Genomic DNA, 115,343 nt, shown 5'->3' on the forward strand with positions numbered 1-115,343 from the left:
AAATAACAGAGCTGTCAAAAAAAATCCAATTGCCATGAAACTACTACCACTTAGCCTGAATGAACCGCTCCGTTCCTCGGGTCTCATAAACTTTCTAAGAAATCTATCTGTAAATTTTTTAATATATAAATTGTAGTTCCTGGCAATATCTATATATAATACACAGGCAGTAAGTAAAAATAATAGTGTAGTAATAATTAATTTAGATGAAAATAAATAAAATAGTGGTATAATCAAGCTGTATAAATGGAAGGTTTTGCGTTGTATCTCAAATTTAAATATTTTAGTTTGCATGATAATCTAAAAGGGCTGTTTGACAAAGTTTAACACAACAAATATACTAGAAAACTTAACTTAGACAAGACATATTATTATGACGAAATTTCCTATTACACATAAAGGGTTCGATAGCTTAGAGAAAGAAATCAAACACCTTAAGCATATAGAAAGACCAAAAGTAATTGAGGCTATAGCAACAGCTAGAGATTTTGGGGATTTATCTGAAAACGCGGAATGGCATGCAGCACGGGACAAACAAAGTTTTATTGAAGGTCGAATTTTAGATCTCGAAGATAAAGTAGCAAGAGCTGAAATTATTGACACATCAAAACTCTCAGGTGACAGCATAAAATTTGGTGCTACAGTTAAGTTGATCGATGACGAAACAGAGGAAGTAGTTGTGTACCATATTGTTGGAGAATACGAAGCAGATATAACTAAAAAGAGAGTATCGATCGTATCGCCAATCGCTAAGGCTCTAATTGGTAAAGGGGTTGGAGATATAGTGGAAGTTACAACTCCTAAAGGTTCAAAATCTTATGAGGTTTTGGAAGTAACCTATCAGGAACTAGTAGATATTTAAGATATAGGAGCAATCCATAAGTTATATATGGACGAGTGAATGTGTCATATATGGACGAGTGAATTTGTCAACAAAGAAAATAAAAAAATAGAGCCACAAAGGAAGCGGTCATATATTCGGCGAGTCTGTCCTATAGTTTGTGTAAGTTGCAAAGAAAGCAGTAAGAGATTACTGTAAAAAAAGTAACTTAAGCAAGCAAGGAGGAATTATGGCTAAAAAATTAGATACAGATAAAGATACATTAAACATCAGTAATCAGCTAGTAGAAGAATTATTATCAAAAGCAGATCCATCGGAGTTATTTGGTCGAGATGGTTTATTTCAACAGCTAAAGAAGCAAATAGTTGAGAAAATATTAGCAAGTGAGTTGGATCATGAATTAGGATATTCAAAACATAGCAAGATGGCAAAAGTAGATAATAATCGTCGTAATGGTAGCTATGAGAAGACAGTAATTGATGGGGATGGTCGTAAGCTGACAGTAGAAGTACCAAGAGATCGGGAAGGAGAGTATAATCCTCAATTAATACCAAAAGGGCTGAGGAGATTTAATGGATTTGATGAGAAAGTGATATCCCTTTATGGTCGCGGTATGACAGTCAGCGAGATCCGAGGGCATTTAGAAGAAATATATCAAACTGATGTATCTGGTGACTTGATATCCACCATAACAGATGGGGTAATAGAAGAAGTAACTAGGTGGCAAAATCGTTGTTTAGATAGGGTGTATCCAATATTATACTTGGACTGTATCTATGTAAAATCTAGAGACAATCACATAGTAATAAATAAAGCAGTATATTTAGCACTTGCTGTAAATATAGAAGGGAAAAAGGAGTTACTTGGCATTTGGATAGGCAAAAATGAAGGTGCTAAATTTTGGATGCAAGTAGTTACTGAGTTAAAGAATCGAGGAATTGAACAAATTTATGTTGCTTGTGTGGGGTTTAAAGGGCTTTCCAGAAGCTATAAGCAGTGTATTCCCGAGTACTATAGTACAATTATGTATTGTACATATGGTTCGCAATTCAGTAAAGTATGTGTCATATAAAGATTTAAAAGAGGTCACATCAGATCTAAAACAAATTTATACAGCTAATAATGACGAAATGGCACGTTTAAAACTTCAGCAATTTGGTGTAAAATGGGATAAAAAATATCCGGTAATTTCTGATATTTGGCAACGTAATTGGTCTGGGATAATACCGTTTTTTGCCTTTCCTGAAGAGAACAGAAAGGTAATTTATACTACTAACACTATAGAATCTGTAAATCGTCAAATTAGAAAAATTATCAAAAATAAGGGGGTGTTTCCAGATGATAAGTCAATTCAAAAAATAATATTTTTATCCCTACAAAATGCAGCCAAAAAATGGACCATGCCTATTAAAGATTGGTCTTTAGCTTTAAATCAATTTGAAATACTTTGTGGAGATTTTAAATATGATTTATTGGAAAATAAAAAATGAACTTTATAATGGTCCCAATATTTTGGACAGAAAAATGAGATAGAATTCTTTAGCAAACAAGGAGAGCTAGAGATGAAAAAACAAGTAAGGCAATATAGTGCTGAGGAGAAAGCCAAAATTGTCATAGAAGCAATTAAGGGAGAGCTAACAATAGCCCAGATAACCAGTAAGTATGGTGTTCATGCAACACAGATCAGTAACTGGAAAAAACAAGGTCTTGAGTTGTTAGTACAAGGTTTTAAGAATAAAACACAGAGTGCTGATCCAAATCAGCAGGGGTTAATCAAGAATCTATATGAGCAAATTGGTCAGTTAAGCGTTGAGTGTGACTGGCTCAAAAAAAATCTGCATTGTTTGGAATTAAAGGTTAGGTGTAATATGATAGAGCCTAATCATAATAAGTTAACAATTGTACAACAGTGTAAGTTATTGGATATTAGCAGGTCAACCTATTACTATCAACCTACTGGTATTAGTGAACAAGATATCAAGATTATGGCAATAATTGATGAGACCTATACTATGCATCCATATTATGGTATGCGGCGGATGGCTAAATATTTACAAGCTCAAGGTTTTTCGGTAGGTCGTAAAGCTGTTAGACGTTACTACAAGATAATGGGTCTTGAAGCTGTTTATCCTAAAATAAATTTAAGCAAGAGGAATCAAGCGCATAAAATATATCCTTATTTACTAAAAGGATTAGAAATAGTATTGCCAAACCAGGTTTGGAGTGCAGATATAACGTATATAAGACTGAGCCAAGGGTTCGTATATTTAGTAGCTATTATTGACTGGTATAGTCGTTATATTCTAAGTTGGCGAATCTCCATTAGTTTGGAAAGTGAATTTTGTGTAACAGCCCTTGAAGACGCTATAGAAAAATATGGTATGCCAAAAATATTTAATACTGATCAAGGAGTACAATTTACCTCGGAGAATTTTATTAGTATGCTAAAGCTACATAATATCTTGATTAGTATGGATGGTAAGGGACGAGCCTTAGATAATATTTTTATTGAACGTTTTTGGCGATCATTAAAACAGGAAAAAATTTATCGGATTATTTTAACAACAGTAAAGGAGGCAAAGACAGCAATTAACGAATATATGGACTTTTATAATAGACAAAGGATGCATCAAGCTTTGGATTATAAAACTCCAGAATGTGTATATTTTGAAAAAAATATTGTATAAAAACAACAATTTAATTTTTGTGAATTATATCTCTATTTATCTAAATTTTTGTCTAGACAAAGGGGACCACCTTACTTATAAATATCCTTGAGTGACCTCTCATTCCCACGGCTTCTAGAGCCTCGACATAATTACGGATTTTATTCAGAATACTTATTCATTAACTCTTTAACTTTCGTTCTCTTTATTGTTACTATTCTTTACTCGCAATATTTATCAATTACCAATTTTTATTTAGTTGACATAGTTTCTTCTTTTTTCTCAACTAAACTAATTTGCAACATATTCGCTACCATTGGTGACTACTGCATAAGCAATCCTTGCTAACTTATTTGCTAAACCAACACATATAATATTATATGATTTATTTTCAGCAAATTTCTTCACTGCCCACTGCACTAGTTTATCTTTCGATTCCTTACCACTTTTTGCTCTTATTGCTATTGTCCTTGCGGCTTGAATCAACATAGTTCTGGCATATCTATCTCCCTGTTTGGTAATCCCTCCTAAAACTATCTTACCTCCTGAGCTATGTTGCTTTGGTACCAAACCAAGCGAAGCAGCAAAATCCCTCGGGGTTGGATAACTTTCCATTGGGGCTACACTCAAACAACTAGCATTGATTGCTCCAATGCCAAAAATTGTCTGCAACCTAGTAGCTTTCTCACTTTGCTTATTATTGCTGATAATCAGCTTTTCTAAAGTTTTCTCTTTGTCACATAAATCCTCAATTTCTTTACATTCTAAAAGTAAAATTGACCGTATCCCAGAATTTATATAACCTTTACTATACGCTAACTCTACCTCCAGCCTACATGATTTGCAAAATTTATTTTTACTTAATTTTGTATTATAGCCATATTCACATAAACTTGATATTGTAGAATTAGTTTTTTGCACACGATCTCTGATCGTATTACTTCTAATTTTATGCAAAAATTTTATATCTTGTTCCTCTTTGCTTTTTGGCAGCACAGTTTTTAATTCTGGATCACGAGCCGCTTTGCATATTGCTAACGCATCGTTATAATCATTTTTCTGTTTCGATGTAGCATAAACTTTTACATCTTTTGTTTTCATTAGTTTGACTTGCAAACCAAGCTTAGCAATTTCCTGTGACCAATAATTAGCTCCTCCACATGCTTCCATAGCTACCAATGAACTTTTATCGAGATTGCTTAAATAACCTCAGTTTGATGTAAGAGGAAGGTTGAGATTGTTTAATTTTCCAAAAGCTACAGAAATTTTATTAGGCTTAAAAACATAGGCAAGCAGTCCAGCTAATACGTTAGTTTGAAAATTCATAACAGATCTATGCCTTGTATGGTCTATATGACAAAGGTTTTTTAGTTGATCGTTAATGGTTTCAATAATATACCTTTTATTTAAAAACCGCTTTTTAATAGGATCTATTATTCTTTCTTTCATATTACTTTTAATTTTTGTTATTAGTTCTAAACCTTGATTAGCAAGGGATTGAGTGAGTTTTTTACTGATATACCCACGATCACCAAAAAGCCAGCCTTGTAATTTATCTACTAAATTTTCTACCACTGCTCTATCATCAACATTTCCTGGAGTTAAAGAAAAACTCATAATCTCTCCACAACTGTTAATGACAATATGTAGCTTACAACCAAAGAACCACCCAGTGGAAGTCTTACCTCTTTTTGCTATGTCTTTGAATACTTTATGTCTATTAATTCTTAAATTATGGCAAGCAGGAAGTTTAGTAGAGTCGATATAATATTGACCAGTTTGTTTTCCTGATAGGCTTTTTAGCAGTAATACCATGGGCATGAAGCTCATTGGCATTAACTGAACAAAACGACTATAGCTCACAAGTTTTGGAAATTCCTTTCTATAACTTTGACATAGGCAGCATAAATAAAAATCTTTAAAGGTACGGTAGTGACTCAAGTGAAACATTACTATAATAGTAATAATCTCTGAGAGTCCTATACTGCAAACTACTTTACGCTTACGGTTAGGATTTGGTAATATATATTTATTTTGCTCCGTATCAAAATGCTTGCAAAAATCATCAATTAAGCAGAAAATCTCCGTAAGAGGGATCATAATATATTCTCCAATTTTGTTGTTATTATTCGAGAACTTTATAATCCCTCCCTTCTTACTTTTCAAATATTCTTTCTCCTAACACACTAGTTTGAAAGAAGGTTTTATTTTTACCATAGCTCACCACCAACAGTTTGTTTATGTTATTACATAATGCTTAGCATTTTGTTTGGTGCTTACGTCAAACTCAGGTTAAATAGGCTATTAACTCATCTCTTGTAACTTTTTGATAACCTATTTTTTTGCCATTTTGATCGACTTGCACCAAGTGCATACTATTTTTTGCTAAATCTATTCCTATTATAGTATTTTTTATGCTATTATTTATCATGGTATGGACCTATTAATTAAATTATTATTTAATTTGGAGCAGCTGAAAACTATTTTTCAGCTGACTCCGTACAAGTAAAGCATATTTCGCTTCACTCGTCCATACCATCATTCCCGCGTAGGCGGGAATCTGGTTCCCTGCTTACGCAGGTATGACATACTATGCAGGAATAACACAAACATTATAGATAAATATTAATCGGGTTAAGAGTCTATTACCATAGTACCCTACAATTTTTGTAAAGATGGTATTAGGATAGAAAAAAGTTTTTGTTTGGGAGGTATTAATAATGTGGATATTAGCTGCGTTATGGCTGTTGTAGATTGATAAAAAGCATTTTTGATATGATCAAAGCCATAGGTAAATAATGAAAACAATTGTCTTTCAATGGTTTTGTACCGTTTTATTCGGATGGGATTTAAGGCATTTTGTATTATTCCATTTTTGACTATTAAAGCTGAAGCAATAGCAGTTATCACTAATAATTTTTCAAATCTATCCAATTTTACAATGTGACTTTTTTCAATATCAAAACCACCGCTTTTTAGGTGCAAAAATAGTCGTTCAACACTCCAACGAAATTTATATAAAGCAAAAATATCTTGCTCTATTTCAATTGAAGACACCAGAACCATCAGCTCGCTCTTATCATTTCTATATGCGGTAAAATTAACCTTTCTATTCCATAATATACCACTACAAGCCCTATACTCTAAGGCTTTAACATCACTAAATATTCTTTCAATGGTTAAAGTTCTTAAACCTTTTGTAAGACGAATTTTATGATCCATTTTTAATGGAATAACAAACTTTAGATGGTTATTTATCAGAAAGTCTAACCATTCTTTATTCATAAATTCTCTATCAGCAAGCAAATATTTTATTCTTTCAACGCCAAAATTATTAATAAATTTCTGTAAAAATTCCTTCATAAATTCTGCAGAACACCCGCCACCATGCGACAAAGTCTTCCAGAATATTGGCACCGATATTTTACCAATTACCATTACTAAAAATAAAATATTAATATCGGATTTACCAAATTTCCAACTTGTCCTATCCATTGCTACGACATAATTTTTTGAAGCAAAAAAGCTTAATAGCAAATAGCCAACCTTCATATAATCAAAATTAAAATCTTTTAAAAAACGATAAATTCTATGAGTTTTTGACGTCGCTTTAGCATCACCTAAAATACCAAGTGCTAAACCTTTTTGATAAATTGAGCTGCCCGTCAGCAAACTAATTACCATACCAACCAAACATTTTAATCTTGATTTATTTCCGTCTATATATAAAATCAATTCTTGAAGTATTATATTATGCATTTTGTTATAAAAATACCTACCTTATACTACTTCACACCACTCTAAATCAACCATTCTTCTTCATCTTCTCAAAATTGTAGGGTACTATAGTCTATTACACCTCTGAATCATAGTCAATATGCTTTCCTGATACATCAACATTATGTTTTCCTGATGGAGCATCAAGACTATCTAAATACTCTAGATTTGTAGCAAGCTGAGTTAGCGTTAACTCACTCAGCATATTTAAGTATTCCTCCCCAGTAACCATACGGACTGGCAAGTACTCATGCTGCAACTTCTGTAATTCTATTAGAGCTTTATCGATATCATCTTTTTCAAAATTAATATATACAGGTACATTAGCTTTTTTAAAACAATCAAATATTTCGTTAATACTAATATCTGGATTATTCAAGAGCTTAACTACTATAGACTGATAATTATTGATTGCTGCCTTATCAGCATTTATTCTGGATGAGTTAAGCTCCTGCTTAAATAAAGCTTCAACTTTCTTATTAGTAAACTCATTAGATTCAACGAGCTTATAAAGGTCACCTTGCAGTCTCTGAGGCACATTAAACAGGGAGCCTATGGTTATCAAGTCTTTATCTCTTAAAGCTACAAGTATCGTAATAGAGTTGCCTATTTCAGTGAGCAAAGGATTTAAAAAAAACTAACCTGGACAGGGGGATTTTCATCTGATTTATATTGTGTATAAACTTTTTTTCTTTTCATAATTATAATCTTTTTTAGTTAAAATCACTAGGCTATGTGAAGGAAATTTGAATAGAACAGAGTAATGATGAGCATCCCTGCTCTAGTGTCACCCCTGCGTAAGCAGGGGTCTTAGATTCCGCACCGAAGCGGGAATGATGGTATGGACGAGTGAAGCGAAATATGCTTTACTTGTACGGAGTCAGCTGAAAAATAGTTTTCAGCTGCTCCAAATTAAATAATAATTTAATTAATAGGTCCATACCATGATAAATAATAGCATAAAAAATACTATAATAGGAATAGATTTAGCAAAAAATAGTATGCACTTGGTGCAAGTCGATCAAAATGGCAAAAAAATAGGTTATCAAAAAGTTACAAGAGATGAGTTAATAGCCTATTTAAGCAATCTCGATAAAAGTTCATTGGTAGCTATGGAAGCATGTGGAGGAGCTAATTATTGGTCACAGGAAATTGCTAAGCTTGGTTTGCAAGTCAAACTAATGAAAACAAAAGATGTAAAAGTTTATGCTACATCGAAACAGAAAAATGATTATAACGATGCGTTAGCAATATGCAAAGCGGCTCGTGATCCAGAATTAAAAACTATGCTGCCAAAAAGCAAAGAGGAACAAGATATAAAATTTTTGCATAAAATTAGAAGTAATACGATCAGAGATCGTGTGCAAAAAACTAATTCTACAATATCAAGTTTATGTGAATATGGCTATAATACAAAATTAAGTAAAAATAAATTTTGCAAATCATGTAGGCTGGAGGTAGAGTTAGCGTATAGTAAAGGTTATATAAATTCTGGGATACGGTCAATTTTACTTTTAGAATGTAAAGAAATTGAGGATTTATGTGACAAAGAGAAAACTTTAGAAAAGCTGATTATCAGCAATAATAAGCAAAGTGAGAAAGCTACTAGGTTGCAGACAATTTTTGGCATTGGAGCAATCAATGCTAGTTGTTTGAGTGTAGCCCCAATGGAAAGTTATCCAACCCCAAGGGATTTTGCTGCTTCGCTTGGTTTGGTACCAAAGCAACATAGCTCAGGAGATAAGATAGTTTTAGGAGGGATTACCAAACAGGGAGATAGATATGCCAGAACTATGTTGATTCAAGCTGCAAGGACAATAGCAATAAGAGCAAAAAGTGGTAAGGAATCGAAAGATAAACTAGTGCAGTGGGCAGTGAAGAAATTTGCTGAAAATAAATCATATAATATTATATGTGTTGGTTTAGCAAATAAGTTAGCAAGGATTGCTTATGCAGTAGTCACCAATGGTAGCGAATATGTTGCAAATTAGTTTAGTTGAGAAAAAAGAAGAAACTATGTCAACTAAATAAAAATTGGTAATTGATAAATATTGCGAGTAAAGAATAGTAACAATAAAGAGAACGAAAGTTAAAGAGTTAATGAATAAGTATTCTGAATAAAATCCGTAATTATGTCGAGGCTCTAGAAGCCGTGGGAATGAGAGGTCACTCAAGGATATTTATAAGAATGCAGAAACCATTATGGCACTCGATGCCGAATATATGACCGCTTCCTTTGTGGCTCTATTTTTTTATTTTCTTTGTTGACAAATTCACTCGTCCATATATGACAAAAAAGTCAGATGTCACCCCTGCTTTGATGCGGGGGCTTAGATTCCGCACCTAAGCACGAATAACAAAGGGACGAACGCGAATGACAAAGATGCAACCATTATCCCATCGTTCAAGCTTTTACTTAGATATCCTTCACATATCCTAACAAAACGGCTTGTACTACTATTTTAGCTAGGACGCAACAAAAATTTCATAAAAGTAAACAAAGATTTACTTTTATTTAATAATTCAGTGGTATTTTTTTAGCAAATAATTAAATTCTGCACCATATATAAAAATCATGTTAATAATATAAAAGAACATTAGGGTTATTATTATACCACCAAGTGAACCATATATTATGCTTAATTGGTTATAACTTCTTATCCAAGTAGATAATAAATATCCACTTATCACCCATAAAATTACTGTTAATAAAGCTCCAGGAACTACATCTGTAAAATTTAATGTTATATTAGGGACGATATAATATAATGATGATGAGGTAATAAATAATGAACAAAAAATTATAACATATCGTAAAATAGTTAGAGCTAGCATATGTTCTTCCATTATTTGTAAAATCATCGGAAGTTTTGTCAATATTATTGGCACTATAATTAAAATGAACATAGCAAAAGTAACGAATATGCTGATTACTAAGAACTGTACTATGCTAAGTAATCTTCGTCTTATGTATGGAGGGGGTGATTTTATTTCATATACCCTATTTAAGATTGTTCTTAAACATTCAACAAAAGATGATGCGGTCCATATACTTCCTACTATCGCTACGGTCATTAGACTTTGAGGTGGAGTTTTACTAAGTTCATTTATCCTAGTTTTTATTGAGTCAGTAGCCAATTCTGGCATACTCTCAAGAAAGATAGTTATAAAATTCTGCCCGAGTTCTGAGGCACCAATAAAACTTGTTAATGCTAATAAAAAAACTAAAAAAGGAAAAAATGCCATGAGTATCATAAATGACATATACCCTGAATGTTCAACCCCATCATGTTCAATTGTTTTTAAAATTGCCTGATATAAACATTTTATAATTCTTTTCATCAACTGACTTTATTTTGCTTTATATTAGTTAAAATAATAACACTCGTCTTAATGTCACCCCCACAACTGTTGAAAGTTAGAAGAGGAAGCGGTTTTAGACCGGATAGTTTAAAAGTCGTATGTGGTCAACGTCATTGCAAGAAAGACCATAGGTCGACGAAGCAATCCATAAAAGTAACCAAAGATGGATTGCCACGACCACTACGTGGTCTCGCAATGACAGAAAACCTATCTAAAACCCGCTTTACCTTCTAACTTTCAACAATTGTGGTGTCACCCCTGCGTAGGCAGGGGTCTTAGATTCCGCACCGAAGCGGGAATGATGGTATGGACGAGTGAAGCGAAATATGCTTTACTTGTACGGAGTCAGCTGAAAAATAGTTTTCAGCTGCTCCAAATTAAATAATAATTTAATTAATAGGTCCATACCATGATAAATAATAGCATAAAAAATACTATAATAGGAATAGATTTAGCAAAAAATAGTATGCACTTGGTGCAAGTCGATCAAAATGGCAAAAAAATAGGTTATCAAAAAGTTACAAGAGATGAGTTAATAGCCTATTTAAGCAATCTCGATAAAAGTTCATTGGCAGCTATGGAAGCATGTGGAGGAGCTAATTATTGGTCACAGGAAATTGCTAAGCTTGGTTTGCAAGTCAAACTAATGAAAACAAAAGATGTAAAAGTTTATGCTACATCGAAACAGAAAAATGATTATAACGATGCGTTAGCAATATGCAAAGCGGCTCGTGATCCAGAATTAAAAACTATGCTGCCAAAAAGCAAAGAGGAACAAGATATAAAATTTTTGCATAAAATTAGAAGTAATACGATCAGAGATCGTGTGCAAAAAACTAATTCTACAATATCAAGTTTATGTGAATATGGCTATAATCATAGCAATTATCTTTTATCTAAATTTTCGAGTCAATCATTTAATTTGTGTGTGCGTCAAGATAAGGTGCATTAATCTTACGGGTGAAAGTCCTGTTATGGAAGGAGTAGCTAGCTCCACCATATAGCGAGTCTTGTGCTGCTGAAGGTAACGACAGTAGTAAAGCGTAGACAGCGAAACATCCGAGCCGAAACCAAATGGTGAACGTGATAGCCCTGAAATGATATTGGTAGTGGAAGTCGATGTGCTACACAACGCAGTAGACAAGAGAAAACTAGAGGTCAAACTAGCGAAAATCCGAAAGTTTTCAACCATCGGGGTCTCAGGCGTCAGCGAGTTTGTAGAGATTAATGACACAACTTGAGAAGTCCTTATAACTCTTACTGAGTTAAGTAAGTATTCAAAGTACAAGTGCCGAAACATAAGGCTTTGGAGATGGTGTTAAGGATGGCTGAGTCAGTTGTAGTAGTGATGAAGCTTCGTAATGGGAGTGGAGCGAAGGGCTGACAGAAAGGTAAGAACGTAAGAGGGAAACAATGACCGTACACAGCATAGACGGAAATACATGGTCAACGAAACTTGAGCGTATAAAGTTGCTATCATCACAAAATCAAGACATAAAGTTTAATAATCTTGGACATATTATTGATTTAAAGATGTTAGAAGAACAATATAAGGAACTTGATAGCAAGAAAGCTGTAGGAATAGATGGTATAACCAAAGCGGTTTATGGTAAGAAGTTGGAAGCAAATTTGCTCTCGCTCCTTACTAAAATTCGCAAGGGGCAATATCAAGCTAAACCTGCACGAATTACATTGATTCCAAAAGAAGATGGAGGCAAAAGACCTTTGGTAATATCATGCTTTGAAGACAAGATAATCGAGTCGGCAGTAAGCAAGATATTAAACTCAGTGTTCGAGCCAATATTCTTAAAATGTTCTTACGGGTTTCGACCTAAATTAAACGCCCATGATGCACTTAAGGAGTTGAATAGACTTACGTATAACTTCAATAAAGGAGCTGTAGTTGAAATTGATATAACTAAGTGCTTCAATTCAATCAAACATTCTGAGTTGATGGGATTCCTAAGAAAGAGAATATCTGACAAAAGATTCCTAAGACTAGTTATGAAACTGATGGAAACACCAATTATAGAAAACGGCATTACAGTTACTAACAAGGAAGGATGCCGCCAAGGGTCTAAAACATCACCAATTTTGGCAAATGTCTTCCTACATTATGTTATTGACTGTTGGTTTGCTAAAATCAGCAAGGAAAACATAAGAGGGCAAACTGGAATGGTGAGGTATTGTGACGATATGGTGTTCGTCTTTGAGAATGAAGAAGACGCGAGGAAGTTTTATGAGGTTTTGCCCAAAAGATTAAACAAGTATGGCTTGAACATCAATGAAGCTAAATCGCAGATGATTCAGTCCGGTAGATACCATGCTGAGGACTTAGCTAAGCAAGGTAAGAAGATCAAGAGTTATAATTTTCTTGGCTTTACTTGCTATTGGGGTAAATCAAGGTTTGGTAACATATGGAGATTAAAATATACCACAAGGAAAGATCGATTTACCGAGAAGCTTAAAGGGCTAAGAGAATATCTACGAAGTCACCTTAATGAGAGGGGCAAAGAACAGATATTATTGCAAGTCATTAGAGCTACAAAGGGGTGGATCAATTATCATGGTATATCAGATAATCAAAGACGAGTAAGTTCATTTATTCACCAAACTAGGCGAGCAATATATGGGTGGTTTAATAGAATGGGTGGGAAGCGTAAGATGAATTGGCAAAGATTAGCTGAAATACTCAAAAGGGTCGACTTTCCAAATAAGTGGAAGACCATTTCAATGTTCTAAAACCAACAAAAAAAAATAGGGTACAAGCCTATCTTACCTTTCGGGAGCCGGATGCGGTAGCTCTGCATGTCCGGTTCTGAGGAGGGGCTTAACCAAGCAATTGGTTAGGTCTACTCACAAAGTTCATTTTTTATTTTCCAATAAATCATATTTAAAATCTCCACAAAGTATTTCAAATTGATTTAAAGCTAAAGACCAATCTTTAATAGGCATGGTCCATTTTTTGGCTGCATTTTGTAGGGATAAAAATATTATTTTTTGAATTGACTTATCATCTGGAAACACCCCCTTATTTTTGATAATTTTTCTAATTTGACGATTTACAGATTCTATAGTGTTAGTAGTATAAATTACCTTTCTGTTCTCTTCAGGAAAGGCAAAAAACGGTATTATCCCAGACCAATTACGTTGCCAAATATCAGAAATTACCGGATATTTTTTATCCCATTTTACACCAAATTGCTGAAGTTTTAAACGTGCCATTTCGTCATTATTAGCTGTATAAATTTGTTTTAGATCTGATGTGACCTCTTTTAAATCTTTATATGACACATACTTTACTGAATTGCGAACCATATGTACAATACATAATTGTACTATAGTACTCGGGAATACACTGCTTATAGCTTCTGGAAAGCCCTTTAAACCCCACACAAGCAACATAAATTTGTTCAATTCCTCGATTCTTTAACTCAGTAACTACTTACGTCAATTCGGGATAAGGATATTGTGAACATGTAGATTAAAATCAAATTTTGTTGAAGGTTTATTTTTCTTTAATGAGTAAGCAACAAGAGTAGATAATATATGGACAAAGGCATTTATTGGTGATCTATGTCTAGTATGTTCAAGGTTCATTTTATTTTTTAGATAATCAAAAACTGTTTCAATTAAGTTACGCTTTCGAAGTAAGATTTTTTCTTTCAAATCCATTAATTTATTTTCCATATTCTTCTTAATTCCATGAATCATTTTTAAGCCTCTTTCATATAAATTTAAGAACAAATTTTGCTTAATATAACCTTTATCAGCTGCTATAATTCCAGTTAATCTTTTTGTTAACTCCGGTACTGGAACCCTATCATCTACATTGCCTTTGGTCACTTTTAATGCCATAAACTCCCCTTTATTATTGATTATTACATGTAATTTAAAACCATAAAAATACCCCATAGAGGATTTACTATGTTTGGCTAATCCTTTAAAAACTTTATTGCTATAACGCCTTTTATTGTGACAAGCTTTAATCGTTGTAGAGTCAATAAAATAAATACCTGTTTCCTCACCAAACAACAAATGAATCAACATATTTAGCGGTATGAATAATCGTGCCATTAATTCAACAAATCTATTATAACTCAAGGCTTTGGGAAAATCATCCTTATGCATGCACTCTATATAACTTTTATAGAAAAATTTAAAATTCTTAGCATAGGATGTATGAAACATAATTATTATTGTTAACATTTCACTTAGACTCATGCTACAACAGCGATTTCTTTGCTTATTTGATGGTAATAACTTTCTCTGTTCATACTCCAAATAAATTTTACAAAAATCATCTATAAAACTATATAATTCTGTGATATCTTTTTTCATGCCTGTAGTTTGTTTTTTTGTTTAAAAATATAAATACTGCAGGCACTCCTTTTTGACAATCCTTTTATCTATTACTATTTCATCTATATCTTATCCCGAACTGACGTTACTTGCATCCAAAATTTAGCACCTTCATTTTTGCCTATCCAAATGCCAAGTAACTCCTTTTTCCCTTCTATATTTACAGCAAGTGCTAAATATACTGCTTTATTTATTACTATGTGATTGTCTCTAGATTTTACATAGATACAGTCCAAGTATAATATTGGATACACCCTATCTAAACAACGATTTTGCCACCTAGTTACTTCTTCTATTACCCCATCTGTTATGGTGGATATCAAGTCACCAGATACATCAGTTTGATATATTTCTTCTAAATGCCCTCGGATCTCGCTGACTGTCATACCGCGACCATAAAGGGATATCACTTTCTCATCAAATCCATTAAATCTCCTCAGCCCTTTTGGTATTAATTGAGGATTATACTCTCCTTCCCGATCTCTTGGTACTTCTACTGTCAGCTTACGACCATCCCCATCAATTACTGTCTTCTCATAGCTACCATTACGACTATTATTATCTACTTTTGGCATCTTGCTATGTTTTGAATATCCTAATTCATGATCCAACTCACTTGCTAATATTTTCTCAACTATTTGCTTCTTTAGCTGTTGAAATAAACCATCTCGACCAAATAACTCCGATGGATCTGCTTTTGATAATAATTCTTCTACTAGCTGATTACTGATGTTTAATGTATCTTTATCTGTATCTAATTTTTTAGCCATAATTCCTCCTTGCTTGCTTAAGTTACTTTTTTTACAGTAATCTCTTACTGCTTTCTTTGCAACTTACACAAACTATAGGACAGACTCAAATTTTCAAAAAAATATTTATCTAAATAATAAAACAACGTTTTTGTTGAATAAGTTTATGGCAAACTTCAAGTAGCTTACGCATACAAGCAACTATCGCAACTTTCTTAGGTTTAAAATTATTAACAAGCCTATTGTATAAAGTTTTTAAATATTGAAAACCATTTTTGCCAGTTAATACCGCCATGTATAAAGCATCCCGTGGTATTTTTCTGCCTCCCCTAATAAATCTTCGTCCTTGCTTATTACCACTATCACGGGCGTACGGAGCTATCCCCACAATTGCTGACAATTCATTACTACTATAATTTTTATCCCCTAATTCAGGTACAAAACTAATTAGTTTTGTAGCCAAACATTTACCAATACCAGGTACAGTCTCTAATATTTTTACCTTCTCTTTTAACTCTTCTGACTCATCTATTGTTTTGTTTAACTTCTTATCAAGCTCAGCTATTTCATTTTGTAAGAATTTAATGTGTTTTTCTATACTATCTTTATCAATACCATCAATACTATGATGTAGTCTTTTCTTTTCATTGCTAAGCATTAATACTAAATCTTCTCGTCTTTGCTTATATCTCTTCAAATTCTCTGATTCAACTTGATATATATTAAGGTGGTCCCCTTTGTCTAGACAAAAATTTAGATAAATAGAGATATAATTCACAAAAATTAAATTGTTGTTTTTATACAATATTTTTTTCAAAATATACACATTCTGGAGTTTTATAATCCAAAGCTTGATGCATCCTTTGTCTATTATAAAAGTCCATATATTCGTTAATTGCTGTCTTTGCCTCCTTTACTGTTGTTAAAATAATCCGATAAATTTTTTCCTGTTTTAATGATCGCCAAAAACGTTCAATAAAAATATTATCTAAGGCTCGTCCCTTACCATCCATACTAATCAAGATATTATGTAGCTTTAGCATACTAATAAAATTCTCCGAGGTAAATTGTACTCCTTGATCAGTATTAAATATTTTTGGCATACCATATTTTTCTATAGCGTCTTCAAGGGCTGTTACACAAAATTCACTTTCCAAACTAATGGAGATTCGCCAACTTAGAATATAACGACTATACCAGTCAATAATAGCTACTAAATATACGAACCCTTGGCTCAGTCTTATATACGTTATATCTGCACTCCAAACCTGGTTTGGCAATACTATTTCTAATCCTTTTAGTAAATAAGGATATATTTTATGCACTTGATTCCTCTTGCTTAAATTTATTTTAGGATAAACAGCTTCAAGACCCATTATCTTGTAGTAACGTCTAACAGCTTTACGACCTACCGAAAAACCTTGGGCTTGTAAATATTTAGCCATCCGCCGCATACCATAATATGGATGCATAGTATAGGTCTCATCAATTATTGCCATAATCTTGATATCTTGTTCACTAATACCAGTAGGTTGATAGTAATAGGTTGACCTGCTAATATCCAATAACTTACACTGTTGTACAATTGTTAACTTATTATGATTAGGCTCTATCATATTACACCTAACCTTTAATTCTAAACAATGCAGATTTTTTTTTGAGCCAGTCACACTCAACGCTTAACTGACCAATTTGCTCATATAGATTCTTGATTAACCCCTGCTGATTTGGATCAGCACTCTGTGTTTTATTCTTAAAACCTTGTACTAACAACTCAAGACCTTGTTTTTTCCAGTTACTTATCTGTGTTGCATGAACACCATACTTACTGGTTATCTGGGCTATTGTTAGCTCTCCCTTAATTGCTTCTATGACAATTTTGGCTTTCTCCTCAGCACTATATTGCCTTACTTGTTTTTTCATCTCTAGCTCTCCTTGTTTGCTAAAGAATTCTATCTCATTTTTCTTATTTTTCTGTCCAAAATATTGGAACCATTATAGTTTGTTTATGTTATTACATAATGCTTAGCATTTTGTTTGGTGCTTACGTCAAACTCAGGTTATTATAGTATTTTTTATGCTATTATTTATCATGGTATGGACCTATTAATTAAATTATTATTTAATTTGGAGCAGCTGAAAACTATTTTTCAGCTGACTCCGTACAAGTAAAGCATATTTCGCTTCACTCGTCCATACCATCATTCCCGCGTAGGCGGGAATCTAGACCCCTGCTTTCGCAGGGGTGACACTAAGTTGAGCAGGGATAACAACCATTGTCCTATATTTTATTCAAATCTGTAAAAAAACTTGATTATCGAGTTATACCTAAGGTAAATGGGTTAAGATAACTTCAAACCTATCATGGAAATTATCATAGTGCTAATAAAGAAAACTCGCATAGCAGAATATGGCTCATTAAAATACACTATTCCTACTATGACTGTTCCTACCGCTCCGATACCAGTCCATAGAAGATAAGCAGTGCCAAGAGGTAGCTTATCTAGAGTTTTACTAAGACAAATAAAGCTTAATATTGAAAAGCCAATAAAAGCTATAATAGGTTTTATTTTGGTAAACCCATCTGATAATTTCAACGATATAGAAAAACCTATTTCAAATAATCCGGCAAATATAAGGAGAATCCAAGTTACTAGCATATTATTACCTTTGTTTAACATGTCCTAAGGATTTGCTATTTTGCAAAGAATTTTTATTAGGCAAGTTGGGCTGTAGCTGAGTCTTTATTGTATTATATTTTTGATTAACTACAGACTTTACCCCACTACTCAATAGATGTTCCTTTGCAACATTATGCTCTACTGATTGTTGTTTGCCAACATCTATTGATTGTGGTTTGGTCAAAAATTCTTTATTATTTTGTAACAAATTAGTTTTTAGAGTAGTAATTTTTTGTTCTTGCTCACTCATCGATTTATCAGCACTAAGAATCATCCCCCCCATCTTCTCTCCTATTTTGGGAGCATATTCTATTGCTAGAATAGAAGCAGGGACTACCATAAAAGCAAATGTAGCCCCAGCTGTTGCAACACTAATCGCCCCAACTGCTAAAACACCAATAGCAGTTATAATTTTGCTGGTTGCTTGTTTAAATATTTCCATTTTCTTATTATGTTTTGCTGCAACAGTTACTATTCTATTAATTTCCAATTGAACATTATCACTTACCTCTTTGGGCTGTTGATATTTTTTTACCGCATGCATTACCGTTGTACGAAATATTTCTGGTTCAACTTGAATAAAGTTTGTTAATTCATAATTATTTTTTGCTGCCAACAAATCTTTTACCACTTGTTTGATTACTCCCCTCTCTTCAGAATTTGTATCACCAAAATTTGTATTTATTAGTGTATCAACTACTATATCTTCTGATTTGTTTAGAATATTATCTCTATCCTGATAGTCTACTGCATCTGCAGAGATTGCTACCGAAAACAATATTAATACTGTTGAAAAACTATCATCAGTAATAACTTTTTGACCAAAAAAAGTTCGTAATTTACCAATGCAATTACCTATATGCACATTAATTTCAGGTATTGATTTAAGTCTAATTTCGTAATCAATAGCTATGACATTAGAAAGTGTTAAACATGTTTGTTTTGTTATATTATTAATTAACTCTTCATATATGCTTTTTCTGCATATAGAAATATTTGTACTGTTGAAGATGTTCATAATTTTATTTATTTGTTGTTATTTCTCTTATACGCATGTTGAGTTTTGTAAAAATTACATCAGGGGTTCTTTCTGTTGATAGTTTATAAATAACCTTGGGCTCCAATACATCTTCTTTTTTGACATCTATAGATAGTACAATAGTATTTTCCGGCATACAAGAGTATATTTCTTTTGTGATTGTCGAGAATGTTACAAAATCTTTGGTAGAGAATCTTATGTAAACATCATAATTCTTTATCTTTATAGTATCTTGCTTTGTTCCCATATCTGATCTAATACCACTTAAGAATTCTTGTTTAATCGATATAGTAATCGGCTCATTTAGGTTGTATTTTTTTGACAAACTATCAATTTCCATTATTAACCTTGCTCTCTCTAAACAACTTTGTCTAGCAGAAATAGATAATAATTTCGCATATCTTGCATATGTCTCTAGTATTTTATTTTTTGAATTTATTATAGAATATAGCTTTAACGTTTCTTGAGCTAGAGATTCTGCAATATTGTGATTCTTGGTAATCGACTCCATATAATCTTTATTAAGACTTTGCAGCAACCATAAAATGCTAGAAATACACAAACAACATATAGCAAACTTAAAAAATATAACATTTTTTAGATGAATAATAAAATTTTTAAGCATCTTTTACCCTTTCTTTTTAGTAATAATAACCGATGCCGGTATTACCACTCTATTAGGTAAATCTAATATTTGGTCAGTAAATATTGTAAATTTAATATCCATATTGCTAAATATTTTACTAAAATTTGCAATTTCTTGTTCTAAAAATTTAGTAGCCTCTTCGACTAATATATCATTAACTATAAGTCTCAATGATATTTCAATTTTTATATACCGATTAGATGATGATAACGTATTATCTAGATCCAACCTTTGCCATTTAACTTCTTCTATATGAATATTAGGTGGTAAATTTGTTACAAACTTTTCTAACAAATCAAATGGTATTGGTACTGGAATTTGTAATAATGATTCAAAGACGTATAAATCAGCTAAATTAGTAGCGTTTTGAAGATATGGATAGGTCTGCTTAACGTTATAATAATCTTGCTCAGTACTAAAATAATGTGAATTTAAAATATCCAACTTTTTGTAATTTGCTACGGTTTTAACTTTGATAATAGATGCAGCAAATATCAATATTATTATTATAGTAATAAGTGGTTTAAAAACTAAAGAGCTTATAAGATTGAGTTTAGCTATCGATTCTAAATATTGATTAGAGGCTAGAAAGCTTTTTTGTTCATTAAATAATTTAACGATCATCCTATCTGAAAATTTATTATCCAATTCCCCTGAATTGACTATACATATTACTGGATGTCCAGCAAAATTGGATTGTTCTAACAGCAACTTTAAATTTTGGTCTACTATGAAAATTATACAAACTTTAAGGGCTAGATTATCAATATAATTTTTACAAGATATCAAACAATCTTCCACTTCTTGTTCGATTATACCCTGAATATATGAATCTGACTTATCAGCTGGATAGTCCAATGTTTGTTTTGAGATTATATTACCTTGGTGTTTAACAACAAGTTTAATGCCGCTGCTATTTAAAATACATACAAAAATTTGTAAATATTCACTATATTTATTATTCTCAACATTTTTTACAATTTTATCGATAATTGTTTGCAACTCTAAAGATAAAAAATAAATCCCACCAAATTTTTGGCTATCACTTGCCAGCAAATTTTCAAGTAGTTTACTTAAAGGGGGAGTATAAGGACTAGAGACAATCAAACTATTCCATACCTCACTAGGCTTGGTATTGATGTTATAAACACTATAACCAACTATATAATCTGCAGGAAAATACTCTTCAATAAATTTTTCCACAGGATTATTTTTTACTATTGAATGTAGTACAGGTACTAGCTCATGGCGTAATTGACATTCAGCCCCGCTTAGTAAGAAAAAAACATAATGTTTCTTGAATTTAGCAAAAAATTCTTTATAGGAACCTAATTTATTTTGCTTTTTATCAGAGACAAATAAACTACCTACAACTTTATCGTGAACCAAAGCACAAAGAAATGTACCTTTATCTCCTATTAGGATAATAATATTTTTTTTATACAAAAAATATGCTATAAGCTTGTGCAACATTTTTATAAAAACTTGCATTTTTAATCGATTGAGTATATTAATCATAGATTAGTACTTAACTTATAGTTAGTTAGATTATATTTTACCTTACGTATAACAAATGCCCCCTGCTCGACTTAATGTCACCCCTGCTTCGGTGCGGGGTCTAGATTCCACACCGAAGCGGGAATTACAATGGAGTCAATGTCATATATCGTAATATATCATAAAAATTAACTACACTAATAGATATATGCAAATTATTTGAAAAATTGTCAGATATAACCATCAGCTTTTATTGTTGCCTGAGCTGCGGCAATCCTTGCTATAGGGATGCGGTATGGTGAACATGATACATAATGCAAACCAACTCTATGGAAGAACTCTATAGAATGAGGATTACCAGCATGCTCTCCGCATACGCCAAGTTTTAATGTAGGGTTGCTCTTTAAACCACGTTTTATAGCAATTTTTATCAACTCCCCTACCCCTTCCTCATCTAATTTACTAAAAGGATCAAATGCAAAGATTTTTTTCTCCAAATAATCAGGAAAAAATGAGGCTACATCATCTCGAGAAATGCCGTAAGTTGTTTGGGTCAAATCATTAGTACCAAAACTAAAATAATCTACCTCTTCAGCAATCCCTCCAGCTTTTAAAGCCGCTCTTGGTAGCTCAATCATCGTACCAAGAGTAAAATCAAACTTGCATTTGTTAATATAGTCAATTGATGAGAAGTTGGAGACGTCGTCCCTCGTCGCTCGCCTATTACTTATAGGCGTCGCTCCATCGCTCCTAGCCCCAAATTCTCCTGAATTGACTATATCTTCCATGTTAGTAATAACATCTTGTATGTGTGTCTTTAAGATTTTTAGTTCATTAACATCACTAATTAAAGGAATCATTAACTCCAGAATAGTATTGATATTTTCTTCAACTTGTAACTCTCTGATAGCAGTAAAAATTGCCCTTATTTGCATTTGATAAATCTCAGGATAAGAAATACCGAGGCGACATCCTCTATGTCCAAGCATAGGGTTTACTTCATATAGTGCATGCAAGCGTTGTTCCACAATAGCTAACGGTAGATTCATCACCTTTGCTAAGTTTCTTTTATCATCCTCTGTTGTTGGTAAAAATTCATGTAGAGGTGGGTCAAGCAATCTGATATTTATCGGTTTACCCTGTATAATCTTAAATAACGCCTTAAAGTCTTGAATTTGTAAGGGCAATAATTTACTGATCGCATGTTTCCTTCTCTCTAGATCAGGAGCAATGATCATTTCTCGTACTAATGGTATTTTATCATGGTCAAAAAACATATGTTCTGTTCTGCATAAGCCAATTCCGCTTGCCCCAAATTTTAGGGAAACACCTGCATCTAAAATAGTTTCGGCATTGGCTCTAACTTTTAAAGTAGCAAATTCATCTGCCCAATCTAGAATTGTTTGAAATTCATTAGTAAAAGTAGGCTGAATCAATGGCACCTCTCCTAAGAAAATTTTCCCCGTTCCACCATCTATAGTTATTAAGTCACCATAGTTGATGATAGTGTCACCTATTTTAAACATCTGTTTTTTCTCATCTATTACCACATCATTTGCCCCGCAAACACATGGTTTTCCCAGCCCTCTAGCAACTACCGCAGCATGAGAGGTCATCCCACCTCTGGCTGTCAGAATACCGGCTGAAACATGCATACCGTTTATATCTTCAGGGCTAGTATCATGGCGTACCAAAATCACTTTATGGTGATGCGACATTTTCTCAGCATCATAAGGAGAAAAAACTACTATACCAGTAGCAGCCCCTGGAGAAGCTGGTAGCCCTTTAGAGATATGGTCTAGAGTATTGCTATAATCAATAGCCGTATGTAAAAGCTGAGTTAACGATTCCGACTCTATACGCATTATTGCTTGTTGTTTAGAAATCAGCCCTTCTTGCACCATATCCGTAGCAATTTTAATGCTGGCTAAAGCTGTTCTTTTGGCGGTACGTGTTTGCAAAATATACAAAACTCCGTTTTGTACGGTGAATTCAATATCTTGCACGTCCAAGTAATGTAACTCTAACTTCTTACAAATCTCTTGTAATTGTTCAAATATTTGTGGCATAACTATTTGCATTGAACAATCTACATCATACTCGTTCATAATAGGGCTTGGGGTTCTTGTCCCTGATACCACATCCTCACCTTGAGCATTTACTAAATATTCACCAAAAAGCTTATTTTCACCGGTTGCAGGACAACGCGAGAATACTACTCCTGTAGCAGAATTACTTCCTTGATTACCAAAAACCATTGACTGGACATTAATCGCCGTGCCCCAGTTATTGGGTATATTATGTAACCTTCTATAAGTTACCGCCCTATCCCCTGCCCAAGATTTTAATACGGCTTTTATTGATTGTTCTAATTGTTGATATGGGTCAAAAAGTGATTCTTTACCATGAGATTCTTCCTCATGATTAAAAATTATTTTTTTAAACTCTTCAACTATTATTCTTAAAAAATCTCCTGTAATTTCTTTCTCTTGATAGATATTACATTTAACCTTATGCATCTCAAATGCATTTTTAAATAAACCATTTGAAATTGATAGCACCATTGATCCATACATTTCTAAGAATCGTCGATAGCTATCAAGAGCAAAAATCTCATTTCCAGTAATATTTGATAGTGCATCGCAAACTTGATCATTATACCCAAGATTAAGTATAGTATCCATCATACCAGGCATCGAAGCTCTTGAACCTGAGCGAACGGATAATAATAATGGATTATTATTATCACCAAAAACCTTGCCAGTAGAGTTTTCTAAATTTTTAATAGCTATCACTAAATCATTATTAAAATTCTCAGGCAAACTGTAATTATTTTTATAAAAATAATTACAGAGTTCTGTAGTAATAGTAAAACCATCAGGAATAGGTAAATTTAAGTTAGACATCTCGGCAAGACCAGCTCCTTTACTGCCAAGCACGTCTTTCATTTGGGCATTACCATCCCCACCTTTAGTACCAAAATAATAGATCCATTTGTTCATAAATACCAAAACAATTTACTTTTTATGTCACCCCTGCCAGACTTTGTGTCATACCTGCGTAAGCAGGGGTCTAGATTCCGCACCGAAGCACATAGGCGTCAATTTAAGGAGTAAGTAAAACAGTATATCTGCACATAAGTGTCATTGCGAGCCACCGTAGGTGGCGTGGCAATCCATAAAAGAGTGGATTGCTTCGTCGGCTAACGCCTTCTCGCAATGACGGTTTTCCAATTATTACCTTCTTAAACTTACACCTATGTACTGAAGCGGGAATAACAGGGAAGCCAAGAACCTGACAAAGTAGCAAGAACGACCAAAGCCCCCTACCCCACCGTCAAAATTTATAGCCATATCGTATACCTAAATTAGTTAAACCAGGGTTAAATTTCCCAATACCAGCATTAGATAAGTGGTCAATAATTACAGCAACACTGTGCTTCTCTTGAATCATTACCCCTAAACTAAGACTTTCTCTAAATAAGAATCTTGTTCCTAAGGCTCGTCTTCTTTGCTTTAATTTTTCTACTTCGCCATTATGAATTCCAAATCCAAAAGTTGCCTCTAAAAATACATATTTCATGATATCAAAATGCCAAGTAATCCCAGTATAGATATTGCTGGTATAGCTATCACTGTTAATATTTGTTCCTACATGAGGATAAGCATATAAAAATTTGTACTCGTTATTAAAAAGATATTCTAAATTAATGTCAGAACCCTTCTCATAACGTTGTCTTAATTTACCCCTTAGTCCAAATTTATACCCTAAATCATGTCTCAATACTCCAATTCTCATTTCGTCAGCCATAGTTCTTGAACCAATTAATAAAAGAATTAAAAAGATTAAGTGATGTATTTTTCTATATTTCATAGAATTCAATGCCCTTTTGCTTTATTAGTTAAAATTAGTCCCATAATCAAATCATAAGCTCTAGCAAATTGATAATCTTTTTTATAAAGATCAGATAGTTGGTCTAGAGTATTTTTCGATTCAGTCGTTTTTGTTTTATCTTTATCTTTTGTAGTATCATCTGTTTTCTTAATAGCCTCTTTATCTTTATTTGTAGAGTCTAGTTTTTTATCATCATTTTTTTTGTTATCGTTTTTTAAGTAATTTTTTAAAGAAGCTTCAGAGAATCTTCCATCTATCATTTTTGTTTCGGGATATTCAACTTTTACCATCTCAACAAATATGTCAGGTTCGATACCCTCTGCCTGAATTGAACGATCATTAGGGGTATAATATTTAGCCGTAGTAAGCTTTACAGCCGCTCTAGGACTGATTACCGAAAAGCTTTGTACAGATCCTTTACCGAAAGATTTTGTGCCAAGTATTATCGCTCTTTTATGATCTTGCAAGCTACCAGCTACAATTTCTGCAGCTGAGGCAGAGCCAACATTAATAAGAACAATCATCGGAACTAATGGAGCTTTTTCTGCAGATTTATTGCTATTAAATACTGAGTTACTATTTTTGGTTCTTCCCTTGGTAGTAACAATTACTCCAGAATCAATAAAATATTCGCTAACAGCAACAGCCTGCTCTAACAAACCACCAGGATTATTACGTAAATCTAGAATAATACCCTCTATGTTATTTTTACTACCATCTTTTAAAGTTTTCATAGATTTTTTTAATTCTTCAATGGTATGTTCATTAAAAGTTCCTATTCTTATATAAGCTATATTATTTCTTTCTAAATGAGCTTTTACTGGGGTAATGGTAACTATTTCGCGGATAAGTTCAATTTCTTTTGGCTTAGATTCACCTTCTGTAATTACCAGTAATTTCACTTTTGTTCCTGGTTCTCCACGCATCTCTTTGACGGATTTATGAAAACCCAAAGTTGATACAAACTCATCATTAACTCCTACTATATAGTCTCCGGCTTTTATACCTGCCTTATAAGCTGCTAGATCATCAATAGGGGAAATGACTTTGATGGCACCATTATCATACTGCACTTGAACACCAATACCGCCAAACTCTCCTTTAGTCTCATTAAGAAAATCTTTTAGATCCTCATCAGTAAAATAGCTAGAATGGGGATCTAGCGAAGTTAACATGCCTTCGATAGCAGCATCAGTCATTTTTTGTTTTTCCGGTTCTTGAACATAGTCTTTATTAATACGCTCAAAGACCTCTTGAAATTGTTTGAGATAAGCTGTATCTGATAATTCGTTCTTTTTCTTTGGTTCTTCAGCAAATGTGATATTGGCACAAAAGATAAAACTTGATAATAACATTATAAAGCGTATGAACATAGTACTCCTAAATATCTAAATTGTTTATAATTGTATCCATCTTAATTAAAGCCTGATTATAAATGAACTGAAAACGTTTTTCTGGTTTTTTGCCCATAAGATCGTCTACTATCTTAGCAATATTATCAAAATCATCTATAGTAACTTTTAAAATGGTTCTATTTTTTGGGTTCATTGTTGTTTCTTTTAACTGAGCTGGCATCATTTCACCTAACCCCTTAAATCGACCAATATCTATTTTAGCCTTACTATTTTTTAATAATTTAGCAGTTAAATCAGTTTTTTGTTGATCATTTACTGCATAATAAGTTTTATTAGATTGGGTTAATCTATAAAGAGGTGGTTTGGCAAGATATAAATGACCTGAAGATATTAACTTCGGCATACGAAGATAAAAGAACGTCATTAACAATGAGGCGATATGAGCTCCGTCAACATCCGCATCTGTCATAATTATTATTTTTTCATAACGTAAATTCTCCTCTCGATAATTTTTAAGACTACCACAGGCTAGTGCCACCTCTAAATCTTGAATTTCTTGGTTGTTAGTAATCTTCTCGAAAGTTGCATTAGCAACATTCAAAATTTTGCCTCTAAGAGGTAAAATAGCTTGTGTTTCTCGATCTCTTGCCTGTTTAGCTGATCCCCCGGCAGAATCTCCTTCAACCAAGAATAATTCTGTCCCATTAGGAGAGGTTCTTGTACAATCTGCTAATTTACCTGGTAGTCGCAATTTTTGTGTAGCAGTTTTACGTGAAATATTTTTTTCGTTACGCTTATTTATTCGGTATTCCGCAATATTAACTATATGTTCAAGTAGCTGGTTGGCTACGAGTTTATTACTACTCAACCAATGATCAAAATGGTCTTTAACAATGTTCTCTACTATTTTATTAATCCCAGGCGAAACCAATTTTTCTTTTGTTTGTCCTTGAAATATTGGCTCTTGGATAAATATAGAAAAAACAATAGAAGAAGTTTCTAGAATATCCTCAATAGTAAGTAAAGTGGTTTTTTTATTACCGGTCATTTCACCATATACCTTTATACCACGCAGTAATGCACTACGCAAACCTTGCTCATGGGTTCCACCAAGAGGGGTAGGAATAGTGTTGCAATAGGATTGAATAAAAGGTTGGTCTTCATTTTTATGCCAAGCAATTGCCCATTCCACTTTTATGTGATCCTGGTCCCACTCAATATTACCACAAAAAATCTCTCCACTAACTAAATCTTCCAAATTTATTTTAGAAATTAAATAATCTTTCAAACCATCTGGAAAATGGATGAGAGCTGTTGCTGGAACATCGCTTTTAGTTTCAATTTCACATTGCCACTCTATCGTTACCCCTCTATACAAATAGGCTTTTGATTTGGCTAATTCATATATTCTTTTTGGTGAAAAGGATGGTTTCTCTCCAAAAATTTCTGGGTCAGGATGAAAATTGATAGATGTTCCCCTTAATTTTTTGGCAATATCTTCACTGGTTAAATCATTCAATTTTTGCCCTTTGGAATAAGATTGCTTGAATAATTTACCCTGCTTATATACTTTAATCTCTAAGTAGTCGGATAAAGCATTAACAACCGAAATGCCAACTCCATGCAAGCCACCTGCTGTTTGATAGACATTATTCGAAAATTTACCACCGGAATGAAGGTGAGTTAAAATTACCTCAAGAGCAGATTTATCAGGAAATTTGGGATGATTATCAACAGGAATTCCTCTACCATTATCAGAGATAGTGATACTATTATTTACATGCATCTTTATGGTGATAACGCTAGCAAAACCAGCAACAGCTTCGTCCATAGCATTATCTAGCACTTCCGAAACAAGATGATGCATAGCATTCTCGTCCGTCCCGCCAATATACATACCAGGACGTTTGCGTACAGGCTCAAGCCCTTCTAATACTTCAATATCTTTTGCTGTATACGAATTATTAGTTTGAGGCTTTTTTTTCTCATTAAAGCTAAATAGATCAAGCATATTATGATGTTAACTTACAAGTTTTTGATGGATATACTATTTTGAAAGATAGAGAAAAGCAAGAACACATACAGCAAATGCTTGAAATATAACCCTTAACGACATTAACTTAGAACTAAATTTTTTGTCAATTTTCCCGCCAATAGCCATAGAGACAACACCTAGCACTAAGACTAATGTAGTCAAGCTTAAAGCAATTAATATATATACCACAAAATTATCTCTAAAAATTACTTTATTATATAGTCAATTAACCTAAATTAGTGCCAAATAAGCCATAGCACCCTACAATTTTTATTCTATAAATATTAAACAGCATAAAAACATCATTGCACATAGGCGTCAGTTTAAGAAAATAAAGTAGAAAAGTCGTCTATTACTCGATAATCACTTTTGTGGATTGCTTCGTAGCCACTAAAAGTGGCGACTTTGCTAAACTTAGTAACGTTGTATACTTTATTTTATAGAAGTTACAGCCCTACGGTTCTGTGCCCAAGCTGCTTCATTATCACCAAGAACAGCTGGTCTCTCTTTACCATAAGAGATAGTATCAAGTTTGTTCCTAACTCCTAGATTAGTTAAGTATTTTAATACAGCGTCTGCTCTTCTTTCACCAAGTGCCAAGTTATACTCTCTTGTCCCTCTCTCATCACAATGCCCTTCAATAGTGGCTTCCGTATTAGGATGACTTTTTAACCAATTAGCTTGTTTACTTAGCTGTTCTTTTGCTTGAGGTGAAATATCTGATTTATTAAGAGCAAAAAACACCCTGTCACCAGCACGTCTTTCAAAATCAGAAGCTAGAGAACTTTCCTCAACTTCATTAGTTATACCCGTATCTATCGGTTTTTTCTTTGCACCACACCCAGAAAGCATAAATAGTGCTAAAAAAGCTATTGTGGTTTTTTTTAGTATCATAACAAACTCCTTAAATTATTAAATAAGCTACTGATTTACATTTGCCTAACAAAAAATTGTTAAACACCCATTGCCTGCATTATATACTATCATATCACTACTTAAAAGCATAAAATTATTCTAATATTACATTCTAAACTCTTTAGTATCTGTGTCAGAAATACCATATATCTAATCTGTTAAAGTTCTGATAACACCCCCTTTATCATATCTGGTAACTTTCCTAATTTACTTACATCTGTACCACCTGCCTGAGCTATATTCGCTTGACCACCACCGCCACTACCGCCAAGGAATATAGATATTTCTTTAGCCAAATTACCAGCATGAACCTTATCACTGATTTTTTTACTAACAGCAACTGTAATCGATAATTTGCAAGCATTATGCCCTGTGCTACCACTAACCTCTTTAGATTTTTCCGGCATAGCTATATATATAACTACAAGATTATCAGACTTATCAACTATTCGTTCAGCAGATAAGCGTAATATTTTACTATCTATATTATGTACTATCTTATAGATCAACTTTATACTCGAATGATTCTGCGAATTGGCTCCGCAAAACTGCGGGGTATTCGCGTGCTCACGTAGGTTTACTACGCTCCGCTCGCTCACCCCTTGTTTTATGTTCCAATTCGCAGAATCATTCGAGTATACATTGACTGATTCTTTGGCAATCTGTTCAATATTCAAATCAAGCATCGAGACCTGCAGAGATACTAACTGATCTTCTAATTGTTTCTTACTAGCAATTAGACTATTAACTTTATCAATAAGTTCATTCTTACCTATTTTTAAGGCGGTAGATATATTTTCAATCATTGCATCATTCTGCCTAATTAGCTTTAAGACAAATTCACCGCAAACCGCTTCTATCCTTCTAACGCCAGCTGCAATAGCACTTTCACTGGTAATTTTAAACATCCCAATATCACCAGTTCTAGTAACATGTGTACCACCACATAACTCAAGTGAATTTAGTTCAAGCGAATTCATCGCTACCACCCGTACTTCAGAATTATATTTTTCACCAAATAAAGCCATAGCCCCTGCTTTAATAGCGTCGTCTGTTGACATTAATGTTGTAGTAACTTTTGAATTATCAGTAATAATCTGATTTACTTTATCTTCTATCAAGATAATTTCTTTTGGGGTTAATGCCGCCATATGACTAATATCAAAACGTAAACGATCATATGCTACCAGCGATCCTTTCTGCGTTACATGTTTACCAAGTACTTGATGTAATACTGCATGTAATATATGAGTTGCCGAATGATGAATTCTTAAATTATTACGATATTTGACATCAATAGCAAAATCGGCACTATCTCCAACCTTAATGCTGGTTCCTTCCTGCCAAATACATATATGAGCAATTATTGAACCAAGATATTTTACAGTATCTACTACTCTAATTTTACTGTTGCTAGATTTGATATAACCTATATCCCCCATCTGTCCACCAGATTCCCCATAAAAAGGAGTTTGATTACTAATTAGAATGAATTTCTCCTGACTAGTTTCTATAGTATCAACTAATTTATTATCTTTAATGAGAGCTAATATCTTACCTTCCGCCTCATTCAAATAATAACCCAAAAATTCGGTACTACCAAATTCTGCTTTAATATCAAACCACATCTTATCTGTTTTAGATTCATTCGAACCTAACCAAGATTTTCTTGCCCTGTCTTTTTGCTCTTGCATCTTATTATTAAAGCCATCAAGATCAATGGAGATTTGTTTAGATTTTAATATATCTTCAGTTAAATCGACAGGAAAGCCGTATGTATCATATAATTTAAAAACTATTTCTCCTGAAAGCTCTGAATTTTTACTAAGATGGTTTGTTTCATCATCAAGTAATTTAAGACCTCTTTCAAGAGTTGCTTTAAATCTTATTTCCTCCTGTTCCAGGATATTACTGGCAAAATCCTCAGCCCTTCTCAGTTCGGAATAAGTTGTTCCCATAATCTCTACTAATTTAGGAAGCAGTCTATACATTAAAGGTTCGCTACTACCAAGTATATGGGCATGCCTCATACTTCGACGCATAATACGCCTAAGTACATATCCTCTACCTTCATTTGAGGGCATGATGCCATCACTAATTAAAAAAGCACAAGCTCGTAAATGATCTGCAATAACCCGGTAAGAAAACTTAGCCTCTCCTTCTACCTTAACTTCTACTATATTCTCGGTATAGGCGATTATTTCCTTAAATAAATCTGTGTCATAATTATTATAGACATTTTGCATCACAGCACTAATACGCTCTAACCCCATACCGGTATCAATGGATTTTTTAGGCAATTCAATCCTAGTATCACTATCGACTTGTTCAAATTGCATAAAGACCATATTCCAAATCTCAATGAAGCGATCACCATCTTGCTCTTGCGTTCCTGGCAACCCGCCTTGTATCTGCTCTCCATGATCATAAAAAATTTCTGAACATGGTCCACAAGGTCCAGTATCTCCCATTGACCAAAAATTATCAGTGGTTTTTATTTTTATAATTCGCTCATCGCTTAAATTAGCAATTTTTTTCCAATATGTAGCTGCTTCTTCATCAGTATGATAAACCGTTACATATAGTTTTTCTTTAGCTATAGCAAATTCCTTGGTTAAAAGATTCCAAGCATGATATATTGCTTCTTCCTTAAAATAATCACCAAAAGAAAAATTGCCCAACATTTCAAAGAATGTATGATGTCTTGCAGTATAACCAACATTCTCAAGATCATTATGCTTACCACCAGCCCGTAGTGATTTCTGACTAGTAACCGCTCTTTGATAATTTCTACTTTCCTGACCGGTAAAAACATTTTTAAATTGTACCATCCCTGAATTAACAAACATTAAACTAGGATCATTATGAGGAATAAGAGAACTAGCTGGAACGTGTAAATGATTATTGGCAACAAAATAACTTATAAATTTATTTCTAATTTCTTCAGTGGTAAGTTTAGTCATGAGTAAATGATCCTTGGAAAATGTTTAGTTTAATGTTTTATTTAATTTTATATCACATAAATATATCTACACTAAGTGTATTAACTCATTTTATTTACAATAAATATATTAGACCTCTTGCATAACCTAATCTAATTGGTAATTTTGTTGTCAAAACTCGTCTCCGTTCCTCACGTACATCTTAGTACGCTGCGGTACTCGACTTCGTTTTTCCTAAAAATTCCTCAATTATCTTTAGGTTATGCAAGAGGTCTATTTTTATTTTGAATATATATAGTCAATTGATGAAAAGTTGGTGACGTCATCACTCGTCGCTCCTGTTACCCAAATTCTCCTGAATTGACTATAAGTGTCTATTACTCGCTAATCAGCTTAGCTATATGGCTAAAAGCTTTTTATCTTAAAAGTTTTTCTATGGTAAGGCGAAAAACCGTGAGAATGTATAGCATTTAGATGTTCTTTTGTCCCATATCCAAAGTTCTTATGCCACATATATTCTGGGAATTCTTTGGCATACTCAATTAATAAACGATCTCTAGTAACTTTTGCAATAATAGATGCTGCTCCAATAGATATTGATAAATTATCACCATTTACTATACTAATAAATCTTGAATCGGCAAATTTCATGTTACCATCTACTAATATTGTATCCGGTTTAACAGAAAGATTTGCTACTGATATAGTACAAGCCTTTTTAGTCGCTTCAAGGATATTAATTATATCTATCTCATCGTGATACACTATACCAACAGACCAAATATAATTCTGTGTTATTTGTTCATATAACAAATTCCTCTTTTCTCTAGTAAGTTTTTTAGAATCTTTGATACCATTTATGATTTTTGTTTGATCAATGATGACAGATGCAGCTACTACAGGTCCCACTAACGGTCCTCTGCCAGCTTCATCTACTCCAGCTACTAACCCAAAATATTTTTGCTCTAATTCAAACATAATATTCTCCTATTTCAATAGTATTTAGCCATAGTATAGTCAATTCAGGAGAATTTGGTGCTAGAAATGATGGAGCGACGCCTATAAGTAATAGGCGAGCGACGAGTGACGACGTCACCAACTTCTCATCAATTGACTATAAAATTTTGTCTATTAGCAAGACCACTGCGTGGTCGTGGCAATTATAAGTTGTCATTCTCACTATTGTCATATATGGACGAGTGAATTTGTCAACAAAGAAAATAAAAAAATAGAGCCACAAAGGAAGCGGTCATATATTCGGCATCGAGTGCCATAATGGTTTCTGCATTCTTATAAATATCCTTGAGTGACCTCTCATTCCCACGGCTTCTAGAGCCTCGACATAATTACGGATTTTATTCAGAATACTTATTCATTAACTCTTTAACTTTCGTTCTCTTTATTGTTACTATTCTTTACTCGCAATATTTATCAATTACCAATTTTTATTTAGTTGACATAGTTTCTTCTTTTTTCTCAACTAAACTAATTTGCAACATATTCGCTACCATTGGTGACTACTGCATAAGCAATCCTTGCTAACTTATTTGCTAAACCAACACATATAATATTATATGATTTATTTTCAGCAAATTTCTTCACTGCCCACTGCACTAGTTTATCTTTCGATTCCTTACCACTTTTTGCTCTTATTGCTATTGTCCTTGCGGCTTGAATCAACATACGTCAGTTCGGGATAAGATATAGATGAAATAGTAATAGATAAAAGGATTGTCAAAAAGGAGTGCCTGCAGTATTTATATTTTTAAACAAAAAAACAAACTACAGGCATGAAAAAAGATATCACAGAATTATATAGTTTTATAGATGATTTTTGTAAAATTTATTTGGAGTATGAACAGAGAAAGTTATTACCATCAAATAAGCAAAGAAATCGCTGTTGTAGCATGAGTCTAAGTGAAATGTTAACAATAATAATTATGTTTCATACATCCTATGCTAAGAATTTTAAATTTTTCTATAAAAGTTATATAGAGTGCATGCATAAGGATGATTTTCCCAAAGCCTTGAGTTATAATAGATTTGTTGAATTAATGGCACGATTATTCATACCGCTAAATATGTTGATTCATTTGTTGTTTGGTGAGGAAACAGGTATTTATTTTATTGACTCTACAACGATTAAAGCTTGTCACAATAAAAGGCGTTATAGCAATAAAGTTTTTAAAGGATTAGCCAAACATAGTAAATCCTCTATGGGGTATTTTTATGGTTTTAAATTACATGTAATAATCAATAATAAAGGGGAGTTTATGGCATTAAAAGTGACCAAAGGCAATGTAGATGATAGGGTTCCAGTACCGGAGTTAACAAAAAGATTAACTGGAATTATAGCAGCTGATAAAGGTTATATTAAGCAAAATTTGTTCTTAAATTTATATGAAAGAGGCTTAAAAATGATTCATGGAATTAAGAAGAATATGGAAAATAAATTAATGGATTTGAAAGAAAAAATCTTACTTCGAAAGCGTAACTTAATTGAAACAGTTTTTGATTATCTAAAAAATAAAATGAACCTTGAACATACTAGACATAGATCACCAATAAATGCCTTTGTCCATATATTATCTACTCTTGTTGCTTACTCATTAAAGAAAAATAAACCTTCAACAAAATTTGATTTTAATCTACATGTTCACAATATCCTTATCCCGAATTGACGTAACATAGTTCTGGCATATCTATCTCCCTGTTTGGTAATCCCTCCTAAAACTATCTTATCTCCTGAGCTATGTTGCTTTGGTACCAAACCAAGCGAAGCAGCAAAATCCCTCGGGGTTGGATAACTTTCCATTGGGGCTACACTCAAACAACTAGCATTGATTGCTCCAATGCCAAAAATTGTCTGCAACCTAGTAGCTTTCTCACTTTGCTTATTATTGCTGATAATCAGCTTTTCTAAAGTTTTCTCTTTGTCACATAAATCCTCAATTTCTTTACATTCTAAAAGTAAAATTGACCGTATCCCAGAATTTATATAACCTTTACTATACGCTAACTCTACCTCCAGCCTACATGATTTGCAAAATTTATTTTTACTTAATTTTGTATTATAGCCATATTCACATAAACTTGATATTGTAGAATTAGTTTTTTGCACACGATCTCTGATCGTATTACTTCTAATTTTATGCAAAAATTTTATATCTTGTTCCTCTTTGCTTTTTGGCAGCACAGTTTTTAATTCTGGATCACGAGCCGCTTTGCATATTGCTAACGCATCGTTATAATCATTTTTCTGTTTCGATGTAGCATAAACTTTTACATCTTTTGTTTTCATTAGTTTGACTTGCAAACCAAGCTTAGCAATTTCCTGTGACCAATAATTAGCTCCTCCACATGCTTCCATAGCTAGCAATGAACTTTTATCGAGATTGCTTAAATAGGCTATTAACTCATCTCTTGTAACTTTTTGATAACCTATTTTTTTGCCATTTTGATCGACTTGCACCAAGTGCATACTATTTTTTGCTAAATCTATTCCTATTATAGTATTTTTTATGCTATTATTTATCATGGTATGGACCTATTAATTAAATTATTATTTAATTTGGAGCAGCTGAAAACTATTTTTCAGCTGACTCCGTACCAGTAAAGCATATTTCGCTTCACTCGTCCATACCATCATTCCCGCTTCTTCCCCTTGTCATTCCCACGTAAGCGGGAATCTAGACCCCTGCTTATGCAGGGGTGACACTAAGTCTAGCATGGATGATACAAAACATGATTGCTTTGTCACTACTAAAGTAGCTCCTTGCCATGACGCTTGGTGCAGGAAGTTTATTAATCATAAGCAAAAGTTAATGTTACAGTAGTGCCTACGCCTATTTTACTTTGTAACTCAAATTTACCTTTCATTAATTCAACCAACTTACGAGTAAGTGGTAAACCAAGACCAGTTCCTTGGTATTTTCTGCCAACGGTACTATCAATCTGCCCAAAGGTTGACAGTACTTTTGGAATATCTCTCTCATCAATTCCTATACCAGTATCTATAACCTGTATATAAACTAGCCCTTTAGGGTCATCTTTCTCAGCATAAATTGTTATAGTACCTGATGCTTTGGTAAATTTTATAGAATTAGATAAAAGGTTAAAAAATACTTGTTTAAGTCTTTTAGGATCTGCTTTTATCACGATATGATCTTTTGGTAATTTTTCAATTAATTGCACTGATGCCTGATCAGCTCTTGGCTTCATTATCCTTACAGTAGAAGTAATTAATTTATTGAGATCTAACTCGACAACGTCAACTAATAGCTTGTCAGCCGATGCTTTTGATAAGTCTAATATATCGGTTATTATACTGAGTAAATGCTTACCTGCACTGTTAATATCTTTTATATAATCACCATGCTCTTTATTGTAAGGTGTAGACATCATAATTTCTGAAAAACCTATAATAGCATTTAGAGGAGTACGTAGTTCATGACTAACATTGGCAAAAAATTTAGTATGAGCAGAACTTTCATTTCTAACCTTAATTACCGCTTCCTCTAAAGCTTTATTAGCCTCAAATTGTTGATCTATAATCTTCTGTGCATAATTTGTGTTGCTAATTACGATAATTAAGAATATTAGCATAATGATAAAAAATGTTAGTAATACTTTTTTCTCCAGCTCTATAATACTTGACCATAAACTAGTAATATTAGTATTAATCTCTAACACACCATCAACAGGATACCTAGATAAGTCGCGGTTTATTATTGGAATATAACTTGTTATACAGGATGCTTTCTCTACTTTCCCTGACATATGGAATAGGGCTCTAGGAATTAATATATGACTTGTCATTCCTTTAAAAGCTTTGTTAAAGGCTTGCTCTACAACCAGCTCTTTTAAAAAATATTTGTCAAATTGGCTAATAATTCTTTGATACAAAGTATCTTCAGGAAAATTCACCTGACTTGTTATTTGAATTGGAGAGCTGGTTATAATTTTATGACCTTGTAGATCATATAAAGAAATGTAGGCATTGAGATTAACAAAAATATCAACTGAAGTAGTTGCAAATTTAATAAAATCGGCATCTTGCAATAAATTTATATAACCAAATTCATGTAATTTATTTACAGCCGTTTTATTCCTATTCCAGACATTTTTTGTATAAACACCAGCTATTTTAATATTTGCTTCTCCAACTTGCTTTAAAATCATTTCTTCAATAATGAAGTAACGATAGTAAATCATGTTGACAATGATATTTATAAATAACCCAAAGAATGCCAGTCTAACAATATGCTTATTTTGAATCATTAGATTTGCACATATTCATTTAGATTATACCACGGTTATTCACTAGCACTAAGTTTTTTCTTTGTAGATGATTCCTTAGGCAATTTTTTATCGTTCACTGATTTCAGCTGATCAAAAATACTCAAAGTTTGAGTTATAAAGCTTCCTGGTTCAGAAAGACTTGCCGGCAAAATTACTGTATTACTATCCTTAGCTAACTCACCAAAAGCAGATATATTGTTCAGCGATTTTTAAAGATACTGCATCGTTTCCTCCAGATTTTTGAATAGAGGCTGCTATAAGCTCAATACTTTTAGCAGTAGCCATGGCTACTAATCCTATTGCTTCAGCCCACCCTTAGCCCTATTTACTTGATCAATATAGGAAGCTTCAGAATTTAATACAACTTGAGCCTTCTAGCCTTCCGCATGGTTTATTTTTGCTTGTCTATTGCCTTCTGAGTCTAAAATTTGGGCTCGTTTTTGACGTTCTGCCGCAACTTGTAACTCCATCGCTTTAAGTATTGTTTGTGGTGACTGAATGTCTTTAATTTCATAACGCATACATTGTATCCCCCAATTGACTGCCGCTTGGTTAATAGCAGAAACAATAGCGATATTCAAGGTTTCTCGTTCTTCAAAAGTTCTGTCTAATGGTAACTTACCTATTTCTGAACGCATAGTGGTCTGTGCAAGCTGGGTGATAGCATAATATGGACTATTAACTCCGTAAGATGCAGCAACTGGATCGACAATTTTTACATATAACACACCATCTATTAGTAACGTAACATTATCATTGGAAATGGCTGTTTGAGCACTCACATCAATCGCTTCTTCCTTTAAAGTGTGTTTGTAGGCTACTCTTTGAATCACTGGTATCAAAATATTCAAGCCAGGTTGCAAAACCCTATCAAATTTTCCAAATTTTTCAACAATCCATGCTTGTTGTTGTGGTACAACCTTAACCATCTGTATAATAATAAGGATCGCCACGATACTACAAACTAATAATATATATTCCATATTTTCTCCTTTTAAAATCTATAACTAACCCGATTAGTATTTACCCATACAAACCGTCATTGCGAGGAAGACCGTAGGTCAAAGAAGCAATCCAGGAAAGTGAATAGAAATGGATTGCTTCGACTACTACGTAGTCTCGCAATGACGTTTGAGATGCATACACGTCATTGCGAACAAACGTATGCGAGTGTGGCAATCCATTTTTTATTACTTTTATGGATTGCTTCGTCGCCTTCGGCTCTTCGCAATGACGTCAGTTCACATGGCTAAAATCTCGTTTGAGTAGCTATAATAATTTCACTATGCTACCGTCATTAATCTTAGTAATTCCTTCCACTACTATCATATCTCCCTCTTTGATTTCGTCTGAAATAATCTCTGTTAGACCATTTAGACTAGTACCTAGCTTAACATAAAGTTGCTGCACTTTGTTATCATTAAGTTTATATACAAAATATTCACCTTTACTATTACTCTGTACCGATTGATCCGGTACGGCTAAATTCCGATGTTTGTTAAGAATTAAATCTATAGGTACATAGCTTCTATGTAGCATATTACTATTAAAATCAACAATAACTTTAGCACTTATAGTACCATTATCTGAAACATATTGTGAGATTTCAGCAATTTTTCCATTAATCTTATCACCATTATTATCGGTTATCACTAAATCAGTAGATACTGACACCTGATTATAAAGCCCCTCAGGTAACTCCATTAGAATATTTTTAGTGGTAGAATTTTGAGCAATAATGCTAAAAAGATAATTTTTTTGTTCTACCTTATCCCCTTTTTTTAGCTTTATTATACCAATATTTCCATCAAATGGTGCTACGATAACCATATCGTTGTAACTATTCATTGCTTTGGAAAAAGCAAGCTTAGCTGTTTCTAAATCACTATTTGATTTTTCTAGTACATCACTACTAATATATTTTTTGGCAAATAATGCCTTATCACGTTCATAAGCAGTCATCGCAGTTTTTAAAGAGATTTCTGCTTGTGACTTAGTTGACGTAGCCAAATCTTGGTCAATAATAAGCAGGACATCCCCTTTGTCAACCTTGCCCCCTTGAGAAGTAGATACTACATCAACCGTACCAGAAATATTAGCATAATAATCCCGGCTTGCATCATTTTTACATTGTCCGACAACGCTGAAAACATTGTACATCTCAGCCATTTGTACTTTACTAGCTTTGACCGGAATAATCTGTTGTTTTTCAGCGATAGTACAGCACGAAATGATGCATATACCTACAAAAACAATTAACTTATTCAACATTTCAAATACCCTATTAAAGTTTTAAATCTGTTAGCCAACGATGTTCACTCTCTAAAATTTCAAAACGAATTTTTTCACTTTTTTTATCAAGCTCTGCTTCCGGTACTAAAGAAGCTCCGCTAAATTCAAAACCATAAAAATTAATCTGTAATTTAGTACATATTTTTTCCACCAATTCAATATTTTCTAAAACATCATCAACGAATATTATGGTTTTAGGGTAGTAACTTTTCTTGTGTAAAATATTCTCTAATACTATCCCTTTATCAATATCGGCAGTAAGAATCACCCCTTCTTCCATCATCGGCATACCATTCTCACTATGTAATTCATCAATTAATATTTCCTCTTTTATTGGAGTAGATTTCATAAAATCTATATTTATTCCTTTAAGCTCTTTTAAACGCCAATTGGTAAAATCTTCAATAACCCCGAATCTACCTGTATATAGCTTGGTTAAAGCAACAGTTGGAATTTGCCTCTCCCATAATTTACTCAATATATCATTTATATTGGGGTTCACTAAGCGAATAGTACGATTTTTTAGAATAATACTAAAAAAAAGTTGCCTTTCTTTTCTAGTAAAGCGTTTTTTGCTTTCAACACACCATTCAAGTCTATAAGGATGAGTTAAGCGATATTCATCTTGAGCCATGATCAGTACGTCATCCACATCAAAAAGCACCAAACTATCTTGATCTAGCTTATCTATTACTTCTGCAACTTTTAAAAAATCTGAGACTTTAGCTGTTTTAGCAAATTTATGGTTATTCATTAGTTTTTATATTTTATTATTTCTTCCAAAGAATTAGCAATTATAGCCAAATCTGATTCTCTTGAGAGATTGTGATGCCCATCTTTTATTAATTTCATTACTACTATATCACTAGTAATTTTTTCTACCAACTTACTTGAAATATTATAAGGTACATCAACATCTAACATCCCGTGAATTAAATGAACAGGTTTCTTAAGATTAATACTATTTGAGTTTAGTAACAAGTGATTTTTGGCTTCAAGTATTAATTGATAGCTTATTGGGTATGTATTATTGCAATTACGCCCACCAACATCAAGCCATTTTTGCTGTTGCATTTGTTTTTTTTGACTTTCAGTTAAATTATTCCAAATGTTTTCTGTAAAATCTATTGCTGGAGCAAGAACAATAACGCTACAAATTTTACTAGGAAATTTTATAGCAGCCAGCATAGCAAGCCAGGCACCCATACTAGAACCAATTATAATAGTTGGCTGCAGAACAAGTTTATTTAACACCATCTCAACTCCCATAAGCCAAGAGCCAATAGTTTCATCAAGAAAATCACCTGACGATCTTCCATGACCAAAATTATCAAATGTGATAAAATTATAATCTTGTTTTTTACAGTAATTCTCAAGGAATACAGCCTTGGTACCATTCATATATGACATCAAGCCATGTAAAAACATTACTGAAGGCATATTTTTTTTACTACTTTTATAATGATTATAAGTGATAAATTTTTTATTTTCTGTATTATATATTTTATTCATTTAAATTAGTTAATTAATGATTTCATCAGATTCACCCAAACGATACCATAAACCAACCATTTTGCAAGTAGTTCCAGCTTTATTCTCTGGTGGAGTAGAGCGAGGGACAATTGAAGTGGCTAAAATGTTAAAAAAAGTTGATTATAATGTTATTGTAGTCTCCTCTGGTGGTTCATTAGTTGAAGAGTTAATAGCTGCAGATATACCGCATATTTCTATGAATAGTGCTACTAAAAATCCTTTTTCAATATGGAGACATGCAAGAATTTTATCAGAAATAATCAAAGAATATGACGTAGATATAGTACATGCAAGATCAAGAGCTCCGGCTTGGAGCTGTTATATGGCAGCAAAGGCTACTAATACTAAATTCTTAACAACATTTCATGGCATTTACAACATCTCAAATTTGTTCAAACATTTCTATAATAGCGTAATGATCAAAGGTGAGAAGGTCATAGCTGTATCTAATTTTGTAAAGCAGCATATAGTAACTAATTATAAAATTCTAGAAGAACAAATTGTGGTAATACGTCGAGGGGTAGATTATCGCTATTTTGATCCCCAAAATGTCACAGAAGAAAAGTTAGTAAAATATAAAAAAAAATACGGTCTATCTAATAACACTCCTCCCATAATATTATTACCATCAAGAATTACCAGTTGGAAGGGTCACCTTGCCCTTGTTGAAGCACTTGGTAAACTAAAACATCTAGATTTCTATTGTCTCATGGTTGGGGATTTATCTAAACACCCAAATTTCACAAATCGAATAAAATCTCTTATAAACTTATTGAAACTACAAAGTAAAGTTCAAATTTTTGGTAATGAAATTGATATGCTCGGTCTTTATGGCATTTCAGATATAGTGTTATCTACTTCAATTGAGCCAGAAGCATTTGGTCGTACTATAACTGAAGGGCAATCAATGGAAAAGCTAGTAATTGCTACAAATATTGGTGGAGCTATTGAAACAATATCAGATACAAAAACTGGATTTCATGTTAAACCAAACGATCCAAGCGATTTGGCAGAAAAAATTGAACATTGCTTATCTATACTCAAAACCAATGAAGGTAAAAAGATACAACAAGCAGCAAGAAAAGCAGTAATCGATAACTTTTCCCTTGATTTAATGCTAAGTAAAACCTTAGATTTATACAAGGAAATGCTTAAGAAAACATAATATTTTCTAGGAGACTGTCAAAGATCGCTAATTAGTTATCGCAGGCAGCCCCTAGGCTCTGTGAACAAAATTTAAACAATTAAAATTTTGTTCACAGAGCCTAGCAATGGATCAACTATATTGACTCAGCTGCTAAAACCATTGAAAATTAGACCTCTTTCGAAACTAATCATAATGGTAATGACCCATCAAATTCTTACCAAATTGAAAGACGGGAAGCTAAACTTTAAGCCACGTCCACCGTTTGACATGTTTGCAAAATATAGCAAAATTGAAGAATGGTGAAACCGAAGGGATTCGAACCCCCGACCTAGTGATTAGGAATCACTCGCTCTATCCTGCTGAGCTACGGCTTCTCTTGTTATAGTCAATTGATGAGAAGTTGGGGACGTTGTCGCTCAATGCTCGCCTATTACTTATAGACGTCGCTCCATCGCTCCTAGCCCCAAATTATCCTGAATTGACTATACTATTTTAAAGAATAACCATTATATCAAAATTTTTAACAGTTGCAAGCATGCGATATGAAATCGAATGGATTGACAGGCTTATTATTGAGCCAAATTTCAAAATGCAAATGCTCTCCCGTACTGTTACCACTATTACCTTGCACTCCGATAATCTGACCTTTGGTAACAATATCTCCTTCTTTTACGTGCATTTTTTTTAAGTGAGCATATTTGGTAATAAATTTATCTGAATGTTTTATTTCTATTAAATTTCCATAAGAACTTTTTCGCTTTACGGTAATAATTGTTCCATTAGCAGAGGCATAAATGGAAAAGTCTTGGTACCCTTTTAAGTCTGTTCCGCAATGGAATTTTTTTTGTTTCTTCCTAGGATGTTTACGCATGCCATAGTGACTAGTAACCTTTACATTATATTGTGGTAACATTATAGGAATAGTAGTAGTTAGCTTATCTAATTGTGCCAGCTCCTTAAGATTATAAGAACTATTTTTATTACTAGCTTTTTGAACAAGTTGTAATTGTTCTGGGGATAAAAACTTATACTTACAATTTAATTTTATCAGCAAATCTTTAATCTTGGTTGATTTAATCATTGCCTGATTATTAATTGCTTGGCTATTAATACTCTTAGAGCCGATAGCTTTAAATTTTTGCAAAAAAGCCTTGTTATATTTGTCATTATTAATAACAAGACCAAAATTTTTTGCATAAATGCAGTTATTTTTACTTAGTGCTGCTAAATTATATTGTATAATTAAAGTGCCGTGATTCAGTTTGTAATCTTTTTGTAATTGCTGTGCCGTAACGTCTAAAAATGTCTTGTTGACAGATGAGGTGCTACATCCTTGTAGGAATAATATTATAGTTAATAACATACAGGACTTAAGCATCTATATCCTTATAAGATTTGTTTACATAACCTAAGAAACGATTGCTTTTTATACCAAAGATAAACAGGTATTCCGCTTAATACAAATGAGATAGCTTTTATTGTAACATTTAATGGTGTTTCATAAATAATCCATAGGCAAAAGGTCATTGATCCTAGGGCAATTAACCATTGATATGTTGAAGATTTTTCTGATTTTGTTAGTAGTAACTTTAAAAAAGCTACGCTACAGGCTAGATATACAAATAAAAAAGAGATAACGGAAAAATCAATTATTTCGGTAATTTGTTCTGATAAGTCTTCATTGGTTGTACTAATCAATAATAATAATATTCCAATACAACTTATGACTAAACTCCAAATTGGAGCACCATTTTTATTTTGTTTAGCAAAAAAAGATGGCATTAAGCCGTCTTGGGCAAGTCCCAAAGCAATTTGTCCACTGATTAGTACCCAAGCATTTAACGTTCCAATACAAATAATTGAAGCAATCAAAGAAATAAGTAGATGCCACTGACCACCAAAAATTATTTGGGTGGCATCTACATAAGGAGCTTTAGAATGTATTAAGTCTTCTGGTGGGATTAAACCAATTATTCCAACGCTATTAATGAGATATAAAATAGCAACACAAAGCGTACCTATTACTACAGCTCTTGGTATTGTTTTTGATGGATTCATTACCGAACCAGCTTGAGCAGTTGCTGATTCTAAACCAATGAATCCCCAGAATGTTAATAATGTTACCTTACCAAGAATTTGAGAAAAAGTTAAATTAGTTATTTGCTTATCCATAACAAAATTATTACTATCAAACTGATATAATGCCGCAATTGGCACTACTATTAATGGAATGAATTTTAGAATTGCTAGTATAAATTCAGCTCGCCCTGCTACTTCCACACCTTTAAGGTTTAGCAACATAATAGCAAATAACAATAATATTTGCAAAATTAAGATCACAAAACTATTACTCACCCCAATTAAAGGTGTTAAATATGTAATAGCTGAAATAACAACTACAGCCGTACTAACCCATGAAATAACCCAATAAGTCCAGCCGGTAAAAAATGCTACATCATTACCAAATGCCTTTTTTAAATAAACATGGGGTCCACCTGTTTGTGGTAATCGGCAGCAAAGTATAGCAAATAACAGTGCTAAAATTATAGCACCGCAGGAGGATACTACTCCTCCAACTAAACTAAAAATACCGTATGGTGCTAAACTTGCTGGTAATATTAAGACACTGGTGCCAATTTGACTACCAATAACTAAAGCAAAAACTGACCAAAAACCAAGCTTTTGTGACATATAATCCTGAATTGTATGATAAACCCTGAACTGATTTCATGGGGTAATAATCACAAATTGTACATAAAAAAATAAAAACTTGAAAATTGATAAATCAATTACTCAAGTTTTTGTAAGCTATAGTCAATTCAGAAGAATTTGATACTAGGAGAGATGGAGCGACGCCTATGGTAATAGGCGAGTTACAACGTCACCAACTTCTCATCAATTGACTATATATACTAAATAACACTATTAAGTACTGGTGACCCCTACGGGACTCGAACCCGTGTTTTCACCGTGAAAGGGTAACGTCCTAACCACTAGACGAAGGGGCCATAAACTCTTTAAGCTCGTCTATTAACTCTTTAATTTGCAAGGAGTATATTCGAATGATTTAAGAACTAGTATCGTTCAGTTTATACAGTATTCATGAAATATTGCAAGTATGATTTTATCGTTTCTTTGTCTTTTTTCCCTCAGTAGTTTTATTGAACCTACCAATATTCTTTACAAATTTCTGTAGCCCGTTTAATTCTGTACCATAAGTTTTCGTATATTCTCCCATTATATTTATATCATCTTTATGCGAATCACTAAGTACTAGAACCTCCTCAATTACATCTTTTTTATTAAAAGCAATTTTTATTATTTTTTGTTCAATTACTTTTGGCTCAAACCAGGCTCTCCTAGCTAAAGAACGTTGAACATAATACCAAGTATTAGGAGTATAGTCGGGTATAATTGTTGGCGTACCAACTAAATCTTCTACTTCCGATTTGTTAAGCTTTTTTTCTTCAAGTGTAGTTAATAAATTATCATCAATATACTGCCCCCTTGATTCTATAGTTTTACAACTACACAATGTGAGTAATATAGATGAAATAAGAAAAGTTTGAATTATAATGAATTTCATAAATTTTATGTTTAAAATACCTAGATTTTGTAATGGAAATATAATATACTGCTATATCGATTTGACAAATACTTTTTATTCTAAAGTGTAATTTTTAAGAGGCTATATGGCAGTTCCAAAAAAGAAGACATCAAAATCAAGACGCAATATGAGGCGTTCTCACCTTGCACTTGGTAAAATTAATGTAGTAATAGATTCTCAAACAGGAGAATCTAAGCTTCCTCATCACATATCTTTAGCTGATGGCACATATAATGGTCGTCAAGTTATTGTCCAGAAGCAAGAAAAAGATGAAGAAGTAGCATAAACCACAATGACTTGTAAAATTCTTGGGTGTGGTGCCTATTTGCCGGAGCGTATTATTACTAATGCAGAATTATCGCTATCGGTTGATACTAACGATGAATGGATTCGCTCAAGGACTGGTATATTACAAAGACATATCGCAGCTGATGATGAATATACATCACATTTAGCTATTAAAGCTAGTCAAAATGCTATAGATGATGCTGGATTAAATCCGGCATCTATAGATTTGATAATTACCTGCACCACTACTCCGGATAACAGCTTTCCTTCTACCGCCTCTAAGTTACAAGGTTATCTAGGGCTTGGTAATGTACCTTCATTTGACCTACAGGCAGTATGCTCGGGTTTTATATACGGTTTACATGTTGCTGACTCTTTGATGAAATCTAGAAAATACAAAACCATATTATTAGTTGGTGCTGAAAAAATGTCGTCTCTAATAGATTGGAGCGATAGAAATACTTGTATTTTATTTGGTGATGGTGCCGGTGCGGTAATTTTGCAATATAGCGATTATAACTCCGGTATAATAGATAGTAATATCTATTCGAATGGTCGTTATCACGATATTCTTTACACTGATGGTGGTGTAAGTAGTAATGGCAAAACCGGTAAAATAAAAATGAAAGGACAGGAAGTTTTTAGACATGCAGTAGAAAAGATGAGTAAGGTAGCTGAAGAAATATTGCATAATAATAATTTTACCATAGATGATGTTAATCATTTTATTACACATCAGGCAAATGTAAGAATTATAGATGCCGTTGTAGATCGACTAAAAATCGATCCAAGTAAAGTAGTAAAAACGGTTGCAAAACATGCTAATTGTTCGGCTGCTTCAATTCCTTTAGCCCTTGCTTCTCTAAAATCTTATGGTAATATTAAAAAAGGCGATCTATTGCTTTTTACGACTATTGGTGCTGGAGTAACTTGGGGTTCGGCTCTAATCAGATGGTAAAAACAACAATCTTTTGGTTATCGCAGGCAGCTTCCTAGGAACCTACTTGTTATTTTTCTCTACGATTTTTAAGCTTCGGTGCGGAATCTAAGCCCCCTACTTTCGCAGGGATGACATCTAACTTTTTCGTCATATATGGACGAGTGAATTTGTCAACAAAGAAAATAAAAAAATAGAGCCACAAAGGAAGCGGTCATATATTCGGCATCGAGTGCCATAATGGTTTCTGCATTCTTATAAATATCCTTGAGTGACCTCTCATTCCCACGGCTTCTAGAGCCTCGACATAATTACGGATTTTATTCAGAATACTTATTCATTAACTCTTTAACTTTCGTTCTCTTTATTGTTACTATTCTTTACTCGCAATATTTATCAATTACCAATTTTTATTTAGTTGACATAGTTTCTTCTTTTTTCTCAACTAAACTAATTTGCAACATATTCGCTACCATTGGTGACTACTGCATAAGCAATCCTTGCTAACTTATTTGCTAAACCAACACATATAATATTATATGATTTATTTTCAGCAAATTTCTTCACTGCCCACTGCACGCACTAGTTTATCTTTCGATTCCTTACCACTTTTTGCTCTTATTGCTATTGTCCTTGCGGCTTGAATCAACATAGTTCTGGCATATCTATCTCCCTGTTTGGTAATCCCTCCTAAAACTATCTTATCTCCTGAGCTATGTTGCTTTGGTACCAAACCAAGCGAAGCAGCAAAATCCCTCGGGGTTGGATAACTTTCTATTGGGGCTACACTCAAACAACTAGCATTGATTGCTCCAATGCCAAAAATTGTCTGCAACCTAGTAGGCGGAGTGTTAGGGAACGTGCGATGAAGTGCCACTTTCATTTTAGACGGGAAATCTCTTGATAACATTGTCATATTCTTTCTGGGCATCACCTATAGATAATTTAGAATATATCTCTAAAGATTGACGACTTTCATGTCCTGAATATGGCTGAATTAAAGCATCTTCTACCCCTTGCTTCTTTAACCAAGTGAATAAGAAATGTCTTAATTTATGTGGTGAAATTGATTCTACAATGCCAGCTTCCTTAGTGTACCCAGCTAAGATCTTTCTAATACCTCTATCTGTGTATGCCTTGTTCCATGATGATTCAAATAAATATTTTGCCCCTATTTTTTCCATTGTGTCTATATGTAATGCTAGTATTTCCTTAAAGTTATTGGGAAACGGAACTATTCTGTCTTTTTTTCCCTTACCTTCTATGACTTTTATTTGACATCTATCGACATCAACATCGCTTAGTTTTAGTTTAACCAACTCACTAACTCAATGATAGGTAAGCCACTAGTTTGACTAGTGAGACCATCAAGGCTTGGCCTTTAGATTTAGTATAAAATAAAAAGTTATCATATATAACTTCTTTGGCTTGACGGTCAAAGGAGAAAATATATGACAACATACGAAAGTTTAAATCATTCTAAATGGGATTGCAAATATCATATTGTGTTTATTCCAAAGTGTCGTAAAAAAGAATTGTACGGGAAGGTTAGAAAATATCTTGGGAACGTATTCCATGAGTTAGCTTTTCAACGTGGGAGCAAGATCATAGAGGGGCATATGGTACAAGATCATGTGCATATGCTCATCAAGATTCCTCCTAAATATTCTGTAGCTGAAGTAATAGGCTATATCAAGGGGAAAAGTGCTATAGCCGTTGCTAGGCAGTTTGGTGGAAGAAAACGTAATTTTAATGGAGAAAAGTTGTGGGCTAGAGGTTATGCGGTCTCAACTGTAGGATTTGAAGAGAATCAGATCAAACACTACATTAAGAATCAAGAGCAACTTGATAGTTTAGGCTCTGACGAATCAGGAGAATTTTAATTAACAATGGCAGCCCTTTGGGCTGCTCATAACCGTCAAGCCCCTCGCTTTGCGAGGGCGTTCTGACTCTAACTCCCGTATATAATAATGTTTTAATTATTACTACATGCTTCATATTACGAGATTGCCAGACTACTTTATAATATTTATCTATTTCCTTTTCTGTTGGTACATATGGTAATTTCTTGTCTTTATGGTTCACCTCAACATTTAATTCTTTCCGCAAGTGCCGAAAAAGCTCACGTAAATAATCATAATTAGGATATTCTGACCTTAAGGATTTAGCTAGTTGCTTAGCTTTTTGACGAACAGGGGTACGTTCAATGTTACTAATCATACTGTTACCATTTGTTTTGGCTGTTCTATGATTAGGCGTTGAGTTAAATCTAATGGGAATAAGCCGTATGGATTAATATGGTTATGAATTAAAGGTGTTAATCCTCTTTTATCTTCGTCAGTTAGTTTATGTTGCCAAATTGGCTCAGATAATACTTCTTGAATAATCAATGTGTTAATATATACCATACATACCTGCAATAAATGCAAGCAGACTATAGCTAATTCTTGGTCATCTTTGTTATTGGTAGATATCTCACCTAACTTACCATAAAATATGAACCCCATGATACTATTCAATCTTTCAACAACATTTAATGCTTGATTTATCTCAATACGTAGTGCTTCCGACATTAAATAACGACATAGGAATATTGTCTTTACCGCATGACCAATCTCAGTTAGAGCCTTATAAACAGGATGATCAGCATTATTATTACTAAGGATTTTAAACATTACTTCAGGTTCTACTGTCCCTGTTCTTAGTGCTGCTAGGTATCTTACTACCTCATGATAGTATTGGACAATTAACTGCCAGTTAATTGATGATTTTAAAATAGCAGTTAAATTCTGATAATTATTTTTATCCTTGGTTGCCGAGTAATATAATTTCTGTTTTTTTATGTTCTTAAGTCTAGGTAATAAATCAAAATTTAATAGGTGACTAAAAGCAAAGCCAATAGTACTTTGTCCATGGGTATCTACATAAGTTTTTTGCATATCCATTTTAGTACAATGATCAAGAACTCCTTTAATCATGCTACCTACTTCTGAAGAAGAACAAGTTTTTAGTTGGGAATAGATACAGGTGGAATTTTGATCGACATGCCAATAAATCATCACTCCACGTCCTTTGTAGCGTGTATGCCACTCAGTCATTAAATTTTGATCCCAGCTACTTACCTTAGTTGGACTAGTGTTAAGAACAAGCTCTTTTGCCGCCACTTAGAATTAAATTGGAAAATCTTTAATCCTTTTTTCATACTCAGATTGGCAATCTCCGAGTGATAATTTTGAATACATCTCCAATGATTGACGACTCTCATGTCCTGAATATGGCTGAATTAATGCGTCATCTACGCCTTTTTTCTTCATCCAAGTAAAAAGAAAATGTCTTAATGTATGAGGAGATATTGAATGCTCAATACCCGCTTCTTTTGTATAGTTCATTAATATTTTTCTAATGCCTCGATCAGAATATGCCATCTTCAAACTTGATTCAAATAAATATTTTGAATCATTTCTTTTCATATTTTCTAGATGAACAGCTAATATTTCCTTAAAACTATCAGGAAACGGAACTATTCTGTCCTTCTTTCCCTTACCTTGCACAACTTTTATCTGACAATTATCTAAATCTATGTCAGATATTTTTATATTTACTAACTCAGAAACTCTCACCCCGGTATAAAGCAATGTTTTAATCATTACTATATGCTTCATATTTCTAGATTTCCATACCGTGTTGTAATATTTATTTATTTCCTCTTCCGTAGGCACATACGGCAACTTCCTTTCCTTACCACTCTTTACTTCTACATCAAGATTTTTTCTTATATGCCTGAATAATTCTCTTAAGTAATTATAATCAGGCTTTTCTTTTTTCAGATGTTTGCAAAAATATTTAGCTTTTTCTCTAACTGGCGTACGTTCTAATATCATAATAAGCAATTAAATAGTTATCCCGATTAACAAGCGTTTATTAAAATCTAACGGAAAAAGACCATAAGGATTTATATGACCTGAGAATAACGGTGTTAATGCTCTATAGTCTTCAGGCATAAACCTGTTCTGCCAATGTGGCTGTGATAATATTTGTTGAATAATCAAGGTATTGATATAAACCATACATACCTGCAACAGATGTAAACATAATACCGATAATTCCTGATCTTCAATATTGTTCGTTGCAATGTGACCTAGTTTACCGTAAAAAATAAAATCCATTACATTATTAAGGCGTTCAACAATATTTAGTCCTTCATTAACTTCAATACGTAATTCTTCCGAGGATAAATATTTACACAAAAATATGGTTTTATTGGCTTTGCCTAGTTCTACCAGTGCCTTATATACCGGATGAGCGTAATTATTATTACTAAATCTTTTGATTAATACGGATGGTGTAACTATTCCTAGTTTTAGGGCAACCATATGTTTGACAGTCTCATCGTAATTATCTTCTAATAACTCCCAATTTATACTTCCCTTTAGGATCTCTGAAATATTTTTATATTTATTTCTATCTCTAGAATCAACGTAATACAATTTTTGCTTATTGATTGCCTTTAGTCTCGGGCATAAGGAGAAATCTAGTAAATAACTCACGGCAAAACCTATTACACTTTGTCCATGGGTATCGACAAATACACGATTCATGTCCATGTCCGTATCATGGTCAATAATGCCTTTTATCATGCTACCTACCTCTGATGAGGTGCAATCCTTTAACTGCGAGTAAATACATAATGATTTCTTGTCAACATGCCAATAAATCATTACTCCTTTCTTACCATAACGAAAATGCCATTCGCTCATTAGATTTTGATCCCAAGCAAACAGATGAGTTGAGTCACAGGCCACTGTTGTAGTAGCCTCTCCCCAAACATCAGGATTTCGTGTTTTTAAAACGTTATTAACCATTGTACGAATAGCATTTCTAATGTTTGTAGCATTAATATGGCGTTTTTTTACATAACGTAAATCACTATAATTAACATTATCATTAGCAATGCTGATTCTTTTTAATCCGGTGTTGCTACCAATGCCAAATATACATAGTAATAGTCTTCTTTGTAGATCAGAACTATTGATATTGCTGCTTTTACCAACAGTTTCAAGTTCCTTAGTAAAATTGATTCTTAGATCGCACTCTTTTAAAATATCAATTAAGTGTATACTTGACCACTTATTATTGATTTCTTGCTGTAACTTAATAATATTATCAGGTTCATCCTGTGAGTCTAAGGGAGTAAGCTTTATATTGTTACCAACTTTACTTTGTTGGATCTTTACAAACTGATTATTAGGAATATTTGCATTTAATGCATCTAAGCTGTTAGTAAGTGAAGTCTTTAATTTTTCTACGAACTCCTCGAATTTTAGCGGTAACCCAAGTAACTCATAATATGATTCTCGTTTCTCAATAAAGTCCTTCGGTAAGTCCTTATTCGGATCTCTATAACGGTAACTTTTATTAACCCAAATAGCTTTAAAACCAAGAAGTTCTTTAATCTGTTCTAATATGGCTAGTTCATAATTATATTTATTTATTCGCAATTGACCTTTTTCTATTTTAAAGATCATGCTATACCAGTTCTGTGGGATAGCTCTATTGATTGGTGGGATATTAATATAGTAAGCTAAATCTGATTCATTCCAGTATTGGTTGATAAAACGAATTGCCTTTAAGATAGGTTGATAATCAATATGATCTTCAGAAATTTGTAATATTCTTATTATCGCAAGTAGACTACCTCTATTGCCATAAGCATAGGTGGTATGCATTTTTTCTCGCACCTGAGCCTGATACCACTTACTACCACGATGTTGTAGATCTTCAATTACTTCTTCCAGCTTCTCCTGAGGCACTACCGGATAAACTTTGTCCTCAATAATGCTTTTAGGATTTTTTGCATTTAGTATAGCCAACTTTTCTAGAATATCAAACTTTCCGTCAACACGCTTAACTTCCTGAAGAATATGACGGTCTACATGCTTCTCTGCTCCGGCTCGCATCTTTTTAATTAGTTTAATCATGGTATCTATTAAGGCATCCAACAATAGCTCCAGTCTTACACTACAGAATATTGCCATGGTGGCATATTTTATAGTCGGGGCAAAATCTAGAATATTGCTAGGTGCAAAAACCATCACACGTTCATAATATTTTAATAATAATTTTCTGTCTACTGACTCTATTATGCAGTCAGATAATTTGATTTGACCTAGTAAATTGATTTTATTTATGGCACATTGAATATTCTTAATTTTAGCTCCAGAGATATCTTTTTTAAGTTCTGATAATTCTATAATGTTATTATCCTCATCACTATTTTTACTAAGAATGCGATCTATTAAAAGAAGATTTCCTTGACTTAAATTATCAAATATTTTTCTAAAAAATTGTTGTTCAAATTTTTGTTTAGCTAACGAAATGTAATTTTCTAATTGTTTGGTATTAACAATTTCTATTCTATCTTTGATGAAATATGTACGTATTTGTTCAAGTAGCACTGAATCTGAGAAATGACGCGGTATCAAGTCATCTACAAGATAATTCATTATTAATGTAATATCCTTGGCATTTGCTACACGATATCCTAAATACTGTCTGATATCCTGACGATACCTTTCTCCAGTACGTGTATCCCAGTCAAATGTAATAATTTGTGTTGGATCAATATCTAAATGTTTGGCAACCTGTAACAATAATTGCATCGAAACTGTGTTAGCTTTATTAGAGGGAAATTGTATGTATTTTTTGAAATACACTAACATTATTGCAAAAGTTAACTGATTTGATTGACCTTTCTTTTTCTTGCATAAATTTAAATCCTCTAATGATAAATTATATTGCATTTTTATCTGTTCCTAGAAATCACAGTGTCGGTATTGATTTACTCGATTTTATTCATATTACAATTATTTTGCAATATATTTTTTGCTCTAACAATAAAAAAGTGTAAACATTATTTTTTTAGGAACTGTAAGTGGCGGCAAAAGAGCTTGTTCTTAACACTGGTCCAACAGATGGGGTAATAGAAGAAGTAACTAGGTGGCAAAATCGTTGTTTAGATAGGGTGTATCCAATATTATACTTGGACTGTATCTATGTAAAATCTAGAGACAATCACATAGTAATAAATAAAGCAGTATATTTAGCACTTGCTGTAAATATAGAAGGGAAAAAGGAGTTATACCAATTGCAATAATTAACGCAGTGGTGTAAAATGGGTTTTTAACTGATAAAGGTACTCAAATGGCTAGGTTAATATTACCACAAGGTTTTCATGGTCATGATTTTATAAAAATGATGAAACATGAGCCGCATGGTCGAAATCGTATACGTTTATTGGCGATGTATCACCTTCAATTAGGCAAATCTTTAAAAGCCATATCTGAAATAGTGAAGTCACACTGGAAAACTGTGCAATCATGGCTCAGAAGATTTAGGAATCATGGTTTTGAAGGATTATTTGAATCACAAAGAAGCGGCGCCCCTAGGAAGATTAACACTATACAAGAGTCTGCTCTTTTTGATAAAATCAATACGCTCAGTGAAAGTAAAACTGGTGGGTATATAACTGGAAAGGAGCTACATATCATGTTACTTGAGGAATATGGTGCTAAATGCGCTTTAAAAACAGTCTACAATACTATGCACCGCCTTGGTTTTAGCTGGATTACTTCTCGTTCAATGCATCCAAAGTCAAATCAAGAGACTCAAAATACATATAAAAAAACTTCCCAGACATGTTAACAAAATTATTACCAAAAAATATCGATAGATGTAAAGTTGATATATGGTCTCAGGATGAAACTCGAGTTGGGCAACAAGGTAGCTTAACTCGTATATGGGCTAAGCGTGGCACTAGACCCCGTAAAGTTCGGCAACAGCAATTCATTTCAACATATATTTATGGAGCTGCTTGCCATGATACAGGAGAAGCTTTTGCATTAATTTTACCATATGCAAACACACAGGCAATGAATAAATTCTTAGAAGAGCTTTCTCGCAGTATTCAAGGCAACCGACATATAGCTTTACTAACGGATAATGCAGGTTGGCACACAGCCAAAAAACTAACTGTGCCAAGCAATATCACTTTGATACCGCTTCCGCCCTATGCACCGGAACTTAATGCAATGGAACAAGTTTGGGAATGGATCAAAAATCATTTCTTGTCTAACCAATGTTATGGTGTATATGAAGATATCGTCACTATGGCTTGTTACGCTTGGAATCAATTTGCTCATAATGTAGATTTAGTAAAATCAATTATGTATAGAGACTGGATAAACACACCGTGTTAATTATTGCAATTGGTATTACTTGGCATTTGGATAGGCAAAAATGAAGGTGCTAAATTTTGGATGCAAGTAGTTACTGAGTTAAAGAATCGAGGAATTGAACAAATTTATGTTGCTTGTGTGGGGTTTAAAGGGCTTTCCAGAAGCTATAAGCAGTGTATTCCCGAGTACTATAGTACAATTATGTATTGTACATATGGTTCGCAATTCAGTAAAGTATGTGTCATATAAAGATTTAAAAGAGGTCACATCAGATCTAAAACAAATTTATACAGCTAATAATGACGAAATGGCACGTTTAAAACTTCAGCAATTTGGTGTAAAATGGGATAAAAAATATCCGGTAATTTCTGATATTTGGCAACGTAATTGGTCTGGGATAATACCGTTTTTTGCCTTTCCTGAAGAGAACAGAAAGGTAATTTATACTACTAACACTATAGAATCTGTAAATCGTCAAATTAGAAAAATTATCAAAAATAAGGGGGGTGTTTCCAGATGATAAGTCAATTCAAAAAATAATATTTTTATCCCTACAAAATGCAGCCAAAAAATGGACCATGCCTATTAAAGATTGGTCTTTAGCTTTAAATCAATTTGAAATACTTTGTGGAGATTTTAAATAGAGCCTTTCTAATTAAGTGTGTAAATTTTTCATAGGGCTTAAATTCTACCTTCAAATTTTATCAAAAAGTGAGCCATAGCTGCGTTCCAGTTTGGAATCGGCATAACCCATTTCTTGGTCATATAATCAATTGCCAAATATAAGGTCTTAAAAACGGCATTATCATTTGGAAAAACCCTTTTATTCTTAGTAACCTTACGTAATTGGCTATTGACAGATTCTATACTATTAGTTGTGTATATTACTTTCCTTATCGCCTCAGGGTATTCTAGAAAAACCATTAAATTTTCCCAATGAACATACCAAGATTTAGCAATTTGTGGATACTGTTTACTCCATTTAGCTTCAAAAGATTCTAAAGCAAGATGTGCTTCTTCCTCTGTGCTAGCAGTATATATAGGCTTTAAATCAGCCGCTAATTCTTTTCGGTCTTTATATGATACATATTTTAAACTATTTCTAATCTGATGTACAATACATAATTGATGTTCGGTTTTCGGAAAAACTGCTTCTATTGCCTCAGACATACCGGTTAAATTATCACTGCAAGCAATAAGCATGTCTTGCATACCTCTGTTCTTCATCTCAGTAAAATTACCAAGCCAAAATTTAGCTCCTTCATTTTCACTGTTCCACAATCCTAAAATATCCTTCCTTCCAGATAAATCAATACCTAATGCTACATATACAGACTTATTGATAATTCGTTTATCTTGACGTACTTTTACTACTAAACAGTCAAAAAATACTATAGCATATACTCGATCCAATGGTCGGCTTTGCCATATCTTGACATCCTCAATTACATCATCAGTAATTTGACTTATCAAACTTTCGCTAACGTCAGCTCCATACAATTCTTGCATTTGAATCTTAATATCAGATAAGCTCATTCCTTTAGCGTATAACGATATTATTTTATCATCAAATCCTTCAATACGTCTTTGACGCTTCGGAATTAATGCAGGTTCAAATGTACTACTTCTATCCCTTGGAACCTCAATCTCTACAACTCCATTATTTGTTACTAGATTCTTTACTTTACTACCATTACGAACATTATTGCTATCAGTATGACAATATTTATCATATCCTAAGTGATTATTCATCTCTGACTGCAATGCCTTCTCTACAAGCCTTTTGGTTAATTGTTTTAATAAACCATCCTCTTTAAATAAAGTTGATATATCTGTATCATTATTTATTAATAAATCTATTGCTTGATTCATTGCTTCATTTTGTTTGTGACGCATTATAATTTCTCCTTTTGTTATATTATATTTTTATATAACCTTTGAAAAATTTACACACTTATTTGTACAGAGCCTTTAAATATGATTTATTGGAAAATAAAAAATGAACTTTGTGAGTAGACCTAACCAATTGCTTGGTTAAGCCCCTCCTCAGAACCGGACATGCAGAGCTACCGCATCCGGCTCCCGAAAGGTAAGATAGGCTTGTACCCTATTTTTTTTTTGTTGGTTTTAGAACATTGAAATGGTCTTCCACTTATTTGGAAAGTCGACCCTTTTGAGTATTTCAGCTAATCTTTGCCAATTCATCTTACGCTTCCCACCCATTCTATTAAACCACCCATATATTGCTCGCCTAGTTTGGTGAATAAATGAACTTACTCGTCTTTGATTATCTGATATACCATGATAATTGATCCACCCCTTTGTAGCTCTAATGACTTGCAATAATATCTGTTCTTTGCCCCTCTCATTAAGGTGACTTCGTAGATATTCTCTTAGCCCTTTAAGCTTCTCGGTAAATCGATCTTTCCTTGTGGTATATTTTAATCTCCATATGTTACCAAACCTTGATTTACCCCAATAGCAAGTAAAGCCAAGAAAATTATAACTCTTGATCTTCTTACCTTGCTTAGCTAAGTCCTCAGCATGGTATCTACCGGACTGAATCATCTGCGATTTAGCTTCATTGATGTTCAAGCCATACTTGTTTAATCTTTTGGGCAAAACCTCATAAAACTTCCTCGCGTCTTCTTCATTCTCAAAGACGAACACCATATCGTCACAATACCTCACCATTCCAGTTTGCCCTCTTATGTTTTCCTTGCTGATTTTAGCAAACCAACAGTCAATAACATAATGTAGGAAGACATTTGCCAAAATTGGTGATGTTTTAGACCCTTGGCGGCATCCTTCCTTGTTAGTAACTGTAATGCCGTTTTCTATAATTGGTGTTTCCATCAGTTTCATAACTAGTCTTAGGAATCTTTTGTCAGATATTCTCTTTCTTAGGAATCCCATCAACTCAGAATGTTTGATTGAATTGAAGCACTTAGTTATATCAATTTCAACTACAGCTCCTTTATTGAAGTTATACGTAAGTCTATTCAACTCCTTAAGTGCATCATGGGCGTTTAATTTAGGTCGAAACCCGTAAGAACATTTTAAGAATATTGGCTCGAACACTGAGTTTAATATCTTGCTTACTGCCGACTCGATTATCTTGTCTTCAAAGCATGATATTACCAAAGGTCTTTTGCCTCCATCTTCTTTTGGAATCAATGTAATTCGTGCAGGTTTAGCTTGATATTGCCCCTTGCGAATTTTAGTAAGGAGCGAGAGCAAATTTGCTTCCAACTTCTTACCATAAACCGCTTTGGTTATACCATCTATTCCTACAGCTTTCTTGCTATCAAGTTCCTTATATTGTTCTTCTAACATCTTTAAATCAATAATATGTCCAAGATTATTAAACTTTATGTCTTGATTTTGTGATGATAGCAACTTTATACGCTCAAGTTTCGTTGACCATGTATTTCCGTCTATGCTGTGTACGGTCATTGTTTCCCTCTTACGTTCTTACCTTTCTGTCAGCCCTTCGCTCCACTCCCATTACGAAGCTTCATCACTACTACAACTGACTCAGCCATCCTTAACACCATCTCCAAAGCCTTATGTTTCGGCACTTGTACTTTGAATACTTACTTAACTCAGTAAGAGTTATAAGGACTTCTCAAGTTGTGTCATTAATCTCTACAAACTCGCTGACGCCTGAGACCCCGATGGTTGAAAACTTTCGGATTTTCGCTAGTTTGACCTCTAGTTTTCTCTTGTCTACTGCGTTGTGTAGCACATCGACTTCCACTACCAATATCATTTCAGGGCTATCACGTTCACCATTTGGTTTCGGCTCGGATGTTTCGCTGTCTACGCTTTACTACTGTCGTTACCTTCAGCAGCACAAGACTCGCTATATGGTGGAGCTAGCTACTCCTTCCATAACAGGACTTTCACCCGTAAGATTAATGCACCTTATCTTGACGCACACACAAATTAAATGATTGACTCCATTTTTTGGCTGCATTTTGTAAGGATAAAAATATTATTTTTTGAATTGACTTATCATCTGGAAACACCCCCTTATTTTTGATAATTTTTCTAATTTGACGATTTACAGATTCTATAGTGTTAGTAGTATAAATTACCTTTCTGTTCTCTTCAGGAAAGGCAAAAAACGGTATTATCCCAGACCAATTACGTTGCCAAATATCAGAAATTACCGGATATTTTTTATCCCATTTTACACCAAATTGCTGAAGTTTTAAACGTGCCATTTCGTCATTATTAGCTGTATAAATTTGTTTTAGATCTGATGTGACCTCTTTTAAATCTTTATATGACACATACTTTACTGAATTGCGAACCATATGTACAATACATAATTGTACTATAGTACTCGGGAATACACTGCTTATAGCTTCTGGAAAGCCCTTTAAACCCCACACAAGCAACATAAATTTGTTCAATTCCTCGATTCTTTAACTCAGTAACTACTTGCATCCAAAATTTAGCACCTTCATTTTTGCCTATCCAAATGCCAAGTAACTCCTTTTTCCCTTCTATATTTACAGCAAGTGCTAAATATACTGCTTTATTTATTACTATGTGATTGTCTCTAGATTTTACATAGATACAGTCCAAGTATAATATTGGATACACCCTATCTAAACAACGATTTTGCCACCTAGTTACTTCTTCTATTACCCCATCTGTTATGGTGGATATCAAGTCACCAGATACATCAGTTTGATATATTTCTTCTAAATGCCCTCGGATCTCGCTGACTGTCATACCGCGACCATAAAGGGATATCACTTTCTCATCAAATCCATTAAATCTCCTCAGCCCTTTTGGTATTAATTGAGGATTATACTCTCCTTCCCGATCTCTTGGTACTTCTACTGTCAGCTTACGACCATCCCCATCAATTACTGTCTTCTCATAGCTACCATTACGACTATTATTATCTACTTTTGGCATCTTGCTATGTTTTGAATATCCTAATTCACGATCCAACTCACTTGCTAATATTTTCTCAACTATTTGCTTCTTTAGCTGTTGAAATAAACCATCTCGACCAAATAACTCCGATGGATCTGCTTTTGATAATAATTCTTCTACTAGCTGATTACTGATGTTTAATGTATCTTTATCTGTATCTAATTTTTTAGCCATAATTCCTCCTTGCTTGCTTAAGTTACTTTTTTACAGTAATCTCTTACTGCTTTCTTTGCAACTTACACAAACTATAGGACAGACTCTTGCGAGGAGACCGTAAGGTCGACGAAGCAATCCAAAAAATGACCAGGAATGGATTGCTTCTTGGCTCACGCCTTCTCGCAATGACGTTTTCATGCTGTTTAATACTTATACAATAAAAATTGTAGGGTGCTATGAGCTACACCACCCGATCTTCTTCTTGTGTTAAAAATTCCTCCAGCTTTTCTCTTGTGTAATCTTTTTCTTCTAAGATTACTTCATTGTCAAAAATATGTTGCACTGTTTTTTCTTCTAATAATGGACCTTTTAAGTGCTCAATAGATCGAGGGTTTTCTTGATAGAATTTTAATATTGCTTTTTCTTGACCTGGAAATCTCCTTGCTTGAGTTATAACAGCATTTTTAATATCATCCTGTTCAATACGTAAATTCTTAACTTGCATATATTCGGATAACATCAGACCTACTCTAACACGACGTAAGGCTAGCTTATTATAGTACTCATTAATTTCTGCTTCTGATTTATCTTTAAATATTGAATCTGAGTCGTTACTTTTCTCCGTTTGAGATTTTAAAGTATCTACTTCCTGAGCTATTAAAGATTTGGGAACATTAAACGTTAATATCTCTTCTAATTGATCAAATAATCTCATTTTCATTAAAGTATGTATATGCTCCCTATATTCATCTGCTATACTTTTAGAAATATTAGTACGCAATTCTTCAACTGTCTTACAATTAAATTTCTTAGCAAACTCATCATCAACGACTATTTCATCAGCAGAATGTACCGCCTTTACCTGAACAATAAATTTAGCAGGCTGACCTGCGATTTGTTCCATATGATATTCTTTTGGGAATGTAACATTAACCTCTACCTCATCTCCAGCTTTACTACCAATAAGCTGATCTTCAAACCCATCAATAAAAGCTCCACTACCAATTACTAATTTGTAATCTGTAACTTTACCACCTTCAAAAGGCTCATTATTGACATAACCAATCGCATCAATAGTAACTTCTTGCCCTTTTTCTACTTGTCCTTTGTTTTCTTTAGTATAATTTTTTGATATAGATGCAAGCTTATCTATTTGCTTTTTAAGATCCTCTTCCTCAATGACTAATTTTGGATAAGTGATTTTAATTTTTTTGAAATCTGGTAATTCAACATCAGGTAGCAGCTCAAATTTTAGAGTAAATTCTAGATCCTCATTATCTTTATCACATAAATCTTCTAATTGAGGATTACCTACTGTTTTGAGTTTATGATCTTTAACAATATGCTGTACTGCGTGATTAATTTCATGGCTTACCACATCAGACCTAACAGACTGCCTATATTTTTGATTAACAATGTTAATTGGCACTTTTCCAGCACGGAATCCATTAAGTTTAACTTTTTTTGATAAACTATCTAATTCTTTTTGCACTTTATTGGCAATTTTAGAAGAAGGAAGGACAACTTTCACTTCAAAATCTAGACCTTCATTTTTAAGTTCTGTGACTTGCATACTAAAAACTCATTAGCAATATTAAAATATCATGCAAAAACTTGAAGAATTGCTAAACCAATCACTGCAATTTTTGCGTTATTTATTTGTGGTGCGGATGGAGGGACTTGAACCCCCAAGCCTTGCGGCACTAGAACCTAAATCTAGTACGTCTGCCAATTCCGTCACACCCGCATAGTGTATCTTGACTATTTATCAACTAGTTTCAGCTAGAAATTTTGTCAGAGCATTATAATACACATGATATAAGCTTTGTAAATCTCTAACTTTTGTATATTCATTAATTTTATGTGCTGTATCAGATAATAAACCAAATTCCACAACAGGACAATAATTTTTGATAAACCTCGCATCAGAAGTACCACCACTAGTAGATAATTTTGTAGATATTTGAGTTGTATCGGATACTACTTGAACAAAATCAGCAATTAACCCTGTTGGTTCTTGGATAAAATAATTAGCTGAAGATACACTACTTAATTCATATTTAAATTGGTATTTAGCACAATATTTGGTAACTATCTGCTCTATCAAATCTGTTATGCTAGATGACGAATGAACATCATTAAAACGAACATTAAACTTTGTTGTAACTTTCCCTGCTATTACATTAGTTATATCATTGCCTACATCAATAGAAGTAATTTCTAAATTTGACTGTTGAAAAAATTTACTCCCTTCATCTAATCGATAATTAACCAACTCATTAAGTATTTGAACTAAAGGATGAATCGGATTATTGGCTTGTAATGGATATGCTACATGCCCAGCTGTACCATATAGAGCTAAGTTAAAGTTAATACTTCCACGTCGACCAATTTTTACGGTATCCCCTACTTGATGTTCATTTGTTGGTTCGCCTACAATAGCAAGATCGATCAAATTATTATCATGTTGATGCAAATATTTTAGCATTTCTACAGTGCCATATTTGCCACTTCCTTCCTCATCACTAGTAATTAGAAAACTAATTGAACCATTAGGAACTTTAACACATTCAATGAACTGCAAGCTAGCAGCCAAAAAACATGCTATCGCTCCCTTCATATCAACAGTTCCCCTACCATAAATTTTATCACCCACCTTACTTGCTATAAAAGGATCATTAAGCCATAATGCTCTATCACCTGCTGGCACAACATCAACATGTCCAGCAAAACAAATATTAGGACGAGCCGTACCATAAACAGCATAAAGATTGGTTACTTTATAATTATCTTCACCAAATATTTTGGTTTCAGTCTTAAAACCATTTTTTTCTAATAAATTACCAATATATTCAATACAACCTTTACTCTTAGGGGTTATTGATTGAAAACTAATCAATTTTTCAAGAAGTTGTATATACATATTCCAACTATTCTCGGACAACCAAAACCGACACCCCAGAATGCCGCACAATTTTCGACGCATTAGGACCTAACATATAATCTCTAAGCTGTGGTCGTACTGCTGAAATAATAATTAAATCAGCTTTTACTTCATTAGCGTATTGTATTATTTCATCATAGACCGCCCCTCGACCAATATGTAATTCAACTTCGATCTCCTCAGGCACATATTGTCTAATTAGTTCTGTTACCTGTACCCGATATTTTTCTTTTTGATCTTTTGCCCAGCTTTTAGGCAAATAATCCTCAACCATTTTCATACCAAAATCCGAGATGATATAAAGAAAATGTAATTTGGCATTAAAGATAGTAGCAAAATTTAAAGCTTTGGGTAATATCGCCTTAACCGATTGTTTATCCGACAAATCTAATGGTATTATTATATTTTTAAACACAATTAACAACTACTCCGATGTTTATCTATTTACTTACTTTACGCTTTTAGATTTACCTACGACGTCATTGCGAGGAGACCGTAAGGTCGACGAAGCAATCCAGAAAGTGACTAAAAATGGATTACTTCGCTCACATACGTTCGCTCGCAATGACGTGTTTTAGATTTATCTATTTCTTACTGCTGAATGTTTTGGCAAAATAAAGTTATTAGTATCAGCAAAATGATTAATATCGATATTATATAACATATAATTAGAATGTTTAAAATGTTTTACATTTTTATGAAACATACCAATAAATTTATCCAATAATTTAGCATCCATACTGCTATTAGTAACTAAAATTGCCGTTACTGCCACTGTATTCAAATCTGCAGTAATTCCAGGATATAATCTTTTATCCAGCAATCCCTTATGAAAAGCTTTATTAGTGGCTAGTAATTGTTCAATTTTATCATTTTCCATAGGTATAAAATCAATCCCGCAACTATTAGCCGTAAATCCTACTAAAGCATTAGGATGACCTACCGTCATAATCATCACATCAATTTTACCATTACAAAATTGTTTTATTGACTCTTCGTAACTCATTTCATCGCAATCTATTGGCTCTTTGGTAAAATTATATAACTTCCTGATAGCATTGTAAGTAATGGTATTACTAGACAATGACAAACCATTTGATATTCTCTTCCCTTCAATATCTGAAAAGCCTTTTATTTTATCCTTATCCTGACTTTTTACTACAACAGTAAAAAGCTCGTCATATAAATTAAGCACCTGACGCATTTCTTGCATTTTCTCTGTATTAGCATAATGCCCAACAGCTTCAAACGCTTCCAATGCTATATTGGATTGCACCAAAGCTAAATCTATCTTACCTTCTCTTAGCAAAGTTAAATTTTCAACACCTCCATTGGTAGGTACTACTTCACAATTTACAGTTTTATCAGCTAAAGTAATGGTTCTACACAAATCCAATCCGATAGAGTAATAACCTTTCAAAATCGAACCAGAACCAATTCTTATTGTTTTTTGCGAAGCTAAGACACAATTATTAGTACAAAACAGACAAAAAACTACCAATAAAACTCTAAAATTGTTCATAAATATAATATACACTATAACTAATTGACCACTAATATTTTTTAAGATAAATAATTAAAAAAATTATCTTCTTTACCATATTAGCAACGAAGCAATGTCTCAACGTCATTGCGAGACCGCGTAGTGGTCGAGGCAATCCATTTTTTATTGCTTTTATGGATTGCTTCGTTGACCTACGGTCTTCCTCGCAATGACAGCACGATGTGTGCTTATTCGGTACTAATTCAGGTTAATTGACCATATCACTCTATATAATCATATCAAGTTCAGTTTTTTATACATTTCTTCATAAGATGAATATGTATTTATATTTAGACCTTTACTTGATTCTTTTAACACGTTAACAGATTCTTCGTTTAATTTTTTCTCTTGATCTATTCTAATGTATATAGCTTCTCTTACAAAATTCATTATCGTATCTTTTTTGTACGCAGTATGAATTTTTAAAAACTGATGTAGTTCATTAGGAATATCGATACTTAATCTTGTCATTTTCATACTCACGCTCATTTTTAATAGCCACTTAAGTAAGTATATCAGTAAATTATAAAAACTGAAAACCAAATTTACATTAATTTCTTGGTAAAACCTTAAATTTAGCTAGTTCGTATGAAAAATTCCTATTCCTTATAATATTCTTCTCCAATTTCAATTTCAGCCCGGTTGTTTGACTTACGCCAATTATTGCTGTCCCTTAGTGAGTAGATACAGCCACAATATTCTTGCTTATAAAAATTCTCACGTTTAGCTATTTCGTACATTCTACTACTCCCTCCTGATTTTCGCCAATTATAGGTCCAGTAAGTTATTCCATCGTAATGAGAGGCAGCTTTAATGCCTGATTCATTAATTTGATTCATGTCTCTTAACAAACTTGTGGTAAAGGCTCTATTCTGGTCACCTCAAAACCCAATTTTGCAGCCTGCTTTTGAAGATTTATCACCATCGTTTCCTGGTATTGTTTTTCATAAGCTTCAATTCCCTGTTCTACATAGTCTTGACCATATTTTAACAAGCGATAAAACATACATGCCTGTTTTCTTGCTGTAGCAGTAATAGCTTTTGGAGCATTAGCTCTACTTTTTATTCTTCTGTAAAATCCTGCTAGTGCTGATTTACCTTTACCTAGGTTAAGTGCCGCCATCCTAAATGCCATACTTGCTTTATTTTGTACCTTCTTTGTTCTGGTATCAAATACTTTACCACCAGTAATTTTATTAGTAGGGCTAAAGCCAAGCCAGGATACGAAATGTTTCTCTGTTTGCCACTTACTCATGTCTAATCCCACTTCCGATATTATTGTTTGTATGCTTAATTCGCTAAGTCCTGGAATTTGGCTACAGTCTACTCCCACTGTGTTATATAATGATTGTTGCAAATCAAACTTGGGAGCATTTTTACTCTTGTGTTGCCTTTTACCATTTGGCAAATCATCGTCACTACGTTTATCAAATTTTTTGTAACATTCCTCTATGACGGAGTCACACTCACTAACTTGTTTTAGATAAAATTCGTAACCTTCTAGTTCTTGCTTTAACACCATCAGATGTTCTTTGCGATAATCTCCTTCCAGTGCTTTAATTATAGTTTTCTCGTTACTTTTTATACGAGAATCTCTAAATGTTGCTAATTTGTTTGCATCCCTCTCACCAGCTATAATTGCTTTTATTATGTTCATTCCTGTTACACCTGTTATATCACTAATCACATGATGTAATTGGATATTCATTTCATTAAGCGCTTTCTGCATACGGCATACATGTGTTGCAGCATTTTTTATTAATCTATCTCTTTGTCTGGTAAAAGCTCTTAGTTCACATATTTGGTCTTCAGGACGAAATGAAGCATTTAATAATCCAAAATTATGTAATCGCTGTAACCACTGACAGTCCTTAATATCTGTCTTACGTCCTGGTACATTTTTTACATGTCTTGCATTAACTAACATAACTTCAAAGCCACTGGTCTCTAAAATTTGGAATAGAGGAATCCAATAGACTCCTGTTGATTCCATAGCGATTGTTTTAATACCACACTGTTTTAACCAAGTTGCCATTTCTTTTAGATCACTTGTAAAAGCTGCAAATTTTCTAATGTTCTTTTCATCCCTGTCAGCTGGTACGCAAACGTAATGTTCTCTAGAACCAACATCGATACCTGCTGCGTCAGGATTAATTACAGCCAATTTTTGCTCTTTATTATTTGTCATAAAATTACTACTCCATTAAATATTATTTGTCATAAAATTACTACTCCATTAAATTAGACCGAGCTAATTTTAAGTTGGAGTGTTTAGTGAAATTAATCTCTTAAACGAGGTCACTTATGTATTATAGAACACATAATGCCATCAATGATTTTACCAACAGCTCCAAAACCATGCTTTCCAACGGACTTGCATTGCACCAGTGACAGTACCGGTTATATCTCTTTAACCAACTCGGCTGACTTAAACTTTAACACAGGATAACCGCAAACACCACCCCTTGTGGTTGATAGTTCACCGATAACAGTTTGTTTATGTTATTAACCTCAGTTTGATGTAAAAGGAAGGTTGAGATTGTTTAATTTTCCAAAAGCTACAGAAATTTTATTAGGCTTAAAAACATAGGCAAGCAGTCCAGCTAATACGTTAGTTTGAAAATTCATAACAGATCTATGCCTTGTATGGTCTATATGACAAAGGTTTTTTAGTTGATCGTTAATGGTTTCAATAATATACCTTTTATTTAAAAACCGCTTTTTAATAGGATCTATTATTCTTTCTTTCATATTACTTTTAATTTTTGTTATTAGTTCTAAACCTTGATTAGCAAGGGATTGAGTGAGTTTTTTACTGATATACCCACGATCACCAAAAAGCCAGCCTTGTAATTTATCTACTAAATTTTCTACCACTGCTCTATCATCAACATTTCCTGGAGTTAAAGAAAAACTCATAATCTCTCCGCAACTGTTAATGACAATATGTAGCTTACAACCAAAGAACCACCCAGTGGAAGTCTTACCTCTTTTTGCTATGTCTTTGAATACTTTATGTCTATTAATTCTTAAATTATGGCAAGCAGGAAGTTTAGTAGAGTCGATATAATATTGACCAGTTTGTTTTCCTGATAGGCTTTTTAGCAGTAATACCATGGGCATGAAGCTCATTGGCATTAACTGAACAAAACGACTATAGCTCACAAGTTTTGGAAATTCCTTTCTATAACTTTGACATAGGTAGCATAAATAAAAATCTTTAAAGGTACGGTAGTGACTCAAGTGAAACATTACTATAATAGTAATAATCTCTGAGAGTCCTATACTGCAAACTACTTTACGCTTAAGGTTAGGATTTGGTAATATATATTTATTTTGCTCCGTATCAAAATGCTTGCAAAAATCATCAATTAAGCAGAAAATCTCCGTAAGAGGGATCATAATATATTCTCCAATTTTGTTGTTATTATTTGAGAACTTTATAATCCCTCCCTTCTTACTTTTCAAATATTCTTTCTCCTAACACACTAGTTTGAAAGAAGGTTTTATTTTTACCATAGCTCACCACCAACAGTTTGTTTATGTTATTACATAATGCTTAGCATTTTGTTTGGTGCTTACGTCAAACTCAGGTTAGATACAGTCCAAGTATAATATTGGATACACCCTATCTAAACAACGATTTTGCCACCTAGTTACTTCTTCTATCACCCCATCTGTTATGGTGGATATCAAGTCACCAGATACATCAGTTTGATATATTTCTTCTAAATGCCCTCGGATCTCGCTGACTGTCATACCGCGACCATAAAGGGATATCACTTTCTCATCAAATCCATTAAATCTCCTCAGCCCTTTTGGTATTAATTGAGGATTATACTCTCCTTCCCGATCTCTTGGTACTTCTACTGTCAGCTTACGACCATCCCCATCAATTACTGTCTTCTCATAGCTACCATTACGACGATTATTATCTACTTTTGGCATCTTGCTATGTTTTGAATATCCTAATTCATGATCCAACTCACTTGCTAATATTTTCTCAACTATTTGCTTCTTTAGCTGTTGAAATAAACCATCTCGACCAAATAACTCCGATGGATCTGCTTTTGATAATAATTCTTCTACTAGCTGATTACTGATGTTTAATGTATCTTTATCTGTATCTAATTTTTTAGCCATAATTCCTCCTTGCTTGCTTAAGTTACTTTTTTTACAGTAATCTCTTACTGCTTTCTAAGGTGGTCCCCTTTGTCTAGACAAAAATTTAGATAAATAGAGATATAATTCACAAAAATTAAATTGTTGTTTTTATACAATATTTTTTTCAAAATATACACATTCTGGAGTTTTATAATCCAAAGCTTGATGCATCCTTTGTCTATTATAAAAGTCCATATATTCGTTAATTGCTGTCTTTGCCTCCTTTACTGTTGTTAAAATAATCCGATAAATTTTTTCCTGTTTTAATGATCGCCAAAAACGTTCAATAAAAATATTATCTAAGGCTCGTCCCTTACCATCCATACTAATCAAGATATTATGTAGCTTTAGCATACTAATAAAATTCTCCGAGGTAAATTGTACTCCTTGATCAGTATTAAATATTTTTGGCATACCATATTTTTCTATAGCGTCTTCAAGGGCTGTTACACAAAATTCACTTTCCAAACTAATGGAGATTCGCCAACTTAGAATATAACGACTATACCAGTCAATAATAGCTACTAAATATACGAACCCTTGGCTCAGTCTTATATACGTTATATCTGCACTCCAAACCTGGTTTGGCAATACTATTTCTAATCCTTTTAGTAAATAAGGATATATTTTATGCACTTGATTCCTCTTGCTTAAATTTATTTTAGGATAAACAGCTTCAAGACCCATTATCTTGTAGTAACGTCTAACAGCTTTACGACCTACCGAAAAACCTTGGGCTTGTAAATATTTAGCCATCCGCCGCATACCATAATATGGATGCATAGTATAGGTCTCATCAATTATTGCCATAATCTTGATATCTTGTTCACTAATACCAGTAGGTTGATAGTAATAGGTTGACCTGCTAATATCCAATAACTTACACTGTTGTACAATTGTTAACTTATTATGATTAGGCTCTATCATATTACACCTAACCTTTAATTCCAAACAATGCAGATTTTTTTTGAGCCAGTCACACTCAACGCTTAACTATCCCAAATGCTAAGCCACCGCTTTCAGCGGTGGAATCATAGTGTTTGACATATACTAAAGATATCCCTAAATGATTTTGCCGCTCAAAGCAGAATCAAGAAGGATAATGTATATGCCAAACTATAATAGTTTAAACCACTGTACATGGGAATGTAAGTACCATGTTGTTTTTACACCCAAATATCGCAAGAAAACAATATTTGGATTTATTAGGAAAGAGTTAAAAGAAGTATTCCATCGTTTAGCGGGTCAAAAGGAATGTAAGATAGAGGAAGGATATTTAATGCAGGATCATGTGCATATGCTAATATCCATTCCACCCAAACATTCTATTTCAACCATTGTGGGTTTTATTAAAGGTAAAAGTTCTATATGGGTAGCACAAAATATAGCGAATAAACAGCAAAATTTTGCTGGTCATAAATTTTGGGCAAGAGGATATTTTGTGAGTACCGTAGGAGCGAATGAAGAGGTAGTACGTAAATACGTTCAAAACCAAGAATCTGAGGATAAAAGAGCTGATCAACTTAACCTGTTTTACAGGTCAAAATAAGTAATATTAACCCGCTTTGAGCGGTTCTATAACAAACTCCCACTTCTAGTGGGAGTAATTGGCTGACCAATTTGCTCATATAGATTCTTGATTAACCCCTGCTGATTTGGATCAGCACTCTGTGTTTTATTCTTAAAACCTTGTACTAACAACTCAAGACCTTGTTTTTTCCAGTTACTGATCTGTGTTGCATGAACACCATACTTACTGGTTATCTGGGCTATTGTTAGCTCTCCCTTAATTGCTTCTATGACAATTTTGGCTTTCTCCTCAGCACTATATTGCCTTACTTGTTTTTTCATCTCTAGCTCTCCTTGTTTGCTAAAGAATTCTATCTCATTTTTCTTATTTTTCTGTCCAAAATATTGGAACCATTATAATAGGACAGACTCTGATTTTTTGAACATGTGAGTGTTCTTTTATTTTAGCCTCATATTGTTTTTTTGCTATTTGATCTAGCCCTTCTTTGGCAACAGATTACGTCAGTTCGGGATAAGATATAGATGAAATAGTAATAGATAAAAGGATTGTCAAAAAGGAGTGCCTGCAGTATTTATATTTTTAAACAAAAAAACAAACTACAGGCATGAAAAAAGATATCACAGAATTATATAGTTTTATAGATGATTTTTGTAAAATTTATTTGGAGTATGAACAGAGAAAGTTATTACCATCAAATAAGCAAAGAAATCGCTGTTGTAGCATGAGTCTAAGTGAAATGTTAACAATAATAATTATGTTTCATACATCCTATGCTAAGAATTTTAAATTTTTCTATAAAAGTTATATAGAGTGCATGCATAAGGATGATTTTCCCAAAGCCTTGAGTTATAATAGATTTGTTGAATTAATGGCACGATTATTCATACCGCTAAATATGTTGATTCATTTGTTGTTTGGTGAGGAAACAGGTATTTATTTTATTGACTCTACAACGATTAAAGCTTGTCACAATAAAAGGCGTTATAGCAATAAAGTTTTTAAAGGATTAGCCAAACATAGTAAATCCTCTATGGGGTATTTTTATGGTTTTAAATTACATGTAATAATCAATAATAAAGGGGAGTTTATGGCATTAAAAGTGACCAAAGGCAATGTAGATGATAGGGTTCCAGTACCGGAGTTAACAAAAAGATTAACTGGAATTATAGCAGCTGATAAAGGTTATATTAAGCAAAATTTGTTCTTAAATTTATATGAAAGAGGCTTAAAAATGATTCATGGAATTAAGAAGAATATGGAAAATAAATTAATGGATTTACGTCAGTTCGGGATAAGATATAGATGAAATAGTAATAGATAAAAGGATTGTCAAAAAGGAGTGCCTGCAGTATTTATATTTTTAAACAAAAAAACAAACTACAGGCATGAAAAAAGATATCACAGAATTATATAGTTTTATAGATGATTTTTGTAAAATTTATTTGGAGTATGAACAGAGAAAGTTATTACCATCAAATAAGCAAAGAAATCGCTGTTGTAGCATGAGTCTAAGTGAAATGTTAACAATAATAATTATGTTTCATACATCCTATGCTAAGAATTTTAAATTTTTCTATAAAAGTTATATAGAGTGCATGCATAAGGATGATTTTCCCAAAGCCTTGAGTTATAATAGATTTGTTGAATTAATGGCACGATTATTCATACCGCTAAATATGTTGATTCATTTGTTGTTTGGTGAGGAAACAGGTATTTATTTTATTGACTCTACAACGATTAAAGCTTGTCACAATAAAAGGCGTTATAGCAATAAAGTTTTTAAAGGATTAGCCAAACATAGTAAATCCTCTATGGGGTATTTTTATGGTTTTAAATTACATGTAATAATCAATAATAAAGGGGAGTTTATGGCATTAAAAGTGACCAAAGGCAATGTAGATGATAGGGTTCCAGTACCGGAGTTAACAAAAAGATTAACTGGAATTATAGCAGCTGATAAAGGTTATATTAAGCAAAATTTGTTCTTAAATTTATATGAAAGAGGCTTAAAAATGATTCATGGAATTAAGAAGAATATGGAAAATAAATTAATGGATTTGAAAGAAAAAATCTTACTTCGAAAGCGTAACTTAATTGAAACAGTTTTTGATTATCTAAAAAATAAAATGAACCTTGAACATACTAGACATAGATCACCAATAAATGCCTTTGTCCATATATTATCTACTCTTGTTGCTTACTCATTAAAGAAAAATAAACCTTCAACAAAATTTGATTTTAATCTACATGTTCACAATATCCTTATCCCGAATTGACGTAATATGTAAGGACTCGCTTCTCTATAACCTAAAATTAATAAGGTTAGTTCTTAATTTAAGAGGGGTAACAGCTTAACCGAATGCCATTGATATGGTACTGTCCCCGGTACAATAAAAAATGGGGGTAAGGGGGGATTCTATCTTAAATCAGGAAGAATTGCATATCTAGACATAATTTAAGTGAAAATTAACATATCACGTCAATTCGGGATAAGGATATTGTGAACATGTAGATTAAAATCAAATTTTGTTGAAGGTTTATTTTTCTTTAATGAGTAAGCAACAAGAGTAGATAATATATGGACAAAGGCATTTATTGGTGATCTATGTCTAGTATGTTCAAGGTTCATTTTATTTTTTAGATAATCAAAAACTGTTTCAATTAAGTTACGCTTTCGAAGTAAGATTTTTTCTTTCAAATCCATTAATTTATTTTCCATATTCTTCTTAATTCCATGAATCATTTTTAAGCCTCTTTCATATAAATTTAAGAACAAATTTTGCTTAATATAACCTTTATCAGCTCCTATAATTCCAGTTAATCTTTTTGTTAACTCCGGTACTGGAACCCTATCATCTACATTGCCTTTGGTCACTTTTAATGCCATAAACTCCCCTTTATTATTGATTATTACATGTAATTTAAAACCATAAAAATACCCCATAGAGGATTTACTATGTTTGGCTAATCCTTTAAAAACTTTATTGCTATAACGCCTTTTATTGTGACAAGCTTTAATCGTTGTAGAGTCAATAAAATAAATACCTGTTTCCTCACCAAACAACAAATGAATCAACATATTTAGCGGTATGAATAATCGTGCCATTAATTCAACAAATCTATTATAACTCAAGGCTTTGGGAAAATCATCCTTATGCATGCACTCTATATAACTTTTATAGAAAAATTTAAAATTCTTAGCATAGGATGTATGAAACATAATTATTATTGTTAACATTTCACTTAGACTCATGCTACAACAGCGATTTCTTTGCTTATTTGATGGTAATAACTTTCTCTGTTCATACTCCAAATAAATTTTACAAAAATCATCTATAAAACTATATAATTCTGTGATATCTTTTTTCATGCCTGTAGTTTGTTTTTTTGTTTAAAAATATAAATACTGCAGGCACTCCTTTTTGACAATCCTTTTATCTATTACTATTTCATCTATATCTTATCCCGAACTGACGTGTATACGATTTCGACCATGCGGCTCATGTTTCATCATTTTTATAAAATCATGACCATGAAAACCTTGTGGTAATATTAACCTAGCCATTTGAGTACCTTTATCAGTTAAAAACCCATTTTACACCACTGCGTTAATTATTGCAATTGGTATAATATCTTTTTGCCCAGTCTTAGGATTGATCATTTCAAATTGATGCATATGATAATTTTCCCATCCCATAACATCTTGAATGGCTAAATGCAAATCTTTAAAACTGTATTTTTCCGGTACTTGGATGCGACGCCAAATTTTGGGTTTGCTATATTTTAAGGTAATTTTAAACTGATAAATATTTGAGATTTTTGCTATCATATTTAGTTGTTCCATAAATTTTTAGAAAGTTCTTAGAATGGTCAATGTCGGTACTTAATGATCAAAATAGACTATAGCAATAATTTTGCAAGCTTATAAATGCGTTCTATTATAAAAATAATTTATTTGCTTTTTAGTGCTATTCTATCACCGAATTATATTCGGCACTTTGTAAATTGCAACATTTTTTAGCATATTTTGCCAAAGTATAATGGTTCCAATATTTTGGACAGAAAAATAAGAAAAATGAGATAGAATTCTTTAGCAAACAAGGAGAGCTAGAGATGAAAAAACAAGTAAGGCAATATAGTGCTGAGGAGAAAGCCAAAATTGTCATAGAAGCAATTAAGGGAGAGCTAACAATAGCCCAGATAACCAGTAAGTATGGTGTTCATGCAACACAGATAAGTAACTGGAAAAAACAAGGTCTTGAGTTGTTAGTACAAGGTTTTAAGAATAAAACACAGAGTGCTGATCCAAATCAGCAGGGGTTAATCAAGAATCTATATGAGCAAATTGGTCAGTTAAGCGTTGAGTGTGACTGGCTCAAAAAAAAATCTGCATTGTTTGGAATTAAAGGTTAGGTGTAATATGATAGAGCCTAATCATAATAAGTTAACAATTGTACAACAGTGTAAGTTATTGGATATTAGCAGGTCAACCTATTACTATCAACCTACTGGTATTAGTGAACAAGATATCAAGATTATGGCAATAATTGATGAGACCTATACTATGCATCCATATTATGGTATGCGGCGGATGGCTAAATATTTACAAGCCCAAGGTTTTTCGGTAGGTCGTAAAGCTGTTAGACGTTACTACAAGATAATGGGTCTTGAAGCTGTTTATCCTAAAATAAATTTAAGCAAGAGGAATCAAGTGCATAAAATATATCCTTATTTACTAAAAGGATTAGAAATAGTATTGCCAAACCAGGTTTGGAGTGCAGATATAACGTATATAAGACTGAGCCAAGGGTTCGTATATTTAGTAGCTATTATTGACTGGTATAGTCGTTATATTCTAAGTTGGCGAATCTCCATTAGTTTGGAAAGTGAATTTTGTGTAACAGCCCTTGAAGACGCTATAGAAAAATATGGTATGCCAAAAATATTTAATACTGATCAAGGAGTACAATTTACCTCGGAGAATTTTATTAGTATGCTAAAGCTACATAATATCTTGATTAGTATGGATGGTAAGGGACGAGCCTTAGATAATATTTTTATTGAACGTTTTTGGCGATCATTAAAACAGGAAAAAATTTATCGGATTATTTTAACAACAGTAAAGGAGAGTCAATCATTTAATTTGTGTGTGCGTCAAGATAAGGTGCATTAATCTTACGGGTGAAAGTCCTGTTATGGAAGGAGTAGCTAGCTCCACCATATAGCGAGTCTTGTGCTGCTGAAGGTAACGACAGTAGTAAAGCGTAGACAGCGAAACATCCGAGCCGAAACCAAATGGTGAACGTGATAGCCCTGAAATGATATTGGTAGTGGAAGTCGATGTGCTACACAACGCAGTAGACAAGAGAAAACTAGAGGTCAAACTAGCGAAAATCCGAAAGTTTTCAACCATCGGGGTCTCAGGCGTCAGCGAGTTTGTAGAGATTAATGACACAACTTGAGAAGTCCTTATAACTCTTACTGAGTTAAGTAAGTATTCAAAGTACAAGTGCCGAAACATAAGGCTTTGGAGATGGTGTTAAGGATGGCTGAGTCAGTTGTAGTAGTGATGAAGCTTCGTAATGGGAGTGGAGCGAAGGGCTGACAGAAAGGTAAGAACGTAAGAGGGAAACAATGACCGTACACAGCATAGACGGAAATACATGGTCAACGAAACTTGAGCGTATAAAGTTGCTATCATCACAAAATCAAGACATAAAGTTTAATAATCTTGGACATATTATTGATTTAAAGATGTTAGAAGAACAATATAAGGAACTTGATAGCAAGAAAGCTGTAGGAATAGATGGTATAACCAAAGCGGTTTATGGTAAGAAGTTGGAAGCAAATTTGCTCTCGCTCCTTACTAAAATTCGCAAGGGGCAATATCAAGCTAAACCTGCACGAATTACATTGATTCCAAAAGAAGATGGAGGCAAAAGACCTTTGGTAATATCATGCTTTGAAGACAAGATAATCGAGTCGGCAGTAAGCAAGATATTAAACTCAGTGTTCGAGCCAATATTCTTAAAATGTTCTTACGGGTTTCGACCTAAATTAAACGCCCATGATGCACTTAAGGAGTTGAATAGACTTACGTATAACTTCAATAAAGGAGCTGTAGTTGAAATTGATATAACTAAGTGCTTCAATTCAATCAAACATTCTGAGTTGATGGGATTCCTAAGAAAGAGAATATCTGACAAAAGATTCCTAAGACTAGTTATGAAACTGATGGAAACACCAATTATAGAAAACGGCATTACAGTTACTAACAAGGAAGGATGCCGCCAAGGGTCTAAAACATCACCAATTTTGGCAAATGTCTTCCTACATTATGTTATTGACTGTTGGTTTGCTAAAATCAGCAAGGAAAACATAAGAGGGCAAACTGGAATGGTGAGGTATTGTGACGATATGGTGTTCGTCTTTGAGAATGAAGAAGACGCGAGGAAGTTTTATGAGGTTTTGCCCAAAAGATTAAACAAGTATGGCTTGAACATCAATGAAGCTAAATCGCAGATGATTCAGTCCGGTAGATACCATGCTGAGGACTTAGCTAAGCAAGGTAAGAAGATCAAGAGTTATAATTTTCTTGGCTTTACTTGCTATTGGGGTAAATCAAGGTTTGGTAACATATGGAGATTAAAATATACCACAAGGAAAGATCGATTTACCGAGAAGCTTAAAGGGCTAAGAGAATATCTACGAAGTCACCTTAATGAGAGGGGCAAAGAACAGATATTATTGCAAGTCATTAGAGCTACAAAGGGGTGGATCAATTATCATGGTATATCAGATAATCAAAGACGAGTAAGTTCATTTATTCACCAAACTAGGCGAGCAATATATGGGTGGTTTAATAGAATGGGTGGGAAGCGTAAGATGAATTGGCAAAGATTAGCTGAAATACTCAAAAGGGTCGACTTTCCAAATAAGTGGAAGACCATTTCAATGTTCTAAAACCAACAAAAAAAAATAGGGTACAAGCCTATCTTACCTTTCGGGAGCCGGATGCGGTAGCTCTGCATGTCCGGTTCTGAGGAGGGGCTTAACCAAGCAATTGGTTAGGTCTACTCACAAAGTTCATTTTTTATTTTCCAATAAATCATATTTAAAATCTCCACAAAGTATTTCAAATTGATTTAAAGCTAAAGACCAATCTTTAATAGGCATGGTCCATTTTTTGGCTGCATTTTGTAGGGATAAAAATATTATTTTTTGAATTGACTTATCATCTGGAAACACCCCCTTATTTTTGATAATTTTTCTAATTTGACGATTTACAGATTCTATAGTGTTAGTAGTATAAATTACCTTTCTGTTCTCTTCAGGAAAGGCAAAAAACGGTATTATCCCAGACCAATTACGTTGCCAAATATCAGAAATTACCAGATATTTTTTATCCCATTTTACACCAAATTGCTGAAGTTTTAAACGTGCCATTTCGTCATTATTAGCTGTATAAATTTGTTTTATACCAATTGCAATAATTAACACGGTGTGTTTATCCAGTCTCTATACATAATTGATTTTACTAAATCTACATTATGAGCAAATTGATTCCAAGCGTAACAAGCCATAGTGACGATATCTTCATATACACCATAACATTGGTTAGACAAGAAATGATTTTTGATCCATTCCCAAACTTGTTCCATTGCATTAAGTTCCGGTGCATAGGGCGGAAGCGGTATCAAAGTGATATTGCTTGGCACAGTTAGTTTTTTGGCTGTGTGCCAACCTGCATTATCCGTTAGTAAAGCTATATGTCGGTTGCCTTGAATACTGCGAGAAAGCTCTTCTAAGAATTTATTCATTGCCTGTGTGTTTGCATATGGGGGGAGTAGACGTAATAGTCACCTATTACGCCCCTCGTTAGAACCGCATCGTGCCCTATTAAGGCAATGGGCTCAAGATATCATCATTTACACGGTATGCTCACTGAAACATGACATGATATACTTTTACCTTTGGCAAAGGATGGCGTGTAATAAAAAGTCTAAATTGTTCCCAGTTAAATGATTTCTTCTGACTGCGTCTATTTAGCCATTTGAACATTATTTTAACCGCCTTCCATATGAAACCATTTACGGCATCGCAATTGTGCGACACTCCATAATATTGGATATGTCCTCTAAGCTTACTGCAAAAGATTGTCCATATGATAGGTAGTTTGTATTTGTTTCTAATGCCTTTACACCAATCATTAACTTTCTTTAACTTGGTGCTTATCCTTTTTCCACTGCTCTTTAACTTAGGTATTATTCTACCATTCCTAGACTTTCCCAGATAAAAGGTAAATCCTAGAAAATCAAAGGACTCCTGTTTTATGCCTCGAGACAACTGGTTCTTTGAAAATCTGACCAATTTGGTCTTTTCTTCATTAAGTTTAAGTTTGTACTTTTCAAGTCGTTTCACAAGAACTACTTTAATCTTCTTTGCATCCTCTTCATATCTACAGCATATCACTGCATCGTCACAGTAGCGAAATAATTCTACCGTACCACTGCAATGCTGGGTTACTACTTTTTTAATCCATTCATCTAGTACATAGTGAGCAAATATATTCGCAAGTATGGGGCTTACAATACTTCCTGCAATTACCCCTTCTTCTAGGATAGTTAACTCTCCATCAGATAATACTCCCGCCTTAAACATACGGATTAAATACCTAATTAGCCTCTCATCCTGAACCTTCTCCCGTAATATTTCGATCAATATCTTCCTATCCAATGTACCAAAAAAAGTTCGCTAAGTCTAAGTCTATTATGCTCTCAACCTCATTTTCATAAAGATGTTTAGAAAGCTCCCTTACTGCATCATGACATCCAATCCCTGCCCTGAAACCGTAGGAACACTTAAGGAATAATGGCTCATAGATATTTTCAAGTACCTTCTTCATCATCTTTTGGCAAAGCTTATCTTCAAAATTGCTAATCCCTAAAGTCCTATACTTACCCGGGCTTCCTTCCTTTGGTATCTTTACCTCTAGTATATTCCCTGGTTTATATACCATGTTCTTTAGTTTCTTAACCAATTCTCTGATATTTTCTGTAAGGTTTAAGCTATAGCTCGATTTGTCCATACCATCTGTTCCCACCGCTCTATTTACATCAAGCTCTTGGTAACATTTGGTAAGTGCTTCTTCATTAAATAAATGCATGAGATTGTTAAATCTCTTGCCCTTATCCTGTGAGGATAACCATGCTATTCTTTTTAGTTTCGTTTCTGTATTTATTTGATATTCTGTTGTTATCATAACATTTCCCTAAAAAGATCGATTTTACCCAGGATCCTTCGCTCCACAAACTTTCCTCTGCTTCAACACTACTATGATCCATCCGACTTCCTATATCCCCTCTCAGCTCCCTTGGGTTTTACTCTTGTCGGCTGATACTTCAAAAAAAATGGAAGAGAATATAGGATATCCCACGTTCATAGATAAACTTTTATTACATGCCATGCTCTCCGACCCCGGAAACCTAAACCTATATCTGCCTAATTTACGATATAGATAATGTTGCATTCCTTTATCTTAACAAAGTCTGCGATCTCATATAACATTTTTAACGTGGCTCAATCACTACGGCCTGTAATATCTCTGCCTACGCTTAGCATAATTGTTGCCAATTTCTGCCCAAGGCTCGATACTTAGTGTGCTAGGTCAACACTTCTAAGACTGTTCTTTCAACAACTAGTTTATCTACACTTCGTGGCGCACTAAAATTAATGCAAAAGCTTCTCCTGTATCATGGCAAGCAGCTCCATAAATATATGTTGAAATGAATTGCTGTTGCCGAACTTTACGGGGTCTAGTGCCACGCTTAGCCCATATACGAGTTAAGCTACCTTGTTGCCCAACTCGAGTTTCATCCTGAGACCATATATCAACTTTACATCTATCGATATTTTTTGGTAATAATTTTGTTAACATGTCTGGGAAGTTTTTTTATATGTATTTTGAGTCTCTTGATTTGACTTTGGATGCATTGAACGAGAAGTAATCCAGCTAAAACCAAGGCGGTGCATAGTATTGTAGACTGTTTTTAAAGCGCATTTAGCACCATATTCCTCAAGTAACATGATATGTAGCTCCTTTCCAGTTATATACCCACCAGTTTTACTTTCACTGAGCGTATTGATTTTATCAAAAAGAGCAGACTCTTGTATAGTGTTAATCTTCCTAGGGGCGCCGCTTCTTTGTGATTCAAATAATCCTTCAAAACCATGATTCCTAAATCTTCTGAGCCATGATTGCACAGTTTTCCAGTGTGACTTCACTATTTCAGATATGGCTTTTAAAGATTTGCCTAATTGAAGGTGATACATCGCCAATAAACGTATACGATTTCGACCATGCGGCTCATGTTTCATCATTTTTATAAAATCATGACCATGAAAACCTTGTGGTAATATTAACCTAGCCATTTGAGTACCTTTATCAGTTAAAAACCCATTTTACACCACTGCGTTAATTATTGCAATTGGTATTAGATCTGATGTGACCTCTTTTAAATCTTTATATGACACATACTTTACTGAATTGCGAACCATATGTACAATACATAATTGTACTATAGTACTCGGGAATACACTGCTTATAGCTTCTGGAAAGCCCTTTAAACCATCCACACAAGCAACATAAATTTGTTCAATTCCTCGATTCTTTAACTCAGTAACTACTTGCATCCAAAATTTAGCACCTTCATTTTTGCCTATCCAAATGCCAAGTAACTCCTTTTTCCCTTCTATATTTACAGCAAGTGCTAAATATACTGCTTTATTTATTACTATGTGATTGTCTCTAGATTTTACATAGATACAGTCCAAGTATAATATTGGATACACCCTATCTAAACAACGATTTTGCCACCTAGTTACTTCTTCTATTACCCCATCTGTTATGGTGGATATCAAGTCACCAGATACATCAGTTTGATATATTTCTTCTAAATGCCCTCGGATCTCGCTGACTGTCATACCGCGACCATAAAGGGATATCACTTTCTCATCAAATCCATTAAATCTCCTCAGCCCTTTTGGTATTAATTGAGGATTATACTCTCCTTCCCGATCTCTTGGTACTTCTACTGTCAGCTTACGACCATCCCCATCAATTACTGTCTTCTCATAGCTACCATTACGACTATTATTATCTACTTTTGGCATCTTGCTATGTTTTGAATATCCTAATTCATGATCCAACTCACTTGCTAATATTTTCTTAACTATTTGCTTCTTTAGCTGTTGAAATAAACCATCTCGACCAAATAACTCCGATGGATCTGCTTTTGATAATAATTCTTCTACTAGCTGATTACTGATGTCTAATGTATCTTTATCTGTATCTAATTTTTTAGCCATAATTCCTCCTTGCTTGCTTAAGTTACTTTTTTTACAGTAATCTCTTACTGCTTTCTTTGCAACTTACGCAAACTATAGGACAGACTAGTAAAGGAGGCAAAGACAGCAATTAACGAATATATGGACTTTTATAATAGACAAAGGATGCATCAAGCTTTGGATTATAAAACTCCAGAATGTGTATATTTTGAAAAAAATATTGTATAAAAACAACAATTTAATTTTTGTGAATTATATCTCTATTTATCTAAATTTTTGTCTAGACAAAGGGGACCACCTTAGACTGTCATACCGCGACCATAAAGGGATATCACTTTCTCATCAAATCCATTAAATCTCCTCAGCCCTTTTGGTATTAATTGAGGATTATACTCTCCTTCCCGATCTCTTGGTACTTCTACTGTCAGCTTACGACCATCCCCATCAATTACTGTCTTCTCATAGCTACCATTACGACTATTATTATCTACTTTTGGCATCTTGCTATGTTTTGAATATCCTAATTCATGATCCAACTCACTTGCTAATATTTTCTTAACTATTTGCTTCTTTAGCTGTTGAAATAAACCATCTCGACCAAATAACTCCGATGGATCTGCTTTTGATAATAATTCTTCTACTAGCTGATTACTGATGTCTAATGTATCTTTATCTGTATCTAATTTTTTAGCCATAATTCCTCCTTGCTTGCTTAAGTTACTTTTTTTACAGTAATCTCTTACTGCTTTCTTTGCAACTTACGCAAACTATAGGACAGACTCCTCTATGGCTTTTTGTGGCAAGGAAGTGGCATTAGAATACCAAATATAGTTAATTGACTATAATATTCCAAGGAAGTAGTTTTATCTATTATTACTAGGTTTTTGCCTAATTACTGGTGGTTTCGTTGGTGCCTTTGTTGGTGAAATTGTGGATAATTTTGAAGTACTAGAAGGGGCTTTTCCTTGCCTAACCTTTTGTAGACTTTGTCTTAATCTATCTGTCCTTAATTCTTGTCTCTTTTTAAATGCTACTAATGGTTCATTTAGCTTCTTAATATCTACTTGCACTTTCTCTAACGGCATTTGTTGACTCTGCTGTTTAGTAGTATCTTGAATTTGTGGTTTACCAAGGAGTCCTTTAATATTATCAACAATAACCTCTATAATAGCGTTTATAATTTTTGCAAACCAACCTGTTGTTTGTTCAGGTTTGGTCATTGATGGTGGCAAAGTATCTTTATCTCTCTTATCGGATTCAGACGCTTCCCTAATTACCGGTTCTGGCAATGCTGCAGGAACGTTATTCTGTAACTTATTATCCTTTGAGCTGGTAGCTGCTTTATTAACTGCTTTTTTTATTGGTTTTATCGACTTAGACTGTTTAATCTCATTATCTTTTAGTTTTTCATTTAATTTTCCAACTTTCTTTTGCGGTTTTTCGGCAGTTTGCTTTTCAACAATTTTTGTTGAATCTTTTAACTTTTTCAGTCTATCCTCTAATTCTTTGACAGTTGGTATTGGTGCAGGATTTTTTAACGCTTCTTCCGTAGGTCTTGGGTCTCTTATAGCCTTAAGCCTATCTGCTAATTCTTGATCTTTTTGTTTGCCTAATGCTGCACTTTTCTTATCTAAATTCACTTCAGATTGCATTTGTTCTAGCAATTTATCTACTTCCTGATCGGAAACGGAACCAGCCATCCTATCTAATGAATCATTGAAGATATCTCCCACTTTTTCAAACTTAGATAATTCTTTATCTAAATCATTAGATACTTTTTCAAATTCTTCATTAATATCACGTTTCTCAGACATATTATAACCAGTTAGTTATTGAATATACTTATCTTATATTATAATATATTCTGTTGGTTCCTACTAGCAATTTTACTAAATACATATTTTTTTAAGTCCTTATGCTTGTAATGTTGTTGCTTTTGTGATATATATACTATGCTATGCTATAATGGGTGATTTTTAATGCCCACACAACAAGTTCTTCCTTCTCTCCCATTATCCAGCACTTATAGTCAATTATCGGATGATAGAGTGGTTGATTCAGCAAAGGTTTCGTATCGTTTGTTAGCTAATAATATAAATCAAAGAAGCATTTATCATTGCGATAAATAGTATATTTGGTATTATAAGTGCGTTATTTTTTATGGTAATGCTCTTTCTACATTAGCGGGATAAAATGATATGATGCACACTAGAATCTTTACTTTAATTATGTTGTTATTGATATTGTTTGGTCTAATAGGCTTGCCTACAGATATTTTTACGTTGTTGATTTCCTCGATTATTGTCAGTATAACTTATCTTTTTGCGATAAAACTCAATTTAATGCCCCGTAGGGTTTATTTAAATTATCATTCTATACTATATTTTACTTGGCTAATTAAAGAAATACTGCTATCTAGCTTAAGGGTAATAAAGATTATATGGCGGAAGAATCTTAATTTACAACCAGTTTTTGAGTGGATTGATTCAGAGCAGAAAAACGATACTAGTTTTGTAGTATATGGTAATTCTATTACCCTTACGCCAGGAACTGTAACGCTTGACATAGCAAATAATATGTTATTGGTGCATACTCTGGAACAATCATCAATTGACAATTTAAAGTTTGGTGATTCTACTATGAGAAAAAGGGTACAGCAGATTTGCTGTCGTTGCAAAGAGGCATGAGCCAACGAAGCAATATAACAAGCTTCATGGATTGCCCCCATAACTGTTGAAAGTTAGAAGAGGAAACGGTTTTAGACCGGATAGTTTAAAAGTCGTATGTGGTCAACGTCATTGCGAGAAAGACCGTAGGTCGACGAAGCAATTCATAAAAGTAACCAAAGATATATTACCACGACCTACTTGCGTGGTCTCGCAATGACAGAAAACCTATCTAAAACCCGCTTTACCTTCTAACTTTCAACAGTTGTGGGATTGTCACGTTTACGTATGTTTGCTTGCAATGACGTATAAGCGTTAGTTTAAGAAAACAATAATTGAGAAACCGTCATTGCGAGGAGACCGTAAGGTCGACGAAGCAATCCAGAAATGATTAAAAATGGATTGCCACGCCACCTACGGTGGCTCGCAATAACGTATGTGCCTATAGCAAGACCAGGTAGTGGTCAATGAAAAAAAAATAAGCAATACCGCAAAAAAAAATGAACACAGCTATTAGTGGAGCAAAAAAATCTGTTATGTTTATAGACATAACCTAATCAGGAATAAGGAGTTATGGACAAAAACTTTAAACAAACCAGCTTTTTATTTGGTAGCAATGCTATCTTTATAGAAGAATTATATCAACTATATTTATCAGATCATACAGCAGTTGATAAAAGCTGGCAAAATTATTTCCAAAATATTGAAAATAATAATAGCCATCAGGTTACAAAAAGCATTGCTCATATTATCACTTCGCCTTGTGAAAGAGGGGAGGAGCTTGATACGGATTTTTCTACTGTTACTAACAAGCTCAGAGTAAAAATGCTGATTGCCAGCTATCGCAAATATGGACATTATTTAGTAAAACTAGATCCATTGAATCTTGAAGTTCTTAAAACGAAAAGTCATTTGAAGCTTAATATAGAAGATTTTGGTTTTACTAAAGATCAGTTGAATAATATTATAGAAATTGATGATCAATTTTTTGGAATAAAATCATGTACAGTTAGTGAACTGGTTAATTTGCTCGATCAAACTTATGCTAAAGATATTGCTATAGAGTTTGATCATGTGACAAATGAAGATGAAAGAACCTGGCTTTGTGAACAAATGGAAAGCAACACTTTTAATGTATACTCAAATGATTTGAAGAATTGGAGCGTAAAACAAAGGGTGAGCGAACACAGCGTACATTTAGTACGTGAGTACGCGAATGCCCCGAAGTTTTACGAAGCCAATTCTTTAAAGCATTTGAGTATATTAGAACAAGATAAGAAGGATATACTACAAGATTTAGTGGAAATTGAGGGATTTGAACAATATCTACACACAAAATTTCCTGGAGCAAAGCGTTTCTCAGTAGAGGGGGGAGAGGCAGCTGTAGTAGCTATAGATAAAGCTATAGATATGTCTATTGTTCATGGAGTAGAAGATGTCGTAATAGGTATGGCACATCGAGGAAGACTTAGTACCTTAACTAAGGTACTGACTAAACCTTATAAAGCTATTCTATCTGGATTTATGACTGGCAGTATCTTGTCAAATAATTTAGGTATTTCGAGTGATGTAAAATATCATATTGGCTATTCGTCAGATCGAATAAGAGGTCAATCTAAGGTTCACCTCTCTATGGCAGATAATCCTTCGCATTTAGAAGCGATAAACTCAGTGGTAGCTGGTAAAGTACGAGCAAAACAGGACAACATTCAAGATGTTAATCGTCAAAAAGTAATGGGTATTTTAGTGCATGGTGATACTGCTTTTTGTGGTCAAGGTGTAGTAGCTGAAAGTTTATTTATGTCGAATTTAAAGGCTTATCATGTTGGTGGAACTATTCACTTTGTTATTAATAATCAGCTTGGCTTTACAACAAATAGTTATGATACCAGACCAAGTAGATATTCTACTGAATTTGCTAAAATAATTAATAGTCCAATTTTACATGTAAATGGTGATAATATTCAAGCTGTACTCAAAGCTACTAATATGGCAGTGAATTACCGACATAAATTTGCTAGAGATATAGTCATTGAGATCATATGCTATCGTAAATACGGTCATAATGAAGGTGATGAGCCTATGTATACTCAAGGTGCTATGTATAATGTAATAAAAAATAAACAATCCCCAGCAACAGTTTTTGCCAATGAACTGATGGCAGAAGGAATAATTGACCAAAATCATTTTCCTACGTTAAAAGAACAATTTAAACTAAAATTAGACCAAGAATATGAACATGCCAAAAATTATCAACCACAAGCTCAGTACTTAGAGGGGTTATGGTCTGGTTACACTAGGTCAAATGCTACAATACTCTCTACTGGTGTTAGTAAAAATACTTTAAAAGAGCTTGGTATAAGGCTTTGTCAAATACCAAAAGATTTCCCTTTAAATCCTAAACTTATAAAATTATTTGAATTAAGAGCAAATACTTTAAAGCAAGATAAACCCATCGATTGGGCAACTGCAGAGCAATTAGCATTTGCCAGTCTATTAAATTCAGGTACCAGAATACGTTTTACTGGTCAGGATTCTGAGCGTGGCACTTTCTCTCACCGCCATGCAATATTGCATAGTCAGGTAGATGGTAGTACTTATACACCATTAAATAATTTATCGCAAAGTCAAGCAAACCTTGAAATTGCTAACAGTAATTTATCTGAATATGCGGTTTTAGGTTTTGAGTATGGCTATTCATTAGTTAATCCAAAAAATTTAGTAATTTGGGAAGCTCAGTTTGGCGATTTCGCTAACGGAGCTCAAATAATTTTTGACCAATTCATTTCCAGTAGTGAAAACAAATGGCTCAGAATGAGTGGTATAGTAGTGCTACTACCACACGGATTGGAAGGACAAGGTCCAGAGCATAGTTCTGCAAGATTTGAGAGATTTTTACAGCTTGCTGCTGAAGATAATATTCAAGTTACCTATCCTACAACCCCAGCCTCATTTTTTCATTTATTACGTCGTCAAATATACAGTAATATTCGTAAACCACTAATAGTAATGTCACCAAAATCTTTATTAAGACATAAAATGGCTGTATCCCCTCTATCGCATATTGATGAGAATACAAGTTTTATACCTGTACTAGACGAAATTAATGAGACGATAAATGCCAAGGAAGTAACACGAGTTATATTATGTAGTGGCAAGGTATACTATGATTTATTAGAAAAAAGAGAAGCAAAAACTATTTCAGATATGGTAATTATTAGAGTTGAGCAATTATATCCGTTTGAAAAAGATGTTATCATTAAAATATTAGGTAAATATAATAAGGCTAAGAAGTTTATTTGGTGTCAAGAAGAATCTAAAAATATGGGAGCGTGGAATTTCATTAAAGACCACTTAAATGACACCCTAAAAGATATGTCAATTAATAATCAATTTAAATATGTTGGTAGAAATGAATCTGCTTCACCTGCCGTTGGTGCACTTAACATACATAATGAGCAGCAAGAAAAATTACTTGAAGAAGCCTTGGCAAATATAGCTAACCAGACTATAGTTAATTCAGGAAAAATTGGGGCTAGGAGCGATGCCCACAATTGTTGAAAGGTAGAAGAGGAAGCAGTTTAGACCGGGTAGTTTAAAAGTCGTATATGGTTAACGTCATGGCTCAGAGTTACTTCAGTAGCGACGAAGCAATCCATTTTAATCGTTTTTTTGGATTGCTTCAATGCCACTAAAGTGGTTCTGAGCTATGACGCTGAGGCTAAATACTAATCTGATTTATAGCGTTGCCAATTCAAGTTACGTCAATTCGGGATAAGGATATTGTGAACATGTAGATTAAAATCAAATTTTGTTGAAGGTTTATTTTTCTTTAATGAGTAAGCAACAAGAGTAGATAATATATGGACAAAGGCATTTATTGGTGATCTATGTCTAGTATGTTCAAGGTTCATTTTATTTTTTAGATAATCAAAAACTGTTTCAATTAAGTTACGCTTTCGAAGTAAGATTTTTTCTTTCAAATCCATTAATTTATTTTCCATATTCTTCTTAATTCCATGAATCATTTTTAAGCCTCTTTCATATAAATTTAAGAACAAATTTTGCTTAATATAACCTTTATCAGCTGCTATAATTCCAGTTAATCTTTTTGTTAACTCCGGTACTGGAACCCTATCATCTACATTGCCTTTGGTCACTTTTAATGCCATAAACTCCCCTTTATTATTGATTATTACATGTAATTTAAAACCATAAAAATACCCCATAGAGGATTTACTATGTTTGGCTAATCCTTTAAAAACTTTATTGCTATAACGCCTTTTATTGTGACAAGCTTTAATCGTTGTAGAGTCAATAAAATAAATACCTGTTTCCTCACCAAACAACAAATGAATCAACATATTTAGCGGTATGAATAATCGTGCCATTAATTCAACAAATCTATTATAACTCAAGGCTTTGGGAAAATCATCCTTATGCATGCACTCTATATAACTTTTATAGAAAAATTTAAAATTCTTAGCATAGGATGTATGAAACATAATTATTATTGTTAACATTTCACTTAGACTCATGCTACAACAGCGATTTCTTTGCTTATTTGATGGTAATAACTTTCTCTGTTCATACTCCAAATAAATTTTACAAAAATCATCTATAAAACTATATAATTCTGTGATATCTTTTTTCATGCCTGTAGTTTGTTTTTTTGTTTAAAAATATAAATACTGCAGGCACTCCTTTTTGACAATCCTTTTATCTATTACTATTTCATCTATATCTTATCCCGAACTGACGTAAGTTAATTCACTATAATGGTGCAACAATTTAAAAACCCTGCATGCGATGTAATTTACTGTAATCTACTATCTAGCCTGGATATTGCATGAAGGTGGTATTTATAAAAATAAAATGGCAATATCGCTTATAAGTGGTAATGGATATGTTAATTTTCACTTAAATTATGTCTAGATATGCAATTCTTCCTGATTTAAGATAGAATCCCCCCTTACCCCCATTTTTTATTGTACCGGGGACAGTACCATATTAGCTTATTCTATAGCTAATTTTTTCATAACACTATCCCATATATGTTGGTAAGGATAAGATGAAGACAACAAGAATTTAATGCTCCTAGTATTTCTAATAATTACTGCTCCAATTTTGAACAATTTTAAACGCACCGTTCCTACCAAGGCTTTAGCTAATTCAGTACCTTGTGAGTCAATCATTTAATTTGTGTAAGTTCATTTTTTATTTTCCAATAAATCATATTTAAAATCTCCACAAAGTATTTCAAATTGATTTAAAGCTAAAGACCAATCTTTAATAGGCATGGTCCATTTTTTGGCTGCATTTTGTAAGGATAAAAATATTATTTTTTGAATTGACTTATCATCTGGAAACACCCCCTTATTTTTGATAATTTTTCTAATTTGACGATTTACAGATTCTATAGTGTTAGTAGTATAACCTCAGTTTGATGTAAGAGGAAGGTTGAGATTGTTTAATTTTCCAAAAGCTACAGAAATTTTATTAGGCTTAAAAACATAGGCAAGCAGTCCAGCTAATACGTTAGTTTGAAAATTCATAACAGATCTGTGCCTTGTATGGTCTATATGACAAAGGTTTTTTAGTTGATCGTTAATGGTTTCAATAATATACCTTTTATTTAAAAACCGCTTTTTAATAGGATCTATTATTCTTTCTTTCATATTACTTTTAATTTTTGTTATTAGTTCTAAACCTTGATTAGCAAGGGATTGAGTGAGTTTTTTACTGATATACCCACGATCACCAAAAAGCCAGCCTTGTAATTTATCTACTAAATTTTCCACCACTGCTCTATCATCAACATTTCCTGGAGTTAAAGAAAAACTCATAATCTCTCCGCAACTGTTAATGACAATATGTAGCTTACAACCAAAGAACCACCCAGTGGAAGTCTTACCTCTTTTTGCTATGTCTTTGAATACTTTATGTCTATTAATTCTTAAATTATGGCAAGCAGGAAGTTTAGTAGAGTCGATATAATATTGACCAGTTTGTTTTCCTGATAGGCTTTTTAGCAATAATACCATGGGCATGAAGCTCATTGGCATTAACTGAACAAAACGACTATAGCTCACAAGTTTTGGAAATTCCTTTCTATAACTTTGACATAGGCAGCATAAATAAAAATCTTTAAAGGTACGGTAGTGACTCAAGTGAAACATTACTATAATAGTAATAATCTCTGAGAGTCCTATACTGCAAACTACTTTACGCTTACGGTTAGGATTTGGTAATATATATTTATTTTGCTCCGTATCAAAATGCTTGCAAAAATCATCAATTAAGCAGAAAATCTCCGTAAGAGGGATCATAATATATTCTCCAATTTTGTTGTTATTATTCGAGAACTTTATAATCCCTCCCTTCTTACTTTTCAAATATTCTTTCTAACAAACTGGTTTGAAAGAAGGTTTTATTTTTACCATAGCTCACCACCAACAGTTTGTTTATGTTATTACATAATGCTTAGCATTTTGTTTGGTGCTTACGTCAAACTCAGGTAGTATAAATTACCTTTCTGTTCTCTTCAGGAAAGGCAAAAAACGGTATTATCCCAGACCAATTACGTTGCCAAATATCAGAAATTACCGGATATTTTTTATCCCATTTTACACCAAATTGCTGAAGTTTTAAACGTGCCATTTCGTCATTATTAGCTGTATAAATTTGTTTTAGATCTGATGTGACCTCTTTTAAATCTTTATATGACACATACTTTACTGAATTGCGAACCATATGTACAATACATAATTGTACTATAGTACTCGGGAATACACTGCTTATAGCTTCTGGAAAGCCCTTTAAACCCCACACAAGCAACATAAATTTGTTCAATTCCTCGATTCTTTAACTCAGTAACTACTTGCATCCAAAATTTAGCACCTTCATTTTTGCCTATCCAAATGCCAAGTAACTCCTTTTTCCCTTCTATATTTACAGCAAGTGCTAAATATACTGCTTTATTTATTACTATGTGATTGTCTCTAGATTTTACATAGATACAGTCCAAGTATAATATTGGATACACCCTATCTAAACAACGATTTTGCCACCTAGTTACTTCTTCTATTACCCCATCTGTTATGGTGGATATCAAGTCACCAGATACATCAGTTTGATATATTTCTTCTAAATGCCCTCGGATCTCGCTGACTGTCATACCGCGACCATAAAGGGATATCACTTTCTCATCAAATCCATTAAATCTCCTCAGCCCTTTTGGTATTAATTGAGGATTATACTCTCCTTCCCGATCTCTTGGTACTTCTACTGTCAGCTTACGACCATCCCCATCAATTACTGTCTTCTCATAGCTACCATTACGACGATTATTATCTACTTTTGCCATCTTGCTATGTTTTGAATATCCTAATTCATGATCCAACTCACTTGCTAATATTTTCTCAACTATTTGCTTCTTTAGCTGTTGAAATAAACCATCTCGACCAAATAACTCCGATGGATCTGCTTTTGATAATAATTCTTCTACTAGCTGATTACTGATGTTTAATGTATCTTTATCTGTATCTAATTTTTTAGCCATAATTCCTCCTTGCTTGCTTAAGTTACTTTTTTTACAGTAATCTCTTACTGCTTTCTTTGCAACTTACACAAACTATAGGACAGACTCAAATTTTCAAAAAAATATTTATCTAAATAATAAAACAACGTTTTTGTTGAATAAGTTTATGGCAAACTTCAAGTAGCTTACGCATACAAGCAACTATCGCAACTTTCTTAGGTTTAAAATTATTAACAAGCCTATTGTATAAAGTTTTTAAATATTGAAAACCATTTTTGCCAGTTAATACCGCCATGTATAAAGCATCCCGTGGTATTTTTCTGCCTCCCCTAATAAATCTTCGTCCTTGCTTATTACCACTATCACGGGCGTACGGAGCTATCCCCACAATTGCTGACAATTCATTACTACTATAATTTTTATCCCCTAATTCAGGTACAAAACTAATTAGTTTTGTAGCCAAACATTTACCAATACCAGGTACAGTCTCTAATATTTTTACCTTCTCTTTTAACTCTTCTGACTCATCTATTGTTTTGTTTAACTTCTTATCAAGCTCAGCTATTTCATTTTGTAAGAATTTAATGTGTTTTTCTATACTATCTTTATCAATACCATCAATACTATGATGTAGTCTTTTCTTTTCATTGCTAAGCATTAATACTAAATCTTCTCGTCTTTGCTTATATCTCTTCAAATTCTCTGATTCAACTTGATATATATAATTCGCTGAAAGCTGCATCTTATCACCATAATATGCTAATTTAAATGCATCCTTCCTATCAGTTTTACACAAATTTACCGATTTACTAAAAGAATTAAAACTATATGTATTGACCTTATGTATTTGTTGCTTATTATTATACAGCTTTTGACAAATCTCAGCTTCGTATCCTCCAGTGGGTTCACATATTATTAGCTTAATCTCTTGCTCTTTTGCTAATTTAATCACCTCTTCATGACCAGCTGCATCATTGGCAAAACGATGATATTTAGGTTTATCGCTTGTATTATATACACATATATCAAGCCATTGTTTACTTACATCTAGACCTATTATTTTACTCATGATATAATCTCCTTCGTCTTATTGTGCAAGGCTGCTACTTCCAACACTTTCTGCAATTTGTTCAAAGCAAACTTTGTAAGAGGGTACTTATTCTATGCTCGATTATCTCAATCAAGTACCCCTCAAATCACCCTCTTACCATTACTTATATCATAATTTAAAGATATAAGTACCCTACAATTTTTGTAAAGATGGTATTAGGATAGAAAAAAGTTTTTGTTTGGGAGGTATTAATAATGTGGATATTAACTGCGTTATGGCTGTTGTAGATTGATAAAAAGCATTTTTGATATGATCAAAGCCATAGGTAAATAATGAAAACAATTGTCTTTCAATGGTTTTGTACCGTTTTATTCGGATGGGATTTAAGGCATTTTGTATTATTCCATTTTTGACTATTAAAGCTGAAGCAATAGCAGTTATCACTAATAATTTTTCAAATCTATCCAATTTTACAATGTGACTTTTTTCAATATCAAAACCACCGCTTTTTAGGTGCAAAAATAGTCGTTCAACACTCCAACAAAATTTATATAAAGCAAAAATATCTTGCTCTATTTCAATTGAAGACACCAGAACCATCAGCTCGCTCTTATCATTTCTATATGCGGTAAAATTAACCTTTCTATTCCATAATATACCACTACAAGCCCTATACTCTAAGGCTTTAACATCACTAAATATTCTTTCAATGGTTAAAGTTCTTAAACCTTTTGTAAGACGAATTTTATGATCCATTTTTAATGGAATAACAAACTTTAGATGGTTATTTATCAGAAAGTCTAACCATTCTTTATTCATAAATTCTCTATCAGCAAGCAAATATTTTATTCTTTCAACGCCAAAATTATTAATAAATTTCTGTAAAAATTCCTTCATAAATTCTGCAGAACACCCACCACCATGCGACAAAGTCTTCCAGAATATTGGCACCGATATTTTACCAATTACCATTACTAAAAATAAAATATTAATATCGGATTTACCAAATTTCCAACTTGTCCTATCCATTGCTACGACATAATTTTTTGAAGCAAAAAAGCTTAATAGCAAATAGCCAACCTTCATATAATCAAAATTAAAATCTTTTAAAAAACGATAAATTCTATGAGTTTTTGACGTCGCTTTAGCATCACCTAAAATACCAAGTGCTAAACCTTCTTGATAAATTGAGCTGCCCGTCAGCAAACTAATTACCATACCAAACAAACATTTTAATCTTGATTTATTTCCGTCTATATATAAAATCAATTCTTGAAGTATTATATTATGCATTTTGTTATAAAAATACCTACCTTATACTACTTCACACCACTCTAAATCAACCATTCTTCTTCATCTTCTCAAAATTGTAGGGTACTATACTCCGTTCCTCACGTACATCTTAGTACGCTACGGTACTCGACTTCGTTTTTCCTAAAAATTCCTCAATTATCTTTAGGTTATGCAAGAGGTCTAATGTTTATGGTCATGATGATGGACGTAAAAACCAATTGCTGACAAGGTGTTTAGGAATTCTTGGTTTTCTGCTAAATCATTTGGTTTGCCACTACAGCAGATATGACCATTTAAACATATTACTTGGTCGGAATTTTTCATTACCGTAAATAAATCATGTGAGATCATAAAAATTGTAATATTTAGACGTTTTTTTATTTGATTAATGATTCGGTAAAATTCTTGTTGGCTAGTAACATCTAATGATTGAGTTGGTTCATCTAAAATAATTAGATCAGGATTGTTCAGTAAGCTAGCAGTTAGCATTAACTTTTGAAATTGACCACCAGAAAGTTCAGAAATATCATGGTGCTTATAATTATCAAAATCAATAAAATTGCTCAATTCTTGCCAATCCTTGTTAGTACTATTTGAAGCTAATAAATACAAAAATTTTTCAGCTGTAATTGGTAAATCTGAAGCAAAATCTAACCTCTGAGGGACATAGCCAATTTTTAGATTAGGGTGAATTATTATGTTACCAGAGGAAGGGCGATCTAAACCTAAGATTAACCTAGCTATTGTTGTTTTGCCAGCACCATTTGGACCAATTAAAGTCGTCACTTCGCCTTTTTTGACAGTAAAATTAATATTGGTAAGGGGAATTTTTTTTCCAAATTGCTTAGATACATTATTGAACTTTATTAATATAGTATCTTCTGATTTAGAGATAGGCATTAGAATCCTTGCAAAACTTTACAAATGGCGTCATTGCAAGGAAGATCGTAGATCGACGAAGCAATGACGATGTGTTGCTAAATTTATGATAGTCTACTTAACAATTTCCCACTGCCCATCTGGTTTACGACAAGCTTTGCCATAAGCTTTCTCCTGCTTACCACCGACAACGACGGTTTGAGTATACTCACGACAATATTGCCCTTGATCGTTTTTAAAAGCTCTTTCTGGTGTTACATATCCGTAATTACCACTATCCGGATTACGCCACTCTACACTCTGACCACTAGAGCCAGTCTCCAATGCTTTTTGAGAGCTTAATTGTGCCAATTTCTTGTCATGCTCATCCATAGTTTGACCAATATGACCACCAACAAGTGCCCCAATTAGAACACCTGCACCAGTTGCTACAAGTTGTCCTGTGCCTTTGCCAAATTGAGAGCCTAAAAGCCCACCAGCTACACCACCAATTAATGTTCCACCACCTTGTTTATTCATGCCAGAACAGCCGTGCAACATTGTTGTTGCCAAAATAATTGCCGTAATTTTGAATGTTAAATTCATAAAAACCATATAATTTTAAATTAAATATATACAAAAAATCTTATTAAGTGTCGTTAAATTTGATACACCCCTTGACTATAGTACACTAGCTGGATAATAATGTATTTTATATTATAAAACAATTGAAATTTTATATGACGACTTCAGAGCATCAAAATTTAATTAAATCGGCATCTTATGTATCTTTTATTTTAGCTGCATTCATCTTATTTATTAAATCTTATGGATGGATTGTGACTGATTCTCAGTCTATTTTAGCATCTTTAATTGATGCTATACTTGATATTTCATCGTCTTTTATTAATTTGATTGCTATTCGTTTTGCACTGCAACCCCCTGATTATCACCATAGATTTGGGCATGAAAAAATCCAAGATTTAGCAATTTTTTCACAATCAGTATTCTTTTGTGTTTCTGGTTTATTTATTTGTTTCTCTTCGATAAAATCTCTTATTGATAAATCTGTTCCAGGCAATATAGAGTCTGGTATCAATGTAATGTATTTGTGTATTATACTAACTTTTATTTTGGTAGCTTATCAAACTTATGTGATAAAAAAGACTAGTTCGGAAATAATAAAAGTAGATAAATTACATTATTTTACAGACTTACTAACAAATATTGCGGTAATCTTTTCTATAAACTTAACTACTCGTTTTTGGTTTATAGATTCATTATTTGGTATAGGTATTTCATTATACATAATATATGCTTCTTATGCTTTATTCAGAAAAGCTTTAAAAAATCTTATTGATGAAGAGTTACCGGAAAAAGATAGAAGAAAAATTATATCAATAATTAGTAGCTTTAAGGAAGTAAAAGGTATCCATGAAATGAAAACTAGATATGCTGCAAGTAAGCCGTTTATACAATGTCACATAGAAATGGATGCAGATATGTCATTATATAATTCTCATTATCATAGTGATCAAATTTGTAGTGAATTGCTATTAGAGTTTCCAGGGGCAGAAATAATTATTCATCTAGATCCATATGGTTATGAAGAAAAAGTTAATTACCGTGAAAAGATCAACAGAATTTAACAATTTTTTTATGGAGGAAGCTCTAAAGCAAGCACAACTTGCTTTAGATGAAAATGAAATTCCAGTAGGGGCTATTATAGTCAATAGAATAACTAACAAAGTTATTGCAAAGGCTCATAATATTGTTGAGAAAACCAAAAATCCGATATTGCATGCTGAAATTGTAGCGATAAATCAATCTTGTCAGATTCTATCTAGTAAAAATTTATCAGATTGTGATATGTATGTTACTTTAGAGCCATGCGTTATGTGTTCTGGTGCAATATCTTTCGCTAGAATAGGTAGATTATTTTATGCAGCAAATGATCCAAAACAGGGGGCGATTGAAAATGGTGGACGTTTTTTTAATAGCAAATCTTGTTTTTACCGCCCTGAAATATATAGTGGCTTTTCGGCAAAAATTTCTGAAAATCTAATCAAAGAGTTTTTTTACAAGGTAAGATATCAAAAATGTAATCCTTAATTTTATATTGCATGAAATGATGTAGGCAAAACCCTCGTAATAATGTATAATGTACATGAGCAAAATAAAGATAGTAATGCAACTTTTCTGAAACCTTTTATTAGCAAAATACAATGAATAAATATTTGATACTATTAATATTATTAATAATGCCTCTTAACTCATTAGCTCAACAACAAATAGCTAACCAGATATCTAATTTTGTTGCACCAGTTACTTATTTTGTCGATCATGTTAAACAACTAGCTTTGCTTACAAAGAACTTAATTAAATATCGACAAACAAGCATAGTAGGAACTAGTGGCATGGGAAAAACCCAACTTGCTAGAATGTATTGTTATGAAAATCAAAATAACTATAAGCTTATTTGGTTTATTGACTGTAATTTAGATATTAATCAAGAACTACTAAAGCTAGCAAAAGTTATTAATAGTACTGCTAAATCTAATCTAATATCAGAAGATATAAGATTAGTATGAAAAGAACTAATGAACCATTTATCGAATCAAGATAAATGGTTACTAATATTTGATAATCTAAAAGTAAGTAAAAATAAGAAAGTTAAAGAATTCGTTGATTGGGAACATAATGGACATGTTATATTTGGTTCTCAATATAGTGAAATACTACCGAGTATAGTCAAAATGACTGCCTTTGGAAAAAATGATGCAATTATCCTTGCTAATAATATTCTAGAAAATCATGATTCCAAATTAGCAAAGTTCTTGAACAAAGAGTTTGCTGGTTATCCTATCATGATAGTACAAGGGGCACAATTATTAAATAATGTAAAAGGTTTAGATAAAGCCGAATATAAGAAAAAAATTCATAAATCAGCAGATAGAATTAAATTAAATGTTACATTAGCTATCAAGGAATTAAAGCCAAATGCTAAAAAATTGCTAAATAAAATAGCCTTAATAAATAATCAAGGTTTTTCGAAAGAACTTTTAAAAATTATCACTGATGATCCGAATACTCTGGATGCTGATCTTTATCAACTGTCTAAATTTGCCTTAATATCTAACATTGATTCTCATGAAACTAATCCTATCTTTGAAATGCATGATGTTATTGCTCAGAAAATAAAAGAGATAAGCGGAAATAGAAATAATAAAATATTATTAGAAGATATTATTTTAAAGTTACCTAACCTGAATATTGCATGAAAGAATAGAGACAAAACCCTTGTAATACTATATAATATCAGTGTTAAAAGAAGATTACATAGAGGGTTTTGCCATGACAAATTGTACAGGATTAATTTACCAATCGAAAGTAAAAAATCGTCAAATAGAAATAAATTTCACAGGAGGTAATATTAGTAGCGATGGAGGTGTATTATTGCTAAGAGAAGCAGATAAAAGACTTGGTCTAACTAATGAACTGGCTAAGATTTTTCCTGATAAGCGAGATTCTGATAAAATTACTCATACTATTTTAACAATGCTCAAACAGCGTATTTATGGTATTGCTCTTGGTTATGAAGATTTAAATGATCACGATAATTTAAGAAAATGTCCAGCTTTGCAAACAAGTATAGACACACTGGACGATATGGCTAGTAGCTCTACTTTATGCCGTTTAGAAAATAAAGCAGATCGTGGATTTGCTCTTAAAGCTCATAAGGTGATGATTGACAAGTTTGTCGAATCTCATAAAACCGTGCCGAAACAATTAATACTTGATTTTGATGCCACTGATGATGAAATTTATGGCAATCAAGAGGGGAAGTTTTATCATGGATATTATCGTCATAATTGCTTTCTACCTTTATATGTTTTTTGTGGAAAAAAGCTGTTAGTAAGCAATCTTCGCAGCTCAAAGCTAGAACAAGCAAAGCATAGCTGGGCAATATTATCTCTATTAGTCAAGCGTTTTCGTCAATCGTGGCCTGAAGTAGAGATTATTTTTCGTGGTGATGGTGGATTTTGTCGTCATCAGATGCTGGATTGGTGTGATGAAAATAATGTAAAATATATAGTCGGAATAGCCCAAAATACTAGACTCAACAAGCTGCTTGAGCCATTGATGCAACAATCTAACGAAGCCTTCACAATTAGCAAAGAGAAGCAACGCTTTTTTAGTGAATTTAAATAACCTGAGTTTGACGTAAGCACCAAACAAAATGCTAAGCATTATGTAATAACATAAACAAACTGTTGGTGGTGAGCTATGGTAAAAATAAAACCTTCTTTCAAACTAGTGTGTTAGGAGAAAGAATATTTGAAAAGTAAGAAGGGAGGGATTATAAAGTTCTCGAATAATAACAACAAAATTGGAGAATATATTATGATCCCTCTTACGGAGATTTTCTGCTTAATTGATGATTTTTGCAAGCATTTTGATACGGAGCAAAATAAATATATATTACCAAATCCTAACCGTAAGCGTAAAGTAGTTTGCAGTATAGGACTATAGTACCCTACAATTTTGAGAAGATGAAGAAGAATGGTTGATTTAGAGTGGTGTGAAGTAGTATAAGGTAGGTATTTTTATAACAAAATGCATAATATAATACTTCAAGAATTGATTTTATATATAGACGGAAATAAATCAAGATTAAAATGTTTGGTTGGTATGGTAATTAGTTTGCTGACGGGCAGCTCAATTTATCAAAAAGGTTTAGCACTTGGTATTTTAGGTGATGCTAAAGCGACGTCAAAAACTCATAGAATTTATCGTTTTTTAAAAGATTTTAATTTTGATTATATGAAGGTTGGCTATTTGCTATTAAGCTTTTTTGCTTCAAAAAATTATGTCGTAGCAATGGATAGGACAAGTTGGAAATTTGGTAAATCCGATATTAATATTTTATTTTTAGTAATGGTAATTGGTAAAATATCGGTGCCAATATTCTGGAAGACTTTGTCGCATGGTGGCGGGTGTTCTGCAGAATTTATGAAGGAATTTTTACAGAAATTTATTAATAATTTTGGCGTTGAAAGAATAAAATATTTGCTTGCTGATAGAGAATTTATGAATAAAGAATGGTTAGACTTTCTGATAAATAACCATCTAAAGTTTGTTATTCCATTAAAAATGGATCATAAAATTCGTCTTACAAAAGGTTTAAGAACTTTAACCATTGAAAGAATATTTAGTGATGTTAAAGCCTTAGAGTATAGGGCTTGTAGTGGTATATTATGGAATAGAAAGGTTAATTTTACCGCATATAGAAATGATAAGAGCGAGCTGATGGTTCTGGTGTCTTCAATTGAAATAGAGCAAGATATTTTTGCTTTATATAAATTTCGTTGGAGTGTTAACGACTATTTTTGCACCTAAAAAGCGGTGGTTTTGATATTGAAAAAAGTCACATTGTAAAATTGGATAGATTTGAAAAATTATTAGTGATAACTGCTATTGCTTCAGCTTTAATAGTCAAAAATGGAATAATACAAAATGCCTTAAATCTCATCCGAATAAAACGGTACAAAACCATTGAAAGACAATTGTTTTCATTATTTACCTATGGCTTTGATCATATCAAAAATGCTTTTTATCAATCTACAACAGCCATAACGCAGCTAATATCCACATTATTAATACCTCCCAAACAAAAACTTTTTTCTATCCTAATACCATCTTTACAAAAATTGTAGGGTACTATGGTATAGGACTCTCAGAGATTATTACTATTATAGTAATGTTTCACTTGAGTCACTACCGTACCTTTAAAGATTTTTATTTATGCTACCTATGTCAAAGTTATAGAAAGGAATTTCCAAAACTTGTGAGCTATAGTCGTTTTGTTCAGTTAATGCCAATGAGCTTCATGCCCATGGTATTACTGCTAAAAAGCCTATCAGGAAAACAAACTGGTCAATATTATATCGACTCTACTAAACTTCCTGCTTGCCATAATTTAAGAATTAATAGACATAAAGTATTCAAAGACATAGCAAAAAGAGGTAAGACTTCCACTGGGTGGTTCTTTGGTTGTAAGCTACATATTGTCATTAACAGTTGCGGAGAGATTATGAGTTTTTCTTTAACTCCAGGAAATGTTGATGATAGTATAATGGTTCCAATATTTTGGACAGAAAAATAAGAAAAATGAGATAGAATTCTTTAGCAAACAAGGAGAGCTAGAGATGAAAAAACAAGTAAGGCAATATAAGGTGGTCCCCTTTGTCTAGACAAAAATTTAGATAAATAGAGATATAATTCACAAAGTATTTCAAATTGATTTAAAGCTAAAGACCAATCTTTAATAGGCATGGTCCATTTTTTGGCTGCATTTTGTAGGGATAAAAATATTATTTTTTGAATTGACTTATCATCTGGAAACACCCCCTTATTTTTGATAATTTTTCTAATTTGACGATTTACAGATTCTATAGTGTTAGTAGTATAAATTACCTTTCTGTTCTCTTCAGGAAAGGCAAAAAACGGTATTATCCCAGACCAATTACGTTGCCAAATATCAGAAATTACCGGATATTTTTTATCCCATTTTACACCAAATTGCTGAAGTTTTAAACGTGCCATTTCGTCATTATTAGCTGTATAAATTTGTTTTAGATCTGATGTGACCTCTTTTAAATCTTTATATGACACATACTTTACTGAATTGCGAACCATATGTACAATACATAATTGTACTATAGTACTCGGGAATACACTGCTTATAGCTTCTGGAAAGCCCTTTAAACCCCACACAAGCAACATAAATTTGTTCAATTCCTCGATTCTTTAACTCAGTAACTACTTGCATCCAAAATTTAGCACCTTCATTTTTGCCTATCCAAATGCCAAGTAACTCCTTTTTCCCTTCTATATTTACAGCAAGTGCTAAATATACTGCTTTATTTATTACTATGTGATTGTCTCTAGATTTTACATAGATACAGTCCAAGTATAATATTGGATACACCCTATCTAAACAACGATTTTGCCACCTAGTTACTTCTTCTATTACCCCATCTGTTATGGTGGATATCAAGTCACCAGATACATCAGTTTGATATATTTCTTCTAAATGCCCTCGGATCTCGCTGACTGTCATACCGCGACCATAAAGGGATATCACTTTCTCATCAAATCCATTAAATCTCCTCAGCCCTTTTGGTATTAATTGAGGATTATACTCTCCTTCCCGATCTCTTGGTACTTCTACTGTCAGCTTACGACCATCCCCATCAATTACTGTCTTCTCATAGCTACCATTACGACGATTATTATCTACTTTTGCCATCTTGCTATGTTTTGAATATCCTAATTCATGATCCAACTCACTTGCTAATATTTTCTCAACTATTTGCTTCTTTAGCTGTTGAAATAAACCATCTCGACCAAATAACTCCGATGGATCTGCTTTTGATAATAATTCTTCTACTAGCTGATTACTGATGTTTAATGTATCTTTATCTGTATCTAATTTTTTAGCCATAATTCCTCCTTGCTTGCTTAAGTCAGAACGCCCTCGCAAAGCGAGGGGCTTGACGGTTATGAGCAGCCCAAAGGGCTGCCATTGTTAATTAAAATTCTCCTGATTCGTCAGAGCCTAAACTATCAAGTTGCTCTTGATTCTTAATGTAGTGTTTGATCTGATTCTCTTCAAATCCTACAGTTGAGACCGCATAACCTCTAGCCCACAACTTTTCTCCATTAAAATTACGTTTTCGTCCACCAAACTGCCTAGCAACGGCTATAGCACTTTTCCCCTTGATATAGCCTATTACTTCAGCTACAGAATATTTAGGAGGAATCTTGATGAGCATATGCACATGATCTTGTACCATATGCCCCTCTATGATCTTGCTCCCACGTTGAAAAGCTAACTCATGGAATACGTTCCCAAGATATTTTCTAACCTTCCCGTACAATTCTTTTTTACGACACTTTGGAATAAACACAATATGATATTTGCAATCCCATTTAGAATGATTTAAACTTTCGTATGTTGTCATATATTTTCTCCTTTGACCGTCAAGCCAAAGAAGTTATATATGATAACTTTTTATTTTATACTAAATCTAAAGGCCAAGCCTTGATGGTCTCACTAGTCAAACTAGTGGCTTACCTATCATTGAGTTACTTTTTTTACAGTAATCTCTTACTGCTTTCTTTGCAACTTACACAAACTATAGGACAGACTCCAACAATTTAATTTTTGTGAATTATATCTCTATTTATCTAAATTTTTGTCTAGACAAAGGGGACCACCTTACAGTTAGTTTTTTGGCTGTGTGCCAACCTGCATTATCCGTTAGTAAAGCTATATGTCGGTTGCCTTGAATACTGCGAGAAAGCTCTTCTAAGAATTTATTCATTGCCTGTGTGTTTGCATATGGTAAAATTAATGCAAAAGCTTCTCCTGTATCATGGCAAGCAGCTCCATAAATATATGTTGAAATGAATTGCTGTTGCCGAACTTTACGGGGTCTAGTGCCACGCTTAGCCCATATACGAGTTAAGCTACCTTGTTGCCCAACTCGAGTTTCATCCTGAGACCATATATCAACTTTACATCTATCGATATTTTTTGGTAATAATTTTGTTAACATGTCTGGGAAGTTTTTTTATATGTATTTTGAGTCTCTTGATTTGACTTTGGATGCATTGAACGAGAAGTAATCCAGCTAAAACCAAGGCGGTGCATAGTATTGTAGACTGTTTTTAAAGCGCATTTAGCACCATATTCCTCAAGTAACATGATATGTAGCTCCTTTCCAGTTATATACCCACCAGTTTTACTTTCACTGAGCGTATTGATTTTATCAAAAAGAGCAGACTCTTGTATAGTGTTAATCTTCCTAGGGGCGCCGCTTCTTTGTGATTCAAATAATCCTTCAAAACCATGATTCCTAAATCTTCTGAGCCATGATTGCACAGTTTTCCAGTGTGACTTCACTATTTCAGATATGGCTTTTAAAGATTTGCCTAATTGAAGGTGATACATCGCCAATAAACGTATACGATTTCGACCATGCGGCTCATGTTTCATCATTTTTATAAAATCATGACCATGAAAACCTTGTGGTAATATTAACCTAGCCATTTGAGTACCTTTATCAGTTAAAAACCCATTTTACACCACTGCGTTAATTATTGCAATTGGTATCACTTAACGAGTTATAAAAATAATCTTTTATCCAATCAAATCCATAAGTAAATAATGAGTATAATTTACGACCATGTTTTTTGATCTTTATAGGATAAATTTTGTTCTTAATGTCACCAGCAAGCACGCAAATAGCTAAGGATAAAGATACTATTGCAAATAGTTTTTCTAGCTTTTTTTGATCTGTAATGTGGGTATCTTCAATATTAAATCCAGATGATTTGAGAGACAGAAAAGATCGCTCAATGCTCCACCTTTGCTTATATGCTAGCAAAGCACATTCACCAATAAGGACATTACTAGCAATAAATAGTTGCTCTCTTTCTAATTGCAAACAAGTTATTTTAATTGCCATACCATTGTAAATTTTGCTTTCTATAGTTTTAGTGTTACCTATTTGCATATCGGCAAAACATTTATTCAACTTTATCTTGCCACCGTTGAAATGCTTGACTTTCTCGCTTTTTCTTAGCCTAATAGCAAAAGGTAATTTTTGGATTCCAACCATATATTGCAACCATTCTTCTCCAACAAATTCCCGATCGGCAAGGATAAGCTCTATCATTTCCTTAGGTATAATTGTTAAAATTTGCTCAATCAATTTCTTTCTTTCATTAGTAGAAGAGTTGCCTTTTTTATCAAGTAACAACCATGCTATAGGAATTGAAATATTACCATATACAATGGTTGCAACAAAAAAATTCAAATTTTTAATACCAAATTGCCAGCTGGTTCTATCTATGGCAAGGCTAATTTTACCTGTTAGACAGAGCAATTTAACAATAATTTTTCCTAAACTTATAAAGCACATATTTTGTTCTAAAAGCAAACGCTCAACTTTAACAATCTTGGCATGCAAATTGCCTTTAGAAGCGACATACAGTGCTAATTCTTTGATTCTCACAGTTTTAGCTTTTACTACTGCACAAATTAATTCTGCAAATGTTTTAATTCGTGCTGGGTGCCAATCTAAAAATATGTATAATATTTGGTATAGTGATTGAGAGTCCATTAATACCTCCTGTTGCTTATTCTCAGCGGAGATTAGTAACTCTCAGTCACTTATTCAATTTATTATTTTAACCCTCCTGTAAAATCTGTGGGGTACTATGATGTTTTCTATATATTTACTGCTATGTTCCTGATGATACCAAAGTTTTTCTTCAGGACTCATCTCTTTACATTGATGTTCATTGTGGTAAATCCCTCGTGTTTGTTTGAGAAAATATCCGCATTCTTCAGGGTAATATAGTTCATTCTCTGTAAATTTTCTCTGACCATGTGACAAACAATTGATCATCACTATTATTGCCAGTAATTCTTGATCTGCTTCTGATAATACCGGGTTATTATTATTACTTGCGTCAGTCATTAATTGGATAGAATCTGTTCTATTCTTACGATTCTTTAGTACGTTACCTATATTTTCTCCACCATGCCTATTACCGGTAAAATATAAAACTATCACCTCATTATTTGCAGTCTTAGCACATATTGTAGTAGTATAACAGCTGCGTCCTTTCTTATTTTGAGTACGTAATTTCTTATTGGCTATAGTAATTTCTAAAATCCTAGCTCTAGTATCATCAAGGTTCAGTGAACTACATTCGGCAGCCATTTCCAATAATACCCCGTAAATTTCAGCTCCACCACCTTCTTGCCAAACATCTAAATATTGTTGCCAGAGCGAGCTATATGCCACAGGAACACCACTTAAACTTTGCAGCCTAGATAAACGGTAGAAAGGAGTGCCATAGGTCTTTTGTAACACTATTGCACTTCTGCTACTATTTGTCCATTTGTTGATATTTTTATTGTTCATAACTATATAATCACAAGCATTACAACGTAGCGTTTTCTTTACATATCTGTTGACTGTAATTGGAGCATTACCTGTAAATTGTAGCAATTTTCTAGCTTCACTATTATATAGTTTGCCATTACAACAGTGAGGACAGCTATCACCACTACAAAAATTCTCAGGAGTTAAATAGCTGGTATTCGCATCCTTATAATCATCAAACCCATATTTACCTTGCCAATTACTACGATCTATCTTTTTGGGCTTATCGCACTCTTCTTCATTACCACCATTCCCGTTATCAGATTCACTTGGCGGTTCTTTTAATGAATCTGAACTATCTTTTTTTTGTTATCTGCCTTAAAACCAATCAGCATTTCCTTAAGCTTATTTATACTGATATTTGATGATGCTAGCTTGTCTATTAGCTCATTACAAAATTTCACAAGTTCTACTATCGTTTGCTGTTCATCTCCCGTTAATGAACTTTCCTTGACGTGTTGTATTAGTTCTTCTCGTTCTTCAGCACTTAAGGTCGCTACTTTTGGTTTTTTCATTTGATTAATTATCATTATTATTAATATTTCAAATGTTATAATATAACTGGTACTTTTTCAACTAGTTTTTATTAATCGGTGATATTTGCATAGTAGAAACCCAAATTTATACAATAAATTCGTACTAGCAAAAAAATTAGATAGTGTTACGCAGTTTTGCTGCAAGTATACGAAAAAGTAGCCAGTTCGCAAATTGGTGATTGTAAAGATTTCTCTGCAAGTACTGCTGCTATCTTGCAAAAACTTGATTATAAGGTTCAACCTATTATAGTAATGCGAGGTATTACTAATTTTTCTAACCCAGATGCCTTACCTAACATGGGAAATTTTAATCATGTGATGCTCAAAGTAACTAACAAAAAAGGTAAAGTATATTGGATTGATCCAACAAATCTTGTTAGTATGGCACAAGGAATTTTCCCAGATATTGCTAATAAGATAGCATTGCTATTAGATACTCAAGAAGCTGGTTATACCAAAGTTGCCAATATACAGCCTGAGACTTCACAAACTATATCATGCGAGGAATTAGTTATAAAAAATAATATTGTAGAACTGTCTGGTCAGTTTGATCTGAAGGGAGAAGTGGCATCAGGCATGAGTGGTTGGGGATTATATTATTCAACTGAACAGTTAAAGGATTTTACTTTCCGTAGGTTGAGTGGAGAATATCTTAATGAAGAAGACAAAAAATTCTTAGAATTACCTGATCTTACTTCTCGTATTACGTCAGTTCGGGATAAGATATAGATGAAATAGTAATAGATAAAAGGATTGTCAAAAAGGAGTGCCTGCAGTATTTATATTTTTAAACAAAAAAACAAACTACAGGCATGAAAAAAGATATCACAGAATTATATAGTTTTATAGATGATTTTTGTAAAATTTATTTGGAGTATGAACAGAGAAAGTTATTACCATCAAATAAGCAAAGAAATCGCTGTTGTAGCATGAGTCTAAGTGAAATGTTAACAATAATAATTATGTTTCATACATCCTATGCTAAGAATTTTAAATTTTTCTATAAAAGTTATATAGAGTGCATGCATAAGGATGATTTTCCCAAAGCCTTGAGTTATAATAGATTTGTTGAATTAATGGCACGATTATTCATACCGCTAAATATGTTGATTCATTTGTTGTTTGGTGAGGAAACAGGTATTTATTTTATTGACTCTACAACGATTAAAGCTTGTCACAATAAAAGGCGTTATAGCAATAAAGTTTTTAAAGGATTAGCCAAACATAGTAAATCCTCTATGGGGTATTTTTATGGTTTTAAATTACATGTAATAATCAATAATAAAGGGGAGTTTATGGCATTAAAAGTGACCAAAGGCAATGTAGATGATAGGGTTCCAGTACCGGAGTTAACAAAAAGATTAACTGGAATTATAGCAGCTGATAAAGGTTATATTAAGCAAAATTTGTTCTTAAATTTATATGAAAGAGGCTTAAAAATGATTCATGGAATTAAGAAGAATATGGAAAATAAATTAATGGATTTGAAAGAAAAAATCTTACTTCGAAAGCGTAACTTAATTGAAACAGTTTTTGATTATCTAAAAAATAAAATGAACCTTGAACATACTAGACATAGATCACCAATAAATGCCTTTGTCCATATATTATCTACTCTTGTTGCTTACTCATTAAAGAAAAATAAACCTTCAACAAAATTTGATTTTAATCTACATGTTCACAATATCCTTATCCCGAATTGACGTGTATTGTTAAAGATCTTACAATCAAATATGCATTACAGCAAAGAAATAGAATTTCTAAAACAAATATGGGGGTTGCTTTAACTTCAAAGTCTAGTAGATCGGATGATATCACCCATACAGCTTCTGATCAAATATCAGACATCTTTATAGGTATGCCTGATACCAATTGCAATAATTAACGCAGTGGTGTAAAATGGGTTTTTAACTGATAAAGGTACTCAAATGGCTAGGTTAATATTACCACAAGGTTTTCATGGTCATGATTTTATAAAAATGATGAAACATGAGCCGCATGGTCGAAATCGTATACGTTTATTGGCGATGTATCACCTTCAATTAGGCAAATCTTTAAAAGCCATATCTGAAATAGTGAAGTCACACTGGAAAACTGTGCAATCATGGCTCAGAAGATTTAGGAATCATGGTTTTGAAGGATTATTTGAATCACAAAGAAGCGGCGCCCCTAGGAAGATTAACACTATACAAGAGTCTGCTCTTTTTGATAAAATCAATACGCTCAGTGAAAGTAAAACTGGTGGGTATATAACTGGAAAGGAGCTACATATCATGTTACTTGAGGAATATGGTGCTAAATGCGCTTTAAAAACAGTCTACAATACTATGCACCGCCTTGGTTTTAGCTGGATTACTTCTCGTTCAATGCATCCAAAGTCAAATCAAGAGACTCAAAATACATATAAAAAAACTTCCCAGACATGTTAACAAAATTATTACCAAAAAATATCGATAGATGTAAAGTTGATATATGGTCTCAGGATGAAACTCGAGTTGGGCAACAAGGTAGCTTAACTCGTATATGGGCTAAGCGTGGCACTAGACCCCGTAAAGTTCGGCAACAGCAATTCATTTCAACATATATTTATGGAGCTGCTTGCCATGATACAGGAGAAGCTTTTGCATTAATTTTACCATATGCAAACACACAGGCAATGAATAAATTCTTAGAAGAGCTTTCTCGCAGTATTCAAGGCAACCGACATATAGCTTTACTAACGGATAATGCAGGTTGGCACACAGCCAAAAAACTAACTGTGCCAAGCAATATCACTTTGATACCGCTTCCGCCCTATGCACCGGAACTTAATGCAATGGAACAAGTTTGGGAATGGATCAAAAATCATTTCTTGTCTAACCAATGTTATGGTGTATATGAAGATATCGTCACTATGGCTTGTTACGCTTGGAATCAATTTGCTCATAATGTAGATTTAGTAAAATCAATTATGTATAGAGACTGGATAAACACACCGTGTTAATTATTGCAATTGGTATGAAACTAACAAGAAATATATGACTATCAAAAATATTATAGTTAAAGATTGTAAAAAATTAAACTTTGAGATTGATACTCCCTGGATATATGTGAATAGATCATGTAAATATCATGATAAAGATACTGTATTCACAGATATAATAACCATAAAAAAGAGCTTGATTACCCAGGAAGAATTAAAAACTTCTCAGTATAAAAATCTTAAAACTAAGTTAGAAAATGAATTTGCTCGAGTTGCGATAATATTAGAGTAAGCTGATCTATTTTGTTTTTTTATAGTCCTACGGACTCATCAATTGACTATAGCGGAAAAGCTATCTAAAATCAGCTCTACCTTCTATAGTCAATTCAGGAGAATTTGAGGCTAGGAACGATGGAGCGACGCCTATAAGTAATAGGCGAGCATTGAGCTACGACGTCACCAACTTCTCATCAATTGACTATAACTTTCGATAGCTGTAAAGTAGAGTTGTACAAGAAATCTATTCTAATCTAATCTAGATAAATTTTTACTATCTTTTCGTCATTTTGTTATTATACTACAAGTTATGATTATAATGAACTATAATAACCATATATGAATCAACATATTGTAAATTCCTTTGCCAATTCCTTTGATTTTCTTGATGAAAAGCGTAATAACGCCCGTCAAGGAGGAGGGGGGGGAAGAATTGCATTGCAACATAAGAAAGGTAAACTTACTGCAAGAGAAAGGATAGAAGCATTGCTAGACCCTGAGAGTTTTGAAGAAACAAGAATGTTCGTTGAACATAGATGTGATAATTTTGGAATGGAAGAAAAGAAATTTCTAGGGGATGCTGTAATAACTGGACATGGTACCATAAATGGCAGGTTAGTTTTTGTGTATAGCCAAGATTTTACGGTATTCGGTGGCTCCCTTGGTGAGTATCATGCTAAAAAAATATGCTCTATACTCGATTCTGCTCTGGAGGTAGGAGCCCCAGTTATTGGGATAAATGACTCAGGAGGGGCAAGAATCCAAGAAGGAGTCGATGCTCTTGCTGGTTATGGTGAATTATTTCAACGCAATGTAATTGCTTCCGGTATTATTCCACAAATCACCTTAATTATGGGACCTTGTGCTGGAGGAGCTGTTTATTCTCCTGCTTTAACAGATTTTATATTTATGGTTAAAAATACTTCCTATATGTTTGTAACAGGACCGGAGGTAGTTAAAACTGTTACAGGTGAAGAAGTAACCCAAGAACAGCTTGGTGGGGCAAGAATGCATACTACCAAGAGTGGTGTTGCTGACTTTGCTTTTAAAAATGATATAGAGCTACTTCTAGAAACTAGAAGATTTTTTAATTTTTTACCTCTATCAAATCGTAGCCCACTACCATGTCGTCGTACTGAAGATCCAGCCGATCGAGTTGATATGTCTCTAAACACCTTAGTCCCAAATATTCCAAACAAAGCTTACGATATGAAAGAATTAATTGAGCGTATTGTGGATGAAGGAGACTTTTTTGAGTTGCAACCAGATTTTGCTAAAAACATTATAATCGGCTTTGGTTATATGGAAGGAAGATCTATAGGATTTGTTGCGAACCAACCATTACATTTAGCTGGCTGTTTAGATATTAATGCATCAAGAAAGGCAGCAAGATTTGTACGTTTTTGCGATGCATTTAATATTCCGATAGTGACTTTAGTTGACGTACCAGGTTTTTTACCTGGTGTCTCTCAAGAGCATAATGGAATTATCAAACATGGAGCAAAATTATTATATGCGTACGCTGAAGCAACTGTACCGAAAATTACCATAATTACTAGGAAAGCTTATGGCGGAGCTTATATAGTGATGAACTCAAAGCATCTTCGAGGTGATGTTAATTATGCGTGGCTCAACTCAGAAATTGCAGTACTTGGAGCTGAGGGGGCTGCTGAAATAATATTTAAAGAAGAATGTAAAGACCCAGAATCAAAAAAGCAAAAGATTCAGGAATATAAAGATACTGTTACTTCTCCTTTTGTTGCAGCATCTAGAGGGTATCTAGATGATATTATAAAACCTCAAAACACTAGATGGCGTATATGTAAAGCACTAAACTTTCTTCAAAACAAAAAAGTACAGTTACCATGGAAGAAACATGACAATTTACCACTTTAGTAGGCTCTTTTTCTAAAAAAATTAACTAAGAATGCAAATGCTGAGCAAGTGGGGTAGGGCTTAGTAGGAAATGTATGCAGCTATAGTCAATTGATGAGAAGTTGGGGACGTTGTCGCTCAATGCTCGCCTATTACTTATAGGCGTCGCTCCATCGCTCCTAGGCTCTGTGAACAAAATTTAAATATATCCGAGTCACAACATCTATAGTACCCTACAATTTTGAGAAGATGAAGAAGAATGGTTGATTTAGAGTGGTGTGAAGTAGTATAAGGTAGGTATTTTTATAACAAAATGCATAATATAATACTTCAAGAATTGATTTTATATATAGACGGAAATAAATCAAGATTAAAATATTTGGTTGGTATGGTAATTAGTTTGCTGACGGGCAGCTCAATTTATCAAAAAGGTTTAGCACTTGGTATTTTAGGTGATGCTAAAGCGACGTCAAAAACTCATAGAATTTATCGTTTTTTAAAAGATTTTAATTTTGATTATATGAAGGTTGGCTATTTGCTATTAAGCTTTTTTGCTTCAAAAAATTATGTCGTAGCAATGGATAGGACAAGTTGGAAATTTGGTAAATCCGATATTAATATTTTATTTTTAGTAATGGTAATTGGTAAAATATCGGTGCCAATATTCTGGAAGACTTTGTCGCATGGTGGCGGGTGTTCTGCAGAATTTATGAAGGAATTTTTACAGAAATTTATTAATAATTTTGGCGTTGAAAGAATAAAATATTTGCTTGCTGATAGAGAATTTATGAATAAAGAATGGTTAGACTTTCTGATAAATAACCATCTAAAGTTTGTTATTCCATTAAAAATGGATCATAAAATTCGTCTTACAAAAGGTTTAAGAACTTTAACCATTGAAAGAATATTTAGTGATGTTAAAGCCTTAGAGTATAGGGCTTGTAGTGGTATATTATGGAATAGAAAGGTTAATTTTACCGCATATAGAAATGATAAGAGCGAGCTGATGGTTCTGGTGTCTTCAATTGAAATAGAGCAAGATATTTTTGCTTTATATAAATTTCGTTGGAGTGTTGAACGACTATTTTTGCACCTAAAAAGCGGTGGTTTTGATATTGAAAAAAGTCACATTGTAAAATTGGATAGATTTGAAAAATTATTAGTGATAACTGCTATTGCTTCAGCTTTAATAGTCAAAAATGGAATAATACAAAATACGTCAGTTCGGGATAAGATATAGATGAAATAGTAATAGATAAAAGGATTGTCAAAAAGGAGTGCCTGCAGTATTTATATTTTTAAACAAAAAAACAAACTACAGGCATGAAAAAAGATATCACAGAATTATATAGTTTTATAGATGATTTTTGTAAAATTTATTTGGAGTATGAACAGAGAAAGTTATTACCATCAAATAAGCAAAGAAATCGCTGTTGTAGCATGAGTCTAAGTGAAATGTTAACAATAATAATTATGTTTCATACATCCTATGCTAAGAATTTTAAATTTTTCTATAAAAGTTATATAGAGTGCATGCATAAGGATGATTTTCCCAAAGCCTTGAGTTATAATAGATTTGTTGAATTAATGGCACGATTATTCATACCGCTAAATATGTTGATTCATTTGTTGTTTGGTGAGGAAACAGGTATTTATTTTATTGACTCTACAACGATTAAAGCTTGTCACAATAAAAGGCGTTATAGCAATAAAGTTTTTAAAGGATTAGCCAAACATAGTAAATCCTCTATGGGGTATTTTTATGGTTTTAAATTACATGTAATAATCAATAATAAAGGGGAGTTTATGGCATTAAAAGTGACCAAAGGCAATGTAGATGATAGGGTTCCAGTACCGGAGTTAACAAAAAGATTAACTGGAATTATAGCAGCTGATAAAGGTTATATTAAGCAAAATTTGTTCTTAAATTTATATGAAAGAGGCTTAAAAATGATTCATGGAATTAAGAAGAATATGGAAAATAAATTAATGGATTTGAAAGAAAAAATCTTACTTCGAAAGCGTAACTTAATTGAAACAGTTTTTGATTATCTAAAAAATAAAATGAACCTTGAACATACTAGACATAGATCACCAATAAATGCCTTTGTCCATATATTATCTACTCTTGTTGCTTACTCATTAAAGAAAAATAAACCTTCAACAAAATTTGATTTTAATCTACATGTTCACAATATCCTTATCCCGAATTGACGTAAAATATACACATTCTGGAGTTTTATAATCCAAAGCTTGATGCATCCTTTGTCTATTATAAAAGTCCATATATTCGTTAATTGCTGTCTTTGCCTCCTTTACTGTTGTTAAAATAATCCGATAAATTTTTTCCTGTTTTAATGATCGCCAAAAACGTTCAATAAAAATATTATCTAAGGCTCGTCCCTTACCATCCATACTAATCAAGATATTATGTAGCTTTAGCATACTAATAAAATTCTCCGAGGTAAATTGTACTCCTTGATCAGTATTAAATATTTTTGGCATACCATATTTTTCTATA

At 33.1% G+C, this 115,343-nt stretch carries 109 protein-coding genes, 3 tRNA genes and 19 pseudogenes (2 of these 131 running past the window's edge); 42 read left to right on the forward strand and 89 right to left on the reverse strand.

The window, feature by feature from the left end; genetic code table 11:
* On the reverse strand, nucleotides 1-294 hold the 5' end (the start) of the coding sequence (locus NBW66_RS09280) for a diacylglycerol/polyprenol kinase family protein (RefSeq protein ID WP_250310805.1). 327 nt of this gene lie to the left of the window's left edge; the window shows 294 of its 621 coding nt (coding positions 1-294); the start codon lies at nucleotides 292-294; its stop codon lies beyond the left edge, outside the window.
* Between the two features lie 76 nt (nucleotides 295-370).
* Between NBW66_RS09280 and greA the strand changes: the two genes are divergently transcribed.
* The 3 genes and pseudogenes from greA (at nucleotide 371) to NBW66_RS09295 (ending at nucleotide 3,528) form a co-directional block, all read left to right on the forward strand.
* Nucleotides 371-862: a transcription elongation factor GreA gene (greA, locus tag NBW66_RS09285; protein WP_094649337.1), complete on the forward strand. Its 492-nt coding sequence runs from the start codon at nucleotides 371-373 to the stop codon at nucleotides 860-862.
* A 208-nt stretch (nucleotides 863-1,070) separates the two neighbouring features.
* Nucleotides 1,071-2,331, forward strand: a pseudogene (locus NBW66_RS09290) (IS256 family transposase).
* Between the two features lie 72 nt (nucleotides 2,332-2,403).
* Complete coding sequence (locus NBW66_RS09295; RefSeq protein WP_250310806.1) at nucleotides 2,404-3,528, forward strand: IS3 family transposase; 1,125 nt, start codon at nucleotides 2,404-2,406, stop codon at nucleotides 3,526-3,528.
* A 270-nt stretch (nucleotides 3,529-3,798) separates the two neighbouring features.
* Here the strand turns inward: NBW66_RS09295 and NBW66_RS09300 are convergent.
* From NBW66_RS09300 to NBW66_RS09320, 5 genes and pseudogenes are all read right to left on the reverse strand, one after another.
* Nucleotides 3,799-4,695 (reverse strand): annotated as a pseudogene (locus tag NBW66_RS09300) (IS110 family RNA-guided transposase); the annotation flags it as partial.
* Between the two features lie 21 nt (nucleotides 4,696-4,716).
* Complete coding sequence (locus NBW66_RS09305) at nucleotides 4,717-5,607, reverse strand: IS982 family transposase (RefSeq protein WP_250310807.1); 891 nt, start codon at nucleotides 5,605-5,607, stop codon at nucleotides 4,717-4,719.
* A gap of 187 nt (nucleotides 5,608-5,794) precedes the next feature.
* The gene (locus tag NBW66_RS09310) at nucleotides 5,795-5,938 is read right to left on the reverse strand and encodes a hypothetical protein (RefSeq protein ID WP_250310808.1); all 144 of its coding nucleotides are present in this window, start codon (nucleotides 5,936-5,938) and stop codon (nucleotides 5,795-5,797) included.
* Between the two features lie 227 nt (nucleotides 5,939-6,165).
* Nucleotides 6,166-7,266, reverse strand: coding sequence for a transposase (locus NBW66_RS09315; RefSeq protein WP_250310546.1), 1,101 nt, complete (start codon nucleotides 7,264-7,266; stop codon nucleotides 6,166-6,168).
* Between the two features lie 94 nt (nucleotides 7,267-7,360).
* Nucleotides 7,361-7,849: a hypothetical protein gene (locus NBW66_RS09320; RefSeq protein WP_250310809.1), complete on the reverse strand. Its 489-nt coding sequence runs from the start codon at nucleotides 7,847-7,849 to the stop codon at nucleotides 7,361-7,363.
* Nucleotides 7,850-8,228: 379 nt separating this feature from the next.
* Here NBW66_RS09320 and NBW66_RS09325 point away from each other — a divergent pair, with 379 nt between their 5' ends.
* A complete protein-coding gene (locus NBW66_RS09325) occupies nucleotides 8,229-9,275 on the forward strand; it encodes an IS110 family RNA-guided transposase (protein ID WP_250310810.1) in 1,047 nt (348 codons plus the stop codon).
* Nucleotides 9,276-9,807: 532 nt separating this feature from the next.
* On the opposite strand, the gene NBW66_RS09330 is transcribed toward NBW66_RS09325, so the two are convergent.
* Nucleotides 9,808-10,626 (reverse strand): YihY/virulence factor BrkB family protein, encoded by an 819-nt coding sequence (locus NBW66_RS09330; protein ID WP_250310811.1) that lies wholly within the window; start codon nucleotides 10,624-10,626, stop codon nucleotides 9,808-9,810.
* A gap of 430 nt (nucleotides 10,627-11,056) precedes the next feature.
* Here NBW66_RS09330 and NBW66_RS09335 point away from each other — a divergent pair, with 430 nt between their 5' ends.
* Both NBW66_RS09335 and NBW66_RS09340 read left to right on the forward strand, forming a co-directional pair.
* Nucleotides 11,057-11,599 (forward strand): IS110 family transposase, encoded by a 543-nt coding sequence (locus tag NBW66_RS09335; protein ID WP_250310812.1) that lies wholly within the window; start codon nucleotides 11,057-11,059, stop codon nucleotides 11,597-11,599.
* A 461-nt stretch (nucleotides 11,600-12,060) separates the two neighbouring features.
* The gene (locus NBW66_RS09340) at nucleotides 12,061-13,389 is read left to right on the forward strand and encodes a reverse transcriptase domain-containing protein (RefSeq protein WP_250310618.1); all 1,329 of its coding nucleotides are present in this window, start codon (nucleotides 12,061-12,063) and stop codon (nucleotides 13,387-13,389) included.
* A 123-nt stretch (nucleotides 13,390-13,512) separates the two neighbouring features.
* On the opposite strand, the pseudogene NBW66_RS09345 reads toward NBW66_RS09340, so the two are convergent.
* From NBW66_RS09345 to NBW66_RS09440, 19 genes and pseudogenes are all read right to left on the reverse strand, one after another.
* Nucleotides 13,513-14,092, reverse strand: a pseudogene (locus NBW66_RS09345) (IS256 family transposase); the annotation flags it as partial.
* A gap of 5 nt (nucleotides 14,093-14,097) precedes the next feature.
* Nucleotides 14,098-14,988: an IS982 family transposase gene (locus tag NBW66_RS09350; RefSeq protein ID WP_250310582.1), complete on the reverse strand. Its 891-nt coding sequence runs from the start codon at nucleotides 14,986-14,988 to the stop codon at nucleotides 14,098-14,100.
* 83 nt (nucleotides 14,989-15,071) lie between these two features.
* Nucleotides 15,072-15,779 carry an IS256 family transposase gene (locus NBW66_RS09355; protein ID WP_250310814.1) on the reverse strand — a complete coding sequence of 236 codons (708 nt, stop codon included), beginning with the start codon at nucleotides 15,777-15,779 and terminating at the stop codon, nucleotides 15,072-15,074.
* 109 nt (nucleotides 15,780-15,888) lie between these two features.
* The gene (locus NBW66_RS09360) at nucleotides 15,889-16,536 is read right to left on the reverse strand and encodes a transposase (protein WP_250310815.1); all 648 of its coding nucleotides are present in this window, start codon (nucleotides 16,534-16,536) and stop codon (nucleotides 15,889-15,891) included.
* Between the two features lie 19 nt (nucleotides 16,537-16,555).
* Nucleotides 16,556-17,374 carry an IS3 family transposase gene (locus NBW66_RS09365; RefSeq protein WP_250310686.1) on the reverse strand — a complete coding sequence of 273 codons (819 nt, stop codon included), beginning with the start codon at nucleotides 17,372-17,374 and terminating at the stop codon, nucleotides 16,556-16,558.
* Between the two features lie 7 nt (nucleotides 17,375-17,381).
* Nucleotides 17,382-17,681 (reverse strand): transposase, encoded by a 300-nt coding sequence (locus NBW66_RS09370; RefSeq protein ID WP_250310572.1) that lies wholly within the window; start codon nucleotides 17,679-17,681, stop codon nucleotides 17,382-17,384.
* A 419-nt stretch (nucleotides 17,682-18,100) separates the two neighbouring features.
* Nucleotides 18,101-18,439, reverse strand: a complete 339-nt coding sequence (locus NBW66_RS09375; RefSeq protein ID WP_250310816.1) for a DMT family transporter — start codon at nucleotides 18,437-18,439, stop codon at nucleotides 18,101-18,103.
* Entirely contained in the window at nucleotides 18,423-19,457 is a 1,035-nt protein-coding gene (locus NBW66_RS09380; RefSeq protein WP_250310817.1) for an RP853 family protein, read from the reverse strand. The genes NBW66_RS09375 and NBW66_RS09380 overlap by 17 nt, the downstream gene beginning before the upstream one ends.
* A gap of 4 nt (nucleotides 19,458-19,461) precedes the next feature.
* Entirely contained in the window at nucleotides 19,462-20,103 is a 642-nt protein-coding gene (locus tag NBW66_RS09385; RefSeq protein WP_250310818.1) for a hypothetical protein, read from the reverse strand.
* A 3-nt stretch (nucleotides 20,104-20,106) separates the two neighbouring features.
* Nucleotides 20,107-21,597, reverse strand: a complete 1,491-nt coding sequence (locus NBW66_RS09390; protein WP_250310819.1) for a hypothetical protein — start codon at nucleotides 21,595-21,597, stop codon at nucleotides 20,107-20,109.
* A 254-nt stretch (nucleotides 21,598-21,851) separates the two neighbouring features.
* The gene (gene ppdK / locus NBW66_RS09395; protein ID WP_250310820.1) at nucleotides 21,852-24,623 is read right to left on the reverse strand and encodes a pyruvate, phosphate dikinase; all 2,772 of its coding nucleotides are present in this window, start codon (nucleotides 24,621-24,623) and stop codon (nucleotides 21,852-21,854) included.
* 334 nt (nucleotides 24,624-24,957) lie between these two features.
* Nucleotides 24,958-25,494: an acyloxyacyl hydrolase gene (locus NBW66_RS09400; protein ID WP_250310821.1), complete on the reverse strand. Its 537-nt coding sequence runs from the start codon at nucleotides 25,492-25,494 to the stop codon at nucleotides 24,958-24,960.
* 5 nt (nucleotides 25,495-25,499) lie between these two features.
* The gene (locus NBW66_RS09405) at nucleotides 25,500-26,888 is read right to left on the reverse strand and encodes a S41 family peptidase (protein WP_250310822.1); all 1,389 of its coding nucleotides are present in this window, start codon (nucleotides 26,886-26,888) and stop codon (nucleotides 25,500-25,502) included.
* A gap of 7 nt (nucleotides 26,889-26,895) precedes the next feature.
* A complete protein-coding gene (gene parE / locus NBW66_RS09410; protein WP_250310823.1) occupies nucleotides 26,896-28,881 on the reverse strand; it encodes a DNA topoisomerase IV subunit B in 1,986 nt (661 codons plus the stop codon).
* 36 nt (nucleotides 28,882-28,917) lie between these two features.
* Entirely contained in the window at nucleotides 28,918-29,094 is a 177-nt protein-coding gene (locus NBW66_RS09415) for an HIG1 domain-containing protein (protein ID WP_250310824.1), read from the reverse strand.
* Between the two features lie 243 nt (nucleotides 29,095-29,337).
* On the reverse strand, nucleotides 29,338-29,796 hold the full coding sequence (gene pal, locus NBW66_RS09420; protein ID WP_250312174.1) for a peptidoglycan-associated lipoprotein Pal: 459 nt from the start codon (nucleotides 29,794-29,796) through the stop codon (nucleotides 29,338-29,340).
* Between the two features lie 182 nt (nucleotides 29,797-29,978).
* Nucleotides 29,979-32,783 (reverse strand): alanine--tRNA ligase, encoded by a 2,805-nt coding sequence (gene alaS / locus NBW66_RS09425; protein WP_250310825.1) that lies wholly within the window; start codon nucleotides 32,781-32,783, stop codon nucleotides 29,979-29,981.
* 384 nt (nucleotides 32,784-33,167) lie between these two features.
* Nucleotides 33,168-33,740, reverse strand: coding sequence for a ribonuclease HII (locus NBW66_RS09430; protein ID WP_250310826.1), 573 nt, complete (start codon nucleotides 33,738-33,740; stop codon nucleotides 33,168-33,170).
* 507 nt (nucleotides 33,741-34,247) lie between these two features.
* Nucleotides 34,248-34,445 carry a hypothetical protein gene (locus NBW66_RS09440; RefSeq protein ID WP_250310604.1) on the reverse strand — a complete coding sequence of 66 codons (198 nt, stop codon included), beginning with the start codon at nucleotides 34,443-34,445 and terminating at the stop codon, nucleotides 34,248-34,250.
* A 107-nt stretch (nucleotides 34,446-34,552) separates the two neighbouring features.
* Between NBW66_RS09440 and NBW66_RS09445 the strand changes: the two genes are divergently transcribed.
* Nucleotides 34,553-35,443, forward strand: a complete 891-nt coding sequence (locus NBW66_RS09445) for an IS982 family transposase (protein ID WP_250310582.1) — start codon at nucleotides 34,553-34,555, stop codon at nucleotides 35,441-35,443.
* Here the strand turns inward: NBW66_RS09445 and NBW66_RS09450 are convergent.
* The 6 genes and pseudogenes from NBW66_RS09450 to NBW66_RS09475 all read right to left on the reverse strand — a co-directional run bounded on the left by NBW66_RS09450 (nucleotide 35,419) and on the right by NBW66_RS09475 (nucleotide 41,867).
* Nucleotides 35,419-36,300: an IS110 family RNA-guided transposase gene (locus NBW66_RS09450; RefSeq protein ID WP_250310827.1), complete on the reverse strand. Its 882-nt coding sequence runs from the start codon at nucleotides 36,298-36,300 to the stop codon at nucleotides 35,419-35,421. The two genes, NBW66_RS09445 and NBW66_RS09450, sit on opposite strands and share 25 nt — an antisense overlap.
* 266 nt (nucleotides 36,301-36,566) lie before the next feature.
* Nucleotides 36,567-38,042 carry a sensor histidine kinase gene (locus NBW66_RS09455; RefSeq protein WP_250310828.1) on the reverse strand — a complete coding sequence of 492 codons (1,476 nt, stop codon included), beginning with the start codon at nucleotides 38,040-38,042 and terminating at the stop codon, nucleotides 36,567-36,569.
* A gap of 35 nt (nucleotides 38,043-38,077) precedes the next feature.
* Nucleotides 38,078-39,046: pseudogene (locus NBW66_RS09460) on the reverse strand (SPFH domain-containing protein).
* Between the two features lie 286 nt (nucleotides 39,047-39,332).
* The gene (locus NBW66_RS09465; RefSeq protein WP_250310829.1) at nucleotides 39,333-40,334 is read right to left on the reverse strand and encodes an efflux RND transporter periplasmic adaptor subunit; all 1,002 of its coding nucleotides are present in this window, start codon (nucleotides 40,332-40,334) and stop codon (nucleotides 39,333-39,335) included.
* 13 nt (nucleotides 40,335-40,347) lie between these two features.
* Complete coding sequence (locus NBW66_RS09470; RefSeq protein ID WP_250310830.1) at nucleotides 40,348-41,109, reverse strand: DUF2608 domain-containing protein; 762 nt, start codon at nucleotides 41,107-41,109, stop codon at nucleotides 40,348-40,350.
* Nucleotides 41,109-41,867, reverse strand: coding sequence for an alpha/beta hydrolase (locus tag NBW66_RS09475; RefSeq protein WP_250310831.1), 759 nt, complete (start codon nucleotides 41,865-41,867; stop codon nucleotides 41,109-41,111). The genes NBW66_RS09470 and NBW66_RS09475 overlap by 1 nt, the downstream gene beginning before the upstream one ends.
* Nucleotides 41,868-41,883: 16 nt before the next feature.
* Here NBW66_RS09475 and NBW66_RS09480 point away from each other — a divergent pair, with 16 nt between their 5' ends.
* Nucleotides 41,884-43,053 (forward strand): glycosyltransferase family 4 protein, encoded by a 1,170-nt coding sequence (locus NBW66_RS09480; protein WP_250310832.1) that lies wholly within the window; start codon nucleotides 41,884-41,886, stop codon nucleotides 43,051-43,053.
* A gap of 279 nt (nucleotides 43,054-43,332) precedes the next feature.
* On the opposite strand, the gene NBW66_RS09485 is transcribed toward NBW66_RS09480, so the two are convergent.
* The 5 genes from NBW66_RS09485 to NBW66_RS09505 form a co-directional block, all read right to left on the reverse strand.
* Nucleotides 43,333-43,409, reverse strand: a tRNA-Arg gene (locus NBW66_RS09485).
* Nucleotides 43,410-43,555: 146 nt separating this feature from the next.
* Complete coding sequence (locus NBW66_RS09490; RefSeq protein WP_250310833.1) at nucleotides 43,556-44,398, reverse strand: M23 family metallopeptidase; 843 nt, start codon at nucleotides 44,396-44,398, stop codon at nucleotides 43,556-43,558.
* 23 nt (nucleotides 44,399-44,421) lie between these two features.
* Nucleotides 44,422-45,726 (reverse strand): APC family permease, encoded by a 1,305-nt coding sequence (locus NBW66_RS09495; protein WP_250310834.1) that lies wholly within the window; start codon nucleotides 45,724-45,726, stop codon nucleotides 44,422-44,424.
* A gap of 242 nt (nucleotides 45,727-45,968) precedes the next feature.
* Nucleotides 45,969-46,043 (reverse strand) — tRNA-Glu (locus tag NBW66_RS09500).
* Nucleotides 46,044-46,159: 116 nt separating this feature from the next.
* Entirely contained in the window at nucleotides 46,160-46,621 is a 462-nt protein-coding gene (locus NBW66_RS09505; protein WP_250310835.1) for an outer membrane protein assembly factor BamE, read from the reverse strand.
* 106 nt (nucleotides 46,622-46,727) lie between these two features.
* Here NBW66_RS09505 and rpmF point away from each other — a divergent pair, with 106 nt between their 5' ends.
* Together rpmF and NBW66_RS09515 are read left to right on the forward strand one after the other, a co-directional pair.
* On the forward strand, nucleotides 46,728-46,928 hold the full coding sequence (gene rpmF / locus NBW66_RS09510; protein WP_250310836.1) for a 50S ribosomal protein L32: 201 nt from the start codon (nucleotides 46,728-46,730) through the stop codon (nucleotides 46,926-46,928).
* Between the two features lie 6 nt (nucleotides 46,929-46,934).
* Nucleotides 46,935-47,888, forward strand: coding sequence for a beta-ketoacyl-ACP synthase III (locus NBW66_RS09515; protein ID WP_250310837.1), 954 nt, complete (start codon nucleotides 46,935-46,937; stop codon nucleotides 47,886-47,888).
* A gap of 429 nt (nucleotides 47,889-48,317) precedes the next feature.
* On the opposite strand, the gene NBW66_RS14605 is transcribed toward NBW66_RS09515, so the two are convergent.
* The 3 genes from NBW66_RS14605 to NBW66_RS09525 are packed head-to-tail and all read right to left on the reverse strand — an operon-like array spanning nucleotide 48,318 to nucleotide 49,186.
* Nucleotides 48,318-48,446: a hypothetical protein gene (locus tag NBW66_RS14605; protein WP_284346674.1), complete on the reverse strand. Its 129-nt coding sequence runs from the start codon at nucleotides 48,444-48,446 to the stop codon at nucleotides 48,318-48,320.
* Complete coding sequence (locus tag NBW66_RS09520; protein WP_250310838.1) at nucleotides 48,418-48,777, reverse strand: transposase; 360 nt, start codon at nucleotides 48,775-48,777, stop codon at nucleotides 48,418-48,420. Before NBW66_RS09520 ends, NBW66_RS14605 begins: the two co-directional genes overlap by 29 nt.
* Nucleotides 48,752-49,186 (reverse strand): tyrosine-type recombinase/integrase, encoded by a 435-nt coding sequence (locus tag NBW66_RS09525; RefSeq protein WP_250310839.1) that lies wholly within the window; start codon nucleotides 49,184-49,186, stop codon nucleotides 48,752-48,754. Before NBW66_RS09525 ends, NBW66_RS09520 begins: the two co-directional genes overlap by 26 nt.
* 132 nt (nucleotides 49,187-49,318) lie before the next feature.
* Here NBW66_RS09525 and tnpA (NBW66_RS09530) point away from each other — a divergent pair, with 132 nt between their 5' ends.
* Nucleotides 49,319-49,750, forward strand: coding sequence for an IS200/IS605 family transposase (tnpA, locus tag NBW66_RS09530; protein WP_250310729.1), 432 nt, complete (start codon nucleotides 49,319-49,321; stop codon nucleotides 49,748-49,750).
* On the opposite strand, the gene NBW66_RS09535 is transcribed toward tnpA (NBW66_RS09530), so the two are convergent.
* The 4 genes and pseudogenes from NBW66_RS09535 to NBW66_RS09550 form a co-directional block, all read right to left on the reverse strand.
* Nucleotides 49,695-50,087, reverse strand: coding sequence for a hypothetical protein (locus NBW66_RS09535; RefSeq protein ID WP_250310840.1), 393 nt, complete (start codon nucleotides 50,085-50,087; stop codon nucleotides 49,695-49,697). The two genes, tnpA (NBW66_RS09530) and NBW66_RS09535, sit on opposite strands and share 56 nt — an antisense overlap.
* Nucleotides 50,084-50,992 (reverse strand): annotated as a pseudogene (locus NBW66_RS09540) (Tn3 family transposase); the annotation flags it as partial. The pseudogene NBW66_RS09540 and the gene NBW66_RS09535, both read right to left, overlap by 4 nt.
* Nucleotides 50,993-51,037: 45 nt before the next feature.
* On the reverse strand, nucleotides 51,038-51,748 hold the full coding sequence (locus NBW66_RS09545; RefSeq protein ID WP_250310731.1) for a tyrosine-type recombinase/integrase: 711 nt from the start codon (nucleotides 51,746-51,748) through the stop codon (nucleotides 51,038-51,040).
* Between the two features lie 9 nt (nucleotides 51,749-51,757).
* The gene (locus NBW66_RS09550; protein WP_250310841.1) at nucleotides 51,758-54,667 is read right to left on the reverse strand and encodes a Tn3 family transposase; all 2,910 of its coding nucleotides are present in this window, start codon (nucleotides 54,665-54,667) and stop codon (nucleotides 51,758-51,760) included.
* A 167-nt stretch (nucleotides 54,668-54,834) separates the two neighbouring features.
* Between NBW66_RS09550 and NBW66_RS09555 the strand changes: the two are divergent.
* The 4 genes and pseudogenes from NBW66_RS09555 to NBW66_RS15065 form a co-directional block, all read left to right on the forward strand.
* Nucleotides 54,835-55,005, forward strand: a pseudogene (locus NBW66_RS09555) (transposase); the annotation flags it as partial.
* A 62-nt stretch (nucleotides 55,006-55,067) separates the two neighbouring features.
* Entirely contained in the window at nucleotides 55,068-55,568 is a 501-nt protein-coding gene (locus NBW66_RS09560; RefSeq protein WP_250310542.1) for a helix-turn-helix domain-containing protein, read from the forward strand.
* Nucleotides 55,562-56,122, forward strand: a complete 561-nt coding sequence (locus tag NBW66_RS09565) for an IS630 family transposase (protein WP_250310543.1) — start codon at nucleotides 55,562-55,564, stop codon at nucleotides 56,120-56,122. The genes NBW66_RS09560 and NBW66_RS09565 overlap by 7 nt, the downstream gene beginning before the upstream one ends.
* Before the next feature lie 15 nt (nucleotides 56,123-56,137).
* Nucleotides 56,138-56,745 (forward strand): annotated as a pseudogene (locus NBW66_RS15065) (IS256 family transposase); the annotation flags it as partial.
* Nucleotides 56,746-56,782: 37 nt separating this feature from the next.
* Here the strand turns inward: NBW66_RS15065 and NBW66_RS09585 are convergent.
* The 15 genes and pseudogenes from NBW66_RS09585 to NBW66_RS09650 all read right to left on the reverse strand — a co-directional run.
* On the reverse strand, nucleotides 56,783-57,997 hold the full coding sequence (locus NBW66_RS09585; RefSeq protein ID WP_250310568.1) for an IS256 family transposase: 1,215 nt from the start codon (nucleotides 57,995-57,997) through the stop codon (nucleotides 56,783-56,785).
* Nucleotides 57,998-58,228: 231 nt separating this feature from the next.
* The gene (locus tag NBW66_RS09590; protein ID WP_250310618.1) at nucleotides 58,229-59,557 is read right to left on the reverse strand and encodes a reverse transcriptase domain-containing protein; all 1,329 of its coding nucleotides are present in this window, start codon (nucleotides 59,555-59,557) and stop codon (nucleotides 58,229-58,231) included.
* A 461-nt stretch (nucleotides 59,558-60,018) separates the two neighbouring features.
* Nucleotides 60,019-60,399, reverse strand: a complete 381-nt coding sequence (locus NBW66_RS15070) for a transposase (protein WP_410525791.1) — start codon at nucleotides 60,397-60,399, stop codon at nucleotides 60,019-60,021.
* Nucleotides 60,389-61,231, reverse strand: coding sequence for an IS256 family transposase (locus NBW66_RS09595; RefSeq protein ID WP_410525792.1), 843 nt, complete (start codon nucleotides 61,229-61,231; stop codon nucleotides 60,389-60,391). The genes NBW66_RS15070 and NBW66_RS09595 overlap by 11 nt, the downstream gene beginning before the upstream one ends.
* A gap of 223 nt (nucleotides 61,232-61,454) precedes the next feature.
* On the reverse strand, nucleotides 61,455-62,786 hold the full coding sequence (gene tig, locus NBW66_RS09600) for a trigger factor (RefSeq protein ID WP_250310843.1): 1,332 nt from the start codon (nucleotides 62,784-62,786) through the stop codon (nucleotides 61,455-61,457).
* A gap of 89 nt (nucleotides 62,787-62,875) precedes the next feature.
* Nucleotides 62,876-62,960: transfer RNA gene (locus NBW66_RS09605), tRNA-Leu, on the reverse strand.
* Between the two features lie 21 nt (nucleotides 62,961-62,981).
* The gene (dapE, locus tag NBW66_RS09610) at nucleotides 62,982-64,136 is read right to left on the reverse strand and encodes a succinyl-diaminopimelate desuccinylase (RefSeq protein WP_250310844.1); all 1,155 of its coding nucleotides are present in this window, start codon (nucleotides 64,134-64,136) and stop codon (nucleotides 62,982-62,984) included.
* A 7-nt stretch (nucleotides 64,137-64,143) separates the two neighbouring features.
* Nucleotides 64,144-64,572, reverse strand: coding sequence for a universal stress protein (locus NBW66_RS09615; RefSeq protein WP_250310845.1), 429 nt, complete (start codon nucleotides 64,570-64,572; stop codon nucleotides 64,144-64,146).
* Nucleotides 64,573-64,737: 165 nt separating this feature from the next.
* Nucleotides 64,738-65,679, reverse strand: coding sequence for a TAXI family TRAP transporter solute-binding subunit (locus NBW66_RS09620; RefSeq protein ID WP_250310846.1), 942 nt, complete (start codon nucleotides 65,677-65,679; stop codon nucleotides 64,738-64,740).
* Between the two features lie 255 nt (nucleotides 65,680-65,934).
* A complete protein-coding gene (locus NBW66_RS09625; RefSeq protein WP_250310847.1) occupies nucleotides 65,935-66,171 on the reverse strand; it encodes a hypothetical protein in 237 nt (78 codons plus the stop codon).
* Between the two features lie 128 nt (nucleotides 66,172-66,299).
* Nucleotides 66,300-66,545: pseudogene (locus tag NBW66_RS09630) on the reverse strand (epoxyqueuosine reductase QueH); the annotation flags it as partial.
* The gene (locus NBW66_RS09635) at nucleotides 66,545-67,888 is read right to left on the reverse strand and encodes an IS110 family RNA-guided transposase (RefSeq protein WP_250310848.1); all 1,344 of its coding nucleotides are present in this window, start codon (nucleotides 67,886-67,888) and stop codon (nucleotides 66,545-66,547) included. The pseudogene NBW66_RS09630 and the gene NBW66_RS09635, both read right to left, overlap by 1 nt.
* 323 nt (nucleotides 67,889-68,211) lie before the next feature.
* Nucleotides 68,212-69,102, reverse strand: coding sequence for an IS982 family transposase (locus NBW66_RS09640; protein ID WP_410525793.1), 891 nt, complete (start codon nucleotides 69,100-69,102; stop codon nucleotides 68,212-68,214).
* Nucleotides 69,103-69,294: 192 nt separating this feature from the next.
* Nucleotides 69,295-69,843 (reverse strand): transposase, encoded by a 549-nt coding sequence (locus NBW66_RS09645; protein WP_250310849.1) that lies wholly within the window; start codon nucleotides 69,841-69,843, stop codon nucleotides 69,295-69,297.
* A gap of 129 nt (nucleotides 69,844-69,972) precedes the next feature.
* Nucleotides 69,973-70,839: pseudogene (locus NBW66_RS09650) on the reverse strand (IS3 family transposase); the annotation flags it as partial.
* Nucleotides 70,840-70,972: 133 nt separating this feature from the next.
* Between NBW66_RS09650 and tnpA (NBW66_RS09655) the strand changes: the two are divergent.
* Nucleotides 70,973-71,413, forward strand: coding sequence for an IS200/IS605 family transposase (gene tnpA / locus NBW66_RS09655; RefSeq protein ID WP_250312178.1), 441 nt, complete (start codon nucleotides 70,973-70,975; stop codon nucleotides 71,411-71,413).
* A 26-nt stretch (nucleotides 71,414-71,439) separates the two neighbouring features.
* Here tnpA (NBW66_RS09655) and NBW66_RS09660 read toward each other — a convergent pair whose 3' ends face one another.
* Entirely contained in the window at nucleotides 71,440-71,715 is a 276-nt protein-coding gene (locus tag NBW66_RS09660) for a transposase (RefSeq protein ID WP_250310850.1), read from the reverse strand.
* 284 nt (nucleotides 71,716-71,999) lie between these two features.
* On the opposite strand from NBW66_RS09660, the pseudogene NBW66_RS09665 reads away from it, so the two are divergent.
* Both NBW66_RS09665 and NBW66_RS09670 read left to right on the forward strand, forming a co-directional pair.
* A pseudogene (locus tag NBW66_RS09665) lies at nucleotides 72,000-72,680 on the forward strand (IS982 family transposase); the annotation flags it as partial.
* 100 nt (nucleotides 72,681-72,780) lie between these two features.
* Nucleotides 72,781-73,671 carry an IS982 family transposase gene (locus NBW66_RS09670; RefSeq protein WP_250310582.1) on the forward strand — a complete coding sequence of 297 codons (891 nt, stop codon included), beginning with the start codon at nucleotides 72,781-72,783 and terminating at the stop codon, nucleotides 73,669-73,671.
* A gap of 203 nt (nucleotides 73,672-73,874) precedes the next feature.
* On the opposite strand, the gene NBW66_RS09675 is transcribed toward NBW66_RS09670, so the two are convergent.
* Both NBW66_RS09675 and NBW66_RS09680 read right to left on the reverse strand, forming a co-directional pair.
* On the reverse strand, nucleotides 73,875-74,765 hold the full coding sequence (locus NBW66_RS09675) for an IS982 family transposase (RefSeq protein WP_250310605.1): 891 nt from the start codon (nucleotides 74,763-74,765) through the stop codon (nucleotides 73,875-73,877).
* A gap of 225 nt (nucleotides 74,766-74,990) precedes the next feature.
* Complete coding sequence (locus NBW66_RS09680) at nucleotides 74,991-75,224, reverse strand: plasmid pRiA4b ORF-3 family protein (protein ID WP_250310852.1); 234 nt, start codon at nucleotides 75,222-75,224, stop codon at nucleotides 74,991-74,993.
* 284 nt (nucleotides 75,225-75,508) lie between these two features.
* Between NBW66_RS09680 and NBW66_RS09685 the strand changes: the two genes are divergently transcribed.
* From NBW66_RS09685 to NBW66_RS09695, 3 genes are all read left to right on the forward strand, one after another.
* Complete coding sequence (locus NBW66_RS09685) at nucleotides 75,509-75,808, forward strand: transposase (protein WP_094649795.1); 300 nt, start codon at nucleotides 75,509-75,511, stop codon at nucleotides 75,806-75,808.
* Nucleotides 75,809-75,815: 7 nt separating this feature from the next.
* Nucleotides 75,816-76,568 carry an IS3 family transposase gene (locus NBW66_RS09690; RefSeq protein ID WP_250310853.1) on the forward strand — a complete coding sequence of 251 codons (753 nt, stop codon included), beginning with the start codon at nucleotides 75,816-75,818 and terminating at the stop codon, nucleotides 76,566-76,568.
* Between the two features lie 461 nt (nucleotides 76,569-77,029).
* Nucleotides 77,030-78,358: a reverse transcriptase domain-containing protein gene (locus NBW66_RS09695; RefSeq protein WP_250310618.1), complete on the forward strand. Its 1,329-nt coding sequence runs from the start codon at nucleotides 77,030-77,032 to the stop codon at nucleotides 78,356-78,358.
* 123 nt (nucleotides 78,359-78,481) lie between these two features.
* Here the strand turns inward: NBW66_RS09695 and NBW66_RS09700 are convergent, their stop codons facing one another.
* The 7 genes and pseudogenes from NBW66_RS09700 to NBW66_RS09730 form a co-directional block, all read right to left on the reverse strand.
* Entirely contained in the window at nucleotides 78,482-78,895 is a 414-nt protein-coding gene (locus NBW66_RS09700; RefSeq protein ID WP_250310854.1) for a transposase, read from the reverse strand.
* Nucleotides 78,889-79,221: pseudogene (locus NBW66_RS09705) on the reverse strand (transposase); the annotation flags it as partial. The pseudogene NBW66_RS09705 and the gene NBW66_RS09700, both read right to left, overlap by 7 nt.
* Nucleotides 79,222-79,336: 115 nt before the next feature.
* Nucleotides 79,337-80,131 carry a reverse transcriptase domain-containing protein gene (locus NBW66_RS09710; protein WP_250310563.1) on the reverse strand — a complete coding sequence of 265 codons (795 nt, stop codon included), beginning with the start codon at nucleotides 80,129-80,131 and terminating at the stop codon, nucleotides 79,337-79,339.
* Entirely contained in the window at nucleotides 80,124-80,657 is a 534-nt protein-coding gene (locus NBW66_RS09715; protein WP_250310562.1) for a reverse transcriptase domain-containing protein, read from the reverse strand. The genes NBW66_RS09710 and NBW66_RS09715 overlap by 8 nt, the downstream gene beginning before the upstream one ends.
* A gap of 444 nt (nucleotides 80,658-81,101) precedes the next feature.
* Nucleotides 81,102-81,332 (reverse strand): hypothetical protein, encoded by a 231-nt coding sequence (locus NBW66_RS09720; protein ID WP_250310561.1) that lies wholly within the window; start codon nucleotides 81,330-81,332, stop codon nucleotides 81,102-81,104.
* Nucleotides 81,326-81,826, reverse strand: a complete 501-nt coding sequence (locus tag NBW66_RS09725; RefSeq protein ID WP_250310542.1) for a helix-turn-helix domain-containing protein — start codon at nucleotides 81,824-81,826, stop codon at nucleotides 81,326-81,328. The genes NBW66_RS09720 and NBW66_RS09725 overlap by 7 nt, the downstream gene beginning before the upstream one ends.
* Before the next feature lie 30 nt (nucleotides 81,827-81,856).
* Nucleotides 81,857-82,762: an IS256 family transposase gene (locus NBW66_RS09730; protein WP_250310855.1), complete on the reverse strand. Its 906-nt coding sequence runs from the start codon at nucleotides 82,760-82,762 to the stop codon at nucleotides 81,857-81,859.
* Between the two features lie 99 nt (nucleotides 82,763-82,861).
* Here NBW66_RS09730 and NBW66_RS15075 point away from each other — a divergent pair.
* A pseudogene (locus tag NBW66_RS15075) lies at nucleotides 82,862-82,969 on the forward strand (IS3 family transposase); the annotation flags it as partial.
* Between the two features lie 71 nt (nucleotides 82,970-83,040).
* Here the strand turns inward: NBW66_RS15075 and NBW66_RS09735 are convergent.
* Nucleotides 83,041-83,436, reverse strand: coding sequence for a transposase (locus NBW66_RS09735; protein WP_250310856.1), 396 nt, complete (start codon nucleotides 83,434-83,436; stop codon nucleotides 83,041-83,043).
* A 168-nt stretch (nucleotides 83,437-83,604) separates the two neighbouring features.
* A complete protein-coding gene (locus tag NBW66_RS09740) occupies nucleotides 83,605-84,555 on the reverse strand; it encodes a hypothetical protein (RefSeq protein ID WP_250310857.1) in 951 nt (316 codons plus the stop codon).
* A 414-nt stretch (nucleotides 84,556-84,969) separates the two neighbouring features.
* Between NBW66_RS09740 and NBW66_RS09745 the strand changes: the two genes are divergently transcribed.
* The 3 genes and pseudogenes from NBW66_RS09745 to NBW66_RS09750 form a co-directional block, all read left to right on the forward strand.
* Nucleotides 84,970-85,428, forward strand: coding sequence for a Na+/H+ antiporter subunit E (locus NBW66_RS09745; protein WP_250312179.1), 459 nt, complete (start codon nucleotides 84,970-84,972; stop codon nucleotides 85,426-85,428).
* Between the two features lie 552 nt (nucleotides 85,429-85,980).
* Nucleotides 85,981-86,109, forward strand: a pseudogene (locus NBW66_RS15080) (2-oxoglutarate dehydrogenase E1 subunit family protein); the annotation flags it as partial.
* Between the two features lie 552 nt (nucleotides 86,110-86,661).
* Nucleotides 86,662-88,968 (forward strand): annotated as a pseudogene (locus NBW66_RS09750) (2-oxoglutarate dehydrogenase E1 component); the annotation flags it as partial.
* A 203-nt stretch (nucleotides 88,969-89,171) separates the two neighbouring features.
* On the opposite strand, the gene NBW66_RS09755 reads toward NBW66_RS09750, so the two are convergent.
* From NBW66_RS09755 to NBW66_RS09800, 10 genes and pseudogenes are all read right to left on the reverse strand, one after another.
* Entirely contained in the window at nucleotides 89,172-90,062 is an 891-nt protein-coding gene (locus NBW66_RS09755) for an IS982 family transposase (protein ID WP_250310582.1), read from the reverse strand.
* A gap of 360 nt (nucleotides 90,063-90,422) precedes the next feature.
* Entirely contained in the window at nucleotides 90,423-90,602 is a 180-nt protein-coding gene (locus NBW66_RS09760) for a transposase (RefSeq protein ID WP_250310859.1), read from the reverse strand.
* 15 nt (nucleotides 90,603-90,617) lie between these two features.
* Nucleotides 90,618-90,830, reverse strand: a pseudogene (locus NBW66_RS09765) (transposase); the annotation flags it as partial.
* 15 nt (nucleotides 90,831-90,845) lie between these two features.
* Nucleotides 90,846-91,736: an IS982 family transposase gene (locus tag NBW66_RS09770; protein WP_250310807.1), complete on the reverse strand. Its 891-nt coding sequence runs from the start codon at nucleotides 91,734-91,736 to the stop codon at nucleotides 90,846-90,848.
* 184 nt (nucleotides 91,737-91,920) lie between these two features.
* A complete protein-coding gene (locus NBW66_RS09775; protein WP_410525794.1) occupies nucleotides 91,921-92,136 on the reverse strand; it encodes a transposase in 216 nt (71 codons plus the stop codon).
* Nucleotides 92,126-92,968 (reverse strand): IS256 family transposase, encoded by an 843-nt coding sequence (locus tag NBW66_RS09780; protein WP_250310860.1) that lies wholly within the window; start codon nucleotides 92,966-92,968, stop codon nucleotides 92,126-92,128. Before NBW66_RS09780 ends, NBW66_RS09775 begins: the two co-directional genes overlap by 11 nt.
* 109 nt (nucleotides 92,969-93,077) lie before the next feature.
* Entirely contained in the window at nucleotides 93,078-94,016 is a 939-nt protein-coding gene (locus NBW66_RS09785) for an IS110 family RNA-guided transposase (protein ID WP_250310767.1), read from the reverse strand.
* A gap of 174 nt (nucleotides 94,017-94,190) precedes the next feature.
* Entirely contained in the window at nucleotides 94,191-95,291 is a 1,101-nt protein-coding gene (locus NBW66_RS09790) for a transposase (protein ID WP_250310861.1), read from the reverse strand.
* A 180-nt stretch (nucleotides 95,292-95,471) separates the two neighbouring features.
* Nucleotides 95,472-96,191, reverse strand: a complete 720-nt coding sequence (locus NBW66_RS09795) for a metal ABC transporter ATP-binding protein (protein WP_250310862.1) — start codon at nucleotides 96,189-96,191, stop codon at nucleotides 95,472-95,474.
* A 93-nt stretch (nucleotides 96,192-96,284) separates the two neighbouring features.
* Nucleotides 96,285-96,755, reverse strand: a complete 471-nt coding sequence (locus tag NBW66_RS09800; RefSeq protein WP_250312182.1) for an RT0821/Lpp0805 family surface protein — start codon at nucleotides 96,753-96,755, stop codon at nucleotides 96,285-96,287.
* Between the two features lie 134 nt (nucleotides 96,756-96,889).
* Between NBW66_RS09800 and NBW66_RS09805 the strand changes: the two genes are divergently transcribed.
* The 9 genes and pseudogenes from NBW66_RS09805 to NBW66_RS09840 all read left to right on the forward strand — a co-directional run.
* Nucleotides 96,890-97,798, forward strand: coding sequence for a cation diffusion facilitator family transporter (locus NBW66_RS09805; RefSeq protein ID WP_250310863.1), 909 nt, complete (start codon nucleotides 96,890-96,892; stop codon nucleotides 97,796-97,798).
* A complete protein-coding gene (locus NBW66_RS09810; protein ID WP_250310864.1) occupies nucleotides 97,755-98,261 on the forward strand; it encodes a nucleoside deaminase in 507 nt (168 codons plus the stop codon). The genes NBW66_RS09805 and NBW66_RS09810 overlap by 44 nt, the downstream gene beginning before the upstream one ends.
* A gap of 125 nt (nucleotides 98,262-98,386) precedes the next feature.
* A complete protein-coding gene (locus tag NBW66_RS09815) occupies nucleotides 98,387-98,740 on the forward strand; it encodes a hypothetical protein (protein WP_250310865.1) in 354 nt (117 codons plus the stop codon).
* A 9-nt stretch (nucleotides 98,741-98,749) separates the two neighbouring features.
* The gene (locus tag NBW66_RS09820; RefSeq protein ID WP_250310866.1) at nucleotides 98,750-99,430 is read left to right on the forward strand and encodes a hypothetical protein; all 681 of its coding nucleotides are present in this window, start codon (nucleotides 98,750-98,752) and stop codon (nucleotides 99,428-99,430) included.
* A gap of 40 nt (nucleotides 99,431-99,470) precedes the next feature.
* Nucleotides 99,471-100,361: an IS1380 family transposase gene (locus NBW66_RS09825; RefSeq protein ID WP_250310867.1), complete on the forward strand. Its 891-nt coding sequence runs from the start codon at nucleotides 99,471-99,473 to the stop codon at nucleotides 100,359-100,361.
* A gap of 192 nt (nucleotides 100,362-100,553) precedes the next feature.
* Nucleotides 100,554-100,679 (forward strand): annotated as a pseudogene (locus NBW66_RS14610) (IS982 family transposase); the annotation flags it as partial.
* Between the two features lie 87 nt (nucleotides 100,680-100,766).
* Nucleotides 100,767-101,549, forward strand: coding sequence for a transposase (locus NBW66_RS09830; protein ID WP_250310771.1), 783 nt, complete (start codon nucleotides 100,767-100,769; stop codon nucleotides 101,547-101,549).
* Nucleotides 101,540-101,866, forward strand: coding sequence for a hypothetical protein (locus tag NBW66_RS09835; RefSeq protein WP_250310868.1), 327 nt, complete (start codon nucleotides 101,540-101,542; stop codon nucleotides 101,864-101,866). The genes NBW66_RS09830 and NBW66_RS09835 overlap by 10 nt, the downstream gene beginning before the upstream one ends.
* Nucleotides 101,867-101,877: 11 nt before the next feature.
* Nucleotides 101,878-102,291: pseudogene (locus tag NBW66_RS09840) on the forward strand (IS982 family transposase); the annotation flags it as partial.
* Between the two features lie 146 nt (nucleotides 102,292-102,437).
* Here NBW66_RS09840 and NBW66_RS09845 read toward each other — a convergent pair.
* The 7 genes and pseudogenes from NBW66_RS09845 to NBW66_RS09875 all read right to left on the reverse strand — a co-directional run.
* Nucleotides 102,438-103,656: pseudogene (locus NBW66_RS09845) on the reverse strand (IS256 family transposase); the annotation flags it as partial.
* 88 nt (nucleotides 103,657-103,744) lie between these two features.
* On the reverse strand, nucleotides 103,745-104,176 hold the full coding sequence (gene tnpA / locus NBW66_RS09850; protein ID WP_250310729.1) for an IS200/IS605 family transposase: 432 nt from the start codon (nucleotides 104,174-104,176) through the stop codon (nucleotides 103,745-103,747).
* Between the two features lie 222 nt (nucleotides 104,177-104,398).
* The gene (locus NBW66_RS09855) at nucleotides 104,399-104,773 is read right to left on the reverse strand and encodes a transposase (RefSeq protein WP_250310870.1); all 375 of its coding nucleotides are present in this window, start codon (nucleotides 104,771-104,773) and stop codon (nucleotides 104,399-104,401) included.
* Nucleotides 104,767-105,267, reverse strand: coding sequence for a helix-turn-helix domain-containing protein (locus NBW66_RS09860; RefSeq protein WP_250310542.1), 501 nt, complete (start codon nucleotides 105,265-105,267; stop codon nucleotides 104,767-104,769). The genes NBW66_RS09855 and NBW66_RS09860 overlap by 7 nt, the downstream gene beginning before the upstream one ends.
* A gap of 43 nt (nucleotides 105,268-105,310) precedes the next feature.
* The gene (locus NBW66_RS09865; RefSeq protein ID WP_250310871.1) at nucleotides 105,311-106,342 is read right to left on the reverse strand and encodes an IS4 family transposase; all 1,032 of its coding nucleotides are present in this window, start codon (nucleotides 106,340-106,342) and stop codon (nucleotides 105,311-105,313) included.
* 54 nt (nucleotides 106,343-106,396) lie between these two features.
* Entirely contained in the window at nucleotides 106,397-107,152 is a 756-nt protein-coding gene (locus tag NBW66_RS09870; RefSeq protein WP_250310872.1) for an IS66 family transposase, read from the reverse strand.
* Between the two features lie 302 nt (nucleotides 107,153-107,454).
* Complete coding sequence (locus NBW66_RS09875) at nucleotides 107,455-107,688, reverse strand: hypothetical protein (RefSeq protein ID WP_250310741.1); 234 nt, start codon at nucleotides 107,686-107,688, stop codon at nucleotides 107,455-107,457.
* A 234-nt stretch (nucleotides 107,689-107,922) separates the two neighbouring features.
* Here NBW66_RS09875 and NBW66_RS09880 point away from each other — a divergent pair, with 234 nt between their 5' ends.
* From NBW66_RS09880 to NBW66_RS09915, 8 genes are all read left to right on the forward strand, one after another.
* Entirely contained in the window at nucleotides 107,923-108,438 is a 516-nt protein-coding gene (locus tag NBW66_RS09880; protein WP_250310873.1) for a hypothetical protein, read from the forward strand.
* Between the two features lie 83 nt (nucleotides 108,439-108,521).
* A complete protein-coding gene (locus NBW66_RS09885; protein ID WP_250310582.1) occupies nucleotides 108,522-109,412 on the forward strand; it encodes an IS982 family transposase in 891 nt (296 codons plus the stop codon).
* Nucleotides 109,413-109,637: 225 nt separating this feature from the next.
* On the forward strand, nucleotides 109,638-110,138 hold the full coding sequence (locus NBW66_RS09890; protein ID WP_250310542.1) for a helix-turn-helix domain-containing protein: 501 nt from the start codon (nucleotides 109,638-109,640) through the stop codon (nucleotides 110,136-110,138).
* The gene (locus NBW66_RS09895; RefSeq protein WP_250310543.1) at nucleotides 110,132-110,692 is read left to right on the forward strand and encodes an IS630 family transposase; all 561 of its coding nucleotides are present in this window, start codon (nucleotides 110,132-110,134) and stop codon (nucleotides 110,690-110,692) included. The genes NBW66_RS09890 and NBW66_RS09895 overlap by 7 nt, the downstream gene beginning before the upstream one ends.
* Nucleotides 110,693-110,798: 106 nt before the next feature.
* Nucleotides 110,799-110,963 (forward strand): hypothetical protein, encoded by a 165-nt coding sequence (locus tag NBW66_RS09900; protein WP_250310874.1) that lies wholly within the window; start codon nucleotides 110,799-110,801, stop codon nucleotides 110,961-110,963.
* Between the two features lie 323 nt (nucleotides 110,964-111,286).
* Nucleotides 111,287-112,843: an acyl-CoA carboxylase subunit beta gene (locus NBW66_RS09905; RefSeq protein WP_250310875.1), complete on the forward strand. Its 1,557-nt coding sequence runs from the start codon at nucleotides 111,287-111,289 to the stop codon at nucleotides 112,841-112,843.
* A gap of 292 nt (nucleotides 112,844-113,135) precedes the next feature.
* Entirely contained in the window at nucleotides 113,136-114,062 is a 927-nt protein-coding gene (locus NBW66_RS09910) for a transposase (protein WP_250310876.1), read from the forward strand.
* Between the two features lie 83 nt (nucleotides 114,063-114,145).
* The gene (locus tag NBW66_RS09915) at nucleotides 114,146-115,036 is read left to right on the forward strand and encodes an IS982 family transposase (protein ID WP_250310582.1); all 891 of its coding nucleotides are present in this window, start codon (nucleotides 114,146-114,148) and stop codon (nucleotides 115,034-115,036) included.
* Here the strand turns inward: NBW66_RS09915 and NBW66_RS09920 are convergent.
* Nucleotides 115,004-115,343 (reverse strand): annotated as a pseudogene (locus NBW66_RS09920) (IS3 family transposase); its annotated part runs 203 nt beyond the window's last position; the annotation flags it as partial. The gene NBW66_RS09915 and the pseudogene NBW66_RS09920 overlap by 33 nt on opposite strands.

Origin of the sequence: Rickettsia endosymbiont of Oedothorax gibbosus (assembly GCF_936269705.1) — a bacterium.
Classification (GTDB): domain Bacteria; phylum Pseudomonadota; class Alphaproteobacteria; order Rickettsiales; family Rickettsiaceae; genus Tisiphia.

Coding starts and splice junctions, on each gene's coding strand:
- NBW66_RS09325 (WP_250310810.1), top strand. CDS start 8,229: ATGATAAATAATAGCATAAAAAATACTATAATAGGAATAGATTTAGCA.
- NBW66_RS09745 (WP_250312179.1), top strand. CDS start 84,970: ATGTTGTTATTGATATTGTTTGGTCTAATAGGCTTGCCTACAGATATT.
- NBW66_RS09545 (WP_250310731.1), bottom strand. CDS start 51,748: ATGATATTAGAACGTACGCCAGTTAGAGAAAAAGCTAAATATTTTTGC.
- alaS (WP_250310825.1), bottom strand. CDS start 32,783: ATGACTAAACTTACCACTGAAGAAATTAGAAATAAATTTATAAGTTAT.
- NBW66_RS09595 (WP_410525792.1), bottom strand. CDS start 61,231: ATGGCTAAAAAATTAGATACAGATAAAGATACATTAAACATCAGTAAT.
- tnpA (WP_250310729.1), bottom strand. CDS start 104,176: ATGACAACATACGAAAGTTTAAATCATTCTAAATGGGATTGCAAATAT.
- NBW66_RS09860 (WP_250310542.1), bottom strand. CDS start 105,267: ATGGCTAGGTTAATATTACCACAAGGTTTTCATGGTCATGATTTTATA.
- NBW66_RS09305 (WP_250310807.1), bottom strand. CDS start 5,607: ATGATCCCTCTTACGGAGATTTTCTGCTTAATTGATGATTTTTGCAAG.
- NBW66_RS09810 (WP_250310864.1), top strand. CDS start 97,755: ATGAAGAAAAAGTTAATTACCGTGAAAAGATCAACAGAATTTAACAAT.
- NBW66_RS09675 (WP_250310605.1), bottom strand. CDS start 74,765: ATGAAAAAAGATATCACAGAATTATATAGTTTTATAGATGATTTTTGT.
- NBW66_RS09560 (WP_250310542.1), top strand. CDS start 55,068: ATGGCTAGGTTAATATTACCACAAGGTTTTCATGGTCATGATTTTATA.
- NBW66_RS09310 (WP_250310808.1), bottom strand. CDS start 5,938: ATGATAAATAATAGCATAAAAAATACTATAATAGGAATAGATTTAGCA.
- NBW66_RS09370 (WP_250310572.1), bottom strand. CDS start 17,681: ATGAAAAAACAAGTAAGGCAATATAGTGCTGAGGAGAAAGCCAAAATT.
- NBW66_RS09295 (WP_250310806.1), top strand. CDS start 2,404: ATGAAAAAACAAGTAAGGCAATATAGTGCTGAGGAGAAAGCCAAAATT.
- NBW66_RS09790 (WP_250310861.1), bottom strand. CDS start 95,291: ATGCATAATATAATACTTCAAGAATTGATTTTATATATAGACGGAAAT.
- NBW66_RS09505 (WP_250310835.1), bottom strand. CDS start 46,621: ATGAAATTCATTATAATTCAAACTTTTCTTATTTCATCTATATTACTC.
- NBW66_RS09870 (WP_250310872.1), bottom strand. CDS start 107,152: ATGAACAATAAAAATATCAACAAATGGACAAATAGTAGCAGAAGTGCA.
- NBW66_RS09865 (WP_250310871.1), bottom strand. CDS start 106,342: ATGGACTCTCAATCACTATACCAAATATTATACATATTTTTAGATTGG.
- NBW66_RS09390 (WP_250310819.1), bottom strand. CDS start 21,597: ATGTTGCACAAGCTTATAGCATATTTTTTGTATAAAAAAAATATTATT.
- NBW66_RS09455 (WP_250310828.1), bottom strand. CDS start 38,042: ATGATTCAAAATAAGCATATTGTTAGACTGGCATTCTTTGGGTTATTT.
- NBW66_RS09640 (WP_410525793.1), bottom strand. CDS start 69,102: ATGATCCCTCTTACGGAGATTTTCTGCTTAATTGATGATTTTTGCAAG.
- NBW66_RS09315 (WP_250310546.1), bottom strand. CDS start 7,266: ATGCATAATATAATACTTCAAGAATTGATTTTATATATAGACGGAAAT.
- NBW66_RS09635 (WP_250310848.1), bottom strand. CDS start 67,888: ATGACAAATAATAAAGAGCAAAAATTGGCTGTAATTAATCCTGACGCA.
- NBW66_RS09905 (WP_250310875.1), top strand. CDS start 111,287: ATGAATCAACATATTGTAAATTCCTTTGCCAATTCCTTTGATTTTCTT.
- NBW66_RS09780 (WP_250310860.1), bottom strand. CDS start 92,968: ATGGCTAAAAAATTAGATACAGATAAAGATACATTAAACATCAGTAAT.
- NBW66_RS09720 (WP_250310561.1), bottom strand. CDS start 81,332: ATGTTAACAAAATTATTACCAAAAAATATCGATAGATGTAAAGTTGAT.
- NBW66_RS09405 (WP_250310822.1), bottom strand. CDS start 26,888: ATGTTCATACGCTTTATAATGTTATTATCAAGTTTTATCTTTTGTGCC.
- NBW66_RS09445 (WP_250310582.1), top strand. CDS start 34,553: ATGAAAAAAGATATCACAGAATTATATAGTTTTATAGATGATTTTTGT.
- NBW66_RS09380 (WP_250310817.1), bottom strand. CDS start 19,457: ATGAACATCTTCAACAGTACAAATATTTCTATATGCAGAAAAAGCATA.
- NBW66_RS09885 (WP_250310582.1), top strand. CDS start 108,522: ATGAAAAAAGATATCACAGAATTATATAGTTTTATAGATGATTTTTGT.
- NBW66_RS09355 (WP_250310814.1), bottom strand. CDS start 15,779: ATGGCTAAAAAATTAGATACAGATAAAGATACATTAAACATCAGTAAT.
- NBW66_RS09480 (WP_250310832.1), top strand. CDS start 41,884: ATGATTTCATCAGATTCACCCAAACGATACCATAAACCAACCATTTTG.
- NBW66_RS09465 (WP_250310829.1), bottom strand. CDS start 40,334: ATGTTGAATAAGTTAATTGTTTTTGTAGGTATATGCATCATTTCGTGC.
- NBW66_RS09365 (WP_250310686.1), bottom strand. CDS start 17,374: ATGATAGAGCCTAATCATAATAAGTTAACAATTGTACAACAGTGTAAG.
- NBW66_RS09915 (WP_250310582.1), top strand. CDS start 114,146: ATGAAAAAAGATATCACAGAATTATATAGTTTTATAGATGATTTTTGT.
- NBW66_RS09805 (WP_250310863.1), top strand. CDS start 96,890: ATGACGACTTCAGAGCATCAAAATTTAATTAAATCGGCATCTTATGTA.
- rpmF (WP_250310836.1), top strand. CDS start 46,728: ATGGCAGTTCCAAAAAAGAAGACATCAAAATCAAGACGCAATATGAGG.
- NBW66_RS09785 (WP_250310767.1), bottom strand. CDS start 94,016: ATGAGTAAAATAATAGGTCTAGATGTAAGTAAACAATGGCTTGATATA.
- NBW66_RS09340 (WP_250310618.1), top strand. CDS start 12,061: ATGACCGTACACAGCATAGACGGAAATACATGGTCAACGAAACTTGAG.
- NBW66_RS09535 (WP_250310840.1), bottom strand. CDS start 50,087: ATGATTAGTAACATTGAACGTACCCCTGTTCGTCAAAAAGCTAAGCAA.
- NBW66_RS09685 (WP_094649795.1), top strand. CDS start 75,509: ATGAAAAAACAAGTAAGGCAATATAGTGCTGAGGAGAAAGCCAAAATT.
- NBW66_RS09430 (WP_250310826.1), bottom strand. CDS start 33,740: ATGTTTGAATTAGAGCAAAAATATTTTGGGTTAGTAGCTGGAGTAGAT.
- NBW66_RS09760 (WP_250310859.1), bottom strand. CDS start 90,602: ATGATTGACTCACAAGGTACTGAATTAGCTAAAGCCTTGGTAGGAACG.
- NBW66_RS09385 (WP_250310818.1), bottom strand. CDS start 20,103: ATGCTTAAAAATTTTATTATTCATCTAAAAAATGTTATATTTTTTAAG.
- NBW66_RS09440 (WP_250310604.1), bottom strand. CDS start 34,445: ATGTTGATTCAAGCCGCAAGGACAATAGCAATAAGAGCAAAAAGTGGT.
- NBW66_RS09715 (WP_250310562.1), bottom strand. CDS start 80,657: ATGATAACAACAGAATATCAAATAAATACAGAAACGAAACTAAAAAGA.
- NBW66_RS09450 (WP_250310827.1), bottom strand. CDS start 36,300: ATGATAAATAATAGCATAAAAAATACTATAATAGGAATAGATTTAGCA.
- NBW66_RS09670 (WP_250310582.1), top strand. CDS start 72,781: ATGAAAAAAGATATCACAGAATTATATAGTTTTATAGATGATTTTTGT.
- NBW66_RS09645 (WP_250310849.1), bottom strand. CDS start 69,843: ATGGCTAAAAAATTAGATACAGATAAAGATACATTAAACATCAGTAAT.
- tnpA (WP_250312178.1), top strand. CDS start 70,973: ATGCCAAACTATAATAGTTTAAACCACTGTACATGGGAATGTAAGTAC.
- NBW66_RS09515 (WP_250310837.1), top strand. CDS start 46,935: ATGACTTGTAAAATTCTTGGGTGTGGTGCCTATTTGCCGGAGCGTATT.
- NBW66_RS09755 (WP_250310582.1), bottom strand. CDS start 90,062: ATGAAAAAAGATATCACAGAATTATATAGTTTTATAGATGATTTTTGT.
- NBW66_RS09890 (WP_250310542.1), top strand. CDS start 109,638: ATGGCTAGGTTAATATTACCACAAGGTTTTCATGGTCATGATTTTATA.
- NBW66_RS09475 (WP_250310831.1), bottom strand. CDS start 41,867: ATGAATAAAATATATAATACAGAAAATAAAAAATTTATCACTTATAAT.
- NBW66_RS09620 (WP_250310846.1), bottom strand. CDS start 65,679: ATGAACAATTTTAGAGTTTTATTGGTAGTTTTTTGTCTGTTTTGTACT.
- NBW66_RS09830 (WP_250310771.1), top strand. CDS start 100,767: ATGCATAATATAATACTTCAAGAATTGATTTTATATATAGACGGAAAT.
- NBW66_RS09660 (WP_250310850.1), bottom strand. CDS start 71,715: ATGAAAAAACAAGTAAGGCAATATAGTGCTGAGGAGAAAGCCAAAATT.
- NBW66_RS09375 (WP_250310816.1), bottom strand. CDS start 18,439: ATGTTAAACAAAGGTAATAATATGCTAGTAACTTGGATTCTCCTTATA.
- NBW66_RS09855 (WP_250310870.1), bottom strand. CDS start 104,773: ATGTTAACAAAATTATTACCAAAAAATATCGATAGATGTAAAGTTGAT.
- NBW66_RS09625 (WP_250310847.1), bottom strand. CDS start 66,171: ATGACAAGATTAAGTATCGATATTCCTAATGAACTACATCAGTTTTTA.
- NBW66_RS09695 (WP_250310618.1), top strand. CDS start 77,030: ATGACCGTACACAGCATAGACGGAAATACATGGTCAACGAAACTTGAG.
- NBW66_RS09875 (WP_250310741.1), bottom strand. CDS start 107,688: ATGAAAAAACCAAAAGTAGCGACCTTAAGTGCTGAAGAACGAGAAGAA.
- parE (WP_250310823.1), bottom strand. CDS start 28,881: ATGCTTGATCTATTTAGCTTTAATGAGAAAAAAAAGCCTCAAACTAAT.
- ppdK (WP_250310820.1), bottom strand. CDS start 24,623: ATGAACAAATGGATCTATTATTTTGGTACTAAAGGTGGGGATGGTAAT.
- NBW66_RS09470 (WP_250310830.1), bottom strand. CDS start 41,109: ATGAATAACCATAAATTTGCTAAAACAGCTAAAGTCTCAGATTTTTTA.
- NBW66_RS09735 (WP_250310856.1), bottom strand. CDS start 83,436: ATGGCTAAAAAATTAGATACAGATAAAGATACATTAGACATCAGTAAT.
- NBW66_RS09585 (WP_250310568.1), bottom strand. CDS start 57,997: ATGCGTCACAAACAAAATGAAGCAATGAATCAAGCAATAGATTTATTA.
- tnpA (WP_250310729.1), top strand. CDS start 49,319: ATGACAACATACGAAAGTTTAAATCATTCTAAATGGGATTGCAAATAT.
- NBW66_RS09740 (WP_250310857.1), bottom strand. CDS start 84,555: ATGTCTGAGAAACGTGATATTAATGAAGAATTTGAAAAAGTATCTAAT.
- NBW66_RS09490 (WP_250310833.1), bottom strand. CDS start 44,398: ATGTTATTAACTATAATATTATTCCTACAAGGATGTAGCACCTCATCT.
- NBW66_RS09730 (WP_250310855.1), bottom strand. CDS start 82,762: ATGGCTAAAAAATTAGATACAGATAAAGATACATTAGACATCAGTAAT.
- NBW66_RS09895 (WP_250310543.1), top strand. CDS start 110,132: ATGTTAACAAAATTATTACCAAAAAATATCGATAGATGTAAAGTTGAT.
- NBW66_RS09350 (WP_250310582.1), bottom strand. CDS start 14,988: ATGAAAAAAGATATCACAGAATTATATAGTTTTATAGATGATTTTTGT.
- dapE (WP_250310844.1), bottom strand. CDS start 64,136: ATGTATATACAACTTCTTGAAAAATTGATTAGTTTTCAATCAATAACC.
- NBW66_RS09910 (WP_250310876.1), top strand. CDS start 113,136: ATGCATAATATAATACTTCAAGAATTGATTTTATATATAGACGGAAAT.
- NBW66_RS09565 (WP_250310543.1), top strand. CDS start 55,562: ATGTTAACAAAATTATTACCAAAAAATATCGATAGATGTAAAGTTGAT.
- tig (WP_250310843.1), bottom strand. CDS start 62,786: ATGCAAGTCACAGAACTTAAAAATGAAGGTCTAGATTTTGAAGTGAAA.
- NBW66_RS09820 (WP_250310866.1), top strand. CDS start 98,750: ATGAACCATTTATCGAATCAAGATAAATGGTTACTAATATTTGATAAT.
- NBW66_RS09795 (WP_250310862.1), bottom strand. CDS start 96,191: ATGCCTATCTCTAAATCAGAAGATACTATATTAATAAAGTTCAATAAT.
- NBW66_RS09725 (WP_250310542.1), bottom strand. CDS start 81,826: ATGGCTAGGTTAATATTACCACAAGGTTTTCATGGTCATGATTTTATA.
- NBW66_RS09680 (WP_250310852.1), bottom strand. CDS start 75,224: ATGATAGCAAAAATCTCAAATATTTATCAGTTTAAAATTACCTTAAAA.
- NBW66_RS09520 (WP_250310838.1), bottom strand. CDS start 48,777: ATGTTATCAAGAGATTTCCCGTCTAAAATGAAAGTGGCACTTCATCGC.
- NBW66_RS09330 (WP_250310811.1), bottom strand. CDS start 10,626: ATGAAAAGAATTATAAAATGTTTATATCAGGCAATTTTAAAAACAATT.
- NBW66_RS09690 (WP_250310853.1), top strand. CDS start 75,816: ATGATAGAGCCTAATCATAATAAGTTAACAATTGTACAACAGTGTAAG.
- NBW66_RS09590 (WP_250310618.1), bottom strand. CDS start 59,557: ATGACCGTACACAGCATAGACGGAAATACATGGTCAACGAAACTTGAG.
- NBW66_RS09770 (WP_250310807.1), bottom strand. CDS start 91,736: ATGATCCCTCTTACGGAGATTTTCTGCTTAATTGATGATTTTTGCAAG.
- NBW66_RS09335 (WP_250310812.1), top strand. CDS start 11,057: ATGATAAATAATAGCATAAAAAATACTATAATAGGAATAGATTTAGCA.
- NBW66_RS09495 (WP_250310834.1), bottom strand. CDS start 45,726: ATGTCACAAAAGCTTGGTTTTTGGTCAGTTTTTGCTTTAGTTATTGGT.
- NBW66_RS09800 (WP_250312182.1), bottom strand. CDS start 96,755: ATGAATTTAACATTCAAAATTACGGCAATTATTTTGGCAACAACAATG.
- NBW66_RS09550 (WP_250310841.1), bottom strand. CDS start 54,667: ATGCAATATAATTTATCATTAGAGGATTTAAATTTATGCAAGAAAAAG.
- NBW66_RS09400 (WP_250310821.1), bottom strand. CDS start 25,494: ATGAAATATAGAAAAATACATCACTTAATCTTTTTAATTCTTTTATTA.